At 51.9% G+C, this 115,343-nt stretch carries 113 protein-coding genes, 3 tRNA genes and 1 riboswitch (1 of these 117 running past the window's edge); of the genes, 76 read left to right on the top strand and 40 right to left on the bottom strand.

Going from position 1 to position 115,343, the window contains the following annotated elements; translation table 11 throughout:
• Together seqA and pgm are read left to right on the top strand one after the other, a co-directional pair.
• A protein-coding gene (gene seqA, locus U868_RS0111745) for a replication initiation negative regulator SeqA (protein ID WP_025153464.1) crosses the window boundary here: on the top strand, positions 1 to 127 show its final stretch. 428 nt of this gene lie to the left of the window's left edge; only the last 127 of its 555 coding nucleotides appear in the window; the start codon falls outside the window, past its left edge; it ends in the stop codon at positions 125 to 127.
• Positions 128 to 174: 47 nt separating this feature from the next.
• Positions 175 to 1,815: a phosphoglucomutase (alpha-D-glucose-1,6-bisphosphate-dependent) gene (gene pgm / locus U868_RS0111740; RefSeq protein ID WP_025153463.1), complete on the top strand. Its 1,641-nt coding sequence runs from the start codon at positions 175 to 177 to the stop codon at positions 1,813 to 1,815.
• A gap of 59 nt (positions 1,816 to 1,874) precedes the next feature.
• On the opposite strand, the gene U868_RS0111735 is transcribed toward pgm, so the two are convergent.
• On the bottom strand, positions 1,875 to 2,303 hold the full coding sequence (locus U868_RS0111735; RefSeq protein WP_025153462.1) for an EamA family transporter: 429 nt from the start codon (positions 2,301 to 2,303) through the stop codon (positions 1,875 to 1,877).
• A gap of 275 nt (positions 2,304 to 2,578) precedes the next feature.
• On the opposite strand from U868_RS0111735, the gene U868_RS0111730 reads away from it, so the two are divergent.
• Together U868_RS0111730 and U868_RS0111725 are read left to right on the top strand one after the other, a co-directional pair.
• The gene (locus U868_RS0111730) at positions 2,579 to 2,791 is read left to right on the top strand and encodes a YbfA family protein (RefSeq protein ID WP_024474161.1); all 213 of its coding nucleotides are present in this window, start codon (positions 2,579 to 2,581) and stop codon (positions 2,789 to 2,791) included.
• Between the two features lie 127 nt (positions 2,792 to 2,918).
• Positions 2,919 to 3,662, top strand: a complete 744-nt coding sequence (locus tag U868_RS0111725) for a type 2 GTP cyclohydrolase I (RefSeq protein ID WP_025153461.1) — start codon at positions 2,919 to 2,921, stop codon at positions 3,660 to 3,662.
• A 48-nt stretch (positions 3,663 to 3,710) separates the two neighbouring features.
• On the opposite strand, the gene U868_RS0111720 is transcribed toward U868_RS0111725, so the two are convergent.
• Positions 3,711 to 4,847, bottom strand: coding sequence for a multidrug effflux MFS transporter (locus tag U868_RS0111720; protein ID WP_025153460.1), 1,137 nt, complete (start codon positions 4,845 to 4,847; stop codon positions 3,711 to 3,713).
• 103 nt (positions 4,848 to 4,950) lie between these two features.
• On the opposite strand from U868_RS0111720, the gene U868_RS0111715 reads away from it, so the two are divergent.
• Positions 4,951 to 5,715: an AraC family transcriptional regulator gene (locus tag U868_RS0111715; protein ID WP_025153459.1), complete on the top strand. Its 765-nt coding sequence runs from the start codon at positions 4,951 to 4,953 to the stop codon at positions 5,713 to 5,715.
• Positions 5,716 to 5,784: 69 nt separating this feature from the next.
• On the opposite strand, the gene U868_RS0111710 is transcribed toward U868_RS0111715, so the two are convergent.
• Positions 5,785 to 7,080, bottom strand: coding sequence for a citrate synthase (locus U868_RS0111710; RefSeq protein WP_025153458.1), 1,296 nt, complete (start codon positions 7,078 to 7,080; stop codon positions 5,785 to 5,787).
• Positions 7,081 to 7,668: 588 nt separating this feature from the next.
• On the opposite strand from U868_RS0111710, the gene sdhC reads away from it, so the two are divergent.
• The 12 genes from sdhC to ybgE all read left to right on the top strand — a co-directional run bounded on the left by sdhC (position 7,669) and on the right by ybgE (position 21,543).
• Positions 7,669 to 8,058, top strand: coding sequence for a succinate dehydrogenase cytochrome b556 subunit (sdhC, locus tag U868_RS0111705; RefSeq protein WP_025153457.1), 390 nt, complete (start codon positions 7,669 to 7,671; stop codon positions 8,056 to 8,058).
• Complete coding sequence (sdhD, locus tag U868_RS0111700) at positions 8,052 to 8,411, top strand: succinate dehydrogenase, hydrophobic membrane anchor protein (protein WP_025153456.1); 360 nt, start codon at positions 8,052 to 8,054, stop codon at positions 8,409 to 8,411. The genes sdhC and sdhD overlap by 7 nt, the downstream gene beginning before the upstream one ends.
• On the top strand, positions 8,412 to 10,178 hold the full coding sequence (gene sdhA, locus U868_RS0111695) for a succinate dehydrogenase flavoprotein subunit (RefSeq protein WP_025153455.1): 1,767 nt from the start codon (positions 8,412 to 8,414) through the stop codon (positions 10,176 to 10,178).
• Positions 10,179 to 10,212: 34 nt separating this feature from the next.
• Complete coding sequence (locus U868_RS0111690; protein ID WP_004235644.1) at positions 10,213 to 10,929, top strand: succinate dehydrogenase iron-sulfur subunit; 717 nt, start codon at positions 10,213 to 10,215, stop codon at positions 10,927 to 10,929.
• A gap of 462 nt (positions 10,930 to 11,391) precedes the next feature.
• Positions 11,392 to 14,196, top strand: a complete 2,805-nt coding sequence (gene sucA, locus U868_RS0111685; RefSeq protein WP_025153454.1) for a 2-oxoglutarate dehydrogenase E1 component — start codon at positions 11,392 to 11,394, stop codon at positions 14,194 to 14,196.
• Positions 14,197 to 14,210: 14 nt separating this feature from the next.
• Positions 14,211 to 15,422, top strand: a complete 1,212-nt coding sequence (gene odhB, locus U868_RS0111680) for a 2-oxoglutarate dehydrogenase complex dihydrolipoyllysine-residue succinyltransferase (protein ID WP_025153453.1) — start codon at positions 14,211 to 14,213, stop codon at positions 15,420 to 15,422.
• 148 nt (positions 15,423 to 15,570) lie between these two features.
• Positions 15,571 to 16,737 (top strand): ADP-forming succinate--CoA ligase subunit beta, encoded by a 1,167-nt coding sequence (gene sucC / locus U868_RS0111675; protein ID WP_004235648.1) that lies wholly within the window; start codon positions 15,571 to 15,573, stop codon positions 16,735 to 16,737.
• On the top strand, positions 16,737 to 17,609 hold the full coding sequence (sucD, locus tag U868_RS0111670; RefSeq protein ID WP_004235649.1) for a succinate--CoA ligase subunit alpha: 873 nt from the start codon (positions 16,737 to 16,739) through the stop codon (positions 17,607 to 17,609). The genes sucC and sucD overlap by 1 nt, the downstream gene beginning before the upstream one ends.
• An 803-nt stretch (positions 17,610 to 18,412) precedes the next feature.
• On the top strand, positions 18,413 to 19,975 hold the full coding sequence (gene cydA, locus U868_RS0111665; RefSeq protein ID WP_025153452.1) for a cytochrome ubiquinol oxidase subunit I: 1,563 nt from the start codon (positions 18,413 to 18,415) through the stop codon (positions 19,973 to 19,975).
• Positions 19,976 to 19,989: 14 nt separating this feature from the next.
• A complete protein-coding gene (cydB, locus tag U868_RS0111660; protein ID WP_025153451.1) occupies positions 19,990 to 21,132 on the top strand; it encodes a cytochrome d ubiquinol oxidase subunit II in 1,143 nt (380 codons plus the stop codon).
• 13 nt (positions 21,133 to 21,145) lie between these two features.
• Positions 21,146 to 21,253 carry a cytochrome bd-I oxidase subunit CydX gene (cydX, locus tag U868_RS24560; protein WP_071997709.1) on the top strand — a complete coding sequence of 36 codons (108 nt, stop codon included), beginning with the start codon at positions 21,146 to 21,148 and terminating at the stop codon, positions 21,251 to 21,253.
• 5 nt (positions 21,254 to 21,258) lie between these two features.
• A complete protein-coding gene (gene ybgE / locus U868_RS0111650) occupies positions 21,259 to 21,543 on the top strand; it encodes a cyd operon protein YbgE (protein ID WP_025153450.1) in 285 nt (94 codons plus the stop codon).
• A 66-nt stretch (positions 21,544 to 21,609) separates the two neighbouring features.
• Here ybgE and U868_RS0111645 read toward each other — a convergent pair whose 3' ends face one another.
• A complete protein-coding gene (locus U868_RS0111645) occupies positions 21,610 to 22,503 on the bottom strand; it encodes a LysR family transcriptional regulator (RefSeq protein WP_025153449.1) in 894 nt (297 codons plus the stop codon).
• 91 nt (positions 22,504 to 22,594) lie between these two features.
• Here U868_RS0111645 and U868_RS0111640 point away from each other — a divergent pair, with 91 nt between their 5' ends.
• Positions 22,595 to 23,968, top strand: a complete 1,374-nt coding sequence (locus U868_RS0111640; protein ID WP_025153448.1) for an MFS transporter — start codon at positions 22,595 to 22,597, stop codon at positions 23,966 to 23,968.
• Positions 23,961 to 24,371 carry a hypothetical protein gene (locus tag U868_RS0111635; RefSeq protein WP_051583048.1) on the top strand — a complete coding sequence of 137 codons (411 nt, stop codon included), beginning with the start codon at positions 23,961 to 23,963 and terminating at the stop codon, positions 24,369 to 24,371. The genes U868_RS0111640 and U868_RS0111635 overlap by 8 nt, the downstream gene beginning before the upstream one ends.
• A 114-nt stretch (positions 24,372 to 24,485) precedes the next feature.
• Here the strand turns inward: U868_RS0111635 and U868_RS25490 are convergent, their stop codons facing one another.
• On the bottom strand, positions 24,486 to 24,644 hold the full coding sequence (locus U868_RS25490) for a hypothetical protein (protein WP_162817228.1): 159 nt from the start codon (positions 24,642 to 24,644) through the stop codon (positions 24,486 to 24,488).
• A 165-nt stretch (positions 24,645 to 24,809) separates the two neighbouring features.
• Here U868_RS25490 and ybgC point away from each other — a divergent pair, with 165 nt between their 5' ends.
• The 10 genes from ybgC (at position 24,810) to U868_RS0111580 (ending at position 30,665) form a co-directional block, all read left to right on the top strand.
• The gene (ybgC, locus tag U868_RS0111625; protein WP_025153446.1) at positions 24,810 to 25,202 is read left to right on the top strand and encodes a tol-pal system-associated acyl-CoA thioesterase; all 393 of its coding nucleotides are present in this window, start codon (positions 24,810 to 24,812) and stop codon (positions 25,200 to 25,202) included.
• Positions 25,199 to 25,885, top strand: a complete 687-nt coding sequence (tolQ, locus tag U868_RS0111620) for a Tol-Pal system protein TolQ (RefSeq protein ID WP_004241620.1) — start codon at positions 25,199 to 25,201, stop codon at positions 25,883 to 25,885. Before ybgC ends, tolQ begins: the two co-directional genes overlap by 4 nt.
• Before the next feature lie 14 nt (positions 25,886 to 25,899).
• Complete coding sequence (gene tolR, locus U868_RS0111615) at positions 25,900 to 26,325, top strand: colicin uptake protein TolR (RefSeq protein WP_025153445.1); 426 nt, start codon at positions 25,900 to 25,902, stop codon at positions 26,323 to 26,325.
• Positions 26,326 to 26,371: 46 nt separating this feature from the next.
• Positions 26,372 to 27,472 carry a cell envelope integrity protein TolA gene (tolA, locus tag U868_RS0111610; RefSeq protein ID WP_025153444.1) on the top strand — a complete coding sequence of 367 codons (1,101 nt, stop codon included), beginning with the start codon at positions 26,372 to 26,374 and terminating at the stop codon, positions 27,470 to 27,472.
• Between the two features lie 127 nt (positions 27,473 to 27,599).
• Positions 27,600 to 28,892, top strand: coding sequence for a Tol-Pal system beta propeller repeat protein TolB (tolB, locus tag U868_RS0111605; RefSeq protein WP_025153443.1), 1,293 nt, complete (start codon positions 27,600 to 27,602; stop codon positions 28,890 to 28,892).
• 43 nt (positions 28,893 to 28,935) lie between these two features.
• Positions 28,936 to 29,430, top strand: a complete 495-nt coding sequence (gene pal, locus U868_RS0111600) for a peptidoglycan-associated lipoprotein Pal (RefSeq protein WP_025153442.1) — start codon at positions 28,936 to 28,938, stop codon at positions 29,428 to 29,430.
• A gap of 9 nt (positions 29,431 to 29,439) precedes the next feature.
• Positions 29,440 to 30,219 (top strand): cell division protein CpoB, encoded by a 780-nt coding sequence (cpoB, locus tag U868_RS0111595; protein ID WP_025153441.1) that lies wholly within the window; start codon positions 29,440 to 29,442, stop codon positions 30,217 to 30,219.
• Between the two features lie 164 nt (positions 30,220 to 30,383).
• Positions 30,384 to 30,459: transfer RNA gene (locus U868_RS0111590), tRNA-Lys, on the top strand.
• 25 nt (positions 30,460 to 30,484) lie between these two features.
• Positions 30,485 to 30,560 (top strand) — tRNA-Lys (locus tag U868_RS0111585).
• Positions 30,561 to 30,589: 29 nt separating this feature from the next.
• A tRNA-Lys gene (locus U868_RS0111580) sits at positions 30,590 to 30,665 on the top strand.
• Positions 30,666 to 30,731: 66 nt separating this feature from the next.
• On the opposite strand, the gene U868_RS0111575 is transcribed toward U868_RS0111580, so the two are convergent.
• Complete coding sequence (locus U868_RS0111575) at positions 30,732 to 31,610, bottom strand: aminoglycoside 6-adenylyltransferase (protein ID WP_025153440.1); 879 nt, start codon at positions 31,608 to 31,610, stop codon at positions 30,732 to 30,734.
• A gap of 225 nt (positions 31,611 to 31,835) precedes the next feature.
• Here U868_RS0111575 and pnuC point away from each other — a divergent pair, with 225 nt between their 5' ends.
• The 3 genes from pnuC to aroG all read left to right on the top strand — a co-directional run bounded on the left by pnuC (position 31,836) and on the right by aroG (position 34,806).
• On the top strand, positions 31,836 to 32,537 hold the full coding sequence (gene pnuC, locus U868_RS0111570) for a nicotinamide riboside transporter PnuC (protein WP_025153439.1): 702 nt from the start codon (positions 31,836 to 31,838) through the stop codon (positions 32,535 to 32,537).
• A gap of 88 nt (positions 32,538 to 32,625) precedes the next feature.
• Positions 32,626 to 33,555, top strand: a complete 930-nt coding sequence (locus U868_RS0111565; RefSeq protein ID WP_025153438.1) for a DUF808 domain-containing protein — start codon at positions 32,626 to 32,628, stop codon at positions 33,553 to 33,555.
• Between the two features lie 198 nt (positions 33,556 to 33,753).
• Positions 33,754 to 34,806, top strand: a complete 1,053-nt coding sequence (aroG, locus tag U868_RS0111560; RefSeq protein WP_025153437.1) for a 3-deoxy-7-phosphoheptulonate synthase AroG — start codon at positions 33,754 to 33,756, stop codon at positions 34,804 to 34,806.
• Positions 34,807 to 34,881: 75 nt separating this feature from the next.
• Here aroG and gpmA read toward each other — a convergent pair whose 3' ends face one another.
• The 3 genes from gpmA to modF form a co-directional block, all read right to left on the bottom strand.
• The gene (gene gpmA, locus U868_RS0111555) at positions 34,882 to 35,634 is read right to left on the bottom strand and encodes a 2,3-diphosphoglycerate-dependent phosphoglycerate mutase (protein WP_004235668.1); all 753 of its coding nucleotides are present in this window, start codon (positions 35,632 to 35,634) and stop codon (positions 34,882 to 34,884) included.
• Positions 35,635 to 35,871: 237 nt separating this feature from the next.
• A complete protein-coding gene (locus U868_RS0111550) occupies positions 35,872 to 36,690 on the bottom strand; it encodes a CPBP family intramembrane glutamic endopeptidase (RefSeq protein WP_025153436.1) in 819 nt (272 codons plus the stop codon).
• Positions 36,691 to 36,876: 186 nt separating this feature from the next.
• Entirely contained in the window at positions 36,877 to 38,328 is a 1,452-nt protein-coding gene (gene modF / locus U868_RS0111540) for a molybdate ABC transporter ATP-binding protein ModF (RefSeq protein WP_025153435.1), read from the bottom strand.
• 206 nt (positions 38,329 to 38,534) lie between these two features.
• Between modF and U868_RS0111535 the strand changes: the two genes are divergently transcribed.
• Both U868_RS0111535 and U868_RS0111530 read left to right on the top strand, forming a co-directional pair.
• A complete protein-coding gene (locus tag U868_RS0111535) occupies positions 38,535 to 40,472 on the top strand; it encodes a WG repeat-containing protein (protein WP_162817227.1) in 1,938 nt (645 codons plus the stop codon).
• A gap of 18 nt (positions 40,473 to 40,490) precedes the next feature.
• Positions 40,491 to 42,440 (top strand): bifunctional 2',3'-cyclic-nucleotide 2'-phosphodiesterase/3'-nucleotidase, encoded by a 1,950-nt coding sequence (locus U868_RS0111530; protein ID WP_025153433.1) that lies wholly within the window; start codon positions 40,491 to 40,493, stop codon positions 42,438 to 42,440.
• 51 nt (positions 42,441 to 42,491) lie between these two features.
• Here U868_RS0111530 and modE read toward each other — a convergent pair whose 3' ends face one another.
• Positions 42,492 to 43,277 (bottom strand): molybdenum-dependent transcriptional regulator, encoded by a 786-nt coding sequence (gene modE / locus U868_RS0111525; RefSeq protein ID WP_025153432.1) that lies wholly within the window; start codon positions 43,275 to 43,277, stop codon positions 42,492 to 42,494.
• Positions 43,278 to 43,478: 201 nt separating this feature from the next.
• On the opposite strand from modE, the gene U868_RS0111520 reads away from it, so the two are divergent.
• The 6 genes from U868_RS0111520 (at position 43,479) to U868_RS0111495 (ending at position 47,631) form a co-directional block, all read left to right on the top strand.
• Complete coding sequence (locus U868_RS0111520; RefSeq protein ID WP_025153431.1) at positions 43,479 to 44,063, top strand: hypothetical protein; 585 nt, start codon at positions 43,479 to 43,481, stop codon at positions 44,061 to 44,063.
• Positions 44,064 to 44,188: 125 nt separating this feature from the next.
• A complete protein-coding gene (locus U868_RS24555) occupies positions 44,189 to 44,329 on the top strand; it encodes an AcrZ family multidrug efflux pump-associated protein (protein ID WP_025153430.1) in 141 nt (46 codons plus the stop codon).
• 196 nt (positions 44,330 to 44,525) lie between these two features.
• Positions 44,526 to 45,296, top strand: coding sequence for a molybdate ABC transporter substrate-binding protein (gene modA, locus U868_RS0111510; protein WP_025153429.1), 771 nt, complete (start codon positions 44,526 to 44,528; stop codon positions 45,294 to 45,296).
• A gap of 23 nt (positions 45,297 to 45,319) precedes the next feature.
• A complete protein-coding gene (modB, locus tag U868_RS0111505) occupies positions 45,320 to 46,015 on the top strand; it encodes a molybdate ABC transporter permease subunit (protein WP_025153428.1) in 696 nt (231 codons plus the stop codon).
• Positions 46,009 to 47,076 carry a molybdenum ABC transporter ATP-binding protein ModC gene (gene modC, locus U868_RS0111500; RefSeq protein ID WP_025153427.1) on the top strand — a complete coding sequence of 356 codons (1,068 nt, stop codon included), beginning with the start codon at positions 46,009 to 46,011 and terminating at the stop codon, positions 47,074 to 47,076. Before modB ends, modC begins: the two co-directional genes overlap by 7 nt.
• 198 nt (positions 47,077 to 47,274) lie before the next feature.
• Positions 47,275 to 47,631 carry a hypothetical protein gene (locus U868_RS0111495; protein ID WP_025153426.1) on the top strand — a complete coding sequence of 119 codons (357 nt, stop codon included), beginning with the start codon at positions 47,275 to 47,277 and terminating at the stop codon, positions 47,629 to 47,631.
• Positions 47,632 to 47,717: 86 nt separating this feature from the next.
• Here the strand turns inward: U868_RS0111495 and U868_RS0111490 are convergent, their stop codons facing one another.
• A complete protein-coding gene (locus U868_RS0111490; protein WP_025153425.1) occupies positions 47,718 to 48,539 on the bottom strand; it encodes a pyridoxal phosphatase in 822 nt (273 codons plus the stop codon).
• Between the two features lie 222 nt (positions 48,540 to 48,761).
• Here U868_RS0111490 and pgl point away from each other — a divergent pair, with 222 nt between their 5' ends.
• The gene (gene pgl / locus U868_RS0111485; protein WP_025153424.1) at positions 48,762 to 49,751 is read left to right on the top strand and encodes a 6-phosphogluconolactonase; all 990 of its coding nucleotides are present in this window, start codon (positions 48,762 to 48,764) and stop codon (positions 49,749 to 49,751) included.
• A 176-nt stretch (positions 49,752 to 49,927) separates the two neighbouring features.
• Here the strand turns inward: pgl and bioA are convergent, their stop codons facing one another.
• Entirely contained in the window at positions 49,928 to 51,232 is a 1,305-nt protein-coding gene (bioA, locus tag U868_RS0111480) for an adenosylmethionine--8-amino-7-oxononanoate transaminase (protein WP_025153423.1), read from the bottom strand.
• Positions 51,233 to 51,318: 86 nt separating this feature from the next.
• On the opposite strand from bioA, the gene bioB reads away from it, so the two are divergent.
• Genes bioB through U868_RS25320 form a run of 5 tightly spaced genes read left to right on the top strand, consistent with a single transcriptional unit; the run spans position 51,319 to position 55,151 of the window.
• Positions 51,319 to 52,356, top strand: a complete 1,038-nt coding sequence (gene bioB, locus U868_RS0111475) for a biotin synthase BioB (protein WP_025153422.1) — start codon at positions 51,319 to 51,321, stop codon at positions 52,354 to 52,356.
• Positions 52,357 to 52,364: 8 nt separating this feature from the next.
• On the top strand, positions 52,365 to 53,537 hold the full coding sequence (gene bioF / locus U868_RS0111470; RefSeq protein ID WP_025153421.1) for an 8-amino-7-oxononanoate synthase: 1,173 nt from the start codon (positions 52,365 to 52,367) through the stop codon (positions 53,535 to 53,537).
• Complete coding sequence (bioC, locus tag U868_RS0111465; protein ID WP_025153420.1) at positions 53,503 to 54,297, top strand: malonyl-ACP O-methyltransferase BioC; 795 nt, start codon at positions 53,503 to 53,505, stop codon at positions 54,295 to 54,297. The genes bioF and bioC overlap by 35 nt, the downstream gene beginning before the upstream one ends.
• Positions 54,284 to 54,967 carry a dethiobiotin synthase gene (gene bioD / locus U868_RS0111460; protein ID WP_025153419.1) on the top strand — a complete coding sequence of 228 codons (684 nt, stop codon included), beginning with the start codon at positions 54,284 to 54,286 and terminating at the stop codon, positions 54,965 to 54,967. Before bioC ends, bioD begins: the two co-directional genes overlap by 14 nt.
• 19 nt (positions 54,968 to 54,986) lie before the next feature.
• Entirely contained in the window at positions 54,987 to 55,151 is a 165-nt protein-coding gene (locus U868_RS25320; RefSeq protein ID WP_240182715.1) for a hypothetical protein, read from the top strand.
• A gap of 349 nt (positions 55,152 to 55,500) precedes the next feature.
• Here U868_RS25320 and U868_RS25485 read toward each other — a convergent pair whose 3' ends face one another.
• Positions 55,501 to 55,653 carry a hypothetical protein gene (locus tag U868_RS25485; protein ID WP_153641938.1) on the bottom strand — a complete coding sequence of 51 codons (153 nt, stop codon included), beginning with the start codon at positions 55,651 to 55,653 and terminating at the stop codon, positions 55,501 to 55,503.
• 27 nt (positions 55,654 to 55,680) lie between these two features.
• Between U868_RS25485 and uvrB the strand changes: the two genes are divergently transcribed.
• A complete protein-coding gene (uvrB, locus tag U868_RS0111445) occupies positions 55,681 to 57,693 on the top strand; it encodes an excinuclease ABC subunit UvrB (protein WP_025153418.1) in 2,013 nt (670 codons plus the stop codon).
• 5 nt (positions 57,694 to 57,698) lie between these two features.
• Here the strand turns inward: uvrB and U868_RS0111440 are convergent, their stop codons facing one another.
• A complete protein-coding gene (locus tag U868_RS0111440) occupies positions 57,699 to 58,607 on the bottom strand; it encodes a gluconeogenesis factor YvcK family protein (protein ID WP_025153417.1) in 909 nt (302 codons plus the stop codon).
• Between the two features lie 256 nt (positions 58,608 to 58,863).
• On the opposite strand from U868_RS0111440, the gene U868_RS0111435 reads away from it, so the two are divergent.
• From U868_RS0111435 to U868_RS0111410, 6 genes are all read left to right on the top strand, one after another.
• A complete protein-coding gene (locus tag U868_RS0111435) occupies positions 58,864 to 59,406 on the top strand; it encodes a GNAT family N-acetyltransferase (protein WP_025153416.1) in 543 nt (180 codons plus the stop codon).
• A 286-nt stretch (positions 59,407 to 59,692) separates the two neighbouring features.
• A riboswitch (molybdenum cofactor riboswitch) is annotated at positions 59,693 to 59,842 on the top strand.
• Positions 59,830 to 60,813 (top strand): GTP 3',8-cyclase MoaA, encoded by a 984-nt coding sequence (gene moaA, locus U868_RS0111430; protein ID WP_025153415.1) that lies wholly within the window; start codon positions 59,830 to 59,832, stop codon positions 60,811 to 60,813. (Overlaps the previous riboswitch by 13 nt.)
• A 25-nt stretch (positions 60,814 to 60,838) precedes the next feature.
• The gene (moaC, locus tag U868_RS0111425) at positions 60,839 to 61,318 is read left to right on the top strand and encodes a cyclic pyranopterin monophosphate synthase MoaC (protein ID WP_025153414.1); all 480 of its coding nucleotides are present in this window, start codon (positions 60,839 to 60,841) and stop codon (positions 61,316 to 61,318) included.
• Positions 61,315 to 61,560: a molybdopterin synthase sulfur carrier subunit gene (gene moaD / locus U868_RS0111420; RefSeq protein ID WP_025153413.1), complete on the top strand. Its 246-nt coding sequence runs from the start codon at positions 61,315 to 61,317 to the stop codon at positions 61,558 to 61,560. The genes moaC and moaD overlap by 4 nt, the downstream gene beginning before the upstream one ends.
• A gap of 3 nt (positions 61,561 to 61,563) precedes the next feature.
• On the top strand, positions 61,564 to 62,019 hold the full coding sequence (moaE, locus tag U868_RS0111415; protein ID WP_025153412.1) for a molybdopterin synthase catalytic subunit MoaE: 456 nt from the start codon (positions 61,564 to 61,566) through the stop codon (positions 62,017 to 62,019).
• A 200-nt stretch (positions 62,020 to 62,219) separates the two neighbouring features.
• Entirely contained in the window at positions 62,220 to 62,930 is a 711-nt protein-coding gene (locus U868_RS0111410) for a Bax inhibitor-1/YccA family protein (RefSeq protein ID WP_025153411.1), read from the top strand.
• 111 nt (positions 62,931 to 63,041) lie between these two features.
• Here U868_RS0111410 and U868_RS0111400 read toward each other — a convergent pair whose 3' ends face one another.
• The 6 genes from U868_RS0111400 to cecR all read right to left on the bottom strand — a co-directional run bounded on the left by U868_RS0111400 (position 63,042) and on the right by cecR (position 69,654).
• Positions 63,042 to 63,779: a sel1 repeat family protein gene (locus U868_RS0111400; RefSeq protein ID WP_025153410.1), complete on the bottom strand. Its 738-nt coding sequence runs from the start codon at positions 63,777 to 63,779 to the stop codon at positions 63,042 to 63,044.
• A 155-nt stretch (positions 63,780 to 63,934) separates the two neighbouring features.
• On the bottom strand, positions 63,935 to 65,032 hold the full coding sequence (locus tag U868_RS0111395) for an ABC transporter permease (protein ID WP_025153409.1): 1,098 nt from the start codon (positions 65,030 to 65,032) through the stop codon (positions 63,935 to 63,937).
• A 10-nt stretch (positions 65,033 to 65,042) separates the two neighbouring features.
• Complete coding sequence (locus U868_RS0111390) at positions 65,043 to 66,179, bottom strand: ABC transporter permease (RefSeq protein ID WP_029991058.1); 1,137 nt, start codon at positions 66,177 to 66,179, stop codon at positions 65,043 to 65,045.
• Positions 66,176 to 67,921 (bottom strand): ATP-binding cassette domain-containing protein, encoded by a 1,746-nt coding sequence (locus U868_RS0111385; protein WP_025153407.1) that lies wholly within the window; start codon positions 67,919 to 67,921, stop codon positions 66,176 to 66,178. The genes U868_RS0111390 and U868_RS0111385 overlap by 4 nt, the downstream gene beginning before the upstream one ends.
• A gap of 9 nt (positions 67,922 to 67,930) precedes the next feature.
• Entirely contained in the window at positions 67,931 to 68,929 is a 999-nt protein-coding gene (gene hlyD, locus U868_RS0111380) for a secretion protein HlyD (RefSeq protein WP_025153406.1), read from the bottom strand.
• A 38-nt stretch (positions 68,930 to 68,967) separates the two neighbouring features.
• Positions 68,968 to 69,654, bottom strand: a complete 687-nt coding sequence (gene cecR, locus U868_RS0111375; protein ID WP_025153405.1) for a transcriptional regulator CecR — start codon at positions 69,652 to 69,654, stop codon at positions 68,968 to 68,970.
• 214 nt (positions 69,655 to 69,868) lie between these two features.
• Here cecR and rhlE point away from each other — a divergent pair, with 214 nt between their 5' ends.
• From rhlE to U868_RS0111360, 3 genes are all read left to right on the top strand, one after another.
• Positions 69,869 to 71,215: an ATP-dependent RNA helicase RhlE gene (rhlE, locus tag U868_RS0111370; RefSeq protein ID WP_025153404.1), complete on the top strand. Its 1,347-nt coding sequence runs from the start codon at positions 69,869 to 69,871 to the stop codon at positions 71,213 to 71,215.
• A 12-nt stretch (positions 71,216 to 71,227) separates the two neighbouring features.
• Positions 71,228 to 72,172 (top strand): tRNA dihydrouridine(16) synthase DusC, encoded by a 945-nt coding sequence (gene dusC, locus U868_RS0111365; protein ID WP_025153403.1) that lies wholly within the window; start codon positions 71,228 to 71,230, stop codon positions 72,170 to 72,172.
• Positions 72,173 to 72,256: 84 nt separating this feature from the next.
• A complete protein-coding gene (locus U868_RS0111360; RefSeq protein WP_004235708.1) occupies positions 72,257 to 72,505 on the top strand; it encodes a GlsB/YeaQ/YmgE family stress response membrane protein in 249 nt (82 codons plus the stop codon).
• A 56-nt stretch (positions 72,506 to 72,561) separates the two neighbouring features.
• Here the strand turns inward: U868_RS0111360 and sseA are convergent, their stop codons facing one another.
• Positions 72,562 to 73,401 (bottom strand): 3-mercaptopyruvate sulfurtransferase, encoded by an 840-nt coding sequence (sseA, locus tag U868_RS0111355; protein WP_025153402.1) that lies wholly within the window; start codon positions 73,399 to 73,401, stop codon positions 72,562 to 72,564.
• Between the two features lie 32 nt (positions 73,402 to 73,433).
• On the bottom strand, positions 73,434 to 73,583 hold the full coding sequence (locus U868_RS25720; RefSeq protein WP_205275509.1) for a hypothetical protein: 150 nt from the start codon (positions 73,581 to 73,583) through the stop codon (positions 73,434 to 73,436).
• A 185-nt stretch (positions 73,584 to 73,768) separates the two neighbouring features.
• Between U868_RS25720 and dinG the strand changes: the two genes are divergently transcribed.
• Positions 73,769 to 75,877: an ATP-dependent DNA helicase DinG gene (dinG, locus tag U868_RS0111345; RefSeq protein ID WP_025153401.1), complete on the top strand. Its 2,109-nt coding sequence runs from the start codon at positions 73,769 to 73,771 to the stop codon at positions 75,875 to 75,877.
• A 16-nt stretch (positions 75,878 to 75,893) separates the two neighbouring features.
• Here dinG and U868_RS0111340 read toward each other — a convergent pair whose 3' ends face one another.
• Entirely contained in the window at positions 75,894 to 76,598 is a 705-nt protein-coding gene (locus tag U868_RS0111340; RefSeq protein WP_025153400.1) for a fimbrial biogenesis chaperone, read from the bottom strand.
• Positions 76,599 to 76,947: 349 nt separating this feature from the next.
• Here U868_RS0111340 and U868_RS0111335 point away from each other — a divergent pair, with 349 nt between their 5' ends.
• Positions 76,948 to 77,289, top strand: a complete 342-nt coding sequence (locus U868_RS0111335) for a hypothetical protein (protein ID WP_025153399.1) — start codon at positions 76,948 to 76,950, stop codon at positions 77,287 to 77,289.
• Positions 77,290 to 77,600: 311 nt separating this feature from the next.
• Here U868_RS0111335 and dps read toward each other — a convergent pair whose 3' ends face one another.
• Together dps and rhtA are read right to left on the bottom strand one after the other, a co-directional pair.
• On the bottom strand, positions 77,601 to 78,104 hold the full coding sequence (gene dps, locus U868_RS0111330) for a DNA starvation/stationary phase protection protein Dps (RefSeq protein ID WP_025153398.1): 504 nt from the start codon (positions 78,102 to 78,104) through the stop codon (positions 77,601 to 77,603).
• A gap of 157 nt (positions 78,105 to 78,261) precedes the next feature.
• Positions 78,262 to 79,161, bottom strand: coding sequence for a threonine/homoserine exporter RhtA (gene rhtA / locus U868_RS0111325; RefSeq protein ID WP_025153397.1), 900 nt, complete (start codon positions 79,159 to 79,161; stop codon positions 78,262 to 78,264).
• 248 nt (positions 79,162 to 79,409) lie between these two features.
• Here rhtA and U868_RS0111315 point away from each other — a divergent pair, with 248 nt between their 5' ends.
• Complete coding sequence (locus U868_RS0111315) at positions 79,410 to 79,985, top strand: TIGR00730 family Rossman fold protein (protein WP_025153396.1); 576 nt, start codon at positions 79,410 to 79,412, stop codon at positions 79,983 to 79,985.
• 154 nt (positions 79,986 to 80,139) lie between these two features.
• On the opposite strand, the gene U868_RS0111305 is transcribed toward U868_RS0111315, so the two are convergent.
• The 3 genes from U868_RS0111305 to U868_RS0111295 form a co-directional block, all read right to left on the bottom strand.
• A complete protein-coding gene (locus tag U868_RS0111305; RefSeq protein WP_025153395.1) occupies positions 80,140 to 80,622 on the bottom strand; it encodes a hypothetical protein in 483 nt (160 codons plus the stop codon).
• Between the two features lie 68 nt (positions 80,623 to 80,690).
• The gene (locus U868_RS0111300; protein ID WP_025153394.1) at positions 80,691 to 82,412 is read right to left on the bottom strand and encodes an amidohydrolase; all 1,722 of its coding nucleotides are present in this window, start codon (positions 82,410 to 82,412) and stop codon (positions 80,691 to 80,693) included.
• Positions 82,413 to 82,439: 27 nt separating this feature from the next.
• Complete coding sequence (locus tag U868_RS0111295) at positions 82,440 to 83,792, bottom strand: APC family permease (RefSeq protein WP_025153393.1); 1,353 nt, start codon at positions 83,790 to 83,792, stop codon at positions 82,440 to 82,442.
• Positions 83,793 to 84,484: 692 nt separating this feature from the next.
• On the opposite strand from U868_RS0111295, the gene codB reads away from it, so the two are divergent.
• Both codB and U868_RS0111280 read left to right on the top strand, forming a co-directional pair.
• A complete protein-coding gene (gene codB, locus U868_RS0111285) occupies positions 84,485 to 85,732 on the top strand; it encodes a cytosine permease (RefSeq protein WP_025153391.1) in 1,248 nt (415 codons plus the stop codon).
• On the top strand, positions 85,725 to 87,029 hold the full coding sequence (locus U868_RS0111280) for a cytosine deaminase (protein WP_025153390.1): 1,305 nt from the start codon (positions 85,725 to 85,727) through the stop codon (positions 87,027 to 87,029). The genes codB and U868_RS0111280 overlap by 8 nt, the downstream gene beginning before the upstream one ends.
• Here U868_RS0111280 and moeB read toward each other — a convergent pair.
• Positions 86,986 to 87,759 carry a molybdopterin-synthase adenylyltransferase MoeB gene (gene moeB / locus U868_RS0111275; protein ID WP_029991055.1) on the bottom strand — a complete coding sequence of 258 codons (774 nt, stop codon included), beginning with the start codon at positions 87,757 to 87,759 and terminating at the stop codon, positions 86,986 to 86,988. The genes U868_RS0111280 and moeB overlap by 44 nt on opposite strands.
• Positions 87,759 to 89,009, bottom strand: a complete 1,251-nt coding sequence (gene moeA / locus U868_RS0111270; RefSeq protein WP_025153388.1) for a molybdopterin molybdotransferase MoeA — start codon at positions 89,007 to 89,009, stop codon at positions 87,759 to 87,761. Before moeA ends, moeB begins: the two co-directional genes overlap by 1 nt.
• Here moeA and U868_RS26175 point away from each other — a divergent pair.
• The 5 genes from U868_RS26175 to yeiB all read left to right on the top strand — a co-directional run bounded on the left by U868_RS26175 (position 89,008) and on the right by yeiB (position 93,017).
• Positions 89,008 to 89,133, top strand: a complete 126-nt coding sequence (locus U868_RS26175) for a hypothetical protein (protein ID WP_004241683.1) — start codon at positions 89,008 to 89,010, stop codon at positions 89,131 to 89,133. The genes moeA and U868_RS26175 overlap by 2 nt on opposite strands.
• 78 nt (positions 89,134 to 89,211) lie before the next feature.
• On the top strand, positions 89,212 to 90,381 hold the full coding sequence (locus tag U868_RS0111260; RefSeq protein WP_025153387.1) for a YbfB/YjiJ family MFS transporter: 1,170 nt from the start codon (positions 89,212 to 89,214) through the stop codon (positions 90,379 to 90,381).
• Between the two features lie 408 nt (positions 90,382 to 90,789).
• Positions 90,790 to 90,978 carry a hypothetical protein gene (locus U868_RS25480; RefSeq protein WP_152689634.1) on the top strand — a complete coding sequence of 63 codons (189 nt, stop codon included), beginning with the start codon at positions 90,790 to 90,792 and terminating at the stop codon, positions 90,976 to 90,978.
• A 225-nt stretch (positions 90,979 to 91,203) separates the two neighbouring features.
• Entirely contained in the window at positions 91,204 to 91,863 is a 660-nt protein-coding gene (gene folE, locus U868_RS0111245) for a GTP cyclohydrolase I FolE (protein WP_004235735.1), read from the top strand.
• Positions 91,864 to 91,871: 8 nt separating this feature from the next.
• The gene (yeiB, locus tag U868_RS0111240) at positions 91,872 to 93,017 is read left to right on the top strand and encodes a DUF418 domain-containing protein YeiB (protein WP_240182714.1); all 1,146 of its coding nucleotides are present in this window, start codon (positions 91,872 to 91,874) and stop codon (positions 93,015 to 93,017) included.
• Positions 93,018 to 93,024: 7 nt separating this feature from the next.
• Here the strand turns inward: yeiB and sanA are convergent, their stop codons facing one another.
• The 5 genes from sanA to U868_RS0111215 form a co-directional block, all read right to left on the bottom strand.
• The gene (sanA, locus tag U868_RS0111235; RefSeq protein ID WP_025153384.1) at positions 93,025 to 93,792 is read right to left on the bottom strand and encodes an outer membrane permeability protein SanA; all 768 of its coding nucleotides are present in this window, start codon (positions 93,790 to 93,792) and stop codon (positions 93,025 to 93,027) included.
• 150 nt (positions 93,793 to 93,942) lie between these two features.
• Entirely contained in the window at positions 93,943 to 95,640 is a 1,698-nt protein-coding gene (locus U868_RS0111230; RefSeq protein ID WP_025153383.1) for an NAD-dependent malic enzyme, read from the bottom strand.
• Between the two features lie 196 nt (positions 95,641 to 95,836).
• Positions 95,837 to 96,721, bottom strand: coding sequence for a cytidine deaminase (gene cdd / locus U868_RS0111225; protein ID WP_025153382.1), 885 nt, complete (start codon positions 96,719 to 96,721; stop codon positions 95,837 to 95,839).
• Between the two features lie 131 nt (positions 96,722 to 96,852).
• Positions 96,853 to 97,548 carry a CidB/LrgB family autolysis modulator gene (locus U868_RS0111220; protein WP_025153381.1) on the bottom strand — a complete coding sequence of 232 codons (696 nt, stop codon included), beginning with the start codon at positions 97,546 to 97,548 and terminating at the stop codon, positions 96,853 to 96,855.
• Complete coding sequence (locus U868_RS0111215; RefSeq protein WP_025153380.1) at positions 97,542 to 97,994, bottom strand: CidA/LrgA family protein; 453 nt, start codon at positions 97,992 to 97,994, stop codon at positions 97,542 to 97,544. Before U868_RS0111215 ends, U868_RS0111220 begins: the two co-directional genes overlap by 7 nt.
• Positions 97,995 to 98,225: 231 nt before the next feature.
• On the opposite strand from U868_RS0111215, the gene U868_RS0111210 reads away from it, so the two are divergent.
• Entirely contained in the window at positions 98,226 to 98,522 is a 297-nt protein-coding gene (locus U868_RS0111210; protein WP_025153379.1) for a hypothetical protein, read from the top strand.
• Complete coding sequence (locus U868_RS0111205) at positions 98,512 to 99,807, top strand: type II toxin-antitoxin system HipA family toxin (RefSeq protein WP_025153378.1); 1,296 nt, start codon at positions 98,512 to 98,514, stop codon at positions 99,805 to 99,807. The genes U868_RS0111210 and U868_RS0111205 overlap by 11 nt, the downstream gene beginning before the upstream one ends.
• 59 nt (positions 99,808 to 99,866) lie before the next feature.
• Here the strand turns inward: U868_RS0111205 and metG are convergent, their stop codons facing one another.
• Positions 99,867 to 101,900, bottom strand: a complete 2,034-nt coding sequence (gene metG, locus U868_RS0111200) for a methionine--tRNA ligase (protein WP_025153377.1) — start codon at positions 101,898 to 101,900, stop codon at positions 99,867 to 99,869.
• A gap of 256 nt (positions 101,901 to 102,156) precedes the next feature.
• Between metG and apbC the strand changes: the two genes are divergently transcribed.
• From apbC to U868_RS0111165, 6 genes are all read left to right on the top strand, one after another.
• Positions 102,157 to 103,269, top strand: a complete 1,113-nt coding sequence (gene apbC / locus U868_RS0111190; protein WP_025153375.1) for an iron-sulfur cluster carrier protein ApbC — start codon at positions 102,157 to 102,159, stop codon at positions 103,267 to 103,269.
• Positions 103,270 to 103,540: 271 nt separating this feature from the next.
• Positions 103,541 to 104,185: a uridine kinase gene (gene udk / locus U868_RS0111185; protein ID WP_025153374.1), complete on the top strand. Its 645-nt coding sequence runs from the start codon at positions 103,541 to 103,543 to the stop codon at positions 104,183 to 104,185.
• Positions 104,186 to 104,252: 67 nt separating this feature from the next.
• A complete protein-coding gene (gene dcd, locus U868_RS0111180) occupies positions 104,253 to 104,834 on the top strand; it encodes a dCTP deaminase (RefSeq protein ID WP_025153373.1) in 582 nt (193 codons plus the stop codon).
• A 59-nt stretch (positions 104,835 to 104,893) separates the two neighbouring features.
• Positions 104,894 to 106,756 (top strand): outer membrane assembly protein AsmA, encoded by a 1,863-nt coding sequence (gene asmA, locus U868_RS0111175; RefSeq protein WP_025153372.1) that lies wholly within the window; start codon positions 104,894 to 104,896, stop codon positions 106,754 to 106,756.
• Positions 106,757 to 106,953: 197 nt separating this feature from the next.
• Entirely contained in the window at positions 106,954 to 108,342 is a 1,389-nt protein-coding gene (dcuC, locus tag U868_RS0111170; protein ID WP_025153371.1) for an anaerobic C4-dicarboxylate transporter DcuC, read from the top strand.
• 69 nt (positions 108,343 to 108,411) lie between these two features.
• Complete coding sequence (locus U868_RS0111165) at positions 108,412 to 108,690, top strand: riboflavin synthase (RefSeq protein ID WP_029991052.1); 279 nt, start codon at positions 108,412 to 108,414, stop codon at positions 108,688 to 108,690.
• Positions 108,691 to 108,747: 57 nt separating this feature from the next.
• Here the strand turns inward: U868_RS0111165 and U868_RS0111160 are convergent, their stop codons facing one another.
• From U868_RS0111160 to gndA, 3 genes are all read right to left on the bottom strand, one after another.
• A complete protein-coding gene (locus U868_RS0111160; RefSeq protein ID WP_029991050.1) occupies positions 108,748 to 108,936 on the bottom strand; it encodes a hypothetical protein in 189 nt (62 codons plus the stop codon).
• 73 nt (positions 108,937 to 109,009) lie between these two features.
• Positions 109,010 to 109,888: a rhomboid family intramembrane serine protease gene (locus tag U868_RS0111155; RefSeq protein ID WP_025153369.1), complete on the bottom strand. Its 879-nt coding sequence runs from the start codon at positions 109,886 to 109,888 to the stop codon at positions 109,010 to 109,012.
• A 116-nt stretch (positions 109,889 to 110,004) separates the two neighbouring features.
• Positions 110,005 to 111,417 carry an NADP-dependent phosphogluconate dehydrogenase gene (gndA, locus tag U868_RS0111150; protein ID WP_025153368.1) on the bottom strand — a complete coding sequence of 471 codons (1,413 nt, stop codon included), beginning with the start codon at positions 111,415 to 111,417 and terminating at the stop codon, positions 110,005 to 110,007.
• 237 nt (positions 111,418 to 111,654) lie between these two features.
• Here gndA and U868_RS0111145 point away from each other — a divergent pair, with 237 nt between their 5' ends.
• Positions 111,655 to 113,226, top strand: coding sequence for a TerC family protein (locus U868_RS0111145; RefSeq protein WP_025153367.1), 1,572 nt, complete (start codon positions 111,655 to 111,657; stop codon positions 113,224 to 113,226).
• On the opposite strand, the gene U868_RS0111140 is transcribed toward U868_RS0111145, so the two are convergent.
• On the bottom strand, positions 113,223 to 113,483 hold the full coding sequence (locus U868_RS0111140; protein WP_025153366.1) for a hypothetical protein: 261 nt from the start codon (positions 113,481 to 113,483) through the stop codon (positions 113,223 to 113,225). The two genes, U868_RS0111145 and U868_RS0111140, sit on opposite strands and share 4 nt — an antisense overlap.
• A 161-nt stretch (positions 113,484 to 113,644) precedes the next feature.
• Between U868_RS0111140 and U868_RS0111135 the strand changes: the two genes are divergently transcribed.
• A complete protein-coding gene (locus tag U868_RS0111135; RefSeq protein WP_025153365.1) occupies positions 113,645 to 115,282 on the top strand; it encodes a Na+/H+ antiporter in 1,638 nt (545 codons plus the stop codon).
• The last annotated feature ends 61 nt before the right edge of the window (positions 115,283 to 115,343 follow it).

Raw genomic sequence — 115,343 nt, 5'->3', positions numbered from 1 at the left:
TCCGGGCACGCCGTTCTGGGTTATCACCAACACCAATACTCAGCGCAAGCAGAGCATGGTAGAACAGATTATGCAGGGAATGGGCTTCCCGGCAAACACTGTCGAGAAAGTCTGCAATACCCTGTAAGGGGTATTTATCTGCCGGTGACGGCGTAATCAGGGGAGAATGACACAGTGGCTCATACGCACCCGCGGGCTGGCCAGCCTGCGCAACAATCCGATTTAATCAATGTGGCGCAGCTAACCTCTCAGTATTATACCCTTGCACCTGATGCGGCGGATCCGGCACAGCAGGTCAAATTCGGGACTTCCGGCCATCGCGGCAGTGCGGCGCGCGGCAGTTTCAATGAAGCACATATTCTGGCGGTCACTCAGGCAATCGCAGAAATCCGTCAGCAGCAGGGCATTACCGGGCCGTGCTATGTGGGCAAAGATACCCACGCTCTTTCGGAAGCGGCGTTCCAGACGGTGTTATCCGTACTGGCAGCAAATGGTGTTCGCGTTATTATTCAGGAAAACAATGGCTTCACTCCGACACCGGCGGTGTCCCATGCCATTCTGACTTACAACCGCGACCATACTGATAAAGCGGACGGCATTGTTATCACGCCATCACATAACCCGCCGGAAGATGGCGGCATCAAATATAACCCGCCGACCGGCGGCCCGGCAGATACTGACCTCACCTCTGTGATCGAAAAGCGCGCCAATGTGCTGCTGGCCGGTAATATGGCGCAGGTGAAACAGGTGCCGGTGTGTGAGGCGCTGCGCAGTCCGCTGGTTAATGCGGTGAATCTGATTGAGCCGTATGTCAGTTCGCTCAGTGACGTTATCAACATGGATGCTATCCGTAACGCGAAACTCAAAATCGGTGTGGATCCGCTGGGTGGTGCCGGAATTGAGTACTGGAAACGCATCCGTGATTTTTATGATCTGGATATTGAGCTGGTCAATGAACAGGTGGATCAGACATTCCGTTTTATGCCGCTGGATCACGACGGGGTTATCCGTATGGATTGCTCCTCAAAATGGGCGATGGCGGGGCTGCTCAGCATGCGTGACCGCTTTTCACTGGCTTTCGCCAATGACCCTGATTACGACCGCCACGGGATTGTGACGCCGAAAGGGCTGATGAATCCGAACCATTACCTGGCAGTGGCGATTAACTATTTATTTCAGCACCGTCCGGACTGGCCGGCTTCTGTCGGTGTCGGCAAAACCCTGGTATCCAGCGCAATGATTGACCGCGTGGTCGCAGATTTACGGCGTGATCTGGTGGAAGTGCCGGTCGGGTTCAAGTGGTTTGTGGACGGGCTGTATAACGGCACGCTGGGCTTCGGCGGTGAAGAGAGCGCGGGGGCTTCTTTCCTGCGCTTTGACGGTACACCGTGGTCAACCGATAAAGACGGTATTATTCTCTGCCTGCTGGCTGCGGAGCTGACCGCTGTGACCGGCAAAAATCCGCAGCAGCATTATGATGATCTGGCGGAAAAATTCGGTTCACCGTGCTACAGCCGGATCCAGGCTGCGGCCAGTCATGCGGAGAAATCCCGGCTGTCAAAACTGTCTCCGGAAATGGTGACCGCTGATACCCTGGCCGGTGATCCGATCACCGCCCGCCTGACAGCCGCGCCGGGTAACGGCGCGTCGATCGGCGGTCTGAAAATCATGAGTGAGCAGGGGTGGTTTGCCGCTCGTCCTTCCGGTACGGAAGATGCCTATAAAATCTACTGTGAAAGTTTCCGGGGTCCGGAACATCTGGCACAGATAGAAAAAGAAGCGATTGAAATAGTCAACCAGGTGATTGCGGACTGACGTATTCACGGAAAAAGCAGCGCGGAGCGGATCTTCCCCTCCGCGTTTTTTTTGCCTGTTTACCCCAGCGCAACCATCAGTGCACCAACAGTGATCAGCGCAACGCCACCGGCCGCAATCATAGAAATTTTTTCACCGAACAGGATCACGGCAAAAATCACAGCAAAAACCACACTCAGTTTATCAATCGGGGCAACCTGTGAAACCTGACCATTTTTTATTGCCATAAAATAGAACAGCCAGGAAAGTGCTCCGGCAATCCCGCTCAGAGCGATAAAGAACAGGGCTTTACGGTTTTCGATTATCTCACTGATAAGATTAAGTTTTCCCTGAACCACCACCACGCCGACCAGAAATAGTGCCATAATCACGGCACGGATCGCGGTTGCGGTATTGGCATCCAGATGCTGCAACCCCATTTTCCCGAAGACCGCAACCATGGCGGCACTGATGGCAGACAGCAGGGCATAGATCAGCCAGGCACTCATAATAAATAATTCCCATTATCAATTAGCGGTATGAATATCATAAAGTAATTTCATTACTGTGGTAGCTTAATTTGGGAAATATAAACATGTTAATGAAATGATAAAAAATAACAATTATGTAATTAAATTACCTAAAAGGGGCATTTTGTGCGTATCAGACAGGAGGTAAGTGGTCAGATGAGTGGTAAAGTTTTACCAGCCGGGTTAATATGAAAACGAAATACATTCGGTGATTATTGCCATTTTGCGATAATCCGTTATTAAGGAGGGTCTCAATGTCAACATTTCAGGCATATCCGTTGCATAAGGTTCTCTTGCGCCGTACCGGTGCAGTATCTTTAGGTATCCTGGCGTTCCCGTTTATGCTGTTTTACCGGGATCGCGCCCGCTTCTGGAGCTATCTGTACCGTGTGTGGTCCAAGACAAGTGATAAACCGGTCTGGCTGGCACGTTCAGAAAATGCGGTAAGCAGCACTCAGCAGCACTGATACCGGTATCCGGAAAGCAAAAGAGACGCCCGGCGATGTTATTGCCGGGCGTTTTTTTATGTCTGCAAATTGCTATTGGCGGGCAGGGAAGGTATGGTAAATCTATCCGTACGGACAGGAAAAATGTATGAATCATATTGAATTAGAACAGATTATTAACGAAAAACTGGCAGTACAGGAATTTCAGGATTATGCCCCGAACGGTCTGCAGGTTGAAGGGCGTAAACAGGTTCAGCGCGTGGTGACCGGCGTGACCGCCTGTCAGGCTCTGCTGGATGAAGCGGTGAGACTGAATGCCGACGCAGTGCTGGTACATCACGGCTATTTCTGGAAAAACGAGCCGGTCAGTATCCGGGGTATGAAGCAGCGCCGGATCAAAACACTGCTGTGTAACGATATGAATTTATACGGTTATCACCTGCCGCTGGATGCGCATCCGGAGCTGGGTAATAACGCGAAACTGGCACAACTGATGGGGGTCACGGTCACCGGACAGATTGACCCGCTGCTTCCGTGCGGCGAGTTCGCGCAGCCGGTCAGCGGTGAGGAACTGGCGCAGCGTTTACAGCAGGGGCTGGATCGTGAAATTCTGCATTGCGGGGATAATGCGCCTGTTCAGATTAAAAAACTGGGCTGGTGTACCGGCGGTGGTCAGGGTTTTATTCAGGCAGCCGCAGATGCGGGGCTTGACGGTTTTGTTACCGGCGAGGTGTCAGAGCAGACAATTCATATCGCCCGTGAATGCGGGATGCACTTCTTTGCTGCCGGTCACCATGCCACCGAGCGCGGCGGGATCCGTGCTCTGGGTGAATGGTTGCAGAAAACTCACGGGCTGGATGTCATTTTTGTGGATATCCCGAATCCTGCATAACCAGTAACATAAAAAGCCGGTCAGAAGACCGGCTTTTTACTGCGTTGCTTATGTAATTTGTACAGCCTTGCGCGGTGCGCAGAGCAGTGTCCCCGCAGCACAGACACACAGTGACATACCGAGATTCTGGCTCAGCCCGGCCAGTGCCAGTCCGCCGCCAATCAGCAGGTAATACATCAGACCGAGCAGCGCACCGGCAGTGCCGAGGCGGTCACGGTAATCCTGTAACACACCGGCCAGAATATTCGGAATGGCGAGCCCGTAACAAATCACGATACCTGTCACCGGCAGCACAAACAAAATCGATCCTGATGACAGCCAGACCGCAGCAGCACTGACCATACCGATGATGGCAGCAAGGCGGATCAGTGAATGGTTGTGCCATCCGCGTTTAAGCAGGGCACGGTTGATCACAGAGCCTGCGGCCACACCAGTCGCGAGCAGTAATCCGCTGTAACCGAATTCCTGTTGTGTAAAGCCCAGCCAGCTGAAATAAAACGGTGCCAGCTGGTAGTAGCTGAACAGGCTGATATTCAGAAAGGCAATCAGCAACACATTGCGCAGAATAAAGCGGTCACACAGCATACGACCGGCTGTTTCCGGCAGTGAAACAGACGTAATATGTGCCGGACGTGTTTCCGGTAACCGGAGTGCTGTCCATGCCAGCAGCATCACCGCCAGTACCGCAAGCCCGGTAAATACGCCCTGATAACCGGCAAAACCGGTCAGTGCCGCGCCGCTGAACATCCCCAGTGCCGGACTGACAGCCAGTGCTATCCCCATGACAGAGAACACTTTCGCCAGCTCATCACCACGGTAACAGTCGCGCATGATGGTTTGCGTGCCGACTGAGCCGACCGCAGCCCCGAAGGCAGACAGCATCCGCAGGATCAGCAGCACACTGAAATCCTCTGTGATAACCGCGCCACAGGAGGCGGCAGCGTAAAGTATCAGGCCGCTCAGCATGGTGCGTCTGCGCCCGGCGATATCACATAAACGTCCCCAGGTGACCACGCCGAGTGCGAAGGCGAAAAAGTACAGGGAGAGTGTCTGTCCTGCCTGAGCCGCACTGACGCCGAATCCCTGTGCGATATCCGTCAGCGCCGGGCTGTAGATGGTTTCCGCTATCTGCGGGAACATCATCAGGGCAACGGCAAGTGTTAATGCGGGTTTTTGTATTGTCATTTTGTCCCCCTTTTTGTAACTGAAATGAACGGGATGCAGATTAGCAAAAGGCGGGATGTCTTATTATAATAATAAGGACATTCTTTTTATCAAAAGGGACAATATGGCGTGGCTGAAGCAAAGTGATGCATTTGATGCGGACAGCTATTCCGCACCACTGATTGGCATTGCCGCAGAGATGGCGGCACAGCATGATTCCGGTTTTCACCGCCATCAGCGCGGGCAGTTATTGTTTACCGAACGCGGGGCGATTCAGATCACCCTGACGGACACTCTCTCTGTTCTTCCGCCGACGCGGGTGGCGTGGATCCCGCCGCAGATGCTGCACCGCGCGCAGATGTTTGAGGCTGTCGGCTACCGCTCACTGTATCCGGATGCACAACTCAGCGCCTGTCTGCCGCCGACCTGTGAAATTTTCGGCGTATCGCCGCTGCTGCGTGAGATCCTGTTTCTCTTTGCCGGACTGCCGTTTGACAGTGACTGGACACAACCCCGCTTACAGCATCTGCTGCCGGTGTTTCTGGATGAGCTGGCGCTGGCCGGGCGGGAAGATATGCAGTTACCGCTGCCGTCTGACCGGCGGCTGAAAACCCTGGATACGCGGATGCTGCCGCCGCCGCTTAACGAACTGGCGTCCCGCTGCGGTGCTGGGGAAAAGACGATCACCCGGATTTTCCGGCGGGAAACCGGTATGAGTTATCAGCAGTGGCGGCAGCAGTGGCGATTAATAAAATCTGTTGAACTTTTGGCGAAAAAATACCGCAGCAGCGATATTGCACAGGCGCTCGGATTTGCCAGTGACAGCGCGTTCGTCTCTTTCTTCCGTAAGATGACCGGAAAAACACCCGGTGAATATATGGGTAAATGAATAACCGGGAGTTAAAAATGCATAAAAAAACCCTCCGCAGAGGGTTTTATAAGGATTGATACGGTATTGTTACGATGAACAGCGTTTGGTGACTTTGGTTTCAAACGGACGCTCAGTGTAACCGGTATAAAGCTGACGCGGACGGGCAATTTTGAGGCCGTCGTCGTGCATTTCGCTCCAGTGGGCGATCCAGCCGATGGTGCGGCCGATAGCAAAGATCACCGTAAACATATTTGACGGAATACCCAGTGCTTTCAGGATAATACCGGAATAGAAATCCACGTTCGGGTAGAGTTTCTTCTCGATAAAGTACGGGTCGTTCAGCGCGATACGCTCCAGCTCCATCGCCACTTCCAGCAGGCTGTCATTCAGTCCCAGTTCGTTGAGCACTTCGTGACAGGTTTCACGCATCACTTTGGCGCGCGGGTCATGGTTTTTGTACACGCGGTGGCCAAAGCCCATCAGGCGGAAAGAGTCGTTTTTATCTTTCGCGCGCTCAATAAAGGCCGGGATGTGATCGACGGTCTGGATCTCTTCCAGCATACGCAGGCAGGCTTCGTTCGCGCCGCCGTGAGCAGGTCCCCACAGGGAGGCAATACCGGCTGCGATACAGGCGAACGGGTTGGCACCGGAAGAACCGGCGGTCCGGACAGTGGAAGTAGAGGCGTTTTGTTCGTGGTCTGCGTGCAGAATCAGGATTCTGTCCATGGCACGTTCCAGCACCGGATTGACCACATACTCTTCACACGGGGTGGCAAACATCATACGCAGGAAGTTAGCGGCGTAGGAAAGATTGTTCTTCGGATAGACAAACGGCTGCCCGACAGAATATTTGTAACACATTGCCGCGACAGTCGGCATTTTGGAGAGCAGACGGTAGGCCGCAATTTCGCGGTGGCGCGGATTATTCACATCCAGCGAGTCATGGTAGAACGCCGCCAGCGCGCCGGTGACGCCGCAGAGCACGGCCATTGGGTGAGAGTCACGGCGGAACCCGTTGAATAAGCGGGTGATCTGCTCGTGAATCATGGTGTGGCGTTTAACGGTTTCTTTAAATTCGTCATACTCTTTCTGGTCAGGTGCTTCGCCGTACAGCAGGATATAGCACACTTCCAGATAATCAGATTTCATCGCCAGCTCTTCAATCGGGAAGCCGCGATGTAACAGGATACCTTGATCACCGTCGATATACGTGATTTTTGATTCACAGGACGCAGTGGAGGTGAAGCCGGGGTCAAAGGTATAGTAGCCTTTCCCGCCGAGCGTCCGGACATCAACCACGGGCTGGCCGAGAGTCGGGCTCAGGATATCCAGATCAGTAACCCTGACGCCGTTTAGTGTCAGCTCCGCCTTTGTATTAGACATGTAGGTCTCCTTAGCGCATTTATTATTTGTTTTGCAATCTTTTGTGATAACCACTGATGCGTTACCTGAATGGATACCGTACCTGGTATTACGTTATCCGGTACGGCGCATGATGGGTTATCAGATTGTTAATGAAACTTTGTGTTGCGATAAAAGTTATGTTGTACAGCAAGATATTGTGCATTTTTTGCAAGTTACACTTTTGCATAAGTTTGCACTTACGGGAAGTCTTTCTTGCCGGTAATTGTCGTTTTAATTTTTGTATTTAACCATACTTTGTGACCCAAATGTTGTCAAAATGTCACAAGTAATAATAATGGGCGTTTTTATTGTGTGAACCGTGATCTTATTCACTGTTCTGGCTAAATCTGACCAAACATTTTGTATGGGAATTGTAATCATATTGTGAAGTCCATATACTGCCCCAAGGTCTCCGGAATTCCCTGAAGCAGGAGCACCCAGCGTAACTGAATCATTACTTTTGTAAAACAATACGGATGTGGATTTTACTTAAGGATTGTTCTTATTACCCCAGCGCTGTCTGATTTCCGCCCGGGTCCGGAGGAAGGAAAAATAATAAAGAGCTGTGTGGGCAAAATTGTGAAAAAACAACGACCTGTCAATTTAGACTTGCAGACGATCCACTTTCCGATCCCTGCAATCGCTTCAATTTTACACCGTGTCTCAGGCGTCATTACCTTTATTGCTGTAGCGATTCTGCTGTGGCTGTTAGGGCTGTCGCTGTCCTCGCCGGAAGGGTTTGCGCAGGCTGCTGATATCATGAGCGGTTTCTTCGCGAAGTTTATCCTCTGGGGCATCCTCACTGCATTGGCTTACCACATCTGCGGTGGTATTCGTCACATGTTAATGGATTTCGGAGTTGTTGATGAAACGCTGGCTGCCGGCATTTCATCCGCGAAGATTTCCATGGTTCTGACTGTGATTTTAGCCGTGTTGGCGGGGGTTCTGGTATGGTGAAAAATTCAAAAATCAGTGCGACCACGCTCGGCCGTAACGGGATACAGGATTGGTTAATTCTGCGTGCCAGCGCCATTGTGATTACACTTTATGTACTCTACCTCATCGGTTTTGTGGCTTTTACCTCCGACATCACTTATGACGTCTGGTACGGCTTCTTTACCGCGTCATTCACTCAGGTGTTCACCACCCTGACACTGATCGCCGTTCTCGCCCATGCCTGGGTCGGGTTATGGCAGGTACTGACGGATTACGTCAAGTGCCTGAGCCTGCGCCTGCTGCTGCAATTTATTATCATTATTGTGCTGGCAGCTTATGTCATTTACGGTTCAATCATTGTGTGGGGTGTCTAAATGAGCTTACCTGTCAGAGAGTTTGATGCAGTTGTTATCGGTGCAGGCGGCGCAGGTATGCGCGCGGCACTTCAGATTTCTCAGTCCGGCCTGTCCTGCGCCCTGTTATCCAAAGTGTTCCCGACCCGCTCTCATACCGTATCCGCCCAGGGCGGTATCACGGTGGCGCTGGGGAATACCCACCCGGATAACTGGGAATGGCACATGTACGACACCGTAAAAGGGTCGGATTACATCGGTGACCAGGACGCTATCGAATACATGTGTAAAACCGGCCCGGAAGCGGTGCTGGAACTGGAGCACATGGGGTTACCTTTCTCCCGTCTGGACGACGGCAGTATTTATCAGCGTCCGTTCGGCGGACAGTCCAAAGATTTCGGGGGCGAGCAGGCAGCCCGTACTGCCGCTGCGGCTGACCGTACCGGTCACGCACTGCTGCATACGCTGTATCAGCAGAACCTGAAAAATCACACCACGATTTTCTCCGAATGGTATGCCCTCGATCTGGTGAAAAACCAGGACGGCGCCATTATGGGTACCACCGCTATCTGTATCGAAACCGGTGAAGTGGTCTATTTCAAAGCCAAAGCCACCATTCTGGCAACCGGTGGTGCAGGGCGTATCTATCAGTCCACCACTAACGCCCATATCAACACCGGTGATGGTGTCGGTATGGCAGTCCGTGCCGGTATTCCGCTGCAGGATATGGAAATGTGGCAGTTCCATCCGACCGGGATTGCCGGCGCCGGGGTGCTGGTTACTGAAGGCTGCCGTGGTGAAGGCGGTTATCTGCTCAATAAAGACGGTGAGCGCTTTATGGAGCGCTATGCACCGAACGCCAAAGATCTTGCCGGGCGTGACGTGGTTGCCCGTTCCATTATGATCGAAATCCGAGAAGGCCGTGGTTGCGACGGCCCGTGGGGACCGCATGCCAAACTGAAACTCGACCATCTGGGCAAAGAGGTGCTGGAATCCCGTCTGCCGGGTATTCTGGAACTGTCACGGACATTCGCCCACGTTGATCCGGTCAAAGAGCCGATTCCGGTTATCCCGACCTGCCACTATATGATGGGCGGCATCCCGACCAAAGTCACCGGTCAGGTTGTGACCATGAATGAGCAGGGTGAGGATGTGCTGGTGCCGGGTCTGTTCGCGGTCGGTGAAATTGCCTGTGTTTCTGTTCACGGCGCAAACCGCCTCGGCGGTAACTCACTGCTTGACCTGGTGGTCTTCGGCCGTTCAGCCGGTCTGCATCTGAAAGAGTCCATTCTGGAGCAGGGCGCAATGCGTGATGCCGGTGAATCGGATGTTGATGCGGCGCTGGCGCGTCTGAACCGCTGGAACAACACCCGCAGCGGTGAGGATCCGGTTGCTATCCGCAAGGCCCTGCAATCCTGCATGCAGCACAACTTCTCGGTATTCCGCGAAGGGGATGCGATGGCCAAGGGACTGGAAGAACTGAAAGCCATTAAAGAGCGCCTGCAGTACGCGCGTCTGGATGATACCTCATCAGAATTCAACACCCAGCGCATTGAGTGTCTGGAGCTGGATAACCTGATGGAAACGGCGTATTCCACTGCAATGGCCGCCAACTTCCGTACTGAAAGCCGTGGTGCGCACAGCCGCTTTGACTATCCGGATCGTGATGATGCGAACTGGCTGTGTCATTCCCTGTACCTGCCGCAATCTGAAACCATGACACGTCGTGCGGTGAACATGCAGCCGAAGCTGCGTGACCCCTTCCCGCCGAAGATTCGTACTTACTGATGTGTGGTGATGAGGCATTTGCGGAGAGAATACTATGAAAGTTGAATTTTCAGTTTATCGCTATAACCCGGATGTGGATAACGCACCACACATGCAGAATTATCAGCTGGATGTGGAAGAAGGCCGGGACATGATGGTGCTGGATGCACTGATTCTGCTGAAAGAGCAGGATCCGAGCCTGTCATTCCGCCGCTCCTGTCGTGAAGGGGTGTGCGGTTCTGACGGCATCAATATGAACGGCAAAAACGGTCTGGCCTGTATCACACCGTTGTCGGCGCTGATGAAAGGCGGTAAAAAAGTGGTGATCCGTCCGCTGCCGGGCTTACCGGTGGTGCGGGATCTGGTAGTGGATATGGGGCAGTTCTATGCGCAGTATGAAAAGATCCGCCCGTATCTGATCAACGACAACAAAAACCCGCCGGCGCGTGAGCATTTGCAGTCACCGGCGCAGCGTGAAAAGCTCGATGGTCTGTACGAATGTATCCTGTGTGCCTGCTGCTCGACATCCTGCCCGTCCTTCTGGTGGAACCCGGACAAATTTATCGGCCCGGCCGGTTTATTAGCCGCGTACCGCTTCCTGACGGACAGCCGTGATACTGAGACAGAATCCCGTCTTGACGACATCAGTGATGCTTTCAGCGTATTCCGCTGTCACGGCATCATGAACTGCGTCAGTGTCTGTCCGAAAGGGCTGAATCCGACAAAAGCAATTGGTCATATTAAATCAATGTTACTGAAACGCAGTGCATAATTGACTTTATTCTGCTTAAACGATTGATAATAATAAGATGCCTGCCCGGCAGGCATCTTTTACTAACCCGTAACAATAGGCATAATCTATCGCAGTAAGTGTTAGAAGCGGCAATAAATGTAGTTAATTGTGATTAAGATGTGAGTTTTTTGGTTTAAATGTAAGTATGGTTATAGACAGCACAGGGATCTTCAGCAACGGTTATTCCGTTGCTAAAGGTTCCTCAGGGATACACAGAACATAAGATGCATAAGCACCACCCGGGAATCCTTTACGCACCGCAATGTATCGCGGTATTAGTTATCACGGCGAAAACTAAACCCGGCCTCATTCAGGTTGCAGGGCAGCGGCAGACGGGGTAATCCGCAGAACAGAGTCACTCTGTTTTCCGGACAGACACGCAGCCGGTATACCGCAGCCGGGAAGACAACGGGAATGAAGCTCTAAGCTTAAGGGATCATAATGCAGAACGGCGCACTGAAGGACTGGCTGGATTCCAGCTTTCTGGCTGGAGAAAACCAGGCCTACATAGAAGATATCTATGAAGATTATCTGAACGATCCGTCCTCCGTCGATGGAAGTTGGCGGGAGATTTTCGACTCACTGCCGAAAGCGGACATCACAGAACAACCTCATTCACAGACGCGCGACTACTTTCGTCGTCTGGCCAAAGATTCAACCCGCTACCACACCTCGGTCAGCGATCCGGCAACGGATTCCAAGCAGGTTAAAGTCCTGCAGCTTATCAACGCATTCCGCTTCCGCGGTCATCAGAATGCCAATCTTGACCCGCTCGGCCTGTGGAAACAGGAACCTGTTCCGGATCTGGACCCGGCGTTTCACAACCTGACCAAAGCCGATTTTGATGAAACCTTTAACGTCGGTTCTTTTGCCATCGGCCGTGAAACCATGCCGCTGGGTGAACTGTTTGATGCATTAAAGCGTATTTACTGCGGCTCCATCGGTGCCGAGTACATGCACATCACCAATACCGAAGAGAAACGCTGGCTCCAGCAACGTCTGGAATCCGTTGACGTCAGTAAACTGTTCAGTGCTGATGAAAAACGGCGTTTCCTGGCAGATCTGACTGCCGCTGAAGGGCTGGAGCGCTATCTCGGGGCGAAATTTCCGGGGGCAAAACGCTTCTCACTGGAAGGGGGCGACTCCCTCATTCCGATGCTGAAAGACCTGATCCGTCATGCCGGTAAGCAGGACACCCGCGAAGTGGTGCTGGGTATGGCACACCGTGGTCGTCTGAACGTCCTGGTTAACCTGTTCGGTAAAAAACCGGCGGATCTGTTTGATGAATTTGCCGGTAAACACAAAGATCATCTGGGTACCGGTGACGTGAAATACCACCAGGGCTTCTCGTCCGATTTCGTGACAGAAGGGGCTCAGGTGCATCTGGCGCTTGCCTTTAACCCGTCTCACCTTGAGATTGTCAGCCCGGTAGTGATTGGCTCTGTCCGTGCCCGCCGTGACCGTCTGCCGCAAAATCTGAGCAAAATGGTTCTGCCGATCACCATCCACGGTGACTCTGCGGTAACCGGCCAGGGGATTGTTCAGGAAACCCTGAACATGTCGCAGGCCCGGGGCTATGAAGTGGGCGGGACTGTCCGCATTGTTATCAATAACCAGATTGGTTTCACCACCTCCAACCCGAAAGATACCCGGTCAACGGAATACTGTACTGACATCATGAAGATGGTACAGGCTCCTATTTTCCACGTGAATGCGGATGATCCGGAAGCCGTGGCCTTTGTGACCCGTCTGGCGCTGGATTTCCGTAATACCTTTAACCGCGATGTGATGATCGACCTGGTCTGCTACCGCCGCCACGGCCATAACGAGGCGGATGAGCCGAGTGCAACTCAGCCGATGATGTACCAGAAAATCAAACAGCATCCGACGCCGCGCAAAATCTACGGTGATAAACTGATTGCGGAAGGTGTGGTGGCTGCCGGTGATGTGACTGAAATGGTCAATATGTACCGTGATGCCATGGATCGCGGTGACTGTGTGGTGGAAGAGTGGCGTGAAATCGGTAAAGCCGCGCTTACCTGGGAACCGTACCTGAATCACAACTGGAATGATGGCTACGCCAATAAAGTGGAACTGAAACGCCTCAGTGACCTGGCGCGCCGTATCAGCACCGTGCCGGAAGAAGTGCATATGCACCCGCGTGTCGAAAAAATCTATACCGACCGCGCGGAAATGGCGGAAGGTAACAAACTGCTCGACTGGGGTGCGGCGGAGAATCTGGCTTACGCAACACTGGTGGATGAAGGTGTTCCGGTGCGTCTGTCCGGTGAGGATGCGGGACGCGGTACCTTCTTCCATCGTCATGCGGTTATCCATAACCAGAGTAACGGCTCCTGCTATGTGCCGTTGATGAATGTCCATAACGCCCAGGGACGCTTCAATGTGTGGGACTCTGTCCTGTCTGAAGAAGCAGTACTGGCCTTTGAATACGGCTATGCAACCACGGATCCGCGCGGTCTGACTATCTGGGAAGCGCAGTTCGGTGACTTTGCCAACGTGGCGCAGGTGGTGATTGACCAGTTCATCAGCTCCGGCGAACAGAAGTGGGGCCGGATGTGCGGACTGGTGATGTTACTGCCGCACGGCTACGAGGGTCAGGGGCCGGAACACTCCAGCGCCCGTCTGGAACGTTATCTCCAGCTTTGCGCCGAACAGAATATGCAGGTCTGTGTTCCGTCAACCCCGGCTCAGGTTTACCATATGCTGCGCCGTCAGGCACTGCGCGGTATGCGCCGTCCGCTGATTGTCATGTCACCGAAGTCACTGCTGCGTCATCCGCTGGCGGTCTCTTCTCTGGAAGAACTGGCTGAAGGCCGCTTTGAAGCGGTTATCGGTGAAATTGATGAGCTGAATCCGGCAGATGTGAAGCGCGTTGTGCTGTGTTCCGGTAAGGTTTACTACGATTTACTGGAGCAGCGCCGTAAGAATAATCAGACGGATGTGGCGATTATCCGTATTGAACAGCTCTATCCGTTCCCGCATGAAGATATCCATGCGATTCTCGCACCATTCAGCCATGTGAAAGATTTTGTCTGGTGCCAGGAAGAGCCGCTCAACCAGGGCGCGTGGTACTGCTGCCAGCATAATTTCCGTGATGCGGTTCCGGCAGGTGCGGCACTGCGTTATGCGGGCCGTCCGGCATCCGCCTCTCCGGCCGTGGGTTATACGTCTGTTCACCAGCAGCAACAACAAGAGCTGGTTAATGATGCACTGAACGTTGAATAAATTAAGGAAAAGCAATGAGTAGCATAGAAATTCTGGTTCCTGATCTCCCTGAGTCTGTTGCCGATGCCACGGTGGCAACCTGGCACAAAAAACCGGGTGACAGCGTCGAACGTGATGAAGTGCTGGTGGAAATTGAAACAGACAAAGTTGTGCTGGAAGTACCTGCCAGTGATTCCGGCGTTCTGGAAGCGGTGCTGGAAGAAGAAGGGGCGACGGTCCTCTCTAAACAACTGCTCGGACGCATCCGTCTGGGCGACAGCACCGGTCTGCCTGCAGAAATAAAAGAAAAAGTACAGTCCACACCGGCACAGCGTCAGAACGCCGGTCTGGATGAAGAAACCAACGATGCGGTAAGCCCGGCTGTGCGCCGCCTGCTCGCAGAGCACGGCCTGAAAGCGTCAGATATTACCGGCAGTGGTGTCGGTGGTCGTCTGACCCGCGAAGATGTTGAGAAATATTTGTCTCAGCAGCCGAAAGCGCCGGCAAAAGCCGCCGCTGAGCCGGTTTCTCAGGCCGGTTTACCGCACCGCAGTGAAAAACGTGTACCGATGACCCGTCTGCGCAAGCGTGTGGCAGAGCGTCTGCTGGAAGCGAAAAACAACACCGCAATGCTGACCACCTTTAACGAGGTGAGCATGAAGCCGGTGATGGATATGCGCAAACAGTACGGCGAATCGTTTGAAAAACGCCACGGTGTGCGCCTCGGTTTCATGTCTTTCTATGTGAAAGCGGTGGTTGAGGCACTGAAACGTTATCCGGAAGTGAACGCCTCTATCGACGGTACGGATGTGGTGTATCACAACTATTTCGATATCAGTATTGCGGTCTCCACACCGCGCGGTCTGGTGACCCCGGTCCTGCGTGATGCGGATGCGCTGAGCATGGCAGAAATCGAAAAACGCATCAAAGAGCTGGCTGTCAAAGGTCAGGAAGGCAAACTGACAGTGGAAGATCTGACCGGCGGTAACTTTACCATTACCAACGGCGGGGTATTCGGCTCACTGATGTCCACACCTATCATTAACCCGCCGCAGAGTGCAATTCTGGGGATGCATGCGATTAAGGATCGTCCGATGGCGGTAAATGGTCAGGTGGTGATCCTGCCGATGATGTACCTGGCACTCTCTTATGACCACCGTCTGATTGATGGCCGTGAATCTGTCGGATTCCTCGTGACCATTAAAGAGATGTTAGAAGATCCGGCACGTTTACTGCTCGACGTGTAGTCAACCCTCATCCGGGCGGCATCGCGCTAAAACCGCCCGGCTGAACTCGCGACAGTGAATCTGTGTCCCTGCGCCGGGAAACCGGCGCTATCCAGGCAACAACAATAAGAGAGTCCGCTCTCATCAGACAAATTATGGATAGAACATCATGAATTTACACGAGTATCAGGCAAAACAACTCTTCACCCGGTATGGTTTACCTGCACCGGCAGGCTATGCCTGCTCCACACCCCGTGAAGCGGAAGAAGCAGCATCCAAAATCGGCAGCGGCCCGTGGGTCGTGAAATGCCAGGTTCATGCCGGCGGCCGCGGGAAAGCGGGCGGTGTGAAACTGGTTAAAAGCAAAGATGAAATTCGCGCGTTTGCCGAGCAGTGGTTAGGCAAGCGTCTGGTAACCTATCAGACAGATGCACTGGGTCAGCCTGTGCATCAGGTGCTGGTGGAAGGCGCAACAGATATCGCCAAAGAGCTTTATCTGGGTGCCGTGGTGGATCGCGGTTCACGCCGTGTGGTCTTTATGGCCTCCACTGAAGGTGGTGTCGAAATTGAGAAAGTGGCACATGAAACACCGGAACTGATCCACAAAGCGGTGATTGACCCGCTGACCGGCCCGATGCCGTATCAGGGGCGCGAACTGGCCTTTAAACTGGGTCTGACCGGTAAGTTAGTCAGCCAGTTCACCAAAATTTTTATGGGACTGGCAACCATGTTCCTGGAACGTGACCTGGCAATGGCGGAAATCAACCCGCTGGTGATCACCACACAGGACGAACTTATCTGCCTCGACGGCAAATTAGGTATTGACGGTAACGCCCTGTACCGCCAGCCGGAACTGCGTGAAATGCATGATCCGTCACAGGAAGATGCCCGCGAAGCACAGGCTGCACAGTGGGAACTGAACTATGTGGCACTGGACGGCAATATCGGCTGTATGGTGAACGGTGCCGGTCTGGCTATGGGCACCATGGATATCGTTAAACTGCACGGCGGTGAACCGGCAAACTTCCTGGATGTCGGCGGCGGCGCAACCAAAGAACGTGTGACGGAAGCCTTTAAAATCATTCTGTCTGACGAAAACGTCAAAGCGGTCTTCGTCAATATCTTCGGCGGGATTGTCCGTTGTGACCTGATTGCGGACGGGATCATCGGTGCCGTTGAGGAAGTCGGTGTCAGCGTGCCGGTGGTTGTGCGCCTGGAAGGGAACAACGCGGAATTGGGTGCGGAAAAACTGGCGAAAAGTGGTCTGAATATTATTGCGGCAACCAGCCTGACGGATGCTGCGAAACGTGTTGTTGCAGCAGTGGGAGCGAAATAATGTCTATTTTAATCGATAAGAACACCAAAGTTATCTGTCAGGGATTCACAGGTAGCCAGGGGACTTTCCACTCTGAACAAGCAATTGCGTACGGCACCAAAATGGTCGGCGGTGTGACGCCGGGCAAAGGCGGTACAACACATTTAGGTTTACCGGTCTTTAACACCGTGCGTGACGCGGTGGAAGCCACCGGTGCGACCGCCTCTGTTATCTATGTTCCGGCACCGTTCTGCAAAGACTCCATTCTGGAAGCGATTGATGCAGGCATCAAGCTGATTATCACCATCACTGAAGGTATCCCGACTCTGGATATGCTGACCGTCAAAGTGAAGCTGGATGAAGCCGGTGTGCGGATGATCGGCCCGAACTGTCCGGGTGTTATCACCCCGGGTGAGTGCAAAATCGGGATCATGCCGGGACATATCCATTTGCCGGGTAAAGTGGGGATCGTTTCCCGTTCCGGTACGCTGACTTATGAAGCGGTGAAACAGACGACGGATGCCGGTCTGGGACAATCCACCTGTGTGGGTATCGGCGGTGACCCGATTCCGGGCTCTAACTTTATTGATATCCTGCGTATGTTCCAGAATGACCCGCAGACAGAAGCGATTGTGATGATCGGTGAAATCGGCGGCAGTGCGGAAGAAGAAGCGGCTGCCTTTATCAAAGACCATGTCACCAAACCTGTCGTGGCGTATATCGCAGGTGTGACCGCACCGAAAGGCAAACGTATGGGCCATGCGGGGGCGATTATCGCAGGCGGAAAAGGCACCGCAGATGAGAAATTTGCCGCCCTTGAAGCTGCCGGTGTGAAGACGGTCCGCAGTCTGGCTGATATCGGTGATGCGGTAAAAGCGATCCTGAATAAATAATTTCTGCCAGTATTACACAGCCGGGGCTGGTTTCATGCCGCTTCCGGCTGTTTTTTGATCTGAACACAATTCCGCCATTTCTGCCTGATTACGCGCTTTTACTCACTGCCTCCTGTTATTGCTGTCGTTTTAATCAATTTTCTGAATTGTCCCGAAACGCCTGCTGTATCGTTTACATAGCAAAAAGTCTCAGGTATAAAAGGGCGTTTTTTATCATCTTGATTTATACTTAATTTTTGCGCCGTAAATGACTATTGTCATGCGTTAATACAAACAGACAATAACAGTTTTAGTGATAATTTATTTATAATTGAATTATCCGGCTCATAAAATTAACCAGGATTGCTGATGAAAATAAAAGGTTAATAAAAAGCGCATATATTATTGGTATTTTTCTGTTTGGTTGTATTTATGTGTACATTGCATTAACAATAAAATAACGCAATTACCATATCCGCGACCTTAATTAACACATAACGGGAAAATTGACGTAAATCAATATATTGCACTGGCATTATTTCGGTAGTTTGTTTAAATTGTGGCAGATCAAAATAGCCGAAAATGACTACACTGCGCATTATTTGATATATCCTCAGAATTCCAATCTGAATCACGCAAAAGCGGTTTATTGTGTGCAAATATAAGCGTACTATTATTAGGGTGTCTATTTAGGTGTTTTTTTGTTGCTAATTTGTTATTGCATTTAGAGGCATTTATTGCTGGTAGTTATGTTGCTTTTCTTTCTTCAGGAAAGCTTGGGTTGCCGCATGTCGGTGTCTTCCTGCTAGGAGCAAGGAGTCAAGATGTTTGATATTGTCGAACTGTCGCGATTACAGTTTGCCTTAACAGCGATGTACCATTTCTTATTTGTACCGCTAACATTAGGGATGTCCTTCATGTTAGCGATCATGGAAACGGTCTACGTCCTGTCCGGTAAACAAATCTATAAAGATATGACGAAGTTCTGGGGTAAGTTATTTGGTATTAACTTTGCTCTGGGTGTTGCTACCGGTCTGACCATGGAGTTCCAGTTCGGGACAAACTGGTCATACTATTCTCACTATGTCGGTGATATCTTCGGTGCGCCTCTGGCAATCGAAGGTCTGATGGCATTCTTCCTCGAATCCACCTTTGTGGGGCTGTTCTTTTTCGGCTGGGATCGTCTCAGCAAGAAACAGCACCTGATGGTGACCTGGTTCGTTGCACTCGGTTCCAACTTCTCTGCACTGTGGATCCTGGTGGCAAACGGCTGGATGCAGAACCCGATTGCTGCTGACTTCAACTTTGAAACCATGCGTATGGAGATGCTGAGCTTCTCCGAACTGGTTCTCAACCCGGTTGCACAGGTTAAATTTGTGCACACAGTGGCTGCCGGCTACTGTACCGGTGCGATCTTCGTACTGTCTATCAGTGCGTGGTATCTGATGAAAGGCCGTGATATCGCGTTTGCAAAACGCTCTTTTGCGATTGCAGCAAGCTTTGGTATCGCCGCCGTGTTATCTGTTATCGTGCTGGGTGATGAATCCGGTTATGAAATGGGTGACGTGCAGAAAACCAAACTCGCCGCGATTGAAGGTGAATGGCATACCCAGCCTGCGCCTGCATCATTTAACGTGATCGCATTCCCGAATCAGGAAAAAATGGAAAACAGTTTTGCGATTGAAATTCCTTACCTGATGGGTCTTATCACCACCCGTTCCATTGATACGCCGGTTCTCGGTCTGCGTGACCTGATGGTGCAGCACGAAGCGCGTATCCGTAACGGTATGGTGGCGTATGATCTGTTACAGCAGCTGCGCGGTGGTAATACCGACCCGGCAGTCCGTGATGCCTTTAATCAGAGCAAAAAAGACCTTGGTTACGGCTTACTGCTGAAACGCTATACCGACAACGTCGGTCAGGCAACGGAAGAGCAGATTCAGGCAGCAACCAAAGACTCCATTCCGCGTGTTGCACCACTGTTCTGGGCGTTCCGCCTGATGGTGGCAGCCGGTGGTCTGATGCTGATCGTTCTCGGTCTGTCATTCCTGAGTGTACTGCGTAACCGTGTCGGCAAATCAAAATGGCTGCTGCGTGCTGCTTTCCTCAGCCTGCCGTTACCGTGGATTGGTGTTGAAGCGGGCTGGTTCGTTGCAGAATATGGCCGTCAGCCATGGGCAGTTGGTGAAGTATTACCGACCGCATATGCAACGTCACATCTGGCAGCCGGAGACATTCTGTTCTCTATGGCGCTGATTTGCGGCCTGTATACTTTATTCCTGATTGCTGAAATGTTCCTGATGTTCAAATTTGCACGTCTTGGTCCAAGCAGCTTAAAAACCGGCCGTTATCATTTCGAAACGTCCCCGGCACAAGACGCTAAGTAAACAGGAGCCCACTTATGTTTGATTATGAAATATTACGGTTTGTATGGTGGATCCTGATTGGCGTACTGCTGATTGGCTTCACTGTAACTGATGGCTTTGATATGGGCGTGGGTGTTCTGCTGCGTGTTATCGGCAGAAATGATACTGAACGCCGTATCATGATTAACGCGATCGCACCGCACTGGGACGGTAACCAGGTATGGCTTATCACCGCAGGTGGTGCACTGTTTGCAGCATGGCCGATGGTCTATGCGGCAGCATTCTCCGGTTTCTATATCGCAATGATTCTGGTCCTGGCGGCATTATTCTTCCGTCCGGTCGGTTTTGACTATCGTTCAAAACTGGAATCACCAAAATGGCGCGGTATGTGGGACTGGGGGATCTTTATCGGCAGTTTCGTACCGTCATTAGTGATCGGTGTGGCCTTCGGTAACCTGTTACAGGGTGTACCGGTAGAAGTTAACTCCCAGCTGCAGGTGTCTTATGCAGGGAGCTTCTTCGGCCTGCTGAACCCGTACGGTCTGTTAGCCGGTTTAATCAGCCTGATGATGATCGTGGCGCACGGCGGGACTTACCTGCAGATGCGTACCACCGGTGATCTGCATGTGCGTGTGCGTAAAGCCACCACGATCACGGCTCTGCTGACATTTGTTCTGTTTGCGGCGGCTGGTGCATGGCTGATGTGGGGCGGTATCGAAGGTTTCCGTGTTGTCTCTGACATCGATCATTTCGGTGCGTCTAACCCGGTCAATAAAGAAGTGGTACAGGAAGCCGGCGCATGGATGGCAAACTTCAATGCCTATCCAATCCTGTGGATCCTGCCTGCTATCGGTCTGGTATCACCACTGCTGGTTGTGATGTTCACTGCAATGGATAAAGGTGCATGGGCATTCCTGTTCACCTCACTGACGATTGCCGGTGTGATCCTGACCTGCGGTACAGCGATGTTCCCGTTTGTTATGCCTTCAAGCATCGACCCTAACGTCAGCCTGACCATGTGGGATGCAACCTCCAGCCTGTTTACTCTCCAGGTGATGACAGTTGTTGCGATTATCTTTGTGCCGATTGTTCTCCTGTACACCATCTGGTGTTACGTGAAGATGGCAGGGCGTCTTGATAAGTCCTTCATCGAAGAGAACAAACATTCACTGTACTAAGGAGCAGACGAATATGTGGTATTTTGCATGGATCCTCGGAACGCTCCTGGCCTGCAGTATTGCTGTTATTGCAGCACTGGCTATTGAGCACAACGAAGATAAAGCCGCTTCAGGCGAGTAAGACGGATGCTTGATAAGTCTTACCAACTACTGGATAAGGGCCCCATCCGGGTCCTTGTCCTGCTGATGGCGCTGGGGCTGGCATTGAGTGTGATCTGGGATCCGTCGCGTTTTGCGGCAAACACCAGCTCATTACAGATCTGGCAGGGACTGCTGATGATCTGGGCTGTATGTAACGGTGCAATTTTCGGTCTGGCATTCCGGCCGGAGCGCACAATCTGGAAGATTCTGTTCCATCCGCTTCCGGCGGTGGTGATTCTGGGTTACGGCCTTTATCATTTTTTCAGCTGATGCAAACGTTTATGACTAAAAAGCCGTTCATCTGAACGGCTTTTTTCTTTTCTGCTTCCGCCCGGTTCACGGATAGCCCAGCAATGCGGCATTACCGGCAAAAAAACGGGCAAAATAATCAATAAACACCCGGACCTTCTGCGGCAGATGCGCAGCGGGCGGAAATACCATATTGATGCTTTGATCCGGAACCGGCTGACGGGTGAACACCGGAACCAGCTTCTCCTCTGCTAATTGCTCCCGGATATACCAGACCGGCAGCAGGCTGTAACCCTGATGTGCCAGTGTCATGGTGCGGATCGCCTGAATCGCGTTAGAGATAAACACCCGGTTGTCCGGTGCGGTCAGATACTGACGCCGGTTGATACGGGCGGTCAGGTTGCTGTTGGCGATAAAGGGCAGAGCGGCGGGGTCACTGCTCTCCGTCAAACGGTGCTGCCGGATAAACGCCGGCGTTGCCACATAACACACCGGAAAATCCGCGAGTTTGCGGAACCGCAGACCGCTGTCACTCAGTGTCCCCAGCCGGAACACCACATCCAGTTTCAGAGCAATCAAATCACTCAGGCTGTGATCGACACGGTAATCTGCTCTGATCAGCGGATAGCGCTCTGTAAAAGCAGGCAGCTGCGGCAGCAGAAATTGTCCGCCGAATTCTGCTGCGGCACTGAAACTCAGCGGCCCCTGTGGCTGCGCTGTCCCCGTTCTGACGGCATCCATCGCACTGTCAAACTGCTGTAACAGCGGTTTGAATTGCTGATACAGCGCCAGGCCGGATTCCGTCAGGGTAAACTGCCGCGTGGTCCGGTGCAGTAATGTGGTGCTGAGTTCGGATTCCAGGGCTTTGATATGCAGGCTGACCACCGATTTGCTCAGATTCAGGCGTGCAGCGGCACGGGTAAAGGAACCGGTATCCACAACATAAATAAAGGTATTGATCTTCTCAACGGATGTCAGCATAAGATTGTTTCTTTTTTTCAAACAGTATTGTCTATTTTGATGCATAGACGGCTGCGGTCAACAGCTTTTACACTGCTGGCCGGAGGAAACCATGACTTATCGTTACCGTATCGCCCTGATTTTTTTACTGGGCTTTTTTATTGATTGCGTCAATATCTTTATGTCGGCCATTACATTGCCTGCTATTGCGGAGGCCATGCAGGTGTCATCGCTGTCGGTGACCTGGGTGGCAAACAGTTATATTCTCGGGCTGACACTGATTATCCCGCTCAGTCCCCGGCTGGCGGCCCGTTCCGGGATCCGCGAACTGATGACGGCTTCCATGCTGCTGTTTGCCGCAGCGGCTGTGCTGGCAGGCAGCGCAGAATCCTTTGCTTCGCTGATTTTCTGGCGTTTTTTACAGGGCGTGGCAGGCGGATTACTGATCCCCGCCGGGCAGTCACTGACTTTTCAGTATTTTCAGGGGCGTGAGCGAAGCAAAATATCCACCATTATTATGATGATCGCGCTGATTGCCCCCGCGCTTTCCCCGATGGCCGGGGGGATCATTGTTGATCTGGCCGGATGGCGGCCTGTCTTTTATGTCAATGCGCCGGTGGCACTCTTTACAGCATTGCTGGCCTGGTGCTGGATCCGTGAACCGAAAACCGCTGCCGGAGATGCGCCGGATCTCAAAGGGCTGCTGCTGGTCAGCCTGACGCTGGCATCCCTGCTGATTGCCCTCTCTCTATACGGGGAATATCACAATATCACCGGCGCACTGGCGCTCGGCGGGCTGATGCTGTGCAGTGCCGGGCTTTATTACCGCCATTACCGGCAGGCCCCGCAGGCGATTATTGATTTATCGCTGCTGAAAAATACCCGGCTGTGGCTGTCGGTGGCGGTGTATTACGCAGTACCGGGCGTATTCACCGGGGCGAACATCCTCGCTATCTTCTATCTGACCACGGTTTCCGGCCTGAGTACCGCCGTCACCGGTGCGTTTATGCTGCTGTATGCGGCGGGGGCGATGGTGGCGATGCTGATCAGCGGCGCAGTGTATAACCGGACCGGTGCCGGGCGTCTGTTTATTATCAGTCTGCTGCTGCACAGCGGCGGTATCGCGCTGTTTGCCCTGACAGACAGCCACACCCCGCTGTATTTCATCGGTCTGATTTACCTGCTGACCGGCACCGGTGGCGGTATCGCCGCCAACTGCGCGCAAACCACCGCGCTGTATGATTTTCACGGCGCACAACTGAACAAAGCCAGTGTGATCTGGAATATTAACCGTCAGGTGGTGTTCAGTATTGGTGCCGCCGTCATGATGACGCTGTATCAGACCCTGAATTCGGTTGTTCCGGGGCAGGCATTTGCCCTGACATTTCTGGGGGGCGCACTGGCCGGGTTAATCCCGCTGATTTTCCTGATCCGCCCGCAGTTCCGTACTTCATTAAAACCCGCAGAGGAGATTATCCGTGAGTAATACGATGTTGTTTCAGCAGGCGTGTGATGAAATTCATCATGTTCATGACCTGATTTTTAAAACCTTTACGGTTGCGGGAGCAGAAGGGCGGGCAGCACTGTCTGAATTGCTGACCCACTTCACATCTGAGTTTTCCATGACCGGTATCAGCGGGGCTGTTATTGACCTTGCGGCGGTGACGGAGATGTTCACCCGTATACAGGGTAAGAGGCAGGGAGCACCGATTGAAACATCGGAATATCACTGTGTCAGCCTGACAGAAAACACCCTGTCAGTGCGTTATCTGGAGACACAGCATTTTGCCGGAAGCACCACCGTACGGCGCTCGCTGGTTATTCTCCGCCGGGAGGATACCGGAAAGTGGCGGTGGCATTATTTACATGAAACGCCGCTGTCTGCATAAAACAACACCGGCGGGTTGACGGCCGGTTTTTCAGCCGGTAAACGGGGGTTATAAATCCTGTTTTCACAAAATAAAAATAAGGTGATTTAATATATGAAATTACAATAAGTTAGATTATCCGGTAAATAAATCGGTAGCACAAAAATCCGGATAATTCCGGATTTTTGCGTGTTCATGAGGAAAAATGTCTTTTAATAAGTGTTTAATGATAGCTTTCTGAGCAAAAAATAATGCCGCTAAGGCATTGTAATACGTAACAAAATATTTTTTCATCTCAACCCTTCCGGGGGCTTGCGTGTTGGATAAAGGCGAGTATGATTAGCGCGCGGACAAACGGGCTTTTCTTATCTTTACGAACTAAGCATTTTCAATACGTTTGCTCTTCACGTATAGTTTGCAAGGCATGTTGTCTGATAAAAGTAAGTTGCGGGATATTCAATGTTCAGTTGGCCGATACGGGTTTATTACGAAGATACCGATGCTGGTGGTGTGGTATACCACGGGCAGTATCTGGCATTTCTTGAGCGTGCCAGAACCGAAATGTTACGGGAACGGGGCTTTCACCAGCAGCGTCTGCTGGAAGAGCAGCTCGGCTTTGTGGTCCGCAAATTAACTATCGATTACCACCATCCGGCAAGGTTAGACGATCTGTTAGAGGTACGCAGTGAGATCACCGATATCCATCGTGCGTCTCTGACATTTACGCAGACACTTATGCATAAAAACGGAACTCTTTTGTGTCGCGCAGAGGTACTGGTCGCCTGCGTGAATATTTCTTTAATGAAGCCGGTAGCGCTTCCTGAGTCTATTGTCGCGGAGTTTAAGCAGTGACTGACATGAATATCTGGGATTTATTCCTGAAAGCAAGTTACCTCGTGCAATTTATCATGCTGGTATTGCTGGGCTTTTCTGTTGCCTCGTGGGCCATTATTATTCAGCGCACCAAAGTCCTGAATGCGGCCACCCGTGAAGCAGAAGCGTTTGAAGACAAATTCTGGTCAGGAATCGAACTGTCCCGTCTGTATAAAGAAAGCCAGGCCCGCCGTGATGAACTGAGCGGGACTGAGCAGATCTTCTACTCCGGTTTTAAAGAATTTGCCCGCCTGCATCAGGCGAATGTGCACTCTCCGCAGGCGGTGGAAACCGGCGCGGCGCGTGCAATGCGCATCTCCATGAACCGTGAGATGGAAAATCTGGAAAACCACATTCCGTTCCTTGGTACTGTCGGTTCTATCAGCCCGTATATCGGCCTGTTCGGGACAGTCTGGGGGATCATGCACGCCTTTATCGCCCTGGGTGCGGTAAAACAGGCAACATTACAGATGGTGGCACCGGGTATCGCGGAAGCCCTGATTGCAACCGCAATCGGTCTGTTTGCCGCAATTCCTGCGGTTATGGCATACAACCGTCTTAATCAGCGTGTGAATAAATTAGAACAGAACTACGACAACTTCAGCGAAGAATTTCTGGCGATTTTACACCGTCAGGCCTTTGCTACTGCTGATAAGAAATAAGGCAGGAGATTATCATGGCACGTCATCGCGGACGCCGGCGGGAGCTGAAATCCGAAATTAACATTGTTCCTTTACTGGACGTGTTACTCGTGTTGCTGCTGATCTTCATGGCAACAGCGCCGATCATCAGTCAGAGTGTGGAAGTGGATCTGCCGGATGCCTCCGATTCTCAGGCCGTTTCCACCAATGATAATCCGCCGGTGATCCTGGAAGTCTCCGGTGTCGGCCGCTATACCCTGGTGGTGAAGCAGGATCGTCTGGAACTGTTACCGGAAGAGCAGATCATTGCGGCGGCAAAACAGTATCTGGCTGAAGATCCGAAGACTGTCTTCCTGGTCGGCGGCGCCAAAGATGTGCCTTACGAAGAGATTATTAACGGCCTGAATATTCTGAAACAGGCCGGAGTGAAATCTGTGGGCCTGATGACGAAGCCGATGTAAGGTTTGTTATGCAGATGTTTTCAGTCAGAAGGTTAGGGAATTAAGCGTGGGAAAGCTGAAAGAGCGTAAAGATAAATTAAATCGTTCTGTCATCACCTCTGTGGTGTTGCATCTTTTGCTGATTGCGCTTGTGATCTGGGGATCATTTGTAACCAAATCAGGGCTGACCGGCGGCGGTGAGGGCGGCCAGGTGATCGATGCCATTATGGTTGATCCGAACGCCATGGTTGAAAATTTTAACCAGCAGCAACAGCAGCAGGCCAACGCAAAACAGGCTCAGGCGCAGCGCGAGAAAAAAGCGAAGCAGCAGGAAGAAGAATTACGTCAGAAAGAACTGCGTGAGCAGGAGCGCTTAAAAGCAATTGAAGAAGAGCGCTTGAAGACCGAACAAAAAGTGGAAGATCAGAAAAAACAGGCTGAAGAGCAGCAAAAACAAGCTCAGGAAGCCGTGAAGAAAGCCAAAGAAGAGCAGAAGCTGGCGGAAGAAGCCGCAGCCAAAGCGCAGGCTGAAAAAGAAAACGTAATTAAAGAGCAGGCACTGGCGAAGAAACAGGCTGATGAGAAAGCCGCCGCACAGAAAGCCGCTGAAGAAGAAAAAGCCAAAGCCGAAAAAGCGGCTCAGGAAAAAGCCGCCAGGGCCGAAGCTGCTAAAGCGGAAGCAGCCAAAGCAGAAGCAGCCAAAGCAGAAGCCGCCAAAGCTGAAAAAGCAGCAAAAGATAAAGCCGCTAAAGAAAAAGCGGCCAAAGCTGCCGCGAAAAAACAGGCCAGCGAAGTGGATGACCTCCTCGGCGGACTGGCATCCAACGCCCCGGGCACAGAAAGCGGCGGTGCATCCGCTGCCGGTCAGGGTGGTGGCAAGAAGAGCGGAACAAACTCGGATGGTGATATGAACGGTTATATCGCACAGGTCCGGTTAGCGATTCAGGCGAAGTTCTACAATGCGGATCTGTACCGCGGTAAGACCTGTACGCTGGAAATTAATATCACGGATAAGGGGACACTTATCAGTGTGAATGCGGTTGGTGGTGATGACGGTTTATGTCAGGCTGCACTCGCGGCGGCGAAGCAGGCACGTATTCCTGCTCCGCCGAGCAAATCGGTCTGGCAGCAGTTTAAGAATACTAAACTGGACTTTAAGCCGGAATAAGCTGTAATACAGTGTGACTAACCAAATATATCCGGTTGTTAGTTTTTATTGCGGTATCTGGTTTTGGTTAGGAACGTTTGTTAAAATATGAGTCTGATGCGGGCATTGGCACAACGAGGGAGAGAGAATGAAGCAGGCAGTGAAATACATGCTCGGTTTTCTGATGCTGTGGGCGGCAGTTGCTCAGGCTGAAGTTCGTATCGAGATTACTCAGGGTGTTGATTCAGCACGTCCTATCGGCATCGTACCTTTCCAGGTCGCCGGCGGCGGCGCGGTACCGGAAGACATCGGCGCAATCATTGCCGCTGATCTGCGTAACAGCGGGAAATTTAACCCGATCGACCCTAATCGTATGCCGCAGTTACCGGGTACCGCATCTGAAGTGGTTCCTGAGTCCTGGACGGCGTTAGGCATTGATGCTGTTGTTGTCGGCCAGGTTCAGCCGGGTGCTGACGGCAACTATCTGGTGAGCTATCAGCTGGTGGACACCTCCGGTGCTCCGGGCAGCGTACTTGCACAGAACCAGTTTAAAGTCACCAAACAGTGGCTGCGTTATGCGGCACATACTGCCAGTGATGAAGTGTTTGAGAAATTAACCGGTATTCGTGGTGCATTCCGTACCCGGATCGCGTATGTCGTGGTTAAAAACAGCGGTGACTATCGTCACGAGCTGCGTGTGTCTGATTATGACGGCTACAACCAGTTCACCGTTCACCGTTCACCGGAGCCGCTGATGTCTCCGGCATGGTCACCGGATGGCGAGAAACTGGCGTATGTTACCTTTGAGAGCGGAAGTTCAGCCCTGGTTATTCAGAATCTGTCCAGCGGACAGGTGCGTCAGGTTGCCTCATTCCCGCGTCACAACGGTGCCCCGGCATTTTCACCGGACGGAACCAAACTGGCATTTGCGTTATCAAAAACCGGTAGTCTGAATCTGTATGTGATGGATCTCGGCTCAGGCCAGATGCGTCAGGTAACAGATGGTCGCAGTAATAACACCGAACCTTCATGGTTCCCGGACAGCCAGACGTTAGCGTTCACGTCTGATCAGGCTGGTCGTCCGCAGATCTATAAGGTTGGGATTAATGGCGGTGCGCCTGAGCGCCTGACGTGGGATGGGACTCAGAACCAGAATGGTGACGTCAGTGCTGACGGCAGTTTCCTGGTAATGGTCAGTTCAGGCGGCGGGAAACAGCATATCGCCAAACAAGATCTAGTAGCGAACAATTTCCAGATTTTAACGGATACGTTCCTAGATGAAACGCCAAGTATCGCACCTAACGGCACTATGGTTATTTATAGCTCCTCGCAAGGTATGGGAACTATATTGCAGCTGGTTTCGACCGATGGGCGTTTCAAAGCGCGTCTTCCGGCGACTGACGGACAGGTAAAATTCCCTGCCTGGTCGCCGTATCTGTGATGCATTAAAAATATGTATGGCAAATTATAAAAGGATCAAAGAGATGCAACTTAACAAAGTGCTTAAAGGGCTGATGTTAGCTTTACCTGTTCTGGCTGTTGCTGCATGTAGTTCTAACAAAAACGACCAGACTGATGCGGGCACTGTCGATAATGGCGCAAACGCTGGTATGTCTGCGGAAGAACTGGCACGCCAGCAGCTGCAGGAACTTCAGAACAACAATATCGTATACTTCGGTTTCGACAAATACGATATCTCTCCTGAATTCCAGCAAATGCTGGATGCACACGCTGCATTCCTGCGTAACAACCCGTCTTACAAAGTGACTGTAGAAGGTCATGCTGACGAACGTGGTACTCCGGAGTACAACATCGCACTGGGCGAGCGTCGTGCTAACGCAGCGAAAATGTACCTGCAGGGTAAAGGCGTTAACGGCGAACAAATCTCTATCGTTTCTTACGGTAAAGAGAAGCCGGCAGTTCTGGGTCACACCGAAGCTGACTACGCTAAAAACCGTCGTGCAGTCATCGTATACTAAGAGATATACATGAAAAGTAACTTCAGACGCCTGATGGTGAGTCTGTCGTTATTGATAGGTGTAGCGGCCCCCTGGGCCGCTATTGCTCAGGCACCCATCATCAATATCGGCTCAGGCTCCACTGATGACCGCCTCACGCAGCTCGAGCGTATTTCTAACGCTCATGGTCAGCTATTAACCCAACTTCAGCAACAAGTCATGGACAACCAGCGCGATATCGACATGCTGCGCGGGCAAATCCAGGAAAGTCAGTACCAGCTGAATCAGTTGACAGAACGCCAGCGCGAACTTTTCTCACAGGTGGATTCCCTCACCGGTGGCGGCAGTGCATCAACAGATAATACATCCGCAGCATCCGGTAATACGGGTTCTGCGGATACTGCCGCAACTTCCGCTCCTGCTGCTGCAAGTAAGGGCAATGAGAAAGATGACTATAACGCTGCGGTAAACATGGCGATGAACACCAAAGATTACGATGGTGCGATCAGCGCATTTCAGCGTTTTATCCAAAGCTATCCGAAATCCGGTTATCTTCCTAATGCCAATTACTGGTTAGGTCAGATGAACTACAACAAAGGCAAAAAAGATGACGCTGCGGCGTATTTTGCTTCTGTGGTAAAAAACTGGCCGAAATCCCAGAAAGCAGGGGAGTCCTTCTATAAAGTCGGGCTGATCATGCAGGAGAAAGGGGATAAAGCGAAAGCGAAAGCGATTTATCAGCAGGTTGTCGCACAATACCCGGGCTCTGCCGGTGCGAAGCTGGCTGAGAAAAAACTGGCTGGTTTATAACGGCCGGTTTGTTTTTTTGCTCAGAGTATAGCCCCGACCGGAGAGTTTTTTGCTCAACCGGGGCTAAGTGAGTGAATTCTAAGCGTTTGAATAAGTTAATTTGAAAAAATCGTTGCACCGGACGGATAAATCAGTATTATATCGTGCCGTTGGCAAGAGAGTACGGGTCGTTAGCTCAGTTGGTAGAGCAGTTGACTTTTAATCAATTGGTCACAGGTTCGAATCCTGTACGACCCACCATTCTCTTTTGCCCGAAATCTGAAACGGGTCGTTAGCTCAGTTGGTAGAGCAGTTGACTTTTAATCAATTGGTCACAGGTTCGAATCCTGTACGACCCACCATTTCAGACCTCCCCCAGCAGTATTACGATGGGTCGTTAGCTCAGTTGGTAGAGCAGTTGACTTTTAATCAATTGGTCACAGGTTCGAATCCTGTACGACCCACCATCGTCACTATTTTCCCTCTGATTTTTTGTTCTCACCGGCATCACACCGGCGATCACCTGTTTGTTATTATTTATTCTCCGGCGCGGGTAAATCATCGGCATTCAGCCGGTCAGTGACCAGTGCAATAATTTTATCTGCCAGCGTTATATCGATATCAAATTTCTGTGCTTCAATCACGCGGAGTGCCACATCGCGGTAGAGTGTCAGCATCGCCATATGAGCCCGTGCGGCACGGACACGATCACGGTTGTCCAGTGTTGCCATAAAACGCCCGTACAGGCCCGGAGGCAACCAGGTGCTCAGATGACGACCCGCATACCAGACATCCTGTGTACCGTCACTGCGCAGCAGCACATGCCACTCCAGCAGGGTGATCAGCCACTGTTTCATAGCGGTATCTTTCAGCCGGGCAGTCCAGAGTTCATTGCGCAGATAATAAACCGGTACCTGTGAGGCTTCCAGCCAGAAATTCTGCCAGTTTGCCAGGAATGTCTGCTGATCCGGCGGAGTGAGCACGGCAGCCGGATCGGCATACTCAGGCAACCCGGCAGTTAGACCGGTTTTATCCAGCAGAACGGCATAACCGCGCTGATAGATGCTGTCCAGCCCGTGTGCAGCCATCTGTGTGATACGTTCGCGCCCGGCCAGCATAAAATCAACTTTACGGCCTTTTTCATACAGAACCAGACAAGACGGCCAGCAGAGGCTGTCGTCATCACATGAAGCCTCTTTGCGGATAATCAGCGGCACACCAAACCGGCTCAGCCAGCGGTTGTCCTGAAATAAATCATCATGACTGCTGCCGATCAGTTCGGCATTAATATCCGAAAAACGGTCTGCCTGGTTCTGGCGTGCCACAGAGCCGGTGATAATAACCGCATCGATACGGGGATCTAATAGGGCAAAAGAAATTATAGTGTTTATAATTTGCTCAATTGATTCCATCTTACATCTCATTCATATAATTAATCGCTGGGCTGATAGTACGTCATAATCAAAAATAGCGGGAGAGTTCAGGTTAAAAAAACGTTATTATGTTTAGCATATTAAACAAATGCTGTTACGATGGGACGATTTTACCGGAAACAGCAGGGCAGGATACAGTCAACTAAACCTGGTCTCAGTGGCTGACCACCGATGACAGGAAACAGACTTAGTACAGGTGACGGAATGGAATTTTTTGATATTCATAATATTCTCGTGGTGATCCCTTACTGGAAAGAAGGGTCTTATGCGCTGTCCTGGATTGAAGCGGTGGGGGCAACCGCCGGGTTGCTGTGTATCTGGCTGGCAAGCCTGGAAAAAACAATCAATTATCTGTTTGGCCTGATTAACGTCACGCTGTTTGCGGTGATTTTCTTTCAGATCCAGCTCTATGCCAATCTGCTGCTGCAGATTTTCTTTTTCGCTGCCAATATTTATGGCTGGTATGCCTGGAGCAGACAAAATGATAAGGCTGAAGCAGAGCTGAAAATCCGCTGGATGCCGCTGCGGCAGACGGCTGTCATTGCGGTGATTTCTCTGGCGGCGATTTTACTGCTGGCACGTTTTATCGACCCGGTCTTTACGTGGCTGGCGCAGAGTATGGTCAGTATACTGAATGTCGCAGGGGCTGACCTGGCGATACCGGTATTGCTGCCGGATGCTTTCCCGTTCTGGGATGCGGCTATGACCGTGCTGTCTGTGGTGGCGATGATCCTGATGACCCGCAAACTGGTGGAAAACTGGCTGCTGTGGGTGGTTATCAATATGATCAGTATTGTGATTTATGCCCTTCAGGGCGTGTACGCATTGTCGCTGGAATATATCATCCTGCTGGGTGTGGCGCTCAACGGCTCGCGGATGTGGATAAAAGCAGCGAAGCAACCGTAAAACTATTTTCAGTGCAATAACCGGGTGATTATAATGAGAGTCCGGTAATAATCGGATTCTCATTAATCAGCAACAAAAGGAAATTCCTGTGGCCGGTGGCAGCTTACTCGCACTACTCGATGATATCGCAACCGTACTGGATGATGTCTCTGTGATGACCAAAATGGCCGCCAAGAAGACATCCGGTGTACTGGGGGATGACTTGGCGCTGAATGCACAACAGGTGGCCGGTGTCCGCGCTGAGCGGGAAATCCCGGTGGTCTGGGCGGTGGCGAAGGGATCCTTTCTCAATAAACTGATTCTGGTGCCGCTCGCACTGCTGATCAACGCCTTTGCCCCCTGGGCTGTCACGCCGCTCCTGATGGTCGGCGGGGCGTTTCTGTGTTTTGAGGGGGCGGAAAAACTGGCGCATAAGTTTCTGCATAAAGCCGGTGACGAGCCCGGAGAAACAGCACCGGTGGAAGATATTCAGACACCGGAAGCGCTGGCTGCATTCGAGAAACGCAAAGTCAAAGGCGCTATCCGCACCGATTTTGTGTTATCGGCGGAGATTATTGCCATCACCCTCGGTATTGTTGCCACCTCTCCTTTTATTAATCAGCTCGTGGTGTTGTCAGTGATTGCGGTCATTATGACTATCGGGGTATACGGCCTGGTGGCGGGGATTGTCAAACTCGATGATCTGGGATTTTACCTGCAAAAGAAATCAGCTGCGCTGCTGAAAAAACTGGGTGACGGACTGATCCACGCCACGCCGTATTTAATGAAAACGTTATCAGTCGTCGGAACTGCGGCCATGTTTATGGTCGGCGGCGGCATTCTGACTCACGGTATTCCGTTTATTTATAACCTGATTGAAAATCTGGCTCAGCACAGCGCACAGCTTCCGGCATTCGGCAGCGTGCTGCACTTTATCACTCCGCCGGTCGCCAATCTGTTGTTTGGTCTCGTTGCCGGTCTGGTGATTGTTGCGCTGATTTCCGCTGTTAAGCGCATTAAAACGGGATTAGCGGCATAAATACCCTTCTCACGCGCAGCGGCTGATGAAGCCGCTGTTTTCCTTCTGGTTCATAATAATTTGTCCTGTTGATCTGAATATTTTCGGGGCGAAAAATTAATTTCAGTTCCGGCGGCAGCTAATTGTTTACAGCTTGTTGGCAAGCAGTTAGATTAAAATAACGACAATAATGAAACAGGACACCGGAAGAGACGGGTTATGAATTATCAGAACGATGATGTAAAAATAAAAGAAATTCGGGAATTATTACCGCCAGTGGCGTTATTAGAGTCGTTTCCCGCGACTGAAACTGCCGCAGACACCGTTCGCCGCACCCGTCATGCAATCCACGACATTCTGGAAGGCCGGGATGACCGCCTGCTGGTCGTTATCGGGCCATGCTCAATTCACGACCCGAAAGCGGCGGTTGAATATGCGGATCGTCTGCTGACATTGCGCAATGAACTGAAAGGTGAGCTGGAAATCGTTATGCGCGTTTATTTTGAAAAACCGCGCACCACGGTCGGCTGGAAAGGGCTGATCAACGATCCGCACCTCGACCACTCTTTTGCCATCAATGATGGTCTGCGTATTGCCCGCAAACTGCTGCTGGATATCAACGATAAAGGCTTACCGGCAGCCGGTGAATTCCTGGATATGATCACCCCGCAGTATCTGGCGGATCTGATGAGCTGGGGTGCTATCGGCGCCCGCACCACGGAATCTCAGGTACACCGTGAGCTGGCCTCCGGGTTGTCCTGCCCGGTCGGGTTTAAAAACGGTACAGACGGCACCATCAAAGTAGCGATTGATGCCATCAATGCGGCCGGGTCGCCGCACTGTTTTCTGTCCGTGACCAAGTGGGGACATTCGGCCATTGTGAACACCACCGGTAACGGTGACTGCCACATTATTCTGCGCGGCGGTAAAAAACCGAACTACAGCGCGGAAGATGTCAGTGCGGTAAAAGACGGGCTGGCACAGGCCGGTCTGGCTCCGCGCATTATGATCGATTTCAGTCACGCCAACAGCAGCAAACAGTATAAGCGTCAGATGGATGTGAGTACCGATGTGGCACAGCAGGTCGCCGGGGGGGAGAAAGCCATTATGGGCGTGATGGTGGAAAGTCACCTCGAGGAAGGGAATCAGAACCTGGAAGGTGATGCTCCGCTCGTGTACGGCAAGAGTGTGACAGATGCCTGTATCGGCTGGGAAGATACCGAAACTCTGTTGCGTCAGCTGGCAGATGCGGTAAAAGTCCGCCGCAGCTGATAGCACCTGAAACCCCGGTCATAGAAAATAAAAAACCCTGACAATGTCAGGGTTTTTTTCACCAAAGAAAGCGGATTATTTCGCTTTACCCTGGTTAGCAACAGCAGCGGCTTTGGCAGCAATCGCATCCTGGTCGCCCAGGTAGTAGCGGCGCAGCGGCTTCATGTTTTCATCAAACTCATACACCAGCGGCACAGCGGTCGGGATGTTCAGCTCAAGAATTTCATCTTCGCTCATGTTATCCAGGTATTTCACCAGCGCACGCAGAGAATTACCGTGTGCAGCGATAATCACTTTCTCACCGGACGCAACACGTGGTTTGATAACATCAGTCCAGTAAGGCACAACACGGTCAATGGTGATCGCCAGGCTTTCAGTGGCAGGTAATTCGCTTTCTGCCAGTTTGGCATAACGCGGATCGTGGCCCGGGAAGCGTTCATCACTTTTTTCCAGTGCCGGCGGGGTGATGGCAAAACCACGACGCCACAGTTTGACCTGCTCGTCACCGTATTTTGCTGCGGTTTCCGCTTTATCCAGACCCTGGAGTGCGCCGTAATGACGTTCGTTCAGTTTCCAGCTTTTCTCCACCGGCAGCCACTGCTGGTTTACCTGATCCAGGATATTCCACAGTGTGTGAATAGCGCGTTTCAGTACAGAGGTATAGGCGAAATCAAAAGAGAAGCCTTCTTTTTTGAGTAACTGACCAGCCTCTTGTGCTTCAGCACGGCCTTTTTCAGATAACTCAACATCAGTCCAGCCGGTAAAGCGGTTCTCTTTGTTCCACTCACTTTCACCGTGACGTACAAGCACCAGTTTAGTTACTGCCATAGCGTAAACTCCTGTTGTGTTTCAGATAGGGGGTTTCAGAATTGAAACAGACCCGGCACATTGCCATTATATTGGTCACCGGCGCCTTTCGGCAAACTTTCCGCACAGGTATTTCCGCCCGGGCCTGTGCGGAAGCTATCAATTCCGTCCTGTTTACCGGATAGTGTATACCAAAACTGAATCGATTCCGCTATAAATGTTTACGCAAAGTGTGATACACAGGAAAAAACGGTTTTTTTACGCCACCTTAAACGGCCAGGTAAAAAACAGCAAATGGCAGAGGTTCAGCGCGAAGTGAAACCCTGTCGCCACCCACAGCCGTCCGCTCCACATCCAGGCCAGCCCGTAGATAACCCCTGCCAGACCGGCAAAGACAACCAGCAGCGGCCCTCCGGCAATATGTGCCAGACCGAAGACAGCGGCTGCAATAAACAGCGCGGCATACGGCGGCAGATACCGGGAAAGCACCTGCTGAATAGCCCCCCGGAACAGCGCTTCCTCTGCGAGGGAGACAAAAAACAGATTTGCCAGCATAAACGCCGGCAGCCAGCGCGGCAGATGCGGTTCAAACCCCAGTCCGCCGGGGACGGTTGCCAGTAACAACAGCGCAGGTACGGAGAAAGCCAGTAACAGCCAGTGCAGGCGGGTGACCCGGCGCAGTGGTGCTGTGACAAACAGCTGCGGAATGATGATGATCAGCACAAACGGAAGCAGTGCTTTATCGGCATTAAACCAGAATGAATAGGGCGGGCTGTGCGGCCCGGCGGCTTCCGGCGGCATCCAGCGCAGATTGTGAAATCCCGGCAGCAGATGAAACGTCAGCCCCAGCGCAACAGTGATCACCAGCAGTGTCAGCAGCGCGCGCTGCCATGAACGCGGCGCGGTATAAGGCCGTGCAACAGCCAGCAGGACAGCAAACCACAATGTGATCAGCGCATGCCAGTCCATCACACCACTGAACAGGGCACTGAGGGTGGCAGCCAGAAGTGCTGTCAGTGACAGCGTCCGGTGAAATTGTAATAACAGCAGAGATAATGCAAGTAAAAGCCAGGTCATGGAATTGTGTCAGAAAATCAGAAAAGGAGTACGCAGGGTAAAAGAGAAATCAGTGATGTGCCAGTAAAAAAGCGGACTGATAATAATTCTTAATCGGATTATTCTTAATAACAGGCTGAATATATTCAGAAAATAACGGCTGTTTCCGGTGCAGTAAAAAAGTAAAACAGCCGTTTAATAAAAAAATCACAACGTATTGATTTCGTAACGATAACTGCCGTTATCAGGAATAAACGCCAGCCGCCGGTTAATACAGGCGGGGGTATCTTCGCTGTGATGGCTGACAAACAGCAGCTGGGTATCACCACGGCTTATCATAATATCAATAAAACGCAGCACCAGCAGACGGTTGAGTGTATCCAGCCCCTGTAACGGCTCATCAAGGATCAGCATTGCCGGGTGTTTTACCAGGGCCCTGGCAATCAGTATCAGCCGCTGCTGCCCCCACGACAGGCTGTGGAACGGGGCGTCACGGTACGCCTTCAGACCGAGCAGCGCCAGCCACTCATCTGCCAGTTTTATCTGCCGGTCTGACGGTTTCTGATAGAGCCCGACAGAATCGAAATAACCGGAAATCAGCGTGTTACGCACACTGATATTGACGCGGTAACTGAGGTGGATGCTGTTGCTGACATACCCGATATGGCGTTTGATATCCCACACCGTTTCACCGCTGCCACGGCGGCGGCCGAACAGCGTCAGATCATTGCTGTAGCCCTGCGGGTGGTCACCGGTGATCAGGCTGAGCAATGTGGACTTTCCCGCGCCGTTTTCGCCGGTGATTTGCCAGTGCTCACCGGGCAGCACCTGCCAGGTCAGATCATTGAGGATGGGCTTGTCGTTATAGCTGACGCAGCCGTGATTGAGGATCACCCGCGGGATGTCCGGCGAAAGGCGCTCTGCGGACGGGTCATCCCGCTCCGGCAGCGTCAGATGCTCTGTCTGCTCACTACGGGCCAGCTGTGCCTGTAACAGCGCGGATAAGGTATCCGCCGGTGCCAGCACACACTCTGTCAGCAATCCGGCGCGGGTGATAAAGTCCGGAATATCACTGAAACGGTTGAGGATCAGAATAACCGTCAGTCCGCCCTCTGCAAGCTCTGCCAGCATCTCACTGAGCATACGGCGGGAATCGGTATCCAGTCCGTCATAAGGTTCATCCAGCACCAGTAAATCCGGCTCCGCCATCAGTGCCTGACACAGCAGCGCTTTGCGGGTTTCACCGGTGGAAAGGTATTTAAAGCGGCGTGACAGGCGATCAGAAATCCCGAACTGCGCCGCCAGCTGCAGACAGCGTTCATTATCACGGTGTTCTGCCTGAATAATGTCGGCAGTGGTACGCCCGTTGTCGGTGTCATCGCCGTCCATCAGATCGGTATTATTGCGGTTCCATTCTTCATCAATCAGCGCCTGCAATTTTTCAAACGCGACCAGAACGGGACGGCGGAAAGTGGTATTTATCTCCCCGGAAAGCAGCGGAAGCTCCTGAATCAGGGCACGGGCAAGAGTGGATTTCCCGCTGCCGTTGGTGCCGATAAAAGCATGATGCTGACCGCTTTCCAGCTGTAATGACGGAACAGAAAGTGTTTTATCCGCGCCTGACCGGAAAATCCCTTGTGTGATGTGCAGATGTGCCATAGTAAACAGCCTTATTATTAGTTTAATTATTCCTCAGAAATAAGCGGAACCGCCGGGGATGTCAAGATATGGTCACGGTGTTACATTTCGTATCATGAAAAGAAGATCTGCTTCACAGAAACGCCATTATTCAGTCTGCTGTTTTTGTTATACTTTTTGGTACAGAAATCACGGCATCACGGAAATCATACGAAAGGGATATGCTGATGAAAAAAAAGGTTATTGCAATACCCGCGCTGTTGGTTATTGCGGCGGGAATGACATACTGGTTTTCCGGATATGAGGAAAAATTACCGGAGCCGTCACAGGAAACCCTGAATTATATAACAAAAGAGTTTAACGACCTGACGCCGGAAGAAGCAGTAAAAAAAATACAGGCACAGAAAGATCAGTTTGATTTTTTTCTCGGGATAAGAGGAAAAGATGAGCTCTATAGCCAGCGGAAAACGGTTTTATCTGAGGATGAAGAATACGAAAATGCATTTTTTGTTCTTACACCTGAAGAATATAAGAATAAATTTAATAAAGCACTTAAGGAAATAACATTTGTTCAGAATATAGAACATGGCTATTCCACTCTTGATTTTGTCATTCCTGTCGTGCCGACAGAAAAACAACTTGTGGTGAAAATTAAAAAGATCACCTATATGGATGGCATTGAAGAAATAAAAGATATAAAAGTCACCAATGCAGATAATAATATAAGTTTAAATACACAGAAAACCGTTAAAAGTATTGATGCCAATGTTACATTCCGGTACATCAGTGACCTTGGCCGTTATCATCTCACGCCGGATAATCCGGAGATTTCACAAGATAACTATAAATTAACGCTGGCAAAAAAAGACAAAAATTATCTGAAATATTCGCTGGATGGTGAGCTGAATATTGTCAGCGAAAATGTTACTGATAAAAAGGGTAAGATATTATCATCATCTTCCTGTTCAAGAGGGGAGGTCGGCCATATTGAAAAAATGGAACGCTTTATTAATGGCACAGCAAAAGCGGCTGAAAAATATGGCAAGAATAAAGATGAATTAATAAAAAGAGTTGCCGGTTATTATGAGCAGTTTGAACAGGAAACCGGTGAACCGGCAACTTATCTGGTTGAATGTACCTACTATGGTACGCCGGAATCAGTGACTGTTTACACTGCAAATAAGCGGGAACGTGAAGAACGGGATATTATACTGACGCCTCGTTATACCAGTCTCTATCCGGTCATTGAAGATGAGAAGACACAAACCTATTATATCATCGATCAAAACGGTAATGAGATGATTAATCATGGTAAAGAGGGCGTGTACAGTGTGGGGAACGGTTATTTCTTTACCCGCCATACTGAGAATAAAAAAGATGACAATGACGGCGAAGAGTATGAATCAACGTACTATCAGATTCATAAACTGGATACAGCAAATAAAAAGCTGGATTATATTATGCGTGTCAATCGGGTATACAGTTTATCTGATGATGCGTTTGTTGTCTCTGATGGTAATAATATTCTGATATTTAATGTTAATTATGCTGAACCGATAGTCATTTCCGGTAAACATACGGAAGCGGACATCGTTAATAGTCATGATGGCAGTTTTGAGTTTTTCTATTATGAAGACAGCAAAGGAACACATGTCCTGAATGATAAAGGTGAGGAAATTCTTCCTGTGTCTGATTACCGGCTGGAAAAAGGCGGAGACAATACAATAAAAATCAGAAACAGTATCTTTACGGATGATATAGCAACAGAAGATAAAAAAATCTATTTTATTAATGAGGATGCAACAATCCGCCTGACATTAAAAGGCTATGATAAAGCCGGTGAAATCAGTAATGAGATGATAAAGACAGAGAGAGATAATTTATACGGGTTTGCTGACATAAAAGGAAATGAAGTAGTCGCTCCGGATTATCAGGAAGCCCGTGATTTTGATAATGGTTATGCTCTGGTGAGAAAAAATGATCACTGGGGTGTGATTAATAAACAGGGTGACGTGGTTATTCCGTTTAAATACAGCCGTCATACTGCCATGTCATCCATGAACGGACGGATATCTTACAGTATTGATGATAAGCATTACACCATGCAGGAATTACTGGACGCAAACGGTGTGAAAAGAGACAAAATAACAGCAGCAGAACATTAACCGGAAGAGGGGGTCAGAGTGAGAACAGGATTACAATATTCGGTACTGGTATTACTGGTCAGCGGAACGGTCAATGCTGCAACGGTGGATCTGAGGGTGATGGAAACCTCGGATATTCACAGTAATTTAATTGATTTTGATTATTTCAAAGACAAACCGACAGATCAGTTTGGTCTGGTTCGTACCGCCGGTTTAATCAAAGCGGCAAAAGGTGAAGTCACCAATGCTGTATTAGTGGATAACGGGGATTTAATTCAGGGCAGCCCGCTGGCCGATTATATGGTCAGCAAAGGACTGAATGACGGCGAGGCACATCCGGCACACAAATTAATGAATACCATGGGCTATACCGTCGGAAATTTCGGTAACCATGAATTTAACTTTGGCCTGGATTATCTGCAAAAAGCCATTGCCGGTGCGGATTTCCCGTATGTAAATGCCAATATTATTGATGAAAAAACCGGTAAGAATCTGTTTACGCCTTATATTATCGTCGATACCCCGGTAAAAGATCGCGACGACAAAGAGCATGTGATTAAAATCGGCTATATCGGTTTTGTACCGCCGCAGATCCTTATCTGGGATAAAGCCAATCTGGAAGGAAAAGTCCGCGTCAATGATATTACGGAAACCGCGAAAAAATTTGTACCTCAAATGAAAGCAGAAGGTGCAGATTTAATTGTCGCTATTCCGCACTCCGGTTTTTCTCAGGAGCCGTATAAAGCGATGGCAGAGAACTCGGTGTATTATCTCAGTGAAGTCCCGGGGATTAATGCCATTATGTTCGGCCACTCGCACGGCGTATTTCCGGGTAAAGATTTCGCGGATATCAAAGGCGTTAATATTGAACAGGGAACCGTTAACGGTATTCCGGCAGTGATGCCCGGACAGTGGGGAGATCACCTCGGCGTGGTGGATCTGGTGCTGAATAATGATGACGGTACATGGAAAGTGACGGACGCCAAAGCACAGGCGCGTCCGGTTTATGACAAAGTCAATAAAAAGCCGCTGGTGGCACGGGATGACAAGCTGGCCGCTGTGATTGATGAACAGCACAATGCGACCCGGGCCTTTGTCGGCAAGCTGATTGGCAAATCACCGGATAATATGTACAGCTACCTCGCGCTGTTGCAGAGCGACCCGACGGTTCAGATTGTGAATAATGCACAGACGGATTATACCCGCCGCTTTATTCAGGGTGATCCGGATCTGGCGGATTTACCGGTGTTGTCAGCCGCCGCGCCGTTTAAAGCGGGCGGACGTAAAAATGCCCCGGCGGATTTTGTCGAGGTGGAAAAAGGGGATATGACATTCCGCAACGCGGCGGATCTCTATCTTTACCCGAATACGCTGGTGGTGGTGAAAGCGACCGGGGCGGAAGTGACCGAATGGCTGGAATGCTCCGCCGGGATGTTTAATCAGATTAACCCGCAGTCAGAGGCACCGCAAAGCCTGGTCAACTGGGATGGGTTCAGAACCTATAATTTCGATACCATTTCCGGGGTCAATTATCAGATAGACCTGACCCAACCGGCAAAATATGATGCGGACTGTCAGACGGTCAATCCGCAGGCCAACCGCATCAAAAATGTGACGTATCAGGGTAAACCGATTGATCCGAAAGCCGTTTTCCTGATCGCCACCAATAATTACCGCGCTTACGGCGGAAAATTTGCCGGGACCGGTGACAAACATATCGCGTTTGCGTCACCGGATGAAAACCGCAGTGTGCTGGCAGGTTATATTGCAGCAGAAACCAAAGCAAAAGGTGCGGTATCGGCACTGGCTGAGCAAAACTGGACGTTTGTGCCGGTGAAAACGGATAAAAAATTAGATATCCGCTTTGAAACCTCGCCGGGTGATAAAGCCACGCAGTTTATTAAAGAGAACGCGCATTATCCGATGACCCGGGTGGGCACGGATGATGTGGGATTTGCGGTTTATCAGGTTGATTTAACAGCGAAGTAAGCAGTTACTCACGAAAGCCGCCGTCAGTGGCGGCTTTTATCATCATTTTTATCAGCACAATGTGGCAATAATCACCTGGTCGGCGTTAAACAGCGCGGTGACCTCATCACCTTCTTTCAGCTGCTGCCTGTCAGCATCCTGATTATCCACGGTAGCGCATAACTGTGCCCCGCCGGTCAGCGTCACCATCACTTCACTGTTCTCCGCGCCTCTGGCAACGGAACAGATGCGTCCGCTCAGGTGATTATCATAATCCGTGCTGTTTCCGGCGGATTTACTGATTTTCACCCACGGCGCTTTAATCAGAGTAAGTACTTCTTTACCGACAGATAACCCCAGCCGGTTGGCACTCTGCTCTGTCAGGGCAACGGCAAGTTCGGTTTTTTTATCCGCCAGCAGGACATTCACATGCTGCTGCACATGGGTATGGTCGCGCGACATAATCGTGCCGAAGAACTGGTTGCGGGCGCTGGTCTGCAGGGAGAAGCGGGAGATGGCCGCCAGCAGGCTGTCGAGCGGCAGTGAGTCCTCTTTGAGGACATCAAAGGCTTTCTGCTGGATTTGTGCCAGCAGATCATAAAGCTGAAGTAAGCGCTCACCATAGCGCGTGAGTGTCGCACCGCCGCCGCCTTTGCCGCCGGTGGCCCGGTCAACAATCGTTTCCTCGGCAAGCTGGTTCATCTCATTGATGGCATCCCAGGCACTTTTGTAACTGATACCGGCCAGCTTTGCCCCCTGGCTGATGGAGCCGGTGGCTCTGACCTGCTTGAGTAAGGAAATCCGCCGCGGATCGGCAAATAAATGACCTTCTGATTTTAGTGTTAATAAAATATCCAACGGAAAATACCCCGTATAGTAATCAGACAGAATCACCGGTGCAGTTTCTCCGCCCGGTGCGGCTTGGCTTTCCGGTTAGTGTAGCAAACTGCGTTTTTTTTTCATCTGCCAATATGGCGGTTTAATTTTACTTAAAAATTCATGAACCTGATAAAAGCAGGTATGGTATGGCTATGATTTATTAAACAGAGAATTTATATCATGGAAAATATCTTATTCAGCCTTTACCGGGCTGTCAGGGATAATCCGGACAACGGTCCTGAGACGGAGGAGTTTACCCGTTCACTGGCAATGCAATCATTCTGGGTGGAATCGCAGGGACAGGCAGGCGGCGGTAAAGTGGGACTGGCATTTTGTCAGGGGGAAGATGATAAAGAGCCTGTACTGCTTGCTTACATGCGTGATGACGGCAGTAATGAACCACCGCTGGACGTGGCGGAGCAGATGAACGCCGGGGAACGTGACTATGCGGAATTACCGGGGGCGTTTTTGCTGACGATGACTGCGCAAATAAATTATACGTTGTACATTGTTGCCGGGGATGACGAAACAATTGTGCTGGACAGTGATGCCCTGAAAACCCTGCTGACCTATCTTCAGATACTTTACAACGAAGATAACGAAGATAATGATGAAGAGGCCGGAAGCCCGGCCGCGTATTCTGCGGATATCAGGACAATGAGCGGCGGTAATATTGTCGAAAAACCGGGCGGTGCCGGAAAGGTGGTCGGTTTTCTCATCCTGGCGGCAGTGATTGTGGCTGTTGTTTATTTTATGCAGACCTGACCACCGGCTGACCGCACGAATCGCTATGCTTTCTGTGGTATGATTTATATAGAATAACGGGCATTATGACGTTATGATAGTCACGCTGAATATCCTTTTCGCCTGATATAAAGAGATTAAGTGCTATGTTTGAGTTAGTTAAAAGTTTAGGTTTCGCACTGTTAATGGTGCCTGTTGTAATGACAGGTCTGGCGGCTCTGATCTGGGGATTAGGTGAAATTTTCAATCTGATTTCAAAAGGCGAGCACCACGAAAAGCAGCACTGATTCTGCCGTATTCAGGGTTACCTGCGTCTGCGGGTAATCCGTTTTTGCTTCTGTTTTCCCGCTCACTCCCGATGTAATTTCCCTCATTTTATCGTGTTTTCCGATTAACTGACGATAGTGGGATAAACCTCCTTTCATTTTTCGCTGTATCTTGTTATATACAACGGGTTAATCCTAATCTATCCTGGTGGAAAAAATGAAAAAACAGTTCAGTAAGTTATTGGCCGGTGTTGTTATCTCTGCTGCTGTCATGGGTCAGGCATGGGCCGCTGAAAAAGTGACCGTATTTGCGGCGGCATCACTGACAAATGCGGTCGATGAAATCTCGGCAAAATATAAGCAGGAGAAAAAAGGTGAAGTGGTCGCGTCTTATGCGTCTTCTTCCACGCTGGCCCGTCAGATTGAAAATGGTGCTCCGGCAGATATCTTTATTTCTGCTGACCAGAAATGGATGGACTACGCTCAGGAGAAAAACCTGATCGTTAATGATACCCGTAAAACCCTGCTGGGTAATGAGCTGGTGCTGATTGCCGCGAAAGACAGTAAGATTGATAAAATAGATATTAATAAGCAGACTGATTGGGTTAAATTACTGGATGGCGGTCGTCTGGCTGTCGGTGATCCTGATCATGTGCCGGTCGGTATTTATGCGCAGGAAGCACTGGAAAACCTGGGTGCCTGGAAAGTTGTTGACCCGATGCTGGCCCGTACCAATAATGTGCGCAGTGGCATGGCGCTGGTGGAGCGCGGTGAAGCTCCGCTGGGTATCGTATACGGTTCTGATGCGGTTGCCAGTGATAAAGTAAAAGTAGTCGGTATTTTCCCGGCTGATACGCATAAACCGGTTGAATATCCGATTGCAATCCTGAAAGATCACAATAATGCCGATGTAAAAGGTTTCTACGATTATCTGCAGACACCGGAAGCGAAAGCGATCTTCAAACGTTACGGTTTCAGCCCTATGTAATAAATAAGGACTAACAGACAGCGATGTTGAATGAGTATGAATGGCAGGCGGTTATCCTCAGCCTGAAAGTATCAACAGTCGCCGTGGCAGCCAGTCTGCCGTTCGGCATACTGATGGCATGGGTACTGGTGCGCTGCCGTTTTCCGGGCAAGTCGCTGCTGGACAGTCTTATCCACTTACCACTGGTGTTACCGCCGGTGGTAGTGGGTTATCTCCTTCTTATCAGTATGGGCCGCAAAGGTTTTATCGGTGAATGGCTCTATAACTGGTTCGGTTTCAGTTTTACCTTCAGCTGGCGTGGTGCCGCGCTGGCTGCGGCAGTGGTGGCTTTTCCGCTGATGGTGCGGGCTATCCGCCTGGCGCTGGAAGCGGTGGATATGCGTCTGGAGCAGGCGGCACGGACACTCGGTGCCTCTCCGCTGCGGGTCTTTTTTACTATCACACTGCCGTTGTCGCTGCCGGGTATTATTGTCGGCACAGTGCTGGCCTTTGCCCGTTCGCTGGGGGAATTCGGCGCGACAATCACCTTTGTTTCCAATATCCCGGGGGAAACCCGGACTATTCCGCTGGCGATGTACTCCCTGCTTGAAACTCCGGGCGCCGAAATGGACGCAGCACGGCTCTGTATTATCGCCATTGTTCTGGCACTGGCGTCACTGCTGGCTTCGGAATGGCTGACCCGCTGGGGACGTAAACGCCTGGGGGTTGCCGCATGTTAGTGCTTGATTTTGAACAGCAGCTCGGTGATTTATCGATGGTAATCAACACCGAACTGGCCAGTGACCGTATTACCGCTGTCTTCGGGCTCTCCGGGGCAGGGAAAACCTCTTTTATTAATGTGATCGGCGGGCTGACAAAACCACAGAAGGGGCGGATTGAGCTTAACGGGCACACACTTGTGAATATTGAAAAACGCATCTGTCTGCCACCGGAAAAACGCAAAATCGGCTATGTCTTCCAGGATGCGCGCCTGTTTCCCCATTACCGGATTAGAGGCAATCTGCGCTACGGTATGGCGCGGGAAATGGAAGATCAGTTTGACAGCATTGTGGCGTTGCTGGGTATCGGACATCTGCTGAACCGGCTGCCGATGACGCTTTCCGGCGGGGAGAAGCAGCGGGTGGCGATTGGCCGCGCATTGCTGACCGCACCGGATATCCTGCTGATGGATGAACCGCTGGCCTCGCTGGATCTGCCGCGTAAACGCGAACTGCTGCCGTATCTGGAAAAGATGGCACAGGATATCAGTATTCCGATCCTGTATGTCAGTCACAGCCTGGATGAAATCCTGCGGCTGGCGGAAGATGTGGTAATTCTGGAAAAAGGACGCATTCTGGCACAAGGGCCGCTGGAAGAGGTGTGGGCAAGTGCAGCACTGCGGCCGTGGCTGACACAGGAAAGCCTCTCAAGCGTGTTAAATGTCACGGTGCTTAAGCATCACGACCGCTATGCCATGACTGCTGCCGCTATCAGCGACCAGGTGCTGTGGATACCGCGTATTACCGGTGAGTCTGATACACCGGTGCGTGTGCGTGTCAGTGCGGATGATGTGTCAATCGTGCTGGAAAAACCGAAAAGCAGCAGTATCCGCAATATATTACGGGCAAAAATCACGGAAATGTATGATGACGACAACGGTCAGACAGATGTGCGGCTGGCAGTCGGCAATCATTTTCTCTGGGCACGGATTACCGGCTGGGCGCGGGATGATTTGCAGCTGAAACCCGGACTGTGGGTGTATGCACAGGTAAAAAGTGTGTCACTGAGCCGCGAATTATAACCTGCCTGAATATACGTATTTTTCATTAATAAAGCGGGCATTCATATTATTCCGATTGCCCTTCTGACACACCGGCGATATATATTAACGCCGGTGCATCACTGATCCTGCCGAATTATCACAGAATATTCTCCGCACACGGAAACAAGTGTAAGACGTGCGTTATTGCATAAAAAACCACTGAGTCAGAGGGATAAAATGAAAAAAGCATTACTCTTTTTATTACTGGGTATTTTCTCCGGCGGTCAGGCGCTGGCGGCAAATCAGGTGATGTGTTACACCTATCTGAAAAAAGTCAAAGACGTTGAAATCGAAAACTTAAAAGTCTGGTGTATCGGCACCACTGACGGCTCGCAGGGCGGAATACGTATCCCGGAGCTGCTCAGTATGGGATATAAAGTGGTGGCAACGGAAAGTTTCCCGTATCAGTATTCTGAGGGTGGCTATACCTATGACGGATCCAAATTACTGCTGATCGTCGAAAATGCAAAATTCCCGAATCAGAATCCGGCAGAAAAACCTAAAAATAACTGGAATTTTGATAAGTATAAATAACTAAATTTATTTGCGGGTCAGCGGGAAATAATTAAAAAAATGCCTTTATTAAAAGGCATTTTTTATAGTTCAGAACACGGTATTGATCAGCTGAGAATATGACGGCGGATCGCCTGCGCAATACCCGGCTGTGTATTATCCCGGATAATCAGATCAGCGTGTGCTTTGACTTCGTCTGCTGCATTGCCCATTGCCACACCGAGACCGGCGGCAGAAAGCATGCTGATATCATTATGGTTATCACCAAATGCCATCACATCTTTCATCGACATTCCCTGAGATTCCACCCATTCCTGCAAGCGGCGGCCTTTGCTGTTACCTTTGCGGGCGATATCCACCTGGTTTATCCACGACCACTCGCAGGACAGCCCCATATCCGCTTCCACGGCATCGGTGAATTCGCGCAGTTTATTCAGGTCATCTGAGCAGGTGGCGAATTTCCAGATAGTGTCAGCGCGATCAACCTCATCAAGGAAGTTGTCCACTTTGCGCATCACCGGACGCTGGTGCGCCGGCAGAGAAGCTGACCAGTTCAGGGTCCGCTCAATAGTGCTGCTGTCAGTGTGATACAGCATGGCATCGGAGATATACATCAGATGTTCAATATCCGTTTGTGCCAGACGTTCAAGCAGCTGACGGGATTCACTGACACTCATCGGATCGGCGGAAAGCACTTTTTTCCCCGGATAATCGTACAGATAGGTACCATTACAGCAGATAGCCGGTGTATCCAGCTGCAATGTCTGATAAAACGGATGAATAGCAACGTGATGACGGCCGGTGACAATCAGCACCTGCACCCCGGCACGGCGGGCTTCGCGGATAGCATCCAGCGACTCCTGTAATATATGTTTATCCGGATCGAGAAGTGTACCATCGAGATCAAATGCGAGGACGCGGTAAGACATAACAGGGAGCCCCTTGTATGAGTGTCAGAACCGGAATAACGGCGGGCATCAGGGAATATTATTACACCCTGACGGCATCCTGACTGATTCCGGGCGGAGATAACTGATAATATAGCATGTTAATTGTTTCGCGATAAACGCTAAGTGCGGTATTATTATACAGAAATGCTTACATTACCTGTTAAAAATCAAACGGGTAAGTGATGATATTAAGGAGCGCGAATGAAGCAGGTGGTTTATGTTGCCAGTACGGAAAGTCATCAGATTCATGTCTGGCAAATGAATGAACACGGTGAAATGTCACTGTTACAGACAGTCTCAACGCCTGATCAGGTGCAGCCGCTGATCACCGCGCCGGATGGCGGTCATCTTTATGCTGCGGTAAAACCGGGCAATGCGGTGGCGACTTATAAAATCGCAGAAGACGGCAAACTCACACAAACCGGCCTGACGCCGCTCCCGGGCACTGCCGCTTATATCACGCTTGATAAAGCAGGGCGCACACTGTACGCCGTGTCTTATCATCAGGGTAATCTGGCGGTACTGCCGATCCGCGATAATGGTCTTCCTGAGCGTGCTGTACAGGTTATTGAAGGGTTAAAAAATCCGCATTCCGCCAATATTGCACAGGATGGCTGCACACTGTTTGTGCCGTGCCTCGGGGAAGATCATATCCGCGCTTACACTATCGGGGAAGACGGCCGCTTAACTGAACGCCATGCCGATATGCTGACGGTTGCTGCCGGTGCCGGGCCGCGCCATATGGCATTTCATCCTGAAAAACATGTGGCGTATTGCCTGAATGAATTAAATGCGACCATCAATGTTTATCGCGAATGGGTGAAAGTCCGTGAAATTCAGTCTGTCGATATGATGGCGGATGATTATCAGGGACGCCGCTGGGCAGCTGATATTCATATCACACCGGACGGGCATCACCTCTACGCCTGCGAGCGGGCATCAAGTATGATTAATCACTACCGGGTGTCGGATGACGGCGGCCATCTGCAACTGGCAGGACGTTACCCGACAGAAACTCAGCCGCGCGGTTTTGCGGTGGATAACAGCGGGCGTTTCCTGATCTCAACCGGACAGCTTTCTCACCATGTGGCGGTTTCCCGGATTGATGAGATTACCGGCGAACTGCATTTTATCAACCGCTATCCGGCAGGAAAAGGCCCGATGTGGGTGACAGTGCTGACGCTGAAGTAATCTGTTTTTTTCAACACAGAGTTTGCCGGTCAGGTAATAAGCGATAACGGGCAGGCGAAACGAAAAGCATGCGCGTCATGGATGACGCGCCTGAGCTTACAGGGAGGTATTCACAGCGGCTTTTCGTTTTTACCCGTTATCAGCGCTTCACCGGTTCTGATGCTATCACCTGTTTTTTATCCTGCCGTTACCTTATCTATCGCCTGCGTCAGTTTTTCCAGTTGTACCGCTGTAATAATGTATGGCGGCATAATGTAAATCAGCCGTCCGAACGGGCGGATCCACACCCCGGCGTCAACAAAGCGGCGCTGCAGTTCCGCCATATTGACCGGCTCTTCCGTTTCAATAACACCAATGGTGCCGAGCACCCGCGCATCGCGGACGCCACTGCGGGATTTCAGCGGCAGCAGGGCGCTTTTCAGCTGTGTTTCGATAGCCTTCACCCGTGCTGCCCAGTCTCCGGACAACAGCAGATCAATACTCGCCACTGCCGTGGCACAGGCCAGCGGATTTCCCATAAAGGTCGGGCCGTGCATAAAGCAGCCTGCATCCCCCTGACTGATGGTGTCGGCAATCTGGCGGGTGGTGAGGGTGGCGGAGAGTGTCATGTAACCGCCGGTAATCGCTTTGCCGAGACACATAATGTCAGGTGATATGCCAGCGTGTTCACAGGCAAACAGCTTTCCTGTGCGTCCGAATCCGGTCGCGATCTCATCACAAATCAGCAGGACATTGTAGTGATCGCACAGCGATCTTACGCCTTTCAGATATTCCGGATGGTAGAAACGCATTCCGCCCGCACCCTGGACAACCGGCTCCAGGATCACCGCCGCGACCTCATGATGATGCTGTGCCAGCAGGCTTTCCACGGAGTGAAGATCCGCCGGCTGCCATTCCTCATCGAATCCGCACTGCGGCGCATCGGCAAACAGGTGATCCGGCAGATAGCCCTGCCAGAGTGAGTGCATGGAGTTTTGCGGATCACACACTGACATCGCACCGAATGTATCACCGTGGTAGCCGTGACGCGGGGTGATTATCCGGTGACGCTTTTCCCCGCGTGCCTGCCAGTACTGCAGCGCCATTTTCAGCGCCACTTCTACTGCCACCGAGCCGGAGTCAGCAGGAAACACGCATTCCAGCGGCTCAGGCGTGATTGCCACCAGACGCCGGCACAGTGCAACGGCAGCCGGATGGGTGATCCCGCCGAACATTACATGTGACATTTGTGACAGCTGTTCAGTCACCGCCGCATTCAGTACCGGGTGATTATAGCCATGGATAGCTGCCCACCACGAGGACATACCGTCAACCAGTTCGCGGCCGTCTGCGAGTGTCAGCACCGCACCGTGTGCCGATACCACCGGATAGACCGGCAGCGGCTGAGTCATTGATGTATAAGGGTGCCAGATGTGGCGGCGGTCAAAATCCGCATCATCAGCCGAAAAGGCGTGACCTGAAATATTCCCTGAAAAAGTCATTATGTAAACCATTTAAATGCAAATAAAGTTGACATGATAATGCTGATATTTAAACTGGCAACACTTTTTTATCGGGAGTTACAGTTATGAGTCAAGGTCGTCAGTGGACATTAAAAGAAGCCAATGCATTGTTTGAAAAACCGTTTTTTGAACTGTTGTATGAAGCTCAGACCCTGCATCGCCAGCATTTTGACCCGCAGCAGGTGCAGATAAGCACACTGCTTTCCATCAAAACCGGGGCGTGTCCGGAAGATTGTAAATATTGTGCGCAGAGTGCGCGATACAAAACCGGGCTGGAAAAAGAGCGGCTGATGGAAGTACAGCAGGTGGTGGAAACGGCGCGTAAGGCGCGAGCAGCCGGTTCGACCCGGTTCTGTATGGGGGCGGCATGGAAGAATCCCCATGAGCGCGATATGCCGTATCTGGAAACCATGGTGAAAGAAGTGCGGGCGCTGGGTATGGAAACCTGCATGACACTTGGTATGCTGAACAGCTCACAGGCGGAGCGTCTTGCCAAAGCCGGTCTGGATTACTACAACCACAACCTCGATACTTCACCGGAATTTTACGGCTCGATTGTCACCACACGGACCTATCAGGACAGGCTCGACACCCTCGACAATGTGCGGGATGCGGGGATCAAAGTGTGTTCCGGCGGAATTTTAGGGCTGGGTGAAGCGGTGCGTGACCGTGCGGCCATGCTGGTGCAGCTGGCGAATCTGCCGAAAGCGCCGGAAAGTGTGCCGATCAATATGCTGGCAAAAATTAAAGGCACGCCGTTTGAGGATAATGAGGAGGTTGATCCGTTTGATTTCATCCGCACCATCGCGGTTGCCCGCATTATGATGCCAACGTCTCATGTGCGCCTCTCCGCCGGTCGTGAAATGATGAATGAACAGACCCAGGCGCTTTGCTTTATGGCGGGTGCGAACTCCATTTTTTACGGCTGTAAACTGCTCACCACGACTAACCCGGAAGAAAATACCGATATCGCACTGTTTAAAAAGCTGGGGATCAAACGCGAAGCCATCCATGTTACCCGTGGTGACAATGAGGAGACGGATTCTTTACTGGATGCCATCAGCCACAGCGATGACGAAAAATTCTATAACGCAGCCCTGTGAGCCGTACCATGTGGCAGACTTTTCTTTCTGAGCGCCTGCAACAGGCGCAGGAACAGGATGCGGTACGCCGCCGTGACGCCAATGACGGCGCGGACGGGCGTACCCTCCTGATTAACGGCAGACGTGCCGTGAATTTCTCCGGCAATGATTATCTCGGCCTCAGCCGCCACCCGGCGGTGATCCGCGCCTGGTGTGACGGCACTACACAATACGGCGTGGGCAGCGGCGGATCCGGTCATGTCACCGGCTATACGGCGGCACACCGGGATCTGGAACAGATGTTGGCGGAGTGGCTCGGGTTTGACCGCGCAATCTTATTTGTCTCCGGTTTCTGTGCCAATCAGGCGGTGATCACCGCACTGATGCAGCGCGGTGATCACCTTATCTGCGACAAACTCGCTCACGCTTCCATTATGGAAGCGGCAATGCATTCACCCGCTGAATTCAGTCGTTTTCATCATAATGATACTGATCATCTCAGTACCCGGCTGGGCCGGACAGAAAACAGTACCGGTAAAACCCTGGTGGTCACGGAAGGGATCTTCAGTATGGACGGGGATGCCGCGCCGCTGGCGGCGATCCTGCCGCTCACCCGGCAGCATAACGCCCGGCTGATGGCGGATGATGCGCACGGTATCGGTGTCTGCGGCCGTGAAGGGCGGGGCAGTTGTGATGCGGCGGGGATTCGCCCTGATATTCAGATTGTCACCTTCGGTAAAGCGGCCGGGGTCAGCGGCGCAGCGGTGCTGTGCGATACACAGACGGCAGATTATCTGACGCAATATGCCCGTCATCTTATCTACAGCACCACCTTCCCGGCGGCACAGGCGTGTGCCATTCAGGCGGCGGTGCAGGAAATCCGTCACGGCGACGGGCTGCGGGACACACTGGCGGAAAATATCTGCTTCTTCCGTGAGCGGGTGGCGCATCTGCCACTGCAATTACTGCCGTCCGCCTCGGCGATCCAGCCGCTGATTGTGGGGGATAACCGCGCTGCTCTGGCACTGTCGCACTATTTACAGGAGCGCGGCCTGTGGGTGAAAGCGATCCGCCCGCCGACCGTGCCGCCGAATACCGCCCGTCTGCGCATCACGCTGACCAGCGCTCATCACCGCGACGATATCACACAGCTTACGGAGGCGCTGGATGCATTCTGCCGTCACTACCGTCCCGGTGAATAAAGCCGCCGTTGCCGCTGCTTTCGGGCGCGCAGCCGGACACTATGACACCGTGGCGCACCTCCAGCAAAAAACCGGGTACCATTTGCGGCAACTGACCACACAGGCACTTTCCGCGCCGTTATTATCTGAACTGCACGGGCTGGATGCCGGCTGCGGTACCGGGTTTTTCAGTGAGCAGTGGAAAGCAGATTGCCGCAGTGTGACGGCGTTTGATCTCTCCCCTGACATGCTGGTGCACGCCCGGGCGCAGCAGCGGGCGACCCGTTATGTATTGGGGGATATCGAACAGCTGCCTTTTGCGGATAGCCGGTTTGATTTCTGTTTCAGTAATCTTGCGGTGCAATGGTGTGATTCGCTGGCAGAGGCGCTGGCCGGACTGGTGCGGGTGACCCGGCCCGGCGGGGTGGTGGCGTTTTCCACTCTGCTCAGCGGGTCGCTGGATGAACTGAATCAGGCTTTTGCCCGGGTGGACAGCAACCGTCACGCCAACGGTTTTCTCAGCCGTGAGGCGGTTTCCGCTGCCTGTCAGCCTTACCGGCATACCTTGTCAGACGTTTGTTACCGGCTCTCCTTTGACTCTCTGCCCGCGCTGTTGCACTCCCTCAAGGGAATTGGCGCCACCCATGTCCACCAGGGGCGTGCTGCCGGGCTGATGACACGCAATAAACTCATTCAGCTGGCGAATCATTATCCCGCCGAAGACGGTGTATTTCCGCTCAGCTATCTTATTCAGTACGGAGTCATACATGTTGAAAAATAACTGGTTTTTAACCGGCACTGATACGGATGCCGGTAAAACCGTGGTCAGCTGCGCCCTGCTGCAGACCGCCCGCAACGCCGGGTTCCGCTGTGCCGGGTATAAACCGGTAGCCTCCGGCAGTGAGATGACAGCGGAGGGACTGCGTAACAGTGATGCGCTGGCATTGTGGCGGCATACCGTGCCGCCGGTCAGTTACGCACAGGTTAACCCGTATACCTTTGCCGAGCCGACGTCGCCGCACATTGTCAGCGAACTGACACAAACCCCGCTGGAATTTGCGGTGATGACTGACGGGCTGCATGCCTTAAATCAGCAGGCCGACTGGGTACTGACCGAAGGGGCGGGGGGATGGTTTACCCCGCTGTCGGCCACGCAGACCTATGCGGACTGGGCAGCACAAATGCGGATGCCGGTGATCCTCGTGGTCGGGGTAAAACTCGGCTGCATTAATCATGCGTTACTGACCGTGACGGCGATACAGCAGGCCGGGCTGAGCCTGGCCGGGTGGGTGGCTAATGAGGTCACACCGCCGGGTCTGCATCAGCAGGCGTATCTGGCGACACTGAACAACCTGATCCCGGCGCCGTGCCTGGGCGTGTTGCCGCATCTGCCGGATCCGCTGAATCAGGACTTGTCCGGTTATCTTTCTCTGCCGGTTTCCGCACACTGATCCTGCCCCCGGCCGTGGTGTGAAGCCCGATGAGGTCACACCGCCGGGTCTGCATCAGCAGGCGTATCTGGCGACACTGAACAACCTGATCCCGGCGCCGTGCCCGGGTGTGTTGCCGCATCTGCCGGATCCGCTGAATCAGGACTTATCCGGCTATCTTTCATTGCCGGTTTCCGTGCACTGATCCTGTATCCGGCCGGATCGTTCCGGGATCACGGCAAATCTTCCGGCCGGGTGTTTTTTATCAGGAAAAAATCCTGAATTATTTTTTCTCTTTGTGCAGAAAGTGACAATTTTATGACTGTGCAATGTCACGCAACCATGCACCGGTAAACGACTTTATTAAGTTATCCACTATTCCTGTGGATAACCCTGTGTATTAACTTTAGAAAACTCACGCCATCCTTGCAGGAACGGGGCTTTCGCTGACATTGTTGTAAAATCGGGCTTTTATGATTTTTACATAAATAACAAATAGATAAATAAAATCAAGGGTCCTCCGGCGTGAAAAATAGCAATTGGTCAGAGGGGCGTCAGATTTCAGCATAATTTAAAATTGCAAGTGCTTTTTTTTGGGGATAACTGTGGAAAGCCAATAAAATTTTCCCCGGTTTTGCAAGCAAAAAATCACAAAATAACGGATTTTTTCTGCCGGGGGTTGAAGCTGGTTTTTTATCCAGTATCATAGTGACCCTATTCGCGCAGGGGGGCTCATGAGCAAACTATTTAAACTGCATTCTGACTTTAAACCGGCCGGTGACCAGCCGCAGGCCATTGCAAAACTGGTTGAGGGCCTGGAAGACGGGCTGGCGCATCAGACGCTGCTGGGGGTAACCGGCTCAGGGAAAACCTTTACTATTGCCAATGTTATCGCCACACTGAACCGCCCGACCATGATCATGGCGCCGAACAAAACCCTTGCCGCCCAGCTTTACAGTGAGATTAAAGATTTCTTCCCGGAAAACGCGGTGGAATATTTTGTCTCCTACTACGACTATTATCAGCCGGAAGCCTATGTGCCGAGCTCTGACACCTTTATCGAAAAGGATGCCTCGGTAAACGAACATATTGAGCAGATGCGGCTCTCAGCCACCAAAGCCCTGCTCGAACGGCGGGATGTGGTGGTGGTGGCCTCCGTTTCTGCTATCTACGGGCTGGGTGATCCGGACAGCTATCTGAAGATGATGCTGCACCTTACCGAGGGGATGATTATCGATCAGCGCTCGATCCTGCACCGGCTTTCTGATCTCCAGTACACCCGTAACGACCAGGCCTTTCAGCGCGGTACATTCCGTGTGCGCGGTGAGGTGGTGGATATTTTCCCTGCGGAGTCGGATGATTACGCACTGCGCGTGGAACTGTTTGATGATGAGGTGGAGCGCCTGTCGCTGTTTGATCCGCTGACCGGCCATATCCATTATCAGGTGCCGCGTTTTACTGTTTACCCGAAAACCCACTATGTGACGCCGCGTGAGCGTATTCTTGAGGCGATGGAAGGGATCAAAACCGAGCTGGCGGAACGGCGAAAATTCCTGATCGACAACAACAAACTGGTGGAAGAGCAGCGTCTTGCCCAGCGTACTCAGTTTGATCTGGAAATGATGAATGAGCTGGGTTACTGCTCGGGTATCGAAAACTATTCGCGCTATCTCTCCGGACGCAAATCCGGCGAATCCCCGCCGACCCTGTTTGATTACCTGCCGGCGGACGGCCTGCTGGTGATCGACGAATCCCACGTCACTATTCCGCAAATCGGCGGGATGTACAAAGGCGACCGTTCGCGCAAAGAAACGCTGGTGGAATATGGTTTCCGTCTGCCGTCCGCGCTGGATAACCGTCCGCTGCGTTTTGAGGAGTTTGAATCTCTCGCGCCGCAGAGTATTTATGTGTCCGCCACACCGGGCAAATATGAAACGGAGAAATCCGGCTCTGATGTGGTTGAACAGGTGGTCCGTCCGACCGGGCTGCTTGACCCGGAAGTGGAAGTGCGTCCGGTCACCACTCAGGTGGATGATCTGCTGTCTGAAATCCGCATCCGCGCACAGAAAAATGAGCGCGTGCTGGTCACCACGCTGACCAAACGGATGGCGGAAGATCTCACTGAATATCTGGAAGAGCACGGCGAGCGGGTGCGTTATCTGCACTCGGATATTGATACTGTGGAGCGGGTGGAGATTATCCGTGACCTGCGTCTCGGGGAGTTTGATGTGCTGGTGGGTATCAACCTGCTGCGTGAGGGGCTGGATATGCCGGAAGTGTCACTGGTGGCGATTCTGGATGCGGATAAAGAAGGCTTCCTGCGTTCCGAACGCTCTCTGATCCAGACCATTGGTCGTGCTGCCCGTAACCTGCACGGTAAAGCGATTCTCTACGGCGATAAAATTACGGACTCGATGGCGAGGGCTATTGAGGAAACTGAACGCCGCAGAGAGAAGCAGATGGCGTTTAACGAAGCACACGGTATTGTGCCGAAAGGGCTGAATAAAAAGATTGGCGATATCCTGAAAATCGGCCAGCCGTCAGCCGGGGCGAAAAATAAAGGCAAAGGCAAAGCGGCTGCGAAAAGCAGCGATTATCAGCGCATGTCGCCGAAAGAGCTGGAAGTCAAAATTCAGGAACTGGAAGCGCAGATGTACCGCCACGCTCAGGATCTGGAATTTGAACAGGCGGCAGCGGTACGGGATGAGTTACAGGGGCTGCGTGAGCAGTTTATTGTCAACTCCTGACAGGATCAGGGCAGCAGGCCGATGGTTTTATCCAGCGCATTCAGCAGCAGGCTGCGGTCATGGCGGTACGGGACATCCTGTGCCTCGAGGATCTCTCTGACAATCAGGCGGTCGCCGAGGTCGCCGGTATTGATATGCGGTGCGCACACCACCGCATCTATCCGTTTGCGGCCGATACGTTTTTCAATCACGGCGATTTTTTCACTCAGGCTGAGGGACGCGGCCGCCGGGCTCAGTTCTTTGCCGAGATTTTCAATGTAAATCATCGGCGCCTGATTGAAATTAATCGCTTTGGTGAAATCGGGCAGCAGCATCAGCGGCATCAGGCTGGTAAAGAAACTGCCCGGCCCGATAATAATCAGTTCTGCACGGCAGATGGCATCCAGCGCCTCTTTGGTGGTTTTCACCGGCGGGGAGAGCTGCAACTCCTGCGGCGGGCAGGTCAGCTGATCGACATTCACTTCGCCGTACACTTCATGACCTTCACTGTCGATAGCCATCAGATCGACCGGTGTTTCTGACATCGGGATTAATTTGGCTTTGACTTTCAGCATATTGCGGATCAGGTTGATCGCATCCAGCGGGCGCACACTCATATGATCCAGTGCCTTGAGCATCAGGTTGCCGAGGTTATGTCCCGCCAGTTCGCCGTTACCGCTGAAACGGTATTCAAACATGGTGGAGGCAATCGACGGCTCCGTGATCATCTGATTGAGACAGTTGCGCATATCCCCCCAGGCAATTCCGCCCTCCGCCCGGCGGATCCGGCCGGTGGAGCCGCCGTTATCCGTGGTGGTGACCACGCCGGTCAGCCGCGATCCCAGACCGTTCAGGCAGGACATCACCCGTCCCAGCCCGTGGCCTCCGCCTAAAGCAACAACATGTTCCAGCGACGTGAGTGTGCGGTTCCCCATAGTGTTTATGCATTCCCTGAGTTTTCATATTTATTTGCGCGGTAATCTATCATAAAAACCAATTTTTCGCGTCACGATACTGAGATTTATCAAACTCCGGTCAATCATAAAGGTGAATTATCTTTTTGCTGCGTACTTTTACGTGTGATTCAGAGATGGCAACGGCGGGGAAGTCATGCTATGAGTGAATGCGGTGACTGAAAGCATCATAAATAAACATGAATAACAAAAATCAATAAGTGACAGGAAGAACATCATGAATGACCTGACGTGTACCATTCCGGTACTGGAAACCGAACGCCTGATCCTGAGTGCCCACCGCCGAGAAGATCATGCAGCAGTGGCTGACATGTGGTCGGATACCGCAGTGACACATCATATTATGGCAGGACAGATTTCCACACCGCGCGATAGCTGGATGCGGATGCTGGCGTATCTCGGATTGTGGCCGCTGCTGGGTTATGGTTACTGGGCGGTCAGGGAGAAAAGCACCGGAGAGTATATCGGGGATATCGGTTTTGCGGATTTTTACCGTGAAATGGAAAAAGACATCAGCCACTATCCGGAAGCCGGCTGGGTGCTTGCAGAGCGGGCACACGGTAAGGGCTATGCCGGTGAAGCATTGGGAGCCATACTGAACTGGCTGAAAGAGGTGCGCGGCATTAATGAATGCGTGTGTATTATCGCTCCTGAGAATAAACGCTCTGCCCGGCTGGCAGAGCGTTACGGCTTCCGTCCGCAGGAGACACTGAGAATGAATCACAAATCTGTTATTTTCTATCACCTTACACTGGACTGACCGGGCCTGCTATACCTGTGTCAGATCAAGAAAGCGGTAAATAATTTTCCTGTCAAACCGCCGTGTTTCCGGCGGTTTTCTGTTTATTATTTATTCAGTGATCTATAATTGATTTGCTAATCAATTGAAAAACTGTGTGAAATTTTCGTTATCCGGTGTATCCGTTTCTTTTCCCGGAAGCCCGGTAACTCGTTGTATAATAAGATATATAGCGTATTTATCATGGTAATTCCCGCAGGGCAACGCTAGAATCAATTCACTTAGCGTGGTTATTAACAGCATTAATGACAACGATTAACTCCTAGCCTTCACACCTACGTTTCAGGTCAGAACCGGAAATAGGGTGAGCTGGCCGTGACACTCACGAGTGCCACCAGGGTGCAGGATAGAAATGTCCGCATCTCCCGTATTTGGAAAGGTGTTATGACTGAACAACTGACAGATCCCTTTGCGCGCAAATTTTACTATCTGCGCCTCTCCGTGACAGACGTTTGCAATTTCCGTTGCAACTATTGTCTGCCTGATGGTTATAAACCAAACGGACACAAATCCTTTCTTTCCCTCGGCGAAATCCGCCGGGTGACCCGCGCGTTTGCTCAGCTGGGCACGGAAAAAATCCGTCTGACCGGCGGCGAGCCGACCATGCGCCGCGATTTTACCGATATTGTTGCCGCTATCCGCGAAAATGAGAATATCCGCACCATTGCCGTGACCACCAACGGTTACCGCATGGCACGGGATATCCGCGACTGGCGCGCCGCCGGGCTGAGCGCGGTGAATGTCAGCGTTGACAGTCTCGACCCGCGCCAGTTTCACGCTATCACCGGGCAGGATAAATTCATGCAGGTGATGAGTGGTATCGATGCCGCGTTTGAGGCCGGTTTTGAGAAGGTAAAAGTGAATGTGGTGCTGATGAAGAATGTCAATGACATCCATCTGCCTGCATTTCTGAACTGGATCAAAGACCGCCCGATCCAGCTGCGTTTTATCGAACTGATGGAAACCGGTGACGGCAGCGATGTGTTCCGCCGTTTCCATATCTCCGGCAATGTTATCCGTGCCCGTCTGTTACAGGCAGGCTGGCAGCAGGTGGCACGTGCCCGCAGTGACGGCCCGGCACAGGTGTTCAGTCATCCGGATTATCAGGGTGAAATCGGCCTGATCATGCCGTATGAAAAAGACTTCTGTCAGAGCTGTAACCGTCTGCGGGTGTCTGCGGTCGGTAATCTGCATCTGTGCCTGTTCGGTGAGCAGGGGATCACGCTGCGTGACCTGCTGGCGGAAGACGGACACGACGACGAGCTGAAAGCTCGGCTTCAGCGCGCATTGCAGCACAAACGCGAAACCCATTTCCTCCATCAGGGGGACAGCGGTATTACCCCGAATTTATCCGTTATCGGCGGCTGATCCGCCGGTCATATCAGGAGTTTACATGTCTCAACTCACCCATATTAATGCGGCGGGCGAAGCCAACATGGTGGATGTGTCCGGAAAACAGGAAACGGTCCGCGAAGCGCGCGCCGAAGCCTTTATCACCATGGATGCCAAAACCTTACAGATGATTATTGACGGCAACCATCACAAAGGGGATGTCTTTGCGACAGCCCGTGTCGCCGGTATTCAGGCCGCCAAACGGACCTGGGATCTGATCCCGCTGTGTCACCCGCTGATGCTGAGCAAAGTGGAGGTTCAGCTGAGCGCGGAGCCGGACACGTCCCGTGTGCGTATTGAATCCTGCTGCCGCCTGACCGGTAAAACCGGGGTGGAAATGGAAGCCCTGACAGCGGCTTCTGTGGCTGCACTGACGATCTATGATATGTGCAAAGCGGTGCAGAAGGATATGGTTATCGGCCCGGTGCGTTTACTGGAAAAAAGCGGCGGGAAATCAGGACATTTTAAGGCGGGCGCATGATTAAGGTACTGTTTTTCGCGCAGGTGCGTGAGCTGGTGAATACCGATGAACTTTCTCTGCCGTGTGATTATGCCTCCGCAGACGAATTGCGGGCCGCATTATGTGAGCGCGGTGAGCGCTGGGCGCTGGCGCTGGAATCCGGCAAACTGCTGTGTGCGGTGAATCAGTCTTTTGTACCGCTGTCGCAGCCGCTGACTGACGGCGACGAGGTCGCGTTCTTCCCGCCGGTCACCGGAGGCTGAATCATGAATAATACCCGGATTGCTGTTCAGACCGGCAATTTCAGTGTCGGTGAGGAATACCAGTGGCTGGCCGGTTGCGCGGATGACGGCGCAGTGGTCACGTTTACCGGCAAAGTCCGCAATCATAACCTGGGTGATAATGTGGCGGCTCTGACGCTGGAGCATTATCCGGGCATGACCGAAAAAGCGCTGGCGGATATTGTCGCACAGGCACGTGAGCGCTGGGAGTTACAGCGGGTGACACTGATCCACCGGGTCGACAGTTTGTACCCGAATGATGAAATTGTATTTGTCGGTGTCAGTGCTGCTCACCGCGGTATGGCATTCGAAGCGGCGGAATTTCTGATGGATTACTTAAAAACCCGCGCGCCGTTCTGGAAAAAAGAGACATTACCGGAAGGCGGCACCCGCTGGGTGGATGCCAGAGAAAGCGACCAAAAAGCCGCAGAACGCTGGTAATTTACCGCCAATCACGCCCGTATCGCCGGATTTTTTCCGGCGGCGGCACATCAGGTTAAAAATATTTACTGTTTGTAAAGAAAAGGGGGGGATTCCTGACAGTTTGCCTGCTGGCAACACCCTTTTTATGTGATAATCTATAGGCCTTGGTCGTTTATCATCCGATAAACAATTTGATACAGATGAAAGGGTTATCCATCATGGACCGATTTCCTCGTTCTAACGGCTCGATAGTTTCACAGGCGGGCTCCGGTATTCAGGCTTATATGGCCCAGGTTTACGGCTGGATGGCATGCGGTCTGCTGCTGACGGCCTTCGTCGCCTGGTATTCGTCTAACTCAATGGCGATTATGAGCTTTGTTTTCTCCAGCAAAATCACCTTCTTCGGGCTGATTATTGCTCAGCTGGCACTGGTCTGGGTTATCTCCGGCATGGTTGAGCGCCTGAGCGCGTCCATGGCGACCGGGTTGTTTATGCTCTATTCCGCACTGACAGGGCTGACGCTCTCCAGTATCTTTATCGTGTATACAGATGCATCTATCGTCAGCACCTTCTTTATCACGGCAGGGATGTTCGGTGCACTGAGTATCTACGGCTACACCACCAAACGCAGCCTGTCCGGCATGGGTAATTTCCTGTTTATGGGGCTGATTGGTATTATCATCGCGTCACTGGTTAATATCTGGCTGAAAAGCGAAGGTATGACACTGATCATCACCTATATCGGTGTGATTGTGTTTGCCGGTCTGACCGCGTATGACACCCAAAAACTGCGTGAGCTGGGTGAGCAGATTGACAGCAGCAATAAAGACACCATGCGCCGCTATGCGATTGTGGGTGCGCTGTCGCTGTACCTGGACTTCATCAACCTGTTCCTGATGCTGCTGCGCCTGATGGGCGATCGCCGCTAATCACAGACAGAACAGGATGTAACAATGAAAGGCCGGTGAAAACCGGCCTTTTTACGTTTACTGCTCTGCATCTGCAATAATCTGTTCCGGTGTCCGGATCTCGTGGTATTTTTATTTTTCATACTTAGCATTATATTTTTTCATCTTATTATTTCCTGACTTTATGCACTCAGCGGTATTTCCCCCGGATTCTATACAATTATTCACTTCCTTTTCTGTATTTATTCTGAATAGGATATAATCCCAGTTATCAATATATTTCTGATATTTTTTATTTCCGTAGCCAGCGACGGTGGCAACATGTTCTCTTGCTTTATCGATATCTTTATCTATGTTTTCCTCACCATTTAAAAATGCTGAAAATACAAAATCACAGGCAGAAATCAATCTGTTTCTGCCAATGTGACACGCTTTTTCATAGTAAGTTATAGCGTTCTTCATATCTTTTTCTTTCCCGTAACCATGGGATAAAATAAAACCATAGTGGAATAAAGCAAGCGGGTTTTCAGGATCTGAAGAAAGTAACGCTTCCAGATGGTAAACAGCGGTATTACAATGTTCTGAAATGCCCGTGTTACCACTTAATTGCTGCAGGTGGTAGCAGTTATTATAATAAAAGGAGAATAACGTATAACGACTTGTTAAATTACCACTTTTTGCTCTATTAATCAGCAAGGTCAGCTCATTTTTATTTTTTGGATAGGGGGCATATTCTGGTAATGCCGGATCATAGCGTAGTTCAATTGGGTTGTATTCATACACAGTAATGTTGTTATTCCACTGACTTTCTGAGTAAGCACAGAGACTGAAACCAGGTAATAACAGCAGGAAGATTAATTTTTTATGCATTTTTTATCCGGATAAATATGGCGTGATTGTTGTATCCTTTAAAAGGATGGTTTTTATTTTTTATAATAATTGTTATATCGGACCGGACTAATATTGACCTTTTTTATAAAGATGTCAAAATAATCAATTATATTAATTTCAAGTTTTATTATTATTTACGCAATCTTCCGCCGGAATAATGCATAGGCGGCGGTTCCGGTGGTCACGGCGATCACCAGCAACGGCCAGAGGCTTTGGCGGATAACACTGAAATCCGCATCTTTGAGGTAAATCTGTTTGGTGATTTCATTGAAATGGCGGATAGGATTGATCCAGGTAATATGTTGCAGCCAGACCGGCATATTCTCCACCGGGGCAATATAACCGGACAGCAGCACGGCAGGCATCATAAAAACAAACACACCGATAAAGGCCTGCTGCTGAGTGGCGGAAAGGGCGGAGATTAACAGACCGAACCCGACCAGCGACAAGCCGTACACCATCATGGTGAAATAAAACAGAAGCAGTGAACCGGAGAAGGGGATGCGGTAAGCAAAAATGCCGATCACCAGCACGATACTGGCCTGTACCGTGGCCACAATCAGTGCCGGAACGGCCTTGCCGACAAAGATTTCACCGGTGGTCAGCGGCGAAACCAGCAGTTGATCCAGCGTACCCTGTTCCCGTTCACGGGCAACCGACAGTGAAGTGACAATCATTACGCCGATAGTGGTGATCAGCGCCACCAGCGACGGCACGATAAACCATTTATAATCCAGGTTCGGGTTATACCAGTTGCGCACCACCAGTTCACTGGTGACCGCCTGCGGCATCCGTTCCTGCTGATAATGTGCGGTGATCTGCTGAACATAATTGGCGGCTATCTGCGCACTGTTGGAATTCCGCCCGTCGAGCAGAATTTGCAGCTGTGCCGGTTTCTGCGCGGAAAGCTGCGCACTGAAATTCTGCGGAAAATGCACCAGCAGCAGGGCTTTGCGGTTATCAATCACATCCTGTACGTCATGCCGGTTCTGGATCAGCAGCACATCGGAGAAGGCACTGGCTTTGGCAAACTGCTGAGTCAGTTCAATGGATGCGGGACCTTTGTCCTCATCGTAAATCGCGATAGTCGCGTTGGTAACTTCCAGCGTTGCCGCCAGCGGGAATAAAATCATCTGAAAAATTACCGGTACGATCAGGATCGTCCGGGTCTGACGCTCACGCAGAAGAAGTTGCAGTTCTTTGATAATTAAGGTGAATATCCGGTGAAACATGGCAGTCTCCTTAATCAAGCCGGCGGCGGGTTTTCAGGGCGGTCAGGCCGATAAACACAATCGCTGACAGGATCAGCAACACCAGGTTACTGATAATCACCGGCATAATATTGCCCGCCAGGAACAGTGTCTGCAGGCTTTCCACAAAGTAACGCGCCGGGATTACATAAGTCACCACCTGTATCGCCACCGGCATACTGTCGATTTCAAATACAAAGCCGGACAACATAATTGCGGGCAGAAACGCCGCATTCAGCGAAATCATGGCGGCGTTAAACTGATTGCGGGTTACCGTGGAAATCAGCAGTCCCATACCGAGCGCCGTGGCGAGATAAAGTGACGTTACCAGTGCCAGCAGCCACAGCGAGCCGTGATACGGCACATCCAGCACATAGACGGTTACCACCATACACAGCACCATGACAAAGCTGCCGAGCACCTGATAGGGCAGCAGTTTGGAGAGCAGCAGTTCCGTTTTGGTCACCTGTGTGGAAAGCAGGGCTTCCATGGTGCCGCGTTCCCATTCCCGCGCCACCACCAGTGAGGTCAGGATCGCGCCGACCACGGTAATAATGATGCTGATAGCCCCCGGGATAATAAAATGCTGGCTGATGGCCGCCGGGTTAAACCAGTAGCGCAGCCGGACATCAATGGGTGGTTCACTGCTGATCCCCCGATCCTGTGCCCGCTGCTGCTGCCAGATCTGCCAGATACCATTAGCGTAACCCTGCACAAAATTGGCGGTATTGGGTTCGCTGCCATCCGTAATCACCTGAATCTGTGCGATATCGCCCTGACGAGCCAGACGTTTGTCCAAATCCGCCGGGATCACCACAATACCGCGGATATGTCCCGCCTGAAGTTTATCGATTAATTCATGGCGGTTATCGCTGAGGGTGGCATCAATAAACGGAGAACCGGTAAATGAGCTGATCAGTTCCCGCGCCGGTTCACTCTGCTGATTAACCAGAATCCCGAGGCGCAGTTTTGATGAGTCCAGATTGATGCCGTAGCCAAAAATAAATAACAGAATCAGCGGAATAACAATGGCGATCAGGGCACTCGACGGGTCGCGGACAATCTGTTTGCTTTCTTTGATGCACAGCGCCCGCAGACGGCGCCATGAAAAACCGGAAGGTGTGCTCATGATGCGGCCTCCTGTGCGCTTTCTTTGTCATATTCCTCGACCAGTCCGATAAAGGCATCTTCCATTGACGGATCCGGATGGGTGTCATCCGCCACTGAGGCTTTCAGCTCATCGGGGGTGCCGGCGGCAATGATTTTGCCGTGATAGACCAGCCCGATGCGGTCACAATATTCCGCTTCATCCATAAAGTGAGTGGTCACCATCACGGTTACGCCTTTATCCACCATACCGTTAATATGCAGCCAGAATTCACGGCGGGTGAGCGGGTCAACCCCGGAGGTGGGTTCGTCGAGAAAGAGAATATCCGGCTCATGCATCAGGGCGCAGGCCAGCGCCAGCCGCTGTTTGAAGCCGAGCGGCAAATCTTCGGTGGTCTGGCGCAGGATCGGGGTGAAATTAAAGGCATTCACCATATCGTCGATTTTCTGCTGTTGTGCTTTGCCGCGCAGGCCGTAAACGCCGGAGAAAAATGTCAGATTCTGAGCGACCGTCAGATTGCCGTAGAGGGAAAATTTCTGTGCCATATAACCGAGGCGGCTGCGGGCTTTGGCTGAGCTGGTTTTCAGATCCAGTCCCAGCACCAGGGCTCGGCCGCTGCTGGGGATCATCAGGCCGCACATCATTTTGAAGGTGGTGGATTTGCCCGCGCCGTTCGGGCCGAGCAGGCCGAAAATCTCCCCGCGTTTGACCTGAAAATCTACATGATCGGTTGCAGCGAAATCGCCGAATTTTTTGGTCAGGCTGACGGCTTCAATCACGGTTTCATCGGGTGCCGCCGGGATCTGCGGCATAATCTGCGCCAGTTGTGAGCGGTGAGAAGGGCCGCCGCCGAGCAGATCAATAAATGCATCCTCAAAACGGGGCTTAGCGGGCAGCAGTTCGGTATCATGACATTTCAGTGCGCTGAGCAGGGCGCGGGTATCAGCCTGTGGTTTCACAATCAGCCGGACATAACGCCCCTGAATAACACCGTCAGACACCTGTGGCTGAATCAATGCCTCCTGTAAGAGGCGGCGGCGTTCCCCTGGTGCGGCAGCCAGCAGAAAAGAGCGGCCCTCCATGGTTTCTGTCAGCTGTGCCGGTTTGCCTTCATAAATCACTTTTCCCTGATTGAGCAGCAGCACATCACGGCACTGCTCTGCCTCATCCAGATAAGAGGTACTCCAGAGGATCAGCATGCCGTCATCGGCGAGAGAGTGCACCATCCGCCACAGTTCGCGGCGGGCGATAGGATCGACCCCCACACCCGGCTCATCGAGCAACAGCACCTGCGGCTGCCCGAGCAGCGTACAGGCCAGCCCGAGCTTCTGTTTCATGCCGCCGGAGAGTTTGCCTGCCATACGGCCGGTAAAACGGGTCAGATCGGTAAAGGTCAGCAGGCGGTCAAAAACTGCCTGTTGTTCATGGTGCGGCAGGCCGCGCAGTTCAGCGTATAAACGGAGGTTTTCCATCACGGACAGATCTTCATACAGCCCGAATTTCTGCGGCATATAACCGAGCTGTGCGCGCAGAGCGACACTGTCTTCAATCGGATCAAAACCGGCCACGCGGATTTCCCCGCTGTCCGGTTTCAGTAATCCGGCCAGCATGCGGATGAGCGTGGTTTTTCCGGCGCCGTCCGGCCCGGCAAGCCCGGTCACACCGCCGCCCCTGATGGTGGTGGTCAGCCGGTTAACCGCCGGATTATCAAGGCCGGGAAAACATTTTTCGACGGCACTGAGGGAGATAGTGATGTCTGACATCGTCTCTCCTTACGGCTGCTGCTCTTCATTATCAAAGCGGATGGTCACCGGCATTCCCTGACGCAGCAGCGGGTCGGCATCCGTCACCACAATACGCAGCCGGTAGACCAGATCTGTCCGCAGTGCAGGGGTTTCAACGGATTTCGGGGTAAACTCGGCGGTCGGGGAGACAAATCCGACATGCCCGTGATACGGTTTGCCCGGGCGGCTGTCGGTTTCCAGCAATACTTTACGGCCGGGCTGCGCCTGTCCCAGCTCACTTTCACTGACATACGCCCGCACCCACACCGGATTGGTCAGTGTCAGGGTGAACACGGTGCTGCCAGCCGGTAAAATGGTACCGGGTTCGATGGCGCGGGTCAGAATAGTGCCTTCTGCCGGTGCGGTCAGCCGGGTATCCGCCAGGTCAAGCTGCGCCTGCTCCACGGCGGCTTCGGCCTGTTTCAGCTGCCCGCGTGCTTCGGCAATCTCTTCTTTGCGGTAGCCGTTTTCCAGCTGGTTCAGTTTGTCCTGTGAGGCTTTCAGTGCCGCATCGGCCTGATTGCGCTGATTACGGGCATTTTCCAGGTCATTGGCGGAGATAGCACGGCTTTTCATCAGTCCGGCCTGGCGCTGATAAAACTGACGGGCAAATTCCGCCGCTGCCGTATTACGGGCAACATCGGCTTTTGCCTGCGCGATTTCTTCCGGCCGGTAGCCAGTTTCCATCATCAGTAATGCAGCCTGCGCGCTGTCCCGTACCCCTTCCGCTTTCAGCAGGGCGTGACGGTACGGCGTATCATCCAGCATACCGAGCAGCTCACCGGGCTGAACGGCCGCCCCTTCATCCGCATTCAGGGATTGCAGTTTGCCGCCGACACGAAAACCAAGGTTCACCGTCCGGATATCCACATTACCGTACAGCAGAGCAGGCCCTGACGGGCGTGACTCCCACCAGTACCAGCCGCCGGCACCGGCCAGCAGGATCAGAATAATGATAAGTATCCCGGTTTTTTTCATTGGCTTCATGAATGGATTCCTGGTGAGTTATCAGAGACAGTGGTGTATCAGTTCCGGTAATGCTGCTTTAATCCGCTGAGCAGCAGCCGGATATGTTCCCGCAGTACCTCGTTGATCATGTCATACTCTTTCGGGCCTATATTATCCCAGCCGGTCTGACGCAGCAGATTTTCCCGCGCCAGACGGAAAGACAATATTTCACCCATCAGGGCGTGTGTGTGGATAAGGGTATTGATATGTCCGTCCGGCAGCCCGGTATAACGGGCAACTAATCTGGCCTGACGGGTAAAAATCGCGGACAGCGCCTGTTCGTGGATAAGCGTATAAGCTTTGGTCGGAATTAATTGCTCGCGTGACATAATCCGGCTGATATTAATATTACTTTTCTTCAGCACCAGTTCATTATAGGCGAGAAAACTCAGCTCAATCAGTTGCAGACAGCGGTTTTCGTCCCGTTCGTCAGTCCCGTTTTCCAGAAACAGATCAATTTCTTCAATGACAGGACGGAATTCATCACGGATAATGTCGGCAATATGCTGTGCAACGGCCAGATACAATCCGTCTTTTGAGCCGAAATAATAAGCAATAGCTGCGATATTTTGATCCGCACGTTGTGCAATCTGGCGAGTAGTGGCACTATTTGGGCCGTTCAGTCCGAAAATCTCAATAGCGGCTTCCAGTAAAGCGAGCTTGGCTTGTTCGCCTCGCGGCGTATTAGTCGTATTGACTGACATGGCGTATATCCTTATAGGTGTGTCGGCATAAACGAGAGATCAATCATATGATTAACTGTATGCTCATCAGTATCTGTTGTAAATGAGCAGTAAGCAACGGATTGATCACAGGCGTATTTTATCGATATTTCTTCCGGAGTGACGGATTAATTTTCGACATTCAATTATCAGCAGGCCCCGCAGACAACAGACCGGGGCGGAGTCTTAACAATTCATGAGTTTTTCATCATTACCATTATGCCCGGAAATTCAGAAGGCCGTCGCAGAGATGGGCTACGAACAACCAACCCCGATTCAGATGCAGGCCATTCCGCAGGTGCTTGCCGGACATGACTTATTAGCCAGCGCACAAACCGGTACGGGAAAAACCGCCGGTTTTACCTTACCTATCCTGCAATATTTACAGGATAATCCGCGCAAAGGCGGCGGACGCCCGGTACGCGCGCTGATCCTGTCCCCGACCCGCGAACTGGCCGCTCAGATCGGCGAAAACGTCCGCGAGTACAGCCGCCATCTGCGTACCCGTTCTCTGGTCGTCTTCGGCGGGGTGAGTATCAACCCGCAGATGATGAAACTGCGCGGCGGCGTGGACATCCTGATTGCCACCCCGGGCCGTCTGCTGGATCTGGAACATCAGAATGCCGTGGATTTATCCAAAGTCGAAATTCTGGTGCTGGATGAAGCCGACCGCATGCTGGATATGGGCTTTATCCATGATATCCGCCGTGTTATTAAAAAATTACCGGTGAAACGTCAGAATTTACTGTTTTCCGCGACATTCTCCAACGGGATCAAATCACTGGCGAATACTATTCTCAATAATCCGGTGACGGTGGAAGTCTCCCCGCGCAACAGTGCCTCACAGCAGGTCACGCAGTTTGTTCACCTGGTGGATAAAAAACGCAAAGCAGAACTGCTGGCACACCTGATTGGCCGTGATAACTGGGAGCAGGTGCTGATTTTTACCCGCACCAAACACGGTGCCAACCGTCTGGCGGAATTCCTTAACGGCAGCGGCATCAAAGCTGCTGCTATCCACGGTAATAAATCCCAGGGGGCTCGTACCCGTGCACTGGCGGATTTCAAAAGCGGTGCTATCCGCGCGCTGGTTGCGACGGATATCGCGGCACGCGGCCTGGATATCGAACAACTGCCGTATGTCGTGAACTATGAACTGCCGAATGTGGCGGAAGATTATGTCCATCGTATCGGCCGTACCGGGCGTGCTGAGGCTACCGGCCTGGCATTATCACTGGTATGTGTCGATGAGCATGATTTATTACGCGACATTGAAAAACTGCTGAAAAAGCAAATCGAACGGATGGCTGAACCGGGTTACGATCCGGATCCGTCCATCAAAGCCGAACCTATCCAGAAAGCGAAGCAGGGTCGCGGCGGTAACGGCCGTTCCGGCGGCGGACGTCAGGGCGGACAAGGGCGCAGCGCCGAAGGCCGCGGTAACAGCGGTGGCGGCGACAAACGCCCGTCACGTCCGCGTCAGCACAAACCGCGTTCCGGCAACAGCGACTCCGGCAGCCCGTGGGGTAACCGGGGTAAATAACGGAACCGGCTCATGCGTGTTCTTTTAGCACCGATGCAGGGGGTCCTTGACCCCCTCGTCCGTCATCTGCTGACGGCGGTGAATGATTATGATCTCTGTATCACCGAGTTTGTCCGTGTGGTGGATATGCTGCTGCCGGAGAAACTGTTTTTCCGTCTCTGTCCGGAGCTGGAACACGGCGGTCTGACCGAATCCGGTACGCCGGTGCGGATCCAGCTGCTGGGGCAGTTCCCGCAATGGCTGGCGGAAAATGCCGCGCGGGCGGCGGAACTCGGCTCGCACGGGGTGGATCTCAACTGCGGCTGCCCGTCCAAAACAGTGAACGGCAGCGGCGGCGGTGCGACGCTTCTTAAAGACCCGGAACTGATTTATCAGGGCACCAAAGCCATCCGTGAGGCGGTACCGGCACATCTTCCGGTATCGGTGAAAGTGCGGCTCGGCTGGAGCAGTAATGCACATCAGTTTGAAATTGCCGATGCGGTGGCACAGGGCGGGGCAACCGAGATCACGGTGCACGGGCGCACCAAAGAAGCAGGCTATCGCGCGGATCTGATTGACTGGCCTGCGATCGCGGCTATCCGCCAGCGGCTCGCCATTCCGGTGATTGCCAACGGCGAAGTCCGGGACTGGCAGAGTGCGCAGCAATGTCTGACTGTGACCGGCTGTGATGCGGTGATGCTCGGGCGCGGAGCACTCAATGTGCCGAACCTGAGCCGGGTGGTTAAATATAATGTGCCCTTTATGCCGTGGCCGGACGTGGTGGCATTGCTGTACGGCTACACGCAGCTGGAAAAGCAGGGGGATACCGGGCTGTACCATGTGGCACGTATCAAACAGTGGTTCAGCTATCTGCACAAAGCCTATCCGCAGGAAGCGGATGAACTTTTTGCTGTGATCCGCCCGCTGAAAGATTCTGCCGCCATTGCACAGGCGATTGCCCGGGCTCAGGGCGCATAAAATTTGCTTTTTTTACCATATCGCACTTTAATTGACAGGTGAGCCGGATTTTTTCTTAACCCGTTAATACAGCAGGAGGTGCTGATGAATTTTCTGTCCTGGATTATTTTTGGCCTGATCGCCGGTGTGCTGGCGAAATGGATTATGCCCGGAACCTATAGTATCGGCATTATTATGACGATTGTGCTGGGTGTTGTCGGTGCTGTTGTCGGGGGATATATCAGTGTTTTCTTCGGCAAGGGGCGTGTCGACGGGTTTAATTTCGGCAGCTTTGTGGTCGCGGTGATCGGCGCGATGGTGGTGCTGTTTCTCGCCGGGAAGTTTGCGGGCTGACAGCCGTATAACTGATTTAAAAAATGCCGGAGCAACTGACGTGCTCCGGCATTTTTTTATGGTTCAATCGGCAGGGTGTCTGAACCGCCCCATTCCGCCCAGGAACCGTCATACAGACGGACATTCTGATGGCCGGTGAGCGTCAGCGCCAGCAGCAGTATGGCCGCTGTCATACCGGAACCGCAGGACACCACCAGGTATTTGCTTAAATCCACACCTGCATCACGGAATATCTGCTGAATCTGTGTCGGGGATTTGAAGATCCCGTTTTCCACCAGGGTATTCCACGGTACATTGCAGCTGCCGGGAATATGGCCGGAACGCACGCCGGGACGCGGATCCGGTGCCAGCGCCTGAAAACGGTCGGCAGAACGGGCATCGACAATCTGAATTTCCGGGTCCGTAATCGCCAGCAGCACATCATCTTTATTCACCGCATTATGACGCTGAAATTCCGGCACAAAGGTTTTCGCCTGCGGCAGCGGGATATCACCGCTTTCAGTGGTATAACCGGCACCGGCCCAGGCACTCAGCCCGCCCTGTAAAATGCGCAGATTTTTCACACCGAAGGTTTTCAGTGTCCACCAGGCACGCGGGGCGGAGAACAGGTTACCCTGATCATAAATAATCACCATGGTGTCATTATCGATCCCGGATTCACCGGCAGCCTGTGCGAACACCTCCGGTGACGGCAGCATATGCGGCAGCGGCGAGGAGAGATCAGCGACTTTATCCAGATCAAAATAGTGTGCGCCCGGAATATGGCGCTCAAGCCATAACTGACGGCAATCTGCGGGCTGACCGGGCGGCGCTTTGCTGACATCGAGCACAACAAGATTGTCGTCATTCAGGTGCGTGTGCAGCCAGTCTGCGGTCACAAAATAGTCTCGGTACATCGCAATTAACCTCGTTAGCAGGACGCAGAGTGCTACCGGGTTTCACCGGTGGTCGTATCCTGCGCCGTGGATGGAGTTTCAGGGGCAACCGAACGATTATACATATTCATTCCGGCAAGAAAAACGCCGCCGAGGGAGCCGAAGGCAAAAATAAAAATGAAAATAATCAATAATTTCTTCATAGATGTATTCTGGTCTTATCTGATGGAGCCTGTCTGCCGGACAAATCCGGGGCTATGTTGATTAATTGTAACAAACTATTGAAGCAACCGTATGCAGAAAATGAGCGGTATCGGCCCGGATATGCTGATTTTTTTTCTGTAGTGTGAAACAATAGCACCCTGTTTATTTATCCATAGGTTTTCAGATGCCCCTTTCCGCCACCGTCAAACAACAAATCAGCGCCTGGTACAAAGCTCTGCCGGCGCAGATTGACGGCTTTGTTCCGCGCGCGCCGCAGCGGGAAATGATTGCAGAAGTCGCCCGGACGATGGCGGGTGATGAAGGGCGGCATCTGGTGATTGAAGCCCCGACCGGGGTGGGGAAAACTCTCTCTTATCTGATCCCGGGCATTGCGGTGGCGCGGGAACAGCAAAAGCTGCTGGTGATCAGCACCGCCAATGTCGCGTTGCAGGATCAGATCTACAGCAAAGATCTGCCGCTGCTGGCAAAAATTATCCCTGATCTGCGTTTTACCGGTGCGTTCGGACGCGGGCGCTATGTGTGTCCGCGCAATATGGCGGTGATCGGCGCGGCTGAAGGGGAACAAATCGATCTGATGCTGTTGCTCGAAGATAAAGCGGATGTGGCAACGGCCTCTGAACGCGATACCGTGCGCAAGCTGCAGAATGATTTTACCTCTTTCGGCTGGGACGGCCTGCGTGATCACCACAAAACCGCTATTCCGGACAGCCTGTGGCGCAAAATCAGCACTGACAAACTCAGTTGTCTCGGGCGCAATTGTCAGTATTACTCGCGCTGTCCGTTTTTCCTGGCGCGGCGTGAAATTGAAAGTGTGGATGTGGTGGTCGCCAACCATGCGCTGGTGATGGCGGCAATGGAGAATGAATCGGTTCTGCCGGAAAGCAAAAAACTGCTGCTGGTGCTGGATGAAGGGCACCATATCGCTGATGTGGCCCGTGATTCTCTGGAAGTGGAAGGGGATATCACCCTGGTATCCCTTCAGGCGCAGCTGGATAACCTTTCCCGTTTTGTGACTCAGTATCTGCAACAGTTCCGCCCGGTAAAACCGCCGAAACTGGCAGACAGTACCCGTCTGCAGAAACATCTGGACGCGATGTCAGACGTGTACCGTGATGTGGCAATGTATACACAGGCGCTGCTGCCGGAGCAGGCGGCAGATCCGCATTATCTGTTTCCGCTCGGGGAATTGCCGGAGCCGCTGACGGCGGCGGCTCAGCAACTGTCAAAACAGACGGATGCCCTGCACAGCATGGTGGAGGGGATACTCAGTGATCTGAACGAACAGACGGCAAAACAGGATATTGTCCGTCTGCATAAAGCTATCCTCACCGCCGGTAAGTTTCTCGGTGCACTGGAAAACAGCGCCAAACTGTGGCGTCTGGCGGCGCTGTCGGAAATTTCACACGCGCCGGTCTCGAAGTGGCTCAGCCGCCGCTATGAAAAAAATCAATCTCACCTCTGGTTCCACTGTGCGGGCATCCGTGTCAGTGAACAACTGAGTCACCTGTTATGGCGTAATGTGCCGAACATTGTGGTGACCTCGGCAACCCTGCGTTCACTCAACAGTTTCAGCCGGTTGCAGGAAATGACCGGGCTGAGTGAAAAGGCGGATGACCGCTTTGTGGCACTCGATTCCCCGTTTGATCACTGTCGTCAGGGGCGCCTGGTGATCCCGAAAATGCATTATGAACCGACACCGGCAGATGAAGCCGCACATATCGGAGAAATGGCACGTTATTTCCGCTCACAGCTGGCGTCCGGTGAACACCGCGGCATGCTGGTGCTGTTTAACAGTCAGCGGGCAATGGATCTGTTTCTCACCCATGTGACGGATTTGCGCCTGCAACTGCTGGTGCAGGGGGATCAGCCCCGTTACCGGCTGGTGGAAACCCATTGCCAGCGGATCCGGGACGGGCAGACCAGTGTGCTGATCGGCCTGCATTCTTTTGCCGAGGGGCTTGATCTGAAAGGGGATTACCTGACTCAGGTACATATTCACAAAATCGCGTTTCCGCCGGTCACCAACCCGGTGATTATCACGGAAAACGACTGGCTGAAATCCCTGAACCGCTATCCGTTTGAAATCCAGAGCCTGCCGGGCGCGTCATTTACGCTGATCCAGCAGGTCGGGCGGCTGATCCGCAGCCATCAGTGTCACGGGGATGTGGTGATTTATGACCAGCGCCTGCTGACCAAACGGTACGGCAGCAGGTTGCTTAATGCATTACCGGTCTTTCCGATTGTGCGTCCGGATATTGAACCGGAAAAATAATATAAACGGATAACGGTTATTCTGCCGTGGCGGTAAAGGTCACATTACCGCCATAATCATTGATATTGCTGACAGTCAGATGGTCACCGCGTTTAACCGCTCTTTTTACCGTAATTTCCGAACGGCTTTTCGGTGTCAGCATAAAGGATTTATGCAGTATTTGTTTTTTATCCGCCAGCGTTATTTCCGTAATGGTAATGTGGTACGGCGAATTATTATTGACCCGTATTGAATGACTGCCGGACTGAAATGTAACCTGCTGTGTGGCGGTATTTCTGTCACTTAATCCGGCAGGGCGGTAAAAGACTTTAAACCGTGAACGGACGGCAAGTTGTATGGAATCTTTTGCCTCCGGTGAAGCTGTTTTACTGATCGGCGGAATATCCAGAACATTCAGCCACCACAGACTTTCTCTGTCAGACGGTATACTGCTTTTATCCATCAGCCGTATACGTAAATTTTGTACCACTCCCGGATTAATACGTGAAACCGGCGGGGTCAGTTCAAATGGCGTGACCGGCAGGTTCGCGGGCAGAGCGTCGGAATCTCCCGGGTCGAGCCAGTACTGAACAAATGCCGCAGTGGCGGATTTATTATCTATCCGTGCCGTAATATCGTGAGCACCTTCCGGATAAATATACCGTGTACTGTTCGCACTGATACCGTCAGCGAAAGAAAAGGCACTGATAAAATACACAATTAATAACAGATATGATTTCATTTTATTTCCCCGTTACGCACGAAGGAATACACGGACAGGTATTATTACTGAGATAATGGCCTGTCATGATTACGTATTAACGTATTCCCTTTATTTCATTTAATTTTATGCATTTTTTTTGTTTTTGAAATACGTATTTTTTCGCGATTCTGCGTATGCATCAGCAAATGCCATCGGAGTGTGATACCGGAAAGTATTTGAAAGAGGCCTGGCTGTGACCGGTATCAGGGTGAAACAAATCTCTTTGAGAGGAAAAGGGATTTTTTCACCTGCGGATTCCCGATATACTCTTCTGACAGATAATCAGTAAGTGACCGGTTTGCTGAAAATCATGGATAAAGGAAATATCATGAACGAAGAGAAAAAAGATTTGCAACTGGAGAAGGAACTACTCTCTTGTGGTTTTACCCAAAATGATGTGGCTAAAATTTATGAAGCGGCTGATAGCCCGGCACCCCATGATGTAATTAAAAGGGTCAGAGTTTTAAGTTCAACATCCATTGTTATGTTTATTCTGATTATCATTGCTATGACAGGAATGATATGGACTTTGGATAGTGATGAATATTTTATGACTGACTTAATTTCGTCAGTAGTTGTACTGATTTTAATGGCATCAGTCATTAACTATATGATGCCATTTAAAATAGGTATGAGGTCTATAATTTTTTTAATAAAAGAAAACAAATAAAGGCATCGGTTATTACACTGTCCTGATTTATTTTCCATATCATGTATTTCTGTTGTAAGTTATTTTCCCGGTCATGGTGTTAACTCAAATATATATTCGATATTATTAATATGATAAAATGACTGATCGGCAATGAAGTATGGAATTATTCTTTTCGCTGCTGAAAATAATAAAAAAACCGCCCGGAGGCGGTATAAAGGGTAGGATTGACTCACTAAGTCTTACTGTTTTTATTGTTGCGACACATACTCACACACGAGATGTTAATTTCAGACCGCAACCTGCCGGTTACGGTGCTGTATTTCTGATATTTATTCGATATTGGCTTCAATAAACCACAGGTACTGGTCGAGGTCACGGGAGGCGGCAGTAAACATATCTGCGGTATTTTCATCCTCAACGCGGCTGACGGCACGGCGGATATCGTTGGCGACGATAGCATAACGGTCGGCCAGTGCTTTCAGGTGATCCTGCACAGTGTGGATATCAGTCGGATAAGCCGGTAAAGCAGAGGCTTTACTTATCGCCTGCGAGGTACCGAGTGCCACACCACCGAGCTGAACAGCGCGTTCGGCAAAGGTATCCAGATGGCTGTTAAGGCTGTCGCGGAAGCCGTCCAGCATTTCATGTACAGCAATGAAATTGCGTCCGCGCAGATTCCAGTGTGCCTGTTTGGTTATCAGCGACAGGTCGATAAACTGCAGAACCTGATGATTCAGTTCATCAATGGTTTCCTGCTTAATATCATCAGTGACATCGTTACGGGTGTACACTAAGTGAGAAGCGGTGGTTTTCACTAATTTTGCGGTGCTCATTATTGTTCCCCTTATTTATTCCGTTAAACATTATTCAGTTAAACATTTCTGTTTCGATGGGGTTACTATAGGGCAGCACAGATAATAGTTAAATTCGATTAAAACTATAGAATCGATAGGCAAACCGGCACAAGGCCGGTTTCAGTATGGCAGGTGATTACTCAACAGATTTGATTTTTGACTTCGGTTTGATGGTCAGAGCCGCGCCCATGGAGGCGATGACAATGCAGCTCAGCGCCAGCCATTGTGCGAATGACAGATGCTCATGCAGGAAAATAATCCCGACCATTGCCCCAATCACCGGTTCAAGGCTCATCAGTATACCGAATGTCCGTGTCGGCAGACGGGTCAGTGCCACCATTTCCAGTGAATACGGAAAGGCCGTCGATAAGATGGCCACCGCCACCCCGACCGGCAGTACCGCCCAGCTGAACATCACACTGAGATCACTGTGATAGGCCCCTACCGGGAAAAAAATCAGCGCGGCGATAAGCGAACCGGCGGAAACGGTGGCTGCACCGTAAAACCGTCCGGCACGCTGGCCGAAAATAATATAGAGCGCCCAGCCCGCCCCGGCACCGAGGGCATACAGCATCCCGATCGGATCCAGTTGCTCAAGATCTCCGATCTGCTCACCGAGCGGCAGCAAAAAGGCCAGACCGGCGATCACCAGAATAATCCAGAGATAATCCGTTATTTTCCGTGCGCCGAACATGGCGACCGCCAGCGGCCCGGTAAATTCCAGAGCGACCGCAATCCCGAGCGGAATGGTGGACAGCGCCAGATAGAACAGATAGTTCATTATCCCGAGCGAGAGGCCGTATCCCAGCATCGGCAGCAGTGACTCCCGGGTAAAACGCAGCCGCCAGGGTTTAAAAATCACCAGCAGAATCGCCGTCCCCAGCAGTAAACGCAGGGCGGTCACCCCCGGGGCGCCGATAACCGGAAACAGGGTTTTCGCCAGTGAGGCGCCGCTCTGAATAGAAATCATCGACAGCAGCAATAAGCCGATCGGTAACCACGGAGAACCATTTTGCTGGCGGGGAGACGCAGACATGAAGAACCTCGGGAGCAATAAAAATGCGTTGAGACAATTAGTTATGTTGAATTGCATGCAAAAGGCAGCACTCATCATGCAATCTTAGCGGGGCGGCTGACGGATAGCAATTACAGATTTTAGAGGATATGAATCCGCAAACAGAGATTGCCTGATAACATAGCGAAATCTGACGAGTGCTATCTTCAGACCGCTTGCGTATACTGACTGCCGGTTTTTCATTTCATCACGATAAGGACAGGGCAGATATGCGGGATATTAAACGAATTGCGGTCTATTGCGGATCAGCAGCGGGTGCATCAGAGATTTACCGCCTTGAGGCCGTGAAATTTGCCCGGATTCTGGTTGAGCAGGGAATTACCCTGGTTTACGGCGGTGCCAGTGTGGGGATCATGGGGACGGTGGCGGATACCGTACTCCGCGAAGGCGGGAAGGCCATCGGCGTGATCCCGGCATTGCTGGAAGGGCGGGAAATTGCCCATAAAAATCTGACGGAGCTTCACCGCGTCAGCACCATGCATGAACGCAAAAGCAAAATGATTGAACTGGCGGACGGCTTTGTCGCCCTGCCGGGCGGCTTCGGCACTCTGGAAGAGTTTGCCGAGGTCTTTACCTGGAGCCAGATCGGGCTTCATCAGAAGCCGGTCGGGCTGATGAATATCAATAATTATTATGACCCGCTGCTGTCGCTGATCAGCAAAATGACCGATGAGCAGTTTATGCAGGAAAAATACCGCCATATGGCGATAGTCGAAACGGAGGGTAACGCGCTTATCCGCCGCTTCCGTGATTATGAGGCACCGGCGGTCAAAACTTACGATTAACCGGAGAACTCCATGATAATCCGCCCGGCCACACTGAATGATACTGACCGTATTGCTGAGCTTTATCAGCAGTTATTTACTCTGATGGCGGATTATCTCAGCCGGTGATACACACACTGGCGATTAAGCACTGATAATCAGGGCTGTTGCAGCGTCAGCATAGTGAGAAAAAATCAGCGGAAAGTATTACTGCTGCCAGAATCACAATCACCGCAACAACGGCTATGCCGGTCAGGGCAAACAAAAACAATTCTGCCGCAATCACACTACCGCCGCACAACAGGGCAATACGTGCGGCGATTTTATTTTCTTTTCGCATAAACCCGGCCCCGGCAAAAAACAGCGTCAGCAGTGCCAGTGCTGTTCCTGTATAGCCCGCATAACGGGCTGACTCCGATAACGCGCGCCGTTCTTCATCCGCCGGCGTGGTTTCCGCCTGATACTCATATCCCCGCAGTGCCGCTTTGGCAGCCTGTTTCATCGCACTGATTTTGTTATAAACCACCTGTTCGGCAGGCGGACGGCTTTCAATGTATTTATCGGTCTGATATTGCGCAAAAAAGAAGGCTGCCATGGCGAGCAGGCCGAGTAACATACCGGAAAAGCTGAACGGGTTTTTTCTGATAATCCGTTTCATGGTGAATATCCTTATAAAAAGAGCCTCTGACAGAGGCTCTTTAACTGTATACCGGAACGGTGTTTTTGTCAGTTGGTCAGATGAACGGTTTTACCACCGACAATGGTGCGCAGCACTTTCACATTGGCGATATCATCAGCAGGTATCTGAAACACATTGCGATCGAGCACAATCATATCCGCCAGTTTGCCCGGTTCCAGGGAGCCGAGAATATCTTCCCGGTGCTGGGCATAAGCCGAGTCAATCGTGGCGGCACGCAGTACTTCCGTGACAGTCAGATCACGGTCGGTGTCCAGACGCGGTGCAGGCTGGCCGTTGACCGGATGACCACGGCGGGTGGCTGCCACTTTCAGATCATACCATTCATCAAAATCATCAATCGGCCAGTCACTGCCGAACGCAACGACCGCACCGGCATCAACAAACTTACCGATAGGCTCCAGCTGCTGAAAACGGGTTTCACCGATCATATTGCGGGTGAATTCCGCCAGTTCCGCAGTCGGTGCCGCCCACTGGAAAGAGAGACAGGCAATGGTGCCGAGTCTGGCGAAACGCGCGTAATCTTTGGCATCCACCAGCTCATTGTGAGCCAGTCCCGGACGGATATCTTTGCCCGGATGCGCAGCCCGCATTTTTTCGATGCCGTTGAGTACCATATCAACCGCACCTTCACCGACAGTATGCAGATGCGGATCGTACCCGGCCGCTGCGATACGTTCGAGCAGGGCATCGATCACCTCTGAAGTAAAATAGAGATCACCGTAATTTTCCGTTTCACGCCAGTCCGGCTGTGCCGGGGTGCCGTGATTGATGCGGTATGGTTTCAGCAGGGAGGCGGTCATGGTCGGGAACTGAAGCACACCATCAACAAACATTTTGATGTTTTTTACCGCGATGCCCGGTTCCGGGCCCCATTGCGGCTGATGATAACGCTCCGCAAAGGCAACCGCGTTTTGCACGGCCTGCGGCACGGATGCCACATCCGGCGCATCATCCGGGGTGATTTCACGGGCAGCCTGCACACGCAGTGTCAGTTCACCCTGTTCCTGTAATGCACGGAACGCATCCAGCTGTAATTCCGCCACACGGGCATCCATGACCATGGTGACGCCCTGTTCATTGAGGACTTTCTGTACCAGACGGGCAACATCCACCGCACGGTCGGCCTGAATGGACGGAATACTGTCCGCCGCACGCATGGCCGGGGCATCCTCAAGGATACCGTTCAGTTCACCATTGGCGTGTTTGCCGATTTTACCGTCACTCGGTGCCGGGGTCTCTTTGGTGATCCCGAACAGGTCCAGCGCGCGGCTGTTGGCAAGCAGTGTGTGGCAGTCATTGGAGAACAGCACGACAGGGCGGCGGGTATTGAGTTTGTCCATATCTTCACGGTACATATCAATACCGGCCGGTAACATGCCCTGACGCAGCCAGGCGGTCACTTTCAGCCAGTCGTTTTCGCCGGTGCGCGGATCATTATCCAGATGCGCCTGCACACGGGCGAGGATCTCATCAATGGTCAGGGATTCATAATTCAGATGGCAGCCGAACAGCTGAATACCGCCCCAGAACGGGTGCATATGACCATCAATAATCCCCGGCATCATCATTTTGCCGTCGAGATCGATAAACTGCGTATGCTCACCACGGAATGCTGCCATGTCATCATTATCACCACAGGCAAGAATACGGCCATCAGCAATGGCGATGGCCCCGGCGACGCGGTTTTCCGCATCCGCAGTATAGATATAACCGTTGTGATAAATAATATCAGCGGCAGTCATGTTCATTATGCTCTCCAATCCTCATCAACAGAGTTAATTGATAATTAAGTGAGTTTCTTCTTCTGTGATTGACGGCGGACGGCGGGTAAAGAAGCGGGTGATCACACCGAGGTATACCACACCGATCCCCAGCCAGATCAGGCCGACAGTCAGTGCCTGAGCATCCAGGCTGGTCCACAGCCACAGGGTCAGCAGCACCCCGATCGCCGGTACCACCAGACAGCGCAGGATCACAGCAGCTGTCAGCGGTTCTTTCCGGTCAATAATAAAGTGTTTGATAACACACAGATTTACAAAGGTAAACGCAATCAGTGCGCCGAAGCTTATCATGGACGCCACCAGGCTCAGGGAGAGCACCAGTGCCATCAGTGAGGCGAGGGCGACAAACAGGATCGACAGCACCGGCGTGTTGAACCGGGCATGCAGACGGGCAAACACCGAGCGCGGCAGCACCCCTTCACGGCCCATGGCATAAAAAATCCTCACAATACTGGCCTGGGATGTCATTGCGGAGGCAAACACGCCGATCACATAGGCCGTAATAAAGGAGGATGCCATCAGTGCGCCGCCGACTTTTTCCATCACCTGAATACTGGCGATGTCGGTGTTCGGCAGGAAATCACGCCACGCCGGATAGCTCAGATGTGCGGCATAAGAGATAATGATAAATAATGTCCCGGCAATAAACACGGTATAAAGGATCGCTTTCGGCAGCGCCCGTTTGGCATCTTTGGTCTCTTCCGCCATGGTGGAGATGGCATCAAACCCGAGGAATGCGAGACACAGAACCGCTGCACCGGCAAACAGCCCTGACACCTGATCGGACATCACCGTCAGCGGGGCGAGCAATGCTTCTTTATCGAGCGTGAACGCGGAACTGAAGCTGAGATACAGGAACAGCGCGATAAATATCAGCTGCATCACAATGATCAGCATATTCATCGAGGTGACCAGTTTGATCCCGAGAATATTCAGCACAGAGACAATCACAATGGTGGAGACGATAATCAGCTCCATCGGCACCGACGGCAGGGCTTCATGCACAAAAATACCGATGGCGATATAGTTGATAATCGGCAGAAACAGATAATCCAGCAATTGCGCCCAGCCGACCAGAAACCCGGTATTCCCGCCGAAGACTTTCTGGACATAGGAATACGCAGAGCCGGCCAGCGGCAGTGTGCTGGTCATTTTACAATAGCTGAGTGCGGTAAACAGGACGGCTGTCAACGTAATAATATAAGCAACCGGTAAATGACCTTCACTGAGGACGGTAACCTGTCCGTAAGTTGTGAAGATACCAAGGGGCACCATATAGGCGAGCCCGAAGAAAACCAACGCGGGGGTATTTAAGACGCGTTTCATCTGCACAGTATTCTGTTGCATTTTTACAGCCCTTCCCAATAGCCTGAAACATGCCGCGGACATGGCGTCCCGGCACAGCACTTATTTTCCGGCCGTCAGCGGATGACGGTCAGTCTGCATTTATTTTCAATAAACCTCGCACCTTGCGTCTGCATCGTGCGCACTTTACTGAAACGTCAGTGATAAACGGGCCATCACCACACGCTGGGGTAAATGCAGGCGGCGTACAATATATGAGTTATCTGTATTTGGCAATAAAAGTTGAACAGGATAATGACAAGGATAAACCCTCCTTACCGGTCGTGCTTTTCCGGCCTGTTATCAGCTGTACCGAAAACATCGTTATCGGGTATATATTCCATTAAATTCAATGCAATACCTGTTTCATTTAATAAATTAATGTGATTGGCAATACATTACGTGACATAACGTAATAAACGGCGGATAACCGATAAATAAAGATAAAGTAATCGCGCGTCATGTTCCTGTCATGATAACGGGTGTGGCCTCTCCGTCTGTCAATAACGGATCCGGCAGTCAGGAACAATTTCCCCGCATTTTTGTCCTGTTCGTTTGGTCAAAATGCGTTTTTACCGGGATATTAACGATGCGTTAATTCTCTTAAAGTATGAACGAAATCGTTTGCTTTTGTTTTTTGCGGCTATAGAATTCGTCAGATTTTTTTGGCCTGAGAAAAGCAACAGGAGGTAATTGTGTCCGGGGATAAAAATTACAGTCATGGGCCTGTGCCCATATCCGCGCGGAAAGGCGGGCTGGCATTAACCTTTGTAATGCTGGGTTTGACCTTCTTTTCCGCCAGTATGTGGACCGGAGGTGCTCTCGGTACCGGTCTCAGTTTTAATGATTTCTTCCTCGCAGTGCTTATCGGTAATCTTCTTCTTGGTGTCTACACCGCTTTTCTTGGTTTCATTGGTTCCAAAACCGGCTTAACAACCCACCTTCTCGCGCGTTACTCCTTCGGTATTAAAGGCTCCTGGCTCCCTTCATTCTTACTCGGCGGCACACAGGTCGGCTGGTTCGGTGTCGGCGTGGCCATGTTTGCCATTCCGGTCGGCAAAGCAACGGGCTGGGATATCAACTGGCTGATCGGCATCTCCGGGGTGCTGATGACGGTGACGGTTTTCTTCGGCATCTCCGCGCTGACCATACTGTCCGTGATTGCGGTCCCGGCGATTGCCATTCTCGGCAGTTACTCGGTTTATCTCGCGGTAACCGGGATGGGCGGCATGAGTGCATTGCGTGATGTGATCCCGGCACAGCCGATTGATTTTAATCTGGCGCTCGCCATGGTGGTCGGTTCGTTTGTCAGTGCCGGTACGCTGACAGCGGATTTTGTCCGTTTCGGCCGCAAACCGAAAATTGCGGTGCTGGTGGCGATTATCGCCTTCTTCCTCGGTAACTCACTGATGTTTATCTTCGGTGCCGCCGGAGCTGCGTCTCTCGGTATGGCGGACATCTCAGATGTGATGATTGCCCAGGGTCTGTTATTACCGGCGATTATTGTTCTCGGCCTGAATATCTGGACCACCAATGATAACGCGCTTTATGCCTCCGGCCTGGGGTTTGCCAATATTACCGGGCTTTCCAGCAAAACCTTATCTATCGTCAACGGGCTTATCGGCACACTGTGTGCCCTGTGGCTCTACAATAATTTTGTCGGCTGGCTGACCTTCTTATCCGCCGCTATCCCCCCAATCGGGGGCATTATTATTGCCGATTACCTGATGTACCGTCACCGTTATGAAACCTTTGACCGCAGCAAAATGCGTGATGTGAATGTCAGCGCACTGCTGGCGGTGGCGGCAGGTGTGATTGCCGGACACTGGCTGCCGGGGATTGTGCCGGTGAACGCAGTTCTCGGCGGGGCATTAAGCTATGCTGTCCTCAATCCGTTACTTAACCGTCGTCGTACAACCAACCCGGAGATGACCCGTGCTTAATCAAACCGTAAAACATATTTTTAATGCCCGTCTGCCGGATCGCGATGGCCTGTGGCGTATCGACATCGATAATCAGCGTATTACCGCGATTGTGCCGCAGCCGGAGGGGGAAGTACTGCCGGAGAGCCTGGACGCCGGAGGCGGTCTGGTCACCGCGCCGTTCGTCGAGCCGCATATTCACCTCGATACCACCCAGACCGCCGGGGAACCGGCGTGGAACCAGTCCGGTACCTTATTTGAAGGCATTGAACGCTGGGCGGAACGCAAAGCGCTGCTGACACACGACGATGTGAAAACCCGCGCCTGGCAGACCCTGAAATGGCAGATTGCCAACGGCATCCAGCATGTCCGCACCCACGTTGATGTCTCCGATGCCACCCTGACCGCGCTGAAAGCGATGCTGGAAGTGAAGCAGGAAGTTGCGCCGTGGGTGGATTTACAGATTGTTGCGTTCCCGCAGGAAGGGATTATGTCCTATCCGAACGGTGAGGCACTGCTGGAAGAGGCGCTGCGTCTGGGCGCGGATGTGGCGGGGGCTATCCCGCACTTTGAATTTACCCGTGAATACGGGGTGGAATCCCTGCACAAAACCTTTGCGCTGGCACAGAAATATGACCGCCTGATCGACGTGCATTGTGATGAAATCGATGATGAACAGTCCCGTTTCGTGGAAACGGTTGCCGCGCTGGCACACCGCGGGGGAATGGGGGCGCGTGTTACCGCCAGCCACACTACGGCGATGCACTCGTATAACGGTGCTTATACTTCCCGCCTGTTCCGTCTGCTGAAAATGTCCGGTATTAACTTTGTGGCGAACCCGCTGGTGAACATTCACTTACAGGGGCGTTTCGATACGTATCCGAAGCGCCGCGGGATCACCCGTGTCAAAGAGATGCTGGCGGCGGATATTAATGTCTGCTTTGGTCACGATGATGTGTTTGATCCGTGGTATCCGCTGGGCACTGCTAATATGCTCCAGGTGCTGCATATGGGGCTGCATGTCTGTCAGCTGATGGGGTACGGTCAGATTAATGACGGGCTGAAACTGATCACGGAATACAGTGCGCGCACCCTGAATTTACAGGATTACGGCGTGGCGGAAGGCAAACGCGCCAGTCTGCTGATCCTGCCGGCGGAAAACGGGTTTGATGCTGTCCGCCGCCAGGTGCCGGTGCGCTACTCTGTCCGTGACGGTCGTGTGATAGCAGAAACACAGCCTGCCGTCACACAGATCCATCTGGATAAACCGGAGACTATCCGTTACAGCCGCACACCTCGCACTGAGGATCAGGCTTAAGGTTAATGGTGCGGAACTGCATGCGCATCGCATCAAAAAGCACCACTTTTCCGCTGCTCACCTGCCCGTAACCGGTGAGCAGTTTAATGCACTCCATCGCCTCCAGGGTGCCGATGGTGCCGACCAGCGGTGCCATCACACCCGCTTCCACACAGGTCAGACTGTTCTCCCCGAATAACCGGCTCAGGCAGCGGTAACAGGGTTCCCCTTCCTGCCAGGTAAAAACGGAAATCTGTCCTTCCATGCGGATAGCGGCACCGGACACCAGCGGGATCTTCAGCTGATGACACGCGCGGTTCAGCTGTTCGCGGACGGCGACATTATCGGTACAGTCCAGTACCACATGGTGAGACTGAATCAGGGCGGTCAGCTCATCATCATCCAGCTGTTTGGTGACCATTTCGGTATGACAATGCGGATTGACCGCTTTCAGCGCAATGGCGGCGGATTCTGTTTTTGCCATCCCGATGCGGGCATCGGTGTGCAGGATCTGGCGCTGAAGATTGGAGAGCGACACGGTATCAAAATCCAGCAGGGTGAGATGCCCGATACCCGCCGCTGCCAGATACTGTGCCGCTGCACACCCGAGTCCGCCGAGGCCGGTGATCAGCACCCGTCCGGCTTTCAGCGCTTCCTGACCATCAAAATCAAAGCCGCGCAGTACGATCTGACGGTTATAACGCAGCGTTTCTTCATCACTGAGCTCAATATGTCCGGGTTCAGTCGCCATCAGTCGTTCTTCAGTAAATGATTAAAAAATTCGATTTCAACGGTTTCACCGGCAGCAACCGCACCGCGCTCACGCTCCAGCACAATAAAGCAGTTGGCGAGGCTGAATGAACTGAAAATATGCGAACCCTGATCGCCGGTGGTTTTGACCACCATCTGACCGGATTCATTCACCCCGGCAATTCCGCGCTGGAAATCCAGACGACCGGCGGATTTTTTCAGCGGCGTGGTGGCGACGGCTTTAAACCGCATCGGCGGCTGCCACTGACTGAAACCGGACAGGCGGGCGATCAGCGGCTGCACCAGCTCATAAAAGGTGACGGTGGTGGAGACCGGGTTACCCGGCAGACCGCAGAACCAGGCGTTATTCAACTTACCGAAAGCAAACGGCTTGCCCGGTTTGATCGCCAGTTTCCAGAAATTAATTTTGCCGATCTCATCAAGAATCTGCTTGGTGTAATCCGCTTCGCCGACAGACACGCCGCCGCTGCTGATCACCAGATCAGCCTGTGAATCTGCTTTCTCAAAGATGGCGCGCAGAATGTCCGGATTATCCGGGATCACGCCGAGATCAATCACATCACAGCCGAGCTTTTCCAGCATCAGACGCACCGCAAAGCGGTTGGTATCATAAATCTGTCCGTCCCCCAGCGGCTGGCCGACAGCCTGTAATTCATCACCGGTGGAGAATACCGCCACTTTCAGTTTATGTACCACGGACAGTTCCGCCAGACCCAGTGAGGCGATCAGCGGAAGCTGGGCGGCAGCCAGTTTGGTGCCTGCCGGTAAGACTTCGCTGTGTTGTGCGATATCCTCACCAACACGGCGGATATTCTGTCCGGCGGTAATCCGGGCGGTAAAGGTGACCCCTGCATCGGATACTTCCGCTTCTTCCTGCATCACCACAGTATCCACACCAGCTGGTACCGGTGCGCCGGTCATAATACGGACACATTGTCCGGCCGGTAATTCACCGTTAAACGGCACACCGGCCAGGGCGCGACCGGCAACCGGCAGCGGGGTTTTTCCGTCCCAATCGGACAGGCGTAACCCGTAACCATCCATTGCGGAATTATCAAATGGCGGTACATTGATAGGCGAAATAACAGGGGAGGCAGTGATCCGCCCGGCGGCATCCGTCAGCGCGATAGTTTCAGTACCGGTGATCGCGGCCGGGGTCGCGAGCAGCTTATCCAGTGCTTCCTGTAAAGAGATTAACGAAGAGGTGTGACTTTCTGTCGGATTAGCCATGATGCTGTTTCACTCCCGGCGCCTGCTGGGCGCAGATAAAACGGATAATAAAGAGAAGGGCATTATGGCAGACTTACAGCACAAGTTGAATGATGTGGCACAAAAGCGTGAGCAACAGATCTGATTCCGGAAGTCATTATTGTATTTTAAAGGCTTCTTTTGGTATAACGAAGTTACAAATTATTAACATATCATATTTCCTATGACGACATCTCACTCCGCCCGTCAGACAACGGCGCTTCATATTGCAGTCAGTGGTTTTCTTGCGCTGGTGGTAGCCATGGGAATAGGGCGCTTTGCCTTTACCCCGCAGGTGCCGCTGATGATTGACGAGCACCAGCTTGACCTGACAACCGCCGGTATTGTGGCTGCCTGGAATTACCTCGGCTATCTTGCCGGATCCTTTGATGCCATGCGGGCAAAGCGCGGTATTGAACTGCGGCTGTGGACCGGTTTATGGGGGGCGGTGATTATCACATTGCTGTCAGCGGTGATTTCCGGTGCGGTACTGCACAGTATCGCACGGTTTTTTATCGGCTGGGCGAGTGGCTGGACACTGGTGTTAGCGGCTGCCTGGACCAATGACGCGCTGGCAAAACTCAACCGTCCGGCACTGAGTGTCGCTGTTTACGGCGGTACCGGCACCGGCATTCTGCTGTGCGGACTGGCGGCCATCGGTATTCAGGGGTTATCACTGACCGCCTCACAGGGCTGGTGGATCTATGGTGCTGCGGCACTGGTATTCAGTCTGTATGTCAGCCGCTATCTGCCGCGTCCGGGGGAGCTGAGCAGCAGCAATTCCCCGCACAGTAAACCGCTGATGACACCAAAAATCCGCCGTTTATTGTGGAGTTATGCGCTGGCCGGATTCGGTTATATTCTGCCTGCCACGTTTTTATCACAGATGGCGGCGGCACGTTTTCCCGGCAGCCTGTTTGCTCAGTTTGTCTGGCCGGTATTCGGGATAGCGGCCGTGGCCGGTATCGTGGCTGCCATTGCCGCGCGGCGTTTTTTCACACCGCAGCGGCGGCTGGCAATCACCCTCTGGGCACAGGCAGCGGGTATTCTGGCGGCGGAAGTCATGCCCGGGATCAGTGGCCTGGCAGTCAGTGCCTTTCTGGTCGGCGGCGGGCTGATGGCGGTGGTGCAACTGGCATTCCAGTGCGGGCGCGAACTGGCACCGGAACACGGTCGTTATATGGCCGGATTGCTGACCACCTGGTATGCCGTCGGGCAGCTTGGCGGCCCGCTGGTATCCTCTGTCTCCGCGTATTTTACCGGTAAGCTGGAACCAGCGCTGTGGGTCGCCTGTGCGGCACTGATTATCGCTGGTTTGCTGGTTTTTCGTGACCGCAGTGATATAAAAGAATAATTATCTCAGTGATAACAGGGTTATTATTTATTAATCCTGTTATCTTGATTATTCATTAAAAATAAAAAACGGATAACTAAAAAAACGGTTTTATCACTTAACCGATTTATGCTTTATTTAATTTTCAGAGCATAAAGTCGTTATGATGAAAAATAACCGGTAGTCATTCCTGATGAGAAAGAAGAATATTATTCAGAAGGCAATCAATGATCTGAAAGATATACGATTGTGGTCTATAAATATCAGCATGATACTGACATCTCTGGCCGTAACGCACTCGTCACTGCGCATTGTCAGGCCGGATAATGTGATGACCTATGTCTTTCTTATCCCTGTTATTTATCTGGGGTTTTATATTCTGATAAAAAAGATACTGTACTTTATAGTTGAATAATTGAGAGGTTAATCATGAAGGAATTAAATCAGGAACAATTAATGTCTGTTTCAGGTGCAGGGTTTATTTCTGCAGGAATGATTTTCGCCGGTATTGCATTTGATGTCAGCGCTGCAATGATTTCAAATATCACCCGGAACAGCGAAGAAATTGTTTTTGCTGAACATAAGGATATTTCCCGTCTCCGTTATGAGGTTATATAACACATCCGTTATCCGGCTCTTTTCCGGTAATGGTGCCAGTTGCGTTCATTCCGGCTCATATCCGTAGTATTAACAGGGGTTTCCGGTGCAAACTTTTCATCACCAAAACCACAAAATGGATTAACAAAACGGCGTATTGCTCTAAAATAGCAGGGCGGCGGGTATTGACCCGCCGCCGGGTGCAACACAGCACCGGGAGTCACCTGAAAAATAGTCGGAGAAGGTATGTCATCATTAAGCCGGGAAGCAGAACTTGTCCACGCCGCGCTGATCGCTCGCGGGCTGGAGACACCATTGCGGGAGCAGACACTGCCGCCGGAAACCCGTAAGGTTCAGATTGAAGCGCATATGACAGAAATTATGAAGCTGCTCAATCTCGACCTTAGCGACGACAGTCTGGCAGATACCCCGAAACGTATCGCGAAGATGTATGTGGATGAAATTTTTTCAGGACTGGATTATCACAATTTCCCGAAAATCACCCTGATTGAAAATAAAATGAAAGTGGATGAGATGGTGACGGTCCGTGATATCACGCTGACCAGCACCTGTGAACATCACTTTGTCACTATCGACGGTAAAGCCACCGTGGCCTATATCCCGAAAGACACGGTTATCGGGTTATCGAAGATTAACCGGATTGTGCAGTTCTTTGCTCAGCGCCCGCAGGTGCAGGAGCGACTGACACAACAAATTCTGCTGGCATTGCAAACATTGCTCGGCACCACCAATGTGGCGGTATCCATTGATGCGGTGCATTACTGTGTTAAAGCGCGTGGTATCCGTGATGCGACCAGTACCACTACCACCACCTCTCTGGGCGGGTTATTTAAATCCAGCCAGAATACCCGCCAGGAATTCCTGCGCGCGGCCCGTCATATTTAAAGATGAATATGTCTGTCACATCCGCCTCTGCCCGTATTGATGTCCTCGATATGGTGCGGGGGCTGGCTGTTCTCGGTATTTTTATCCTGAATATCAGCGGATTCGCGCTGCCGTCGGCAGCATACCTGAACCCGCTGTATACCCCGGCGGCATCCGCAACAGATATCGCCACCTGGGCGGCACTGAGTGTGCTGGTTCAGGGGAAATTTCTCGGCATGTTTGCACTGCTGTTCGGTGCCACCCTGATGATACTCAGCCGTTACAGCCAGCCCTGGAATATGGCACGGTTGCTGGTACTGGGCATAATCGGTGTACTGCATACGGCACTGCTCTGGAGCGGGGATATTCTGCTGATGTACAGCCTGACCGGCGTGGCCGCCTGCTGGATCATCCATAATGTTTCCTCCCGCTGGTGGCTGAAGCTGGTACCGGTGCTGATCCTGACCGGATTGTTTTTATTGTTTTTCCTGTTATCGGAAGACGGCGAGCTGAAACTGCTGTACTGGCAGCCGTCGCAGGAAATGCTGGATTATGAAGTGCTGATCGCCAACACCGGTGGTATTGCCGGTATGCAGGACAGAATCAGCACCATCAGCGGCATGCTGATGATGATGGTGGTTCAGTATGGCTGGCAGTTACTGGCAATGATGCTTCTGGGTGCAACACTGATGAAAAACGGCTGGCTGAAAGGGGCATTTCCGCTGTCTCATTACCGGCGGCTGGCGGCGTGGCTGCTGATCCCGTCACTGTTGTTGCAGGCGGTTGTCATGTGGCTTGAATACCTGAACGGCTGGAGTGTCTTCTGGATGGGCACTGTCGGTTATCCGCTGGCGGATATTTTGCAGCCGGTGCAGACCACCGGGCTTATCGCGCTGTTTTATGGGCTGCAACCACAGTTAAAACCGGTTGCCGCCTGTCTGCAGCGGGTCGGACGCACAGCGCTGAGCAGTTATCTGCTGCAATCGGTGTGCGGGGTGATACTGTTTGAGTACCTGGGGTATTTTAACCGGTTTGATCGTCTGACACTGCTGGCGTTTGTGCCGCTGATGTGGCTGATCAACATCCTGTTCTCAACCCTGTGGCTGCGTTATTTTTCTCAGGGGCCGGTGGAATGGTTATGGCGGCAGGCCGCCAATAAGCTGGCGGCCCGCTGAAGCCGGATTATTGCGCGGCGGGTACCGGTTGTGTGGTGTCCGCCGGTTTTTCCGGTGTCTCAGGCGGCTCCGGATAAAGCGCATTCAGTTCTTCCGGTGTCACTGCCGGATATGACGGCACATTCTCCGGTAAGGTCTGTGGTGCAGGAATAGACTCCTGCGGGCCGAGGAAACGCGGTTCGCGGTTGAGAATATATAAATCCGCCAGTGCACCCAGCCGGGCAATCACTTCCCGGGCCCGGACAGTGAACATATTCTTCGGGGAGGAAACGGCGTAACAGCGCGCCTCAATGCCTTTTTCCATTGCGATATACAGTGCCCGTTCACAATGGAAGCGCTGGGTAATAATCGTAAAGCCATTGGTATCAAAGACTTTGCGGGTACGTACCACCGAATCCAGCGTGCGGAACCCGGCAAAATCGAGCACAATTTTACTGGCCGGGATCCCCGCATTCACCAGATCCTTACGCATCGTGCTCGGTTCATTGTAGCTGTGCTGCGCGTTGTCGCCGCTCAGCAGCAGATATTTCACCTTGCCGCTGTTATACGCATTCACGGCACCCTGAATACGATACCGGTAATATTGGTTAATTGTCCCGTTTTTATAGTACTTAGCGGTACCGAGTACCATACCGACTTCACTCGGTGGCAGGTCATTGATATTTTCATAGATATAAGGCGCGGTTTTCCAGCTAATCCAGCGATCTGCCGCAATAGCCGCTGCGGCTGCCAGAATAATACCTGCCAGCATCCACAGAATGATCCGTTTCCATATCCGCGCTTTTCCCATTATTACTGAGGCCTTTATCACTATATCATTACCATAAGGCTAAGATTACTTGAGCGCGGAAAGGCTGGCAAGGGTGAAAAAAAGAATAAAACCCGCACGGTGGCGGGTTTTCAGCGGCAGAACAACGGTTATTCGTCAGAAAGATGTCCGGCGGTAAACACGATATTCCGGATGCCAGAAGTTGCGTTCGATGGCTTCATCGAGTGCACTGTCAGAGGTCACGGTAGCGACTCCCTGGATCTGGGCTTCTTTGGCAACCTGTTTGGCGATGATACGCGAGACTTTCTTGATGTCCTCAATGTCCGGCAGCAGAGAACCTTCGCCGTTGATCACCATCGGTGAACATTCCGCCAGCGCGCGGCTTGCTGTCATCATCATGCCGTCAGTCACACGTCTGGCACCGGCGGCCAGCACACCCAGACCAATTCCCGGGAAAATAAAGGAGTTGTTGCACTGGGAGATAGGATAGGTTTTATCCTTATAAATCACCGGATTAAACGGGCTACCGGTCGCCACCAGTGCATGGCCGTCTGTCCAGGCGATAATATCTTCCGGACGGGCTTCCACACGGGAGGTCGGGTTGGACAGCGGCATGACCACCGGACGCGCACAGTTTTTGTGCATTTCACGGATAATCTCTTCCGTAAACAGCCCCGGCTGACCGGAAACACCGATAAGCACGGTCGGTTTGGCGTTGCGGACCACATCTTCCAGCGAAATGGCATCATTCTGTACATCCCAGTCTGCAATGATGTCACTTTTGGTGATCAGTTTGCTCTGGAAATTCAGCAGGTTCGGCAGTTTATCGGTCAGCAGACCGAATCTGTCCACCATAAAGATACGGGCACGCGCCTGCTCTTCACTCAGACCTTCGGATTTCATCTGCGCGATAATCTGCTCGGCAATACCGCATCCGGCTGAACCGGCCCCCAGGAAGGTAACAGTCTGATCTTTCAGCTGTCCGCCTGCAGCCCGGCTGGCGGCAATCAGACTGCCGAGGGTGACTGATGCGGTACCCTGGATATCGTCATTAAAGCAGCAGAGCTGATCACGGTAGCGTTCCAGCAGCGGCATGGCATTTTTCTGGGCGAAATCTTCAAACTGTAACAGCACATCCGGCCAGCGGCGCTTAACGGCATTGATAAATTCATCAACAAATTGATCATACTCTTCGCCGGTAATGCGCGGGTGACGCCAGCCCATATAGAGCGGGTCATTCAGACGCTGCTGGTTATTGGTGCCGACATCCAGCACGATAGGCAGGGTATATGCCGGGCTGATGCCGCCGCAGGCGGTATACAGAGAGAGTTTACCAATCGGGATCCCCATCCCGCCGATCCCCTGGTCACCCAGACCGAGGATGCGTTCACCGTCGGTTACCACGATGACTTTTACATTCTGCTTGGTGGCATTCTGCAGCATGTCATCAATGTAAGCGCGGTTCGGATAAGAGATAAACAGCCCGCGCGCACGGCGGTAGCTGTCCGAGAAATGCTCACAGGCCGCCCCGACAGTCGGGGTGTAAATGATAGGCATCATTTCTTTGAGGTGAGCATTGAGCAGGCGGTAGAACAGCGTTTCATTCGTATCCTGAATGTTACGCAGGTAGATATGTTTATCCGTATCGTTTTTAAAATCAGAATACTGACGATAGGCGCGTTCAGTCTGCTCTTCGATAGTCTCCACTGCTTCAGGCAGCAGGCCGTGGAGGTTGAAATTACTGCGCTCTTCTTCAGAGAAGGCGCTTCCCTTGTTCAGCAGCGGGAACTCTAACAGGATAGGGCCCGCATACGGGATATATAATGCACGTTTGCTTTCGTATTCCAGTTCCATGTATGACTACTCTTTGCCAATTGACATTTTAAGACAGGACGCACTGATCCTAAGTTATCTGAAAAATATGTACAGTAATTGTTACGAAATTAGTGATACCGATGTGTGAAAGTGAGAGGCGGGATAGATTTATATTGAGTAATCACGTAAAGGCTGATACCCGTAACCAATAGGTATCAGCCTCAGCAAAGCAGAATCAATAGCTGAACAGAGAGATATCCTGACACCCCAGGGCGCTCAGTGTGGCAGAGGTACTTTCCCACTGTGACAGCATGGCGTTACTGCCTTCCACCAGCACGGCGCGGTGGATATCGTGCAGGTCACCACCCGCCATATTCATAAAGATCAGTGCGGCCTGTAACGGCGGCAGTCCCGGGTTAAAGGCGGCATTTTCAATATAAGCACCGCTGTAGATGCGTCCGCGGCTGTCCTGAAGAGCGACGCCGCTGTGGGAACGGGAATACGGCGCATGGCTGCGGTTGGCAGCTTCCAGTGCTTTTCCGACCACCGCATTGGTGGCGGGGAAATGATAACCGTGATGCACTCGGTCAAATAACCGGGTTTTAATCCCCAGATCCACCGGCCCGAAAGCATGCGGCAGCAGCGTTTTCAGCGGCATGGCAGCCAGTTCCGGTAACTGAATCAGCAGGTCTGTGCCGCTGTTCAGTTCATTCATAAACTGACGGCAGTGGCCGCACGGTGTGTAATTGACGGTGACTTTACGCAAACCGTTCTCGCCGCGCAGCCAGGCATGAGTAATTGCGCTTTGCTCCGCATGCACTGTCTGTTGTAACGGCACATGGCAGAATTCCATATTGGCGCCGAAATAGAGGTTACCACTCAGTCCGTGTGCAATCGCGCCGACATTAAACCGGGACACCGGCGTCACGGCACAGGCTGCGGCCAGCGGCAGCATGGCCAGCGCGAGTGCATCCTCATCAGTACCTGCGGCGTTGCAGAGTGCGCTGACCTGTTTGGCGGATAAGTATCCGGGGAAAGTATCAGCACAAACGATGTCCGTCAGCAGAGTCTGTAACGGGGAAGGGAGTGTGTTCAGGGCTGTATGAAAGCGGTTTTGCATAAAATGACCTCCATTATCAATGAGATCATTCTAGCGGGTAGTCAGAGATAATGAACGTGATTTTTATCACGTTCATTATGAAACGAATGAAACAAATGTTGGATTTGCGAGACGAGACTCAAATTTTTAAGTCAACCGAATAGCGTCAGCAGAACCGGGAAGATAAACGGCGCCATCAGAGAAGTAATAATCCCGCAGGTCATTAATGCCAGTGAGCTGTAAGCCCCTTCCACATAATCTTCTTCCGCGCAGCGGGCGGTGCCGAGGGCGTGAGAGGCTGTACCCATTGCCAGACCGCGTGAGGCTTTGGTGGTGACCCGCAGACGTCTGAACAGGGTATGGCCGAAAATCGCGCCGAGGATCCCGACAAAAATCACACACACAGCGCTGATTGCGGCGACACCGCCGATGGAGTTGGATACCGCGATAGCAATCGGGGTGGTCACCGATTTAGGCAGGATAGAGGCCGCTATTTCAGGCGTTGCACCCATCATAAAGGCAACAGCAGTGCCGGTAACCATGGCAATCACACTCCCGGCAAAGCAGATGGTGATAATGGATTTCCACTGTGCGCGGATCTGATGCAGCTGTTCATACAGCGGGAATGCCAGTGCCACCACAGCAGGTTGCAGCAGATCGTTGAGGATGCGGCTGCCCTCAAAGTAGTGGTTGTATGAGGTTCCGGTGAATACCAGCAACGGAATGATAATCACGATGGATATCAGCAGCGGGTTTAATACCGGCAGCTTAAATTTGATATAGATAGCTCTGGCGAGAAAATAGACGCCGATGGTTAGCGGGAGCGACCACCAGATATGCGTTAACATTTGCGTTTCTCTTGTTGTTCAGTGTGTTCTGCGGCGGCAACGGCATCGGCTTCCTGTTGTTCAGGAACCGGAACATGGCGGCGGTGAATAAATTCAGAACTCAGGGCCACGGTACACATGGCGATAAAGGTACTGACGACACAGGCGACCAGGATTGGCAGCAGCTGGGCGCTGAGGGTATCGTAATAGTTCATCACACCGATACCGATCGGCAGAAATAACATTGTCATGTTTTTCATTAATAAGGTGCAGCCGGGCTGGACCCAGTGCGCCGGAATAATCTGCAGTGCGAGCAGCACAAAAAGCAGCAGCATGCCAACAATGCTGCCCGGGACGGAAAACGGCAGTAACACCGCGATAATATTGCCGGCAAACAGGCACAGATACAGGATCAGAAATGCCCGTAGATAGCGCCAGCCGGTTTCCGCTATCTGTTTTGGTTTCATGATAATGTTCCTTCTTGGATGAACCTATTCATCATACAATTAACTTTTTATTTGTGCTACATGTCACGAAAAAAATAGTGCACAGGCGCGAACAGCCCGCTCGTTTTTTATGCATTTTATAATCGTAAAAGACAGATTGTAACGGACGTGGAATAAGATATCAGATACAATAGTGTCTGTTATCAGGGTTATTTGTTATTTTTGGATACCATAATGTCTACAGGAGGTCTGATGCTATCACGGCTGTTATTAACCGATGCTGATGTCAGCAAAGCATTTGCCGTCTGGCTGCGTAAAAAACGCGAAAGCCGGAAATGGTCACGTGACATTCTGGCTGCCCGCAGTCTCGTTCCCGCATCCACGATAAAAAAATTTGAGCTGACCGGGCGCATATCATTCCGTCAGCTCCTGACATTATGGCAGTGTCTGGATGATATCGGTGTACTTTATGATGTTGTCGATCCGAAAAAACGCACTGAGGTGAAGATACCACAGACAATAGAAGAGGTATTGAAAGATGAATTTTAAGCCTGTTCAGAAACTGACAATAATACGGACATTGTCAACGGGAGAGACAACAGAAGCCGGAACGCTGGTACAGAACCGGACAGGTGTTTTTTTTCAGTATCACAGTGATTATCTCCGGCGTTTCGGCAACAGTTCACCGGTAACTCTGAAAAACAGCACTGAACTTCAGCGTGCACCAATCAGCCCGCACAATGGTCTGCACGGACTTTTTGCAGACAGCTTGCCGGATGGCTGGGGGCGTTTGCTGCAGGACAGAGTATTCCGGCAGCAGGGCATTGCACTGCATAATATTACGGCGATGGACAGACTGGCATTTGTCGGACATCGTGGTATGGGGGCATTTTCCTATTATCCGGAATCAGACTATCAGCCTGAAGAAGAGGGATATGCAGACCTTATTACGCTGGGAAGAGATGCTCAGGCGGTATTTGAAGGTGAGACGGATGTTGTTCTGTCTGCTCTGGTGGCAGCGGGAAGTTCCGGCGGAGCCAGACCCAAAGCACAGCTTTATTTCAGACCCGGGGATTTTTCTGTCTGTTCAACCGGTGAAATGCCGGGCAGTGAAGCCTGGCTGGTAAAATTTACGTCAGCATCACTGCCGCTGGGGCATGATGAGGGATTATGTGAAGCTGTTTATCTGGATCTTGCCGGACGGGCCGGACTTAATCCGCCACAGTGGCGATTGATCGATACCGGAAGCCGGGGAGCAGCAAAAGCCTGGCTGGCCGTAAAACGTTTTGACCGGACAGATAATGGTACAGATGAACGTCCCGGTCGCTTGCTGATGCACAGTATATGCGGGTTATTGGATGCAGATTTCCGGATACCGTCTTTAGATTACGAGGATCTGATTCGTCTGAGCAGGATGCTGTGCCGCTCAGTTCCCGCCGGACAACTGCAATTCCGGAGAGCTGTATTTAACCTGCTGGCTGCAAATCAGGATGATCACACTAAAAACTGGTCTTTTCTGCAATCAGACGATGGTCAGTGGCAGCCGGCTCCTTTTTATGATGTGACTTATAATCCGAATGGTATGAATGAGCATACAATGGCTTTCGGCGGATACGGAAGAACACCACCGGCAGGAACAATGAAGCATCTGGCTGAACTGGCTGGTTTTGATAACTGGGAAACCGCGCGTCAGGCAATTGCGGAGATCGCGGATGTTGTGGCCGGTTTTCCTGAGCTGGCAAAAACAGCCGGTGTTTCACCGGATATCCGGCGGGAAATAGAAGGCACGCTGACACAGCGGCGGCAAAGCAATCAGCATTTATTGTCGGTATAAAAAACGGCAGCGGATCTGAATGATGCGCTGCCGTTATTTTGACTGGTGAACGACAGGATTTACTGCACCTGCTGGCCCGGCTGTGCACCGGAATCCGGGCTGAGCAGGAAAATCTCTTTTCCGCCCGGGCCTGCGGCCATCACCATGCCTTCAGAAATCCCGAAACGCATTTTGCGTGGTGCGAGGTTGGTGACCATCATCGTCAGGCGGCCTTCCAGCGCTTTCGGATCCGGATACGCCTGGCGGATGCCGGAGAAGACCTGACGGGTTTCGCCGCCGAGATCCAGTACCAGTTTCAGCAGTTTGTCCGAGCCGTCCACGAAATCGGCAGACATAATCTGTGCGATACGCATATCGACTTTGGCAAAATCATCAAAACTGATGGTGTCCGCAATCGGGTCATCTGCCAGCGGGCCGCTGACCGGTTTGGCGGACATGGCTTTGATATCCTCTTTGGAGGCTTCAATCATCTCTTCCACTTTCGCCATTTCAATACGGCTGAACAGGGCTTTGAAATCCGCAATCTGATGATCGAGCAGTGGTTTGGCAATACCGTCCAGTGTCAGTTCCTGATTCAGGAACGCTTCACTGCGGGCCGCCAGTTCCGGCATCACCGGTTTCAGGTAGGTCATCAGCGCGCGGAACAGGTTGATACCCATGGTGCAGATGGCGTGCAGCTCATCATCTTTACCTTCCTGTTTCGCCACCACCCACGGTGCTTTCTCATCAATATAACGGTTGGCCACATCAGCCAGCGCCATGATTTCGCGGATAGCTTTGCCGAACTCACGGCCGGTATACTCTTCGCTGATGGTTTTTTCAGCATCAATAAACTGCTGATATAACTCAGGTTCAGCCAGGGTGGCACTCAGGCGGCCGTTAAAGCGTTTTTTGATAAACCCGGCGGTACGGGAGGCCAGGTTGACCACTTTGTTAACGATGTCACTGTTAACACGCTGAACGAAATCTTCCAGGTTGAGGTCAATATCATCAATACGTGAAGAGAGTTTCGCCGCGTAGTAATAACGCAGACTGTCCGCATTCAGGTGATTCAGATAGGTGCGGGCCTGGATAAAGGTGCCGCGTGATTTGGACATCTTGGCGCCGTTCACTGTCACATAGCCGTGGACAAACAGATTGGTCGGTTTGCGGTAACCGCTGCCTTCCAGCATGGCAGGCCAGAACAGGCTGTGGAAGTACACAATATCTTTACCGATAAAGTGGTACAGATCCGTGTCAGAATCTTTTTTCCAGAACTCGTTAAAATCGAGATTACCGCGTTTGTCACACAGGTTTTTGAATGATCCCATGTAGCCGATTGGCGCATCCAGCCAGACATAGAAGTATTTACCCGGTGCGCCCGGAATTTCAAACCCGAAATAAGGCGCATCACGGCTGATATCCCACTGCTGCAGGCCGGAATCAAACCACTCCTGCATTTTGTTGGCAACCTGCTCCTGGAGCGCACCGCTGCGGGTCCATGCCTGTAACATGTCAGCGAAAGCCGGCAGATCAAAGAAGTAGTGCTCACTTTCGCGCAGCACCGGTGTGGCACCGGAGACCACGGAGCGCGGGTTAATCAGCTCGGTCGGGCTGTAAGTTGCGCTGCACACTTCGCAGTTGTCGCCGTACTGGTCTTCTGCTTTACATTTCGGGCAGGTGCCTTTCACAAAGCGATCCGGCAGGAACATGCCTTTTTCCGGATCGTACAGCTGGGAAATGGTCCGGGTTTCAATATAGCCGTTCTTTTTCAGCGCCAGATAGATGTTCTCGGATAACACCCGGTTCTCCTCGCTGTGCGTGGAGTGGTAGTTATCAAAGCTGATGGCGAAATCGGCAAAATCTTTCTGATGCTCAACGCTCATGTTGGCGATCATCTCTTCAGGGGAGATCCCCTGCTGCTGTGCCTTGAGCATAATCGGGGTGCCGTGAGCATCGTCGGCGCAGATGAAGTGAACCTCTTTGCCGCGCATTCGCTGAAAACGGACCCAAATATCAGCCTGGATATGTTCCAGCATATGACCGAGATGGATTGAACCGTTTGCATATGGTAACGCACAGGTTACCAAAATTTTATTAGCGATCTGAGACATAGAGTATTTCACTTCCTCAAATAATAAAGGGTCTTTGATGTTAACCGATCCCGTCCCCCCCTGCCAGCAGTAATCCGGCTTTGTGTGTGGTTTTCCGGACTTTTTTCTGCCGTGAATATCCGGCGATAACCCTGCTGATTGCAGGGGATTTGTTTTGTGCGGGTTTGCGCGGAATGACTAAATTAATCAGTTGGCTTCTGCTATCATTGAAGCCGATAGTTACAGGCAATAAAAACGATAAATCTAAGGAGCCGGGATGAATGTGAAATCCCCCGGGGAGATGAACCCTGAATTGCTGAACGACCAGGTCGCGCAGGTACTGGCGACATTTGAGCATCCGACACTCAAACGCAACCTGATTGCCATCAAAGCGCTGAATCACTGCGCAATGCTGGATGATGTGCTGCATGTTGAGCTGGTGATGCCGTTTGTCTGGAAGCGCCCGTTTGAAGCACTGATTGAAGCAAAAACCAAAGAATTACGCAAAGTAACCGGTGCGGCGGCGGTGGACTGGAAACTGCGCCATGATATCGCCACACTGTGCCGGGCCAATGATCTGCCGGGTATTAACGGTGTCCGCAATATTCTGGCGGTCAGCTCCGGCAAAGGCGGTGTGGGTAAATCCAGCACGGCGGTTAACCTCGCGCTGGCACTGGCGGCGGAAGGGGCGAAAGTCGGTATCCTCGATGCGGATATTTACGGCCCGTCCATCCCGAACATGCTGGGCACCACCAAAGAGCGTCCGACTTCACCGGACGGCCGGCATATGGCCCCGATTATGGCTTACGGTCTGGCCTCCAACTCTATCGGCTATCTGGTTACCGATGATAACGCCATGGTCTGGCGCGGCCCGATGGCCAGTAAAGCCCTGATGCAGATGTTACAGGATACCCTGTGGCCGGATCTGGATTATCTGGTCATCGATATGCCGCCGGGCACCGGTGATATCCAGCTGACACTCTCACAGAACATCCCCGTCACCGGTGCGGTGGTGGTAACCACACCGCAGGATATCGCGCTGGTGGATGCCATGAAAGGTATCGTCATGTTCAAGAAAGTGAATGTGCCGGTTCTGGGAATTGTGGAAAACATGAGTGCTCACATCTGCAGTAACTGCGGCCATGTCGAGCCGATTTTCGGCACCGGCGGGGCGGAAAAACTGGCGGAGCGCTATCACACCAAATTGCTGGGACAGGTGCCGCTGCATATTTCGCTGCGTGAAGACCTCGATCGCGGTCAGCCGACCGTAATGCGTGACCCGGATGGCGAATTTGCGGATATCTACCGTGAGATCGCGGTGAATGTGACAGCCGAAATGTTCTGGGAAGGGGATAAGATCCCGACAGAGATCGCTTTCCGCGCCGTATAAGCGGAATTTATTTCTGCTCCGGTGTATCCGGAAAGTCAAAAAGACCTGTGCAGTGATGTACGGGTCTTTTTTTCAGAGTGCCGTAAGCGCGGTTACCCTGAAATAATGAGGCGGAATGCCCGATTCTGCTGGAATCTCACGCCGTTACTCCCTATAATTCAGCGCTGGGCGGACACGTTTTGTTACTCCCGGCCGTATAAGCACTAAAAGAGGCCGCAGCAGACCGTTTCGGTTTTTTTCTCTCCTATTTTCAAACCAGGTTATTTCAATTATGGCTGACACAGCACAGCAGCAGTGCACTATCATCGGCATCACCGGCGCATCCGCGTCAGGAAAAAGTCTGATTGCCAATACGCTTTATCACGAATTACGTGCTCAGGTGGGCGATCACAATATCGGTGTGATTCCGGAAGACTGCTACTACAAAGATCAGAGCGATGTGCCGATGGAAGAGCGCATCAAGGTCAACTATGACCATCCCGGCTCGATGGATCACGAACTGCTGTTACAGCACCTGAAAGCACTGAAATCAGGTAAGTCTATTCAGTTACCGCAGTATGATTATGCGGAACATACCCGCAAACCGGAATCGGTGCTGTTCAGCCCGAAGCGGGTGATTATTCTTGAGGGTATCCTGCTGCTGACCGACAAGCGTCTGCGCGAGCAGATGGATTTCTCTATTTTCGTCGATACCCCGCTGGATATCTGCCTGATGCGCCGTATCCGCCGCGATGTGAATGAGCGCGGACGCACACTGGATTCGGTGATTGCACAGTACAATAAAACCGTTCGTCCGATGTACCTGCAATTTATTGAACCAACAAAACAATATGCTGATATCATAGTGCCGCGGGGCGGTAAGAACCGTGTGGCGATTGATATTCTGAAAGCCAAAATCAGTCAGTTCTGCGAGTGAACCGCCGACAATAATTAACCTGCGTTTATCCGCCGTGATAAACGCTGAGTTTTATAAGGATGATACCATGCGACTTTGTGACCGTGACATTATTCAGTGGCTTGATGACGGCAGACTGACCATTTCCCCGCGTCCGCCGGTTGAGCGGATTAACGGGGCGACGGCGGATGTCCGCCTCGGGCATCAGTTCCGGGTTTTCCGGGGCCATACGGCAGCGTATATTGATCTCAGCGGCCCGAAAGAAGAAGTCAATGCGGCGCTGGAAAATGTCATGAGTGATGAAATTACCCTGAGCGAAGATGAAGTGTTCTATCTGCATCCGGGGGAACTGGCGCTGGCGGTGACGCTGGAATCGGTCACACTGCCGGATAACCTGGTCGGCTGGCTGGACGGGCGTTCATCACTGGCACGCCTCGGGCTGATGGTTCACGTGACCGCACACCGGATCGATCCGGGCTGGCACGGGCAAATCGTACTGGAATTTTATAACTCAGGTAAGTTACCCTTGGCACTGCGGCCGGGAATGGTGATCGGTGCCCTGAGTTTTGAGCCGTTATCCGGCTCCGCTGACCGGCCGTATAACCGCCGCAGTGATGCAAAATACAAAAATCAGCAGGGAGCGGTGGGCAGCCGTATCAGCGAAGATTAAACGGCGGACAGTACTGTCCGTCAGCGGGTTCAACAGAGAATGGGTAAGGAACAGGGATTATGAAACGATTTTTCACCACGCTGATTATTCTGCTTGTCGTGATAGCGGCGGGCCTCGCGGCCTTAATCCTGCTGGTGAACCCGAATGATTTCCGCGATTATATCGTTAACAAGGTGAAGGAAGACACCGGTTACGAACTGGTGATGAAAGATGATATGCGCTGGCATGTCTGGCCGAAACTGAGCATCATCACCGGTAAGATGTCCCTGACAGCTCCCGATGCCGCCGAACCGGTGGTGACCGCTGAGAATATGCGCCTTGATGTCGAACTTTGGCCGCTGTTATCCCATCAGTTATCGGTCCGTGAAGTGATGCTTGACGGCGCACTGCTGAAAATCCTGCCTGAAACCGAATCGAAAGAGAAGAAAAGTGCCCCTGTTGCACCGGGTAACCAGAAAGCCCGGCCGGTACCGGTCGAACAGGAAAACAAATGGTCGTTTGATGTTGATCGCATCCGTATTGCCAACAGTCTGCTGGTCTGGCAGACAGAAGACGGTTCGCAGATTAACATGCGCGACATTAACTTCTCCCTTGAGCGCAATACCCCTGAACGCTATGTGATAGCGCTGAACAGTAATATTCTGCGTAATCAGCAGGAACTCTCTTTCAGCCTGAGCTCGGATATTGATCTCTCCCAGTACCCGGTACAGATCAGCGGTAATATTAACCGCCTGAATTACCGCCTGTCCGGTGCCGGTCTGTATGCCAACGGCATCAACGGTAACGGCACAACCACCTATACCTGGCATGAAGCGGTCGGTCAGGCACCGCAGTCCCTGATCCTGGAAAACCTGAAACTGAGCGCGAATGAAAGCCAGCTCAGCGGTACAGTGGAAGCGGCACTCGGTGAAACCCCGCGTTATGATATCCAGCTGGCCTCCTCAAAACTGAATCTGGATAACCTGCTCGGTTATGAGCGCGCGGTGCATTCAGAAAACGGGGAGAAAACCCCGGTAGCCACCAAACCGGCCGTGGTCACCACCGGCAGTAATGCGGATAAATATGATCTGACCTTTATGAACCACTTTAATGCCACCCTGGCACTGAATGTGGATTCCCTTATTTATCAGGGAATGGAAATTGGTCAGCTGACGGTGAAAGCCGAAAACCGGGGCAGTATCACCGAAATATCGAAAATGACCGGTAACGTGTTCGGCGGTCGTTTCTCACTGCCGATGACGATTTATTCCGAAAAAGTGCCGGCACAGCTGCGCATCAAACCGCTGTTGCAGAATATTGATGTCAAACCCTTGCTGGCGGCGTTTAAAATGCCGGAAAAATTCACCGGACGCCTGAGTTTTGACGGTGATCTGCGCGGTACCGGTTATGACCAGGATGCGGTATTAAACAGCTGGCGTGGTGATGTGGCGCTGACTATCACCGATGTTAAACTACTCGGCCTGAATATTCCGTATCTTATTCAGCAGTCGCTCTCCCAGGTGACAGATAAAGTGGCGCAGCCGCAATCGATGGATGCCATGACCGAGGCGAAGAAACTGGAAGTTATCGGTACCCTGAATAACGGTGAAGTGAAAATCAGTAAAATTCTGGCGGTATCCGACGCCTTTAATATTACCGGCAGCGGGCGGACCAATCTGGTAAAACAGAATCTGGATGTGAACCTGGGGGTTCAGATCTTAAAAGGCTGGGGGAAAACCAACGATCTGGTGACCTGGCTGCAATCCATCCGTATTCCGGTGGTGCTGTTCGGCAACTGGGATAATATTCAGTATAAGTTCGAAGTGGAAACCCTGTTGCGTAATCAGATACAGCAGCGGGTAAAACAGGCAGCCGGAGAGCTGCTGAATGAAAAAACCGGGGGTGACCTCAAAGCTGTGGAATCCTTGCTTAACCGGTTATAAATTCGCGGACGATTTATACAAACAGAGCAGTGACGATAATTTATATTGTCACTGCTTTTTTAATGCCGGAGGCCGGAATACTTAAATGATACGGGTAATAACCCCGGTTCATTGACACATATCATTTAATCTGTTCCCGGTTTTCGGCAGAGTGCATTAATCATTTTTATAAATAAAAATACCAGACAGGAGCAGAAATGTTAGATCTTCTTATTGGTGCTGTCGTCGCTGTCGGCGTCGGGCGCTATATTATTAAAGGGTATTCAGCCACAGGAGTGCTGATGGTCGGGGGCTTACTGCTTCTGATCATCAGTGTCATCATGGGGAAAAATATCCTGCCGTCCGCCGCCACCTCCACCGGATGGGGACCGACAAACATCATTGAGTATGTGAAGTACCTGCTGATGAACCGCGGCGGCGATCTCGGTATGATGATCATGGTTCTGTGCGGCTTTGCGGCTTACATGACTCACATCGGTGCCAACGACGTGGTCATCAAAATGGTCTCCAAACCGTTACAGGTCGTGAACTCCCCGTACCTGCTGATGATCGTGGCCTACTTTATTGCCTGTCTGATGTCTCTGGCGGTTTCCTCCGCCACCGGTCTTGGTGTGTTACTGATGGCAACCCTGTTCCCTGTCATGGTGAACGTGGGGATCAGCCGTGGTGCGGCGGCGGCTATCTGTGCTTCTCCGGCGGCGATTATCCTGGCACCGACCTCCGGTGACGTGGTGATTGCGGCTGAAGCCTCTATGATCCCGCTGAAAGAGTTTGCGTTCAGCCTGACTCTGCCGATTTCTATCGTGGCGATTGTATCGATGGCGATAGCTCACTATTTCTGGCAGCGTTTCCTCGATCGCAAAGAAGATATCAAGTCGGAAATCCTGGACGTCAAAGAGATCACCACTAATGCGCCGAAATTCTATGCCATTCTGCCGTTTATGCCGATCATCGGCGTATTGCTGTTTGATGGTAAGCCGTTCAGCATCGGTTTTCTGAGCCACATCGTGCTGCCTGAATTACACATCATCACGATTATTGTCGGCTGTATTATTCTGTCTGCCATCATTGAATTCGTCCGTGGCTTTGACGGCAAAAAAGTCTATGCCGGGCTGGATGTCTGCTACCGTGGTATGGCGGATGCCTTTGCCACCGTGGTGATGCTGCTGGTTGCCGCCGGTGTGTTTGCTCAGGGTCTGAGTACCGTCGGCTTTATCTCCGGTCTGATCAGCCTGGCGCAGTCTTTCGGTTCCGGTGCGATCGTGATGATGATTGCTCTGGTGATTATTACCATGCTGGCGGCGATGACCACCGGTTCCGGTAATGCGCCATTCTATGCGTTCGTGGAGCTGATCCCGCGCCTGGCACAGCAGATGGGTATCAACCCGGCGTACCTGGTGATCCCGATGTTACAGGCATCCAACCTCGGCCGTACCATGTCACCGGTTTCCGGTGTGGTGGTGGCGGTTGCCGGTATGGCGAAAATTTCACCGTTTGAAGTGGTTAAACGGACATCGGTTCCGGTGCTTGTCGGTCTGCTGGTGGTGATTGTCGCCACGGAGTTCCTGGTACCGGTGACACTGTAAAATGACATGAGCCGCACCGGTTATCCGCTGCGGCTTTTTTGTATCAATACGGAAAGTGTGAGGTTGGCTTTGGATAAGATTTTTACCGGTGTGGTGCAGGGCACGGCACTGATTTTAAAAATTGAAGAAAACAATGATCATCTGATTCATATTGTGCAGTTCCCGGAGGCATTATTACCGGGGCTGGCGATTGGTGATTCCGTGTCGTATAACGGCTGCTGCCTGACTGTCGCAGCGATTGATAACAGCCATGTCGGTTTTTATCTTTTCACCGATACATTACTGAAAACCGCACTCGGGCGGCTGGCTGCGGGTGATAAAGTGAATATCGAAAGAGTGGCGGTCTGATGATATAAAAAAACCCCGTATATTCTCACGGGGTTTTTGCTCTGTGAGGGGCGTTAATTACACACGGTTAAATGCAAGAATACGGACTGAACGCAGGTCAGCCTGAGACTCGTCGGCAATTTTCTGAGTAGCTTGTTCTAATGCATCACGGGGGGACACACCGGCTTCGGTTTCTGTGATCTGATGCCCCTGTAAAGTGTCTCCGTTACGGGCACGCACTTTGTACGATACAAACCAATAATCCATATCATCACCTGCTTCTAGTCATTAATCGTTTAATCACCATAGCGGTTTACGGCACGGATTAATGTGACCGGAATCAATCATTTAATTGTTTTTCTGCCTGTGCGTTAACCATGATACCGATCTCGTCGAGGATCATTTCCCGTTCAAGCATCAGACGCCGGTCATGACTGCCGGAACCGGCGGACAGCAGCAGGATAATCAGCCCTGCTGAAACGGCGGAAATCAGACATGACCAGCGATCCATCCCTGTTTTGTGTATCCCGGAGGCGGCAGCGTAAAGCCATCCCATCGTAGCGCCGCAGATAAAGCCGCTGATGTGTGCCACATTATCGGTGGCGGTATCATCATTGTTGTGCAGTGAACTTAATAATGTCAGCAGGAGTAGTGAAATGATGGTTATCAGCAGATTTTTGTAACGCAGACGGTCAGCAACAGAAACCGAAGGATCTGTCCGCGCCCTTATCAGGTACATCATGACGGCACCGGCGATCCCCATAATGGCGCCGGAGGCGCCGACACTGACGGTGATCGGAATTTCATACGCACTGAATCCGCCGCGCTGAGCCCACAACCATGTGGCGCTGACAAAAGCGGCGGCAATACCGCTGACCAGATAGATAAACAGCATCCGTATTTTACCGGCCATGGCTTCACAGTTAATACCGATGACGATAAGCGCGAGGGTATTGATGACCAGATGCACAGGGTCAGCATGCAGCGTCATGCTGGTCAGATAACGCCACCAGTCGCCGGTCAGTGACAACTGATACACATTCGCACCGGCCAGCAGCAGGTTATACTCCTGCTCCGGCAGTGGTGAGGCACAGTGCAGCTGCCAGAACCAGACCACGATATTAATCAGGGCAAAAAGCAGGGTAAGCCACATGGCGGAAAACCGGTATGCCGGCCGTGAAGGCAGAACCACATCACCCCAGGGATTTATGTTATTCATGATTATGCTACGGATAATTTGATTTGATTAAGCCTGTTTAAGCGTCAGGCGGGCTGTAAACAAGAAAAAGCCGGGATCATTATCCCGGCTCCGGCAGATGCGGATAACCGCAGCAATTAATTATTTTCCAGCCATTCGGTGTGGAACACACCGTCTTTGTCGGTACGTTTATAGGTATGCGCACCGAAATAGTCACGCTGCGCCTGGATCAGGTTTGCCGGCAGTACCGCACTGCGGTAGCTGTCATAATAGGCGATAGCGGCAGAGAAGGTTGGTGTAGGAATGCCGTGCTGAACGCCGTAGCAGACCACATCACGCAGCGCCTGCTGATACTCATCGGCAATCTGTGTGAAGTAAGGGGCCAGCAGCAGGTTAGCCAGTGCCGGGTTTTCCGCATAAGCGTCAGTGATTTTCTGCAGGAACTGCGCACGGATGATGCAACCGGCGCGGAAAATTTTCGCGATTTCGCCGTAGTTCAGATCCCAGTTGTACTCATCAGAGGCAACGCGCAGCTGTGAGAAGCCCTGTGCATAAGAGACAATTTTGCCCAGATACAGGGCGCGGCGGACTTTCTCGATAAATTCCGCTTTATCGCCGCTGAATGCAGCCGCTTTCGGCCCTTTCAGTACGTTGGAAGCCGCAACGCGCTGGTCTTTCAGGAACGAGATATAACGGGCAAATACGGATTCGGTGATCAGTGTCAGCGGCACACCGAGGTCGAGCGCGCTCTGGCTGGTCCATTTACCGGTACCTTTGTTGGCGGCTTCATCAAGGATCACATCCACCAGATAGTTGCCGTCTTCATCTTTTTTGCGGAAGATATCTTTTGTGATATCAATCAGGTAGCTGCTCAGTTCGCCGTTGTTCCACTCACTGAATACCGACGCCAGTTCATCATTGCTGATGCCGAGGGCATTTTTCATCACGGAGTATGCTTCCGCTATCAGCTGCATATCGCCGTATTCGATACCGTTGTGAACCATTTTGACATAATGACCGGCACCGTCAGCACCGATGTAGGTCACACACGGCTCACCTTCGGCCTGTGCTGCGATCTGTTTCAGGATCGGGGCAACCAGTTCGTAAGCTTCTTTTTGTCCGCCCGGCATAATGGACGGCCCTTTCAGTGCGCCTTCCTCACCACCGGAAACGCCGGTGCCGATAAAGTTAAAGCCCTGTGCGGACAGCTCTTTGTTACGGCGGATGGTGTCCTGAAAGAAGGTGTTGCCGCCGTCGATCAGGATGTCGCCTTTATCGAGATGCGGGGTGAGAGATGCGATGGTTTTGTCAGTGGCTTCACCGGCTTTGACCATCAGCAGGATACGGCGGGGTTTTTCCAGGGAGTCAACAAACTCTTCAATGCTGTAGCTGGGAACCAGTTTTTTCCCCGGGTTTTCAGCAATCACTTCATCGGTTTTATCAGAAGAGCGGTTAAAAACAGAAACAGAATAACCGCGGCTTTCGATATTCAGCGCGAGATTACGGCCCATAACGGCCATACCGACAACACCAATTTGTTGTTTGGACATGAAGACTCCTTCAGGAATTGACCCGTGACTAACGACGATTTCGTTAGCTGACTGTTAATTTCGTCACAGTTTAACGCATGTAAAGGCTGCGTGGTAGCGATTGATGCAAACGGTATCGTCATTGCGCACAACAGGAACAGCGGCAAAGTGCGGAATTTTTTATTGCTATTTGGCCGGACAATCCGCATTATTTCATCTGCAGCATAAGCTGTGCGAATAAAAGGTAAAACTAACCGTATGGAATGGATCGCTGATCCGTCGATTTGGGCCGGCCTGGCCACATTAATCGTACTCGAAATTGTTCTTGGTATTGATAACCTTGTTTTCATTGCCATTCTTGCCGATAAACTTCCTCCTGCACTGCGTGATAAAGCCCGTATAACCGGTCTGCTGTGCGCGCTGGTCATGCGTATTATTCTGTTGTTCAGCCTTTCCTGGCTTATCACGCTGACTAAACCGATGTTTACGATGTTCGGCCATCCGTTCAGTGCACGTGACTTAATTATGCTGATCGGGGGTCTGTTCCTGCTGTTTAAAGCCACGATGGAGCTGAACGAACGGCTGGAAGGCGGTGAGCATCACGACGGGCAGCAGCGGAAAACCTCAAAATTCTGGGCGGTGGTGGCACAGATTATTGTGCTGGACGCCGTCTTCTCGCTGGACTCCGTGATCACGGCAGTCGGGATGGTGGATCACATCGGTGTGATGGTGACAGCGGTGATTATTGCCATGCTGCTGATGATCTGGGGCAGCCGTCCGCTGACCCGCTTTGTCAATGAGCACCCGACCATTGTTATCCTGTGTCTCAGTTTCCTGCTGATGATCGGTTTCAGTCTGGTGGCGGAAGGGTTCGGCTATCACATTCCGAAAGGTTACCTCTACGCGGCGATCGGCTTCTCCATCATGATTGAAATGCTCAATCAGGTAGCGATGTTTAACCGCCGTAAGTTTCTGCGCGGGCGAAATTCCCTGCGCCAGCGCACTGCGGAAGCGGTGCTGCGTATTCTGAGCGGTAAACGCGAATCCTCAGAACTGGATAACCGCACGGCAGATCTGATTTCGGATAATCAGGAAATTTTTGACCCCGAAGAGCGGCAGATGATTGTCCGTGTGCTCGGGCTGTCGCAGCGTAACGTCAACAGTATTATGACTTCGCGTCATGATGTGGAGATGCTGCGGATTGATGCCACCAGTGATGAAATCGCGGCGCTGCTGATTAAAAACCCGCACACCCGCGTGGTGATCAAAGGCTCGGCGGATGATGATGAACTGCTGGGCGTGGTGCATGTGATTGACCTGCTGCATCAGCGTTTACAGCAGGACACGCTGGATCTGCATGCGCTGATCAAACAGCCGCTGGTGTTCCCTGAACAGCTGTCATTACTGAAAGCGCTGGAGCAGTTCCGTCAGGCGCAGACACACTTTGCCTTTGTGGCCGATGAATTCGGGTACGTTGAAGGGGTGGTGACACTGACAGATGTGATGGAAACCATTGCCGGTAACCTGCCGGTCAGCGGTGTTGAGAATGATGCCCGCCATGACATTCAGTTTACGGATGATAACAGTTGGATCACCAACGGTTTTATGCCGCTGGAAGACTTAATCAACTATATTCCGCTGACGCTGGATGAAAAGCGCGAGTATGAAACGGTAGCCGGTCTGCTGATGGAGCATTTACAGCGTCTGCCGAAAGTCGGTGAGCAGATTGAAATTGACGGCTGCCTGTTTGAGCCGCTGGAAATTCAGAATCACCGGATTAACCGTGTGAAAATCACACTGCCGGAAAATCCGGAAGACCTTGATGATTAACCGTTAAAATAATGACGCCGCCGGAAACGGCGGCGTTGTTCTCTTACCGTGCCGGTTATTCCGCCGGGCACACTCAACATCACTGAAAATTTTCTGACTGTTTTTGGCACGCGGTTTACACTTCCGCGGGCATCAGCACCACTGCGGGTCGTGGTGTTTTCAGGAATATAACAGGCCTCATCATCAATCAGGAAAGAGATGTCACCGTCAGGACTCTGGTCATTGCTGTATTCAGTAAAGCCCTGAGCGGTGCTCATTGACCGGCACTGGGAACAACCCCGGCAGATATTCAGATTTTGACACACAATAATTTTACATTCCCTGCTTTCTCTGCTTTATTTTTACTGTCAATCGTATACCCTGCAAACCCTGAATTGTGGTTATGTATCAGATTTCTGAAAGGATAAAAAAACCGCCTATGTCTGTTGTTACACTGATCCTTGTTTTTTTGCTGGCCGTGATTGCCAGCGTGTTTATCTCCCGCCTGCTGGGAGACAAAATCCCGTTACCTTTTATTCAGATTGCCATTGGTGCGGGGTTGTCACTCTTTGGTTTTGATGTGGAGTTTGAGCCGCATCTGTTCCTGTTCCTTTTTATCCCGCCGCTGCTGTTTCTTGATGGCTGGCGTATTCCGAAAGAAGCGCTGTTCAGTGATATCAAACCGATTTTCTCGCTGGCCATTGGTCTGGTGTTTTTCACCGTTGTCGGCATGGGGCTGTTTATTCACTGGCTGATCCCGGCGGTTTCTCTGGCTGTTGCTTTTGCATTAGCGGCGATTCTGTCACCGACAGACCCGGTGTCTGTGGCGGCAATGACCGTCAATGCGCCGCTGCCGTCCCGTATGGCGCATATTCTGGAAGGGGAATCCCTCTTTAATGATGCCAGCGGCCTGGTGTGCTTCAGTTTTGCGGTAGGCGCGGCACTGACCGGGACGTTCTCCCTGCCGTCGGCTGCCGGGAAGTTTATGCTGGTGGCGCTGGGCGGGATTATGGTGGGCCTGCTGATTGCCATGTTTATCGGGAAAGTGAACCAGTTCCTGGTGCAGCGTACCGGGGAAGACCCGGCGATTCAGATTATGATCAGTCTGCTGATCCCGTTTGTCTCTTATCTGGCAGCGGAGCACATGGACGTGTCAGGGATTCTGGCGGCAGTGGCGGCCGGTATTGCCATGCACTATGAGCGTATTGTCGGTCGTATGCAGTCTGCCACCCGCATGCAGAGCAAAGCGGTCTGGGATACCGTGCAGGTCGCGCTGAACGGCATGATCTTTATTCTGCTGGGTGAGCAGTTACCGGAAATGTGGCGCTCCGTGCCGCAGGTGGCAGCGGATGCCGGTGCCTCCGCGCCGTGGGTGCTGCTGCTGTATGTGGTAATTATCACTGTTGGTCTGGCGCTGCTGCGTTTTGCCTGGGTATGGGTTGCCATGACACTGACGGTTTTCCGTCAGCGCCGCAAAGGTAAGCAGTCCGATATGCCGCATCTGCGCCTGATGGCGATTATGGCAACGGCGGGTGTGCGCGGGGCGATTACCCTTGCCGGTATTCTGACTCTGCCGGTACTGATGAATGATGGTTCACCGTTCCCGCACCGGGATCTGGCTATCTTCCTCGCCATGGGCGTGATCCTGTTTTCACTGGTGATTGCCGCCGTTGCACTGCCGGTGCTGACCAAAGGGCTGAATACCGACTTACCGCACGATAATGAAGAGCTGAACGCCCGGTTCACCCTGAATGAAGCCGCAATGAACAATTTGCGCGGGCAGATGGCTGAACCGCTGGAAGACATTGATGAAATGACACTGCGCACAGAAGTGGGGACTCATCTGCTGGAGATCTACGGTCGTCATCTTGACAGTAACAGTGATGACCAGACCGCCGGATTTGACTGGCACAATGTGATCCGCATGGAACGGCGGATGTCACTGACAGCACTTCAGGCGGAGCGTGATGCGCTGAAACAGCTGCGCAAAAGTAAGAATATCAGTGAGCACACTTACACGCGGCTGGTGCAGGAGCTGGATCTGAAGGAAGAGGCGCTGAAACTGGCGCTGCACTGACAGTCACAGAGTAAGAATCAAAAGACCCGCGCTGCGGGTCTTTTTTTGTACACAGAAAACC

Source organism: Morganella morganii H1r (genome assembly GCF_000633515.1).
Taxonomy (GTDB): Bacteria; Pseudomonadota; Gammaproteobacteria; order Enterobacterales; family Enterobacteriaceae; genus Morganella; species Morganella morganii_B.
The sequence above is the reverse complement of the archived record's forward strand: the minus strand, read 5'-3'. Positions and strand labels throughout refer to the sequence as shown.

Coding starts and splice junctions, on each gene's coding strand:
- U868_RS0111490 (WP_025153425.1), bottom strand. CDS start 48,539: ATGTCTTACCGCGTCCTCGCATTTGATCTCGATGGTACACTTCTCGAT.
- cdd (WP_025153382.1), bottom strand. CDS start 96,721: ATGCAAAACCGCTTTCATACAGCCCTGAACACACTCCCTTCCCCGTTA.
- ybgC (WP_025153446.1), top strand. CDS start 24,810: ATGTTCAGTTGGCCGATACGGGTTTATTACGAAGATACCGATGCTGGT.
- sucD (WP_004235649.1), top strand. CDS start 16,737: ATGTCTATTTTAATCGATAAGAACACCAAAGTTATCTGTCAGGGATTC.
- dcd (WP_025153373.1), top strand. CDS start 104,253: ATGCGACTTTGTGACCGTGACATTATTCAGTGGCTTGATGACGGCAGA.
- tolB (WP_025153443.1), top strand. CDS start 27,600: ATGAAGCAGGCAGTGAAATACATGCTCGGTTTTCTGATGCTGTGGGCG.
- U868_RS0111135 (WP_025153365.1), top strand. CDS start 113,645: ATGTCTGTTGTTACACTGATCCTTGTTTTTTTGCTGGCCGTGATTGCC.
- moaC (WP_025153414.1), top strand. CDS start 60,839: ATGTCTCAACTCACCCATATTAATGCGGCGGGCGAAGCCAACATGGTG.
- U868_RS0111220 (WP_025153381.1), bottom strand. CDS start 97,548: ATGTTAACGCATATCTGGTGGTCGCTCCCGCTAACCATCGGCGTCTAT.
- U868_RS0111160 (WP_029991050.1), bottom strand. CDS start 108,936: ATGGATTATTGGTTTGTATCGTACAAAGTGCGTGCCCGTAACGGAGAC.
- gndA (WP_025153368.1), bottom strand. CDS start 111,417: ATGTCCAAACAACAAATTGGTGTTGTCGGTATGGCCGTTATGGGCCGT.
- moeB (WP_029991055.1), bottom strand. CDS start 87,759: ATGGCGACTGAACCCGGACATATTGAGCTCAGTGATGAAGAAACGCTG.
- U868_RS0111710 (WP_025153458.1), bottom strand. CDS start 7,080: ATGTCTAATACAAAGGCGGAGCTGACACTAAACGGCGTCAGGGTTACT.
- U868_RS0111645 (WP_025153449.1), bottom strand. CDS start 22,503: ATGCTGACATCCGTTGAGAAGATCAATACCTTTATTTATGTTGTGGAT.
- sucC (WP_004235648.1), top strand. CDS start 15,571: ATGAATTTACACGAGTATCAGGCAAAACAACTCTTCACCCGGTATGGT.
- U868_RS0111690 (WP_004235644.1), top strand. CDS start 10,213: ATGAAAGTTGAATTTTCAGTTTATCGCTATAACCCGGATGTGGATAAC.
- hlyD (WP_025153406.1), bottom strand. CDS start 68,929: ATGAAGCCAATGAAAAAAACCGGGATACTTATCATTATTCTGATCCTG.
- U868_RS0111495 (WP_025153426.1), top strand. CDS start 47,275: ATGAAAAAAGCATTACTCTTTTTATTACTGGGTATTTTCTCCGGCGGT.
- gpmA (WP_004235668.1), bottom strand. CDS start 35,634: ATGGCAGTAACTAAACTGGTGCTTGTACGTCACGGTGAAAGTGAGTGG.
- bioB (WP_025153422.1), top strand. CDS start 51,319: ATGAGTCAAGGTCGTCAGTGGACATTAAAAGAAGCCAATGCATTGTTT.
- modC (WP_025153427.1), top strand. CDS start 46,009: ATGTTAGTGCTTGATTTTGAACAGCAGCTCGGTGATTTATCGATGGTA.
- U868_RS0111335 (WP_025153399.1), top strand. CDS start 76,948: ATGAACGAAGAGAAAAAAGATTTGCAACTGGAGAAGGAACTACTCTCT.
- U868_RS0111395 (WP_025153409.1), bottom strand. CDS start 65,032: ATGTTTCACCGGATATTCACCTTAATTATCAAAGAACTGCAACTTCTT.
- modA (WP_025153429.1), top strand. CDS start 44,526: ATGAAAAAACAGTTCAGTAAGTTATTGGCCGGTGTTGTTATCTCTGCT.
- sucA (WP_025153454.1), top strand. CDS start 11,392: ATGCAGAACGGCGCACTGAAGGACTGGCTGGATTCCAGCTTTCTGGCT.
- U868_RS0111735 (WP_025153462.1), bottom strand. CDS start 2,303: ATGAGTGCCTGGCTGATCTATGCCCTGCTGTCTGCCATCAGTGCCGCC.
- pal (WP_025153442.1), top strand. CDS start 28,936: ATGCAACTTAACAAAGTGCTTAAAGGGCTGATGTTAGCTTTACCTGTT.
- U868_RS0111435 (WP_025153416.1), top strand. CDS start 58,864: ATGAATGACCTGACGTGTACCATTCCGGTACTGGAAACCGAACGCCTG.
- asmA (WP_025153372.1), top strand. CDS start 104,894: ATGAAACGATTTTTCACCACGCTGATTATTCTGCTTGTCGTGATAGCG.
- U868_RS0111145 (WP_025153367.1), top strand. CDS start 111,655: ATGGAATGGATCGCTGATCCGTCGATTTGGGCCGGCCTGGCCACATTA.
- bioA (WP_025153423.1), bottom strand. CDS start 51,232: ATGACTTTTTCAGGGAATATTTCAGGTCACGCCTTTTCGGCTGATGAT.
- U868_RS0111360 (WP_004235708.1), top strand. CDS start 72,257: ATGAATTTTCTGTCCTGGATTATTTTTGGCCTGATCGCCGGTGTGCTG.
- U868_RS0111340 (WP_025153400.1), bottom strand. CDS start 76,598: ATGAAATCATATCTGTTATTAATTGTGTATTTTATCAGTGCCTTTTCT.
- U868_RS0111385 (WP_025153407.1), bottom strand. CDS start 67,921: ATGTCAGACATCACTATCTCCCTCAGTGCCGTCGAAAAATGTTTTCCC.
- U868_RS0111260 (WP_025153387.1), top strand. CDS start 89,212: ATGACGACATCTCACTCCGCCCGTCAGACAACGGCGCTTCATATTGCA.
- yeiB (WP_240182714.1), top strand. CDS start 91,872: ATGTCTGTCACATCCGCCTCTGCCCGTATTGATGTCCTCGATATGGTG.
- U868_RS0111390 (WP_029991058.1), bottom strand. CDS start 66,179: ATGAGCACACCTTCCGGTTTTTCATGGCGCCGTCTGCGGGCGCTGTGC.
- U868_RS0111730 (WP_024474161.1), top strand. CDS start 2,579: ATGTCAACATTTCAGGCATATCCGTTGCATAAGGTTCTCTTGCGCCGT.
- moaA (WP_025153415.1), top strand. CDS start 59,830: ATGACTGAACAACTGACAGATCCCTTTGCGCGCAAATTTTACTATCTG.
- metG (WP_025153377.1), bottom strand. CDS start 101,900: ATGTCTCAGATCGCTAATAAAATTTTGGTAACCTGTGCGTTACCATAT.
- U868_RS0111305 (WP_025153395.1), bottom strand. CDS start 80,622: ATGAAACGGATTATCAGAAAAAACCCGTTCAGCTTTTCCGGTATGTTA.
- rhlE (WP_025153404.1), top strand. CDS start 69,869: ATGAGTTTTTCATCATTACCATTATGCCCGGAAATTCAGAAGGCCGTC.
- cydA (WP_025153452.1), top strand. CDS start 18,413: ATGTTTGATATTGTCGAACTGTCGCGATTACAGTTTGCCTTAACAGCG.
- U868_RS26175 (WP_004241683.1), top strand. CDS start 89,008: ATGATGCTGTTTCACTCCCGGCGCCTGCTGGGCGCAGATAAAACGGAT.
- U868_RS0111575 (WP_025153440.1), bottom strand. CDS start 31,610: ATGGAATCAATTGAGCAAATTATAAACACTATAATTTCTTTTGCCCTA.
- modB (WP_025153428.1), top strand. CDS start 45,320: ATGTTGAATGAGTATGAATGGCAGGCGGTTATCCTCAGCCTGAAAGTA.
- U868_RS0111535 (WP_162817227.1), top strand. CDS start 38,535: ATGAAAAAAAAGGTTATTGCAATACCCGCGCTGTTGGTTATTGCGGCG.
- bioF (WP_025153421.1), top strand. CDS start 52,365: ATGTGGCAGACTTTTCTTTCTGAGCGCCTGCAACAGGCGCAGGAACAG.
- udk (WP_025153374.1), top strand. CDS start 103,541: ATGGCTGACACAGCACAGCAGCAGTGCACTATCATCGGCATCACCGGC.
- U868_RS0111315 (WP_025153396.1), top strand. CDS start 79,410: ATGCGGGATATTAAACGAATTGCGGTCTATTGCGGATCAGCAGCGGGT.
- U868_RS0111520 (WP_025153431.1), top strand. CDS start 43,479: ATGGAAAATATCTTATTCAGCCTTTACCGGGCTGTCAGGGATAATCCG.
- moeA (WP_025153388.1), bottom strand. CDS start 89,009: ATGGCTAATCCGACAGAAAGTCACACCTCTTCGTTAATCTCTTTACAG.
- U868_RS0111720 (WP_025153460.1), bottom strand. CDS start 4,847: ATGACAATACAAAAACCCGCATTAACACTTGCCGTTGCCCTGATGATG.
- folE (WP_004235735.1), top strand. CDS start 91,204: ATGTCATCATTAAGCCGGGAAGCAGAACTTGTCCACGCCGCGCTGATC.
- modF (WP_025153435.1), bottom strand. CDS start 38,328: ATGGCACATCTGCACATCACACAAGGGATTTTCCGGTCAGGCGCGGAT.
- U868_RS0111300 (WP_025153394.1), bottom strand. CDS start 82,412: ATGAACATGACTGCCGCTGATATTATTTATCACAACGGTTATATCTAT.
- U868_RS0111210 (WP_025153379.1), top strand. CDS start 98,226: ATGCTATCACGGCTGTTATTAACCGATGCTGATGTCAGCAAAGCATTT.
- bioC (WP_025153420.1), top strand. CDS start 53,503: ATGCATTCTGCCGTCACTACCGTCCCGGTGAATAAAGCCGCCGTTGCC.
- bioD (WP_025153419.1), top strand. CDS start 54,284: ATGTTGAAAAATAACTGGTTTTTAACCGGCACTGATACGGATGCCGGT.
- U868_RS0111155 (WP_025153369.1), bottom strand. CDS start 109,888: ATGAATAACATAAATCCCTGGGGTGATGTGGTTCTGCCTTCACGGCCG.
- U868_RS24555 (WP_025153430.1), top strand. CDS start 44,189: ATGTTTGAGTTAGTTAAAAGTTTAGGTTTCGCACTGTTAATGGTGCCT.
- U868_RS0111440 (WP_025153417.1), bottom strand. CDS start 58,607: ATGGGGAACCGCACACTCACGTCGCTGGAACATGTTGTTGCTTTAGGC.
- cpoB (WP_025153441.1), top strand. CDS start 29,440: ATGAAAAGTAACTTCAGACGCCTGATGGTGAGTCTGTCGTTATTGATA.
- moaD (WP_025153413.1), top strand. CDS start 61,315: ATGATTAAGGTACTGTTTTTCGCGCAGGTGCGTGAGCTGGTGAATACC.
- tolR (WP_025153445.1), top strand. CDS start 25,900: ATGGCACGTCATCGCGGACGCCGGCGGGAGCTGAAATCCGAAATTAAC.
- moaE (WP_025153412.1), top strand. CDS start 61,564: ATGAATAATACCCGGATTGCTGTTCAGACCGGCAATTTCAGTGTCGGT.
- cydX (WP_071997709.1), top strand. CDS start 21,146: ATGTGGTATTTTGCATGGATCCTCGGAACGCTCCTGGCCTGCAGTATT.
- pnuC (WP_025153439.1), top strand. CDS start 31,836: ATGGAATTTTTTGATATTCATAATATTCTCGTGGTGATCCCTTACTGG.
- ybgE (WP_025153450.1), top strand. CDS start 21,259: ATGCTTGATAAGTCTTACCAACTACTGGATAAGGGCCCCATCCGGGTC.
- U868_RS0111550 (WP_025153436.1), bottom strand. CDS start 36,690: ATGACCTGGCTTTTACTTGCATTATCTCTGCTGTTATTACAATTTCAC.
- U868_RS0111215 (WP_025153380.1), bottom strand. CDS start 97,994: ATGAAACCAAAACAGATAGCGGAAACCGGCTGGCGCTATCTACGGGCA.
- cecR (WP_025153405.1), bottom strand. CDS start 69,654: ATGTCAGTCAATACGACTAATACGCCGCGAGGCGAACAAGCCAAGCTC.
- sdhA (WP_025153455.1), top strand. CDS start 8,412: ATGAGCTTACCTGTCAGAGAGTTTGATGCAGTTGTTATCGGTGCAGGC.
- U868_RS0111725 (WP_025153461.1), top strand. CDS start 2,919: ATGAATCATATTGAATTAGAACAGATTATTAACGAAAAACTGGCAGTA.
- dusC (WP_025153403.1), top strand. CDS start 71,228: ATGCGTGTTCTTTTAGCACCGATGCAGGGGGTCCTTGACCCCCTCGTC.
- U868_RS0111640 (WP_025153448.1), top strand. CDS start 22,595: ATGACTTATCGTTACCGTATCGCCCTGATTTTTTTACTGGGCTTTTTT.
- rhtA (WP_025153397.1), bottom strand. CDS start 79,161: ATGTCTGCGTCTCCCCGCCAGCAAAATGGTTCTCCGTGGTTACCGATC.
- U868_RS0111400 (WP_025153410.1), bottom strand. CDS start 63,779: ATGCATAAAAAATTAATCTTCCTGCTGTTATTACCTGGTTTCAGTCTC.
- sdhD (WP_025153456.1), top strand. CDS start 8,052: ATGGTGAAAAATTCAAAAATCAGTGCGACCACGCTCGGCCGTAACGGG.
- sseA (WP_025153402.1), bottom strand. CDS start 73,401: ATGTACCGAGACTATTTTGTGACCGCAGACTGGCTGCACACGCACCTG.
- U868_RS0111205 (WP_025153378.1), top strand. CDS start 98,512: ATGAATTTTAAGCCTGTTCAGAAACTGACAATAATACGGACATTGTCA.
- U868_RS0111715 (WP_025153459.1), top strand. CDS start 4,951: ATGGCGTGGCTGAAGCAAAGTGATGCATTTGATGCGGACAGCTATTCC.
- odhB (WP_025153453.1), top strand. CDS start 14,211: ATGAGTAGCATAGAAATTCTGGTTCCTGATCTCCCTGAGTCTGTTGCC.
- apbC (WP_025153375.1), top strand. CDS start 102,157: ATGAATGTGAAATCCCCCGGGGAGATGAACCCTGAATTGCTGAACGAC.
- pgl (WP_025153424.1), top strand. CDS start 48,762: ATGAAGCAGGTGGTTTATGTTGCCAGTACGGAAAGTCATCAGATTCAT.
- dps (WP_025153398.1), bottom strand. CDS start 78,104: ATGAGCACCGCAAAATTAGTGAAAACCACCGCTTCTCACTTAGTGTAC.
- dcuC (WP_025153371.1), top strand. CDS start 106,954: ATGTTAGATCTTCTTATTGGTGCTGTCGTCGCTGTCGGCGTCGGGCGC.
- dinG (WP_025153401.1), top strand. CDS start 73,769: ATGCCCCTTTCCGCCACCGTCAAACAACAAATCAGCGCCTGGTACAAA.
- cydB (WP_025153451.1), top strand. CDS start 19,990: ATGTTTGATTATGAAATATTACGGTTTGTATGGTGGATCCTGATTGGC.
- U868_RS25490 (WP_162817228.1), bottom strand. CDS start 24,644: ATGAAAAAATATTTTGTTACGTATTACAATGCCTTAGCGGCATTATTT.
- U868_RS0111230 (WP_025153383.1), bottom strand. CDS start 95,640: ATGGAACTGGAATACGAAAGCAAACGTGCATTATATATCCCGTATGCG.
- aroG (WP_025153437.1), top strand. CDS start 33,754: ATGAATTATCAGAACGATGATGTAAAAATAAAAGAAATTCGGGAATTA.
- U868_RS0111140 (WP_025153366.1), bottom strand. CDS start 113,483: ATGAGCACCGCTCAGGGCTTTACTGAATACAGCAATGACCAGAGTCCT.
- U868_RS25720 (WP_205275509.1), bottom strand. CDS start 73,583: ATGAAGAAATTATTGATTATTTTCATTTTTATTTTTGCCTTCGGCTCC.
- U868_RS25480 (WP_152689634.1), top strand. CDS start 90,790: ATGAAGGAATTAAATCAGGAACAATTAATGTCTGTTTCAGGTGCAGGG.
- U868_RS0111295 (WP_025153393.1), bottom strand. CDS start 83,792: ATGCAACAGAATACTGTGCAGATGAAACGCGTCTTAAATACCCCCGCG.
- U868_RS0111410 (WP_025153411.1), top strand. CDS start 62,220: ATGGACCGATTTCCTCGTTCTAACGGCTCGATAGTTTCACAGGCGGGC.
- U868_RS25485 (WP_153641938.1), bottom strand. CDS start 55,653: ATGATACTGGATAAAAAACCAGCTTCAACCCCCGGCAGAAAAAATCCG.
- uvrB (WP_025153418.1), top strand. CDS start 55,681: ATGAGCAAACTATTTAAACTGCATTCTGACTTTAAACCGGCCGGTGAC.